The sequence below is a fragment of the Tamlana crocina genome (assembly GCF_012037625.1).
Genome location: NZ_JAAVJS010000002.1, coordinates 1 through 115,343, shown reverse-complemented (window position 1 = coordinate 115,343; position 115,343 = coordinate 1). Strand labels below are relative to the sequence as shown.

General features: G+C 39.1%; 97 protein-coding genes and 1 pseudogene (1 of these 98 running past the window's edge). 64 read left to right on the top strand and 34 right to left on the bottom strand.

Annotated elements, in window-relative coordinates:
• Both meaB and HC176_RS01980 read right to left on the bottom strand, forming a co-directional pair.
• Positions 1 to 204 carry the 5' portion of a methylmalonyl Co-A mutase-associated GTPase MeaB gene (gene meaB / locus HC176_RS01985; RefSeq protein WP_167916512.1) on the bottom strand. It extends 870 nt beyond the left edge of the window, so the window shows 204 of its 1,074 coding nt (coding positions 1-204); the start codon lies at positions 202 to 204; its stop codon lies beyond the left edge, outside the window.
• A 144-nt stretch (positions 205 to 348) separates the two neighbouring features.
• Complete coding sequence (locus HC176_RS01980) at positions 349 to 903, bottom strand: DUF2911 domain-containing protein (protein ID WP_167916511.1); 555 nt, start codon at positions 901 to 903, stop codon at positions 349 to 351.
• A 175-nt stretch (positions 904 to 1,078) separates the two neighbouring features.
• Here HC176_RS01980 and HC176_RS01975 point away from each other — a divergent pair, with 175 nt between their 5' ends.
• From HC176_RS01975 to HC176_RS01965, 3 genes are read left to right on the top strand one after another with little or no spacing between them, the layout of a single operon-like run.
• Positions 1,079 to 1,630 (top strand): RNA polymerase sigma factor, encoded by a 552-nt coding sequence (locus tag HC176_RS01975; RefSeq protein WP_167916510.1) that lies wholly within the window; start codon positions 1,079 to 1,081, stop codon positions 1,628 to 1,630.
• Positions 1,614 to 2,186 (top strand): hypothetical protein, encoded by a 573-nt coding sequence (locus tag HC176_RS01970; RefSeq protein ID WP_167916509.1) that lies wholly within the window; start codon positions 1,614 to 1,616, stop codon positions 2,184 to 2,186. Before HC176_RS01975 ends, HC176_RS01970 begins: the two co-directional genes overlap by 17 nt.
• Positions 2,187 to 2,199: 13 nt before the next feature.
• Positions 2,200 to 3,609, top strand: a complete 1,410-nt coding sequence (locus HC176_RS01965) for a hypothetical protein (protein ID WP_167916508.1) — start codon at positions 2,200 to 2,202, stop codon at positions 3,607 to 3,609.
• Positions 3,610 to 3,759: 150 nt separating this feature from the next.
• Here HC176_RS01965 and miaA read toward each other — a convergent pair whose 3' ends face one another.
• The 7 genes from miaA to HC176_RS01930 form a co-directional block, all read right to left on the bottom strand.
• Complete coding sequence (miaA, locus tag HC176_RS01960) at positions 3,760 to 4,686, bottom strand: tRNA (adenosine(37)-N6)-dimethylallyltransferase MiaA (protein ID WP_167916507.1); 927 nt, start codon at positions 4,684 to 4,686, stop codon at positions 3,760 to 3,762.
• A complete protein-coding gene (locus tag HC176_RS01955; RefSeq protein WP_167916614.1) occupies positions 4,679 to 5,512 on the bottom strand; it encodes an ion transporter in 834 nt (277 codons plus the stop codon). The genes miaA and HC176_RS01955 overlap by 8 nt, the downstream gene beginning before the upstream one ends.
• A 23-nt stretch (positions 5,513 to 5,535) precedes the next feature.
• Positions 5,536 to 6,906, bottom strand: coding sequence for an exonuclease domain-containing protein (locus tag HC176_RS01950; protein WP_167916613.1), 1,371 nt, complete (start codon positions 6,904 to 6,906; stop codon positions 5,536 to 5,538).
• 17 nt (positions 6,907 to 6,923) lie between these two features.
• On the bottom strand, positions 6,924 to 7,586 hold the full coding sequence (locus HC176_RS01945) for a YggS family pyridoxal phosphate-dependent enzyme (RefSeq protein ID WP_167916506.1): 663 nt from the start codon (positions 7,584 to 7,586) through the stop codon (positions 6,924 to 6,926).
• Positions 7,587 to 7,704: 118 nt separating this feature from the next.
• Entirely contained in the window at positions 7,705 to 8,943 is a 1,239-nt protein-coding gene (locus HC176_RS01940) for a DUF1015 domain-containing protein (protein ID WP_167916505.1), read from the bottom strand.
• 71 nt (positions 8,944 to 9,014) lie between these two features.
• Positions 9,015 to 9,899 carry a 3-hydroxyacyl-CoA dehydrogenase family protein gene (locus tag HC176_RS01935; RefSeq protein ID WP_167916504.1) on the bottom strand — a complete coding sequence of 295 codons (885 nt, stop codon included), beginning with the start codon at positions 9,897 to 9,899 and terminating at the stop codon, positions 9,015 to 9,017.
• A 111-nt stretch (positions 9,900 to 10,010) separates the two neighbouring features.
• Positions 10,011 to 10,970 carry a Gfo/Idh/MocA family protein gene (locus tag HC176_RS01930; protein ID WP_167916503.1) on the bottom strand — a complete coding sequence of 320 codons (960 nt, stop codon included), beginning with the start codon at positions 10,968 to 10,970 and terminating at the stop codon, positions 10,011 to 10,013.
• 252 nt (positions 10,971 to 11,222) lie between these two features.
• Between HC176_RS01930 and HC176_RS01925 the strand changes: the two genes are divergently transcribed.
• Positions 11,223 to 11,864, top strand: coding sequence for a protein-L-isoaspartate(D-aspartate) O-methyltransferase (locus HC176_RS01925; protein WP_167916612.1), 642 nt, complete (start codon positions 11,223 to 11,225; stop codon positions 11,862 to 11,864).
• Positions 11,865 to 11,963: 99 nt separating this feature from the next.
• On the opposite strand, the gene HC176_RS01920 is transcribed toward HC176_RS01925, so the two are convergent.
• From HC176_RS01920 to HC176_RS01905, 4 genes are all read right to left on the bottom strand, one after another.
• Positions 11,964 to 12,503, bottom strand: a complete 540-nt coding sequence (locus tag HC176_RS01920) for a pyridoxamine 5'-phosphate oxidase family protein (RefSeq protein ID WP_167916502.1) — start codon at positions 12,501 to 12,503, stop codon at positions 11,964 to 11,966.
• 10 nt (positions 12,504 to 12,513) lie between these two features.
• Positions 12,514 to 13,071 carry a hypothetical protein gene (locus tag HC176_RS01915; protein ID WP_167916501.1) on the bottom strand — a complete coding sequence of 186 codons (558 nt, stop codon included), beginning with the start codon at positions 13,069 to 13,071 and terminating at the stop codon, positions 12,514 to 12,516.
• Positions 13,072 to 13,139: 68 nt separating this feature from the next.
• The gene (gene smpB / locus HC176_RS01910) at positions 13,140 to 13,598 is read right to left on the bottom strand and encodes an SsrA-binding protein SmpB (protein ID WP_167916500.1); all 459 of its coding nucleotides are present in this window, start codon (positions 13,596 to 13,598) and stop codon (positions 13,140 to 13,142) included.
• Positions 13,599 to 13,647: 49 nt separating this feature from the next.
• On the bottom strand, positions 13,648 to 13,857 hold the full coding sequence (locus HC176_RS01905; protein ID WP_167916499.1) for a dodecin: 210 nt from the start codon (positions 13,855 to 13,857) through the stop codon (positions 13,648 to 13,650).
• A gap of 307 nt (positions 13,858 to 14,164) precedes the next feature.
• On the opposite strand from HC176_RS01905, the gene lpdA reads away from it, so the two are divergent.
• From lpdA to HC176_RS01855, 10 genes are all read left to right on the top strand, one after another.
• Entirely contained in the window at positions 14,165 to 15,565 is a 1,401-nt protein-coding gene (gene lpdA / locus HC176_RS01900; RefSeq protein WP_167916498.1) for a dihydrolipoyl dehydrogenase, read from the top strand.
• Positions 15,566 to 15,827: 262 nt separating this feature from the next.
• Positions 15,828 to 17,222 (top strand): VWA domain-containing protein, encoded by a 1,395-nt coding sequence (locus HC176_RS01895; RefSeq protein ID WP_167916497.1) that lies wholly within the window; start codon positions 15,828 to 15,830, stop codon positions 17,220 to 17,222.
• 2 nt (positions 17,223 to 17,224) lie between these two features.
• Complete coding sequence (locus HC176_RS01890; RefSeq protein ID WP_167916496.1) at positions 17,225 to 17,911, top strand: hypothetical protein; 687 nt, start codon at positions 17,225 to 17,227, stop codon at positions 17,909 to 17,911.
• Positions 17,905 to 18,216 (top strand): hypothetical protein, encoded by a 312-nt coding sequence (locus HC176_RS01885; RefSeq protein ID WP_167916495.1) that lies wholly within the window; start codon positions 17,905 to 17,907, stop codon positions 18,214 to 18,216. The genes HC176_RS01890 and HC176_RS01885 overlap by 7 nt, the downstream gene beginning before the upstream one ends.
• Before the next feature lie 265 nt (positions 18,217 to 18,481).
• Positions 18,482 to 19,057, top strand: coding sequence for an RNA polymerase sigma factor (locus tag HC176_RS01880; RefSeq protein ID WP_167916494.1), 576 nt, complete (start codon positions 18,482 to 18,484; stop codon positions 19,055 to 19,057).
• Positions 19,057 to 19,230: a hypothetical protein gene (locus tag HC176_RS01875; protein ID WP_167916493.1), complete on the top strand. Its 174-nt coding sequence runs from the start codon at positions 19,057 to 19,059 to the stop codon at positions 19,228 to 19,230. Before HC176_RS01880 ends, HC176_RS01875 begins: the two co-directional genes overlap by 1 nt.
• Before the next feature lie 21 nt (positions 19,231 to 19,251).
• Positions 19,252 to 20,079: a mechanosensitive ion channel family protein gene (locus HC176_RS01870; RefSeq protein ID WP_167916492.1), complete on the top strand. Its 828-nt coding sequence runs from the start codon at positions 19,252 to 19,254 to the stop codon at positions 20,077 to 20,079.
• A gap of 158 nt (positions 20,080 to 20,237) precedes the next feature.
• On the top strand, positions 20,238 to 21,527 hold the full coding sequence (locus HC176_RS01865; protein ID WP_167916491.1) for a serine hydrolase domain-containing protein: 1,290 nt from the start codon (positions 20,238 to 20,240) through the stop codon (positions 21,525 to 21,527).
• A gap of 257 nt (positions 21,528 to 21,784) precedes the next feature.
• Positions 21,785 to 24,406, top strand: a complete 2,622-nt coding sequence (locus HC176_RS01860) for an MGH1-like glycoside hydrolase domain-containing protein (RefSeq protein ID WP_167916490.1) — start codon at positions 21,785 to 21,787, stop codon at positions 24,404 to 24,406.
• Between the two features lie 174 nt (positions 24,407 to 24,580).
• Positions 24,581 to 25,465, top strand: a complete 885-nt coding sequence (locus tag HC176_RS01855) for a hypothetical protein (protein WP_167916489.1) — start codon at positions 24,581 to 24,583, stop codon at positions 25,463 to 25,465.
• A gap of 17 nt (positions 25,466 to 25,482) precedes the next feature.
• On the opposite strand, the gene HC176_RS01850 is transcribed toward HC176_RS01855, so the two are convergent.
• A complete protein-coding gene (locus tag HC176_RS01850; RefSeq protein WP_167916488.1) occupies positions 25,483 to 26,838 on the bottom strand; it encodes a DEAD/DEAH box helicase in 1,356 nt (451 codons plus the stop codon).
• A 29-nt stretch (positions 26,839 to 26,867) separates the two neighbouring features.
• The gene (locus tag HC176_RS01845; RefSeq protein ID WP_167916487.1) at positions 26,868 to 27,770 is read right to left on the bottom strand and encodes an aldose 1-epimerase family protein; all 903 of its coding nucleotides are present in this window, start codon (positions 27,768 to 27,770) and stop codon (positions 26,868 to 26,870) included.
• Positions 27,771 to 27,851: 81 nt separating this feature from the next.
• Here HC176_RS01845 and HC176_RS01840 point away from each other — a divergent pair, with 81 nt between their 5' ends.
• On the top strand, positions 27,852 to 29,141 hold the full coding sequence (locus HC176_RS01840) for an anthranilate synthase component I family protein (protein ID WP_167916486.1): 1,290 nt from the start codon (positions 27,852 to 27,854) through the stop codon (positions 29,139 to 29,141).
• Between the two features lie 115 nt (positions 29,142 to 29,256).
• Here the strand turns inward: HC176_RS01840 and HC176_RS01835 are convergent, their stop codons facing one another.
• On the bottom strand, positions 29,257 to 29,949 hold the full coding sequence (locus HC176_RS01835; RefSeq protein WP_167916485.1) for a hypothetical protein: 693 nt from the start codon (positions 29,947 to 29,949) through the stop codon (positions 29,257 to 29,259).
• Positions 29,950 to 30,074: 125 nt separating this feature from the next.
• Here HC176_RS01835 and tilS point away from each other — a divergent pair, with 125 nt between their 5' ends.
• From tilS to HC176_RS01710, 25 genes are all read left to right on the top strand, one after another.
• The gene (tilS, locus tag HC176_RS01830; RefSeq protein ID WP_167916484.1) at positions 30,075 to 31,403 is read left to right on the top strand and encodes a tRNA lysidine(34) synthetase TilS; all 1,329 of its coding nucleotides are present in this window, start codon (positions 30,075 to 30,077) and stop codon (positions 31,401 to 31,403) included.
• Positions 31,404 to 31,584: 181 nt separating this feature from the next.
• Positions 31,585 to 33,222, top strand: coding sequence for an adenine deaminase (gene ade, locus HC176_RS01825; RefSeq protein WP_167916483.1), 1,638 nt, complete (start codon positions 31,585 to 31,587; stop codon positions 33,220 to 33,222).
• 2 nt (positions 33,223 to 33,224) lie between these two features.
• Entirely contained in the window at positions 33,225 to 34,184 is a 960-nt protein-coding gene (locus tag HC176_RS01820) for a YheT family hydrolase (protein WP_167916482.1), read from the top strand.
• Positions 34,185 to 34,313: 129 nt separating this feature from the next.
• Positions 34,314 to 34,769 (top strand): (2Fe-2S)-binding protein, encoded by a 456-nt coding sequence (locus HC176_RS01815; protein ID WP_167916481.1) that lies wholly within the window; start codon positions 34,314 to 34,316, stop codon positions 34,767 to 34,769.
• A 12-nt stretch (positions 34,770 to 34,781) separates the two neighbouring features.
• On the top strand, positions 34,782 to 36,977 hold the full coding sequence (locus HC176_RS01810) for a molybdopterin cofactor-binding domain-containing protein (protein WP_167916480.1): 2,196 nt from the start codon (positions 34,782 to 34,784) through the stop codon (positions 36,975 to 36,977).
• Positions 36,978 to 36,991: 14 nt separating this feature from the next.
• Positions 36,992 to 38,017 (top strand): XdhC family protein, encoded by a 1,026-nt coding sequence (locus HC176_RS01805; protein WP_167916479.1) that lies wholly within the window; start codon positions 36,992 to 36,994, stop codon positions 38,015 to 38,017.
• On the top strand, positions 38,010 to 38,636 hold the full coding sequence (locus HC176_RS01800; protein ID WP_167916478.1) for a nucleotidyltransferase family protein: 627 nt from the start codon (positions 38,010 to 38,012) through the stop codon (positions 38,634 to 38,636). The genes HC176_RS01805 and HC176_RS01800 overlap by 8 nt, the downstream gene beginning before the upstream one ends.
• 2 nt (positions 38,637 to 38,638) lie before the next feature.
• Positions 38,639 to 40,933, top strand: coding sequence for an FdhF/YdeP family oxidoreductase (locus tag HC176_RS01795; RefSeq protein WP_167916477.1), 2,295 nt, complete (start codon positions 38,639 to 38,641; stop codon positions 40,931 to 40,933).
• 159 nt (positions 40,934 to 41,092) lie between these two features.
• On the top strand, positions 41,093 to 43,612 hold the full coding sequence (nirB, locus tag HC176_RS01790; protein ID WP_167916476.1) for a nitrite reductase large subunit NirB: 2,520 nt from the start codon (positions 41,093 to 41,095) through the stop codon (positions 43,610 to 43,612).
• Between the two features lie 32 nt (positions 43,613 to 43,644).
• Entirely contained in the window at positions 43,645 to 44,022 is a 378-nt protein-coding gene (nirD, locus tag HC176_RS01785; protein WP_167916475.1) for a nitrite reductase small subunit NirD, read from the top strand.
• 24 nt (positions 44,023 to 44,046) lie between these two features.
• A complete protein-coding gene (locus HC176_RS01780) occupies positions 44,047 to 44,631 on the top strand; it encodes a DUF4202 domain-containing protein (RefSeq protein WP_167916474.1) in 585 nt (194 codons plus the stop codon).
• Positions 44,632 to 44,643: 12 nt separating this feature from the next.
• On the top strand, positions 44,644 to 46,461 hold the full coding sequence (locus tag HC176_RS01775) for a sensor histidine kinase (protein ID WP_167916473.1): 1,818 nt from the start codon (positions 44,644 to 44,646) through the stop codon (positions 46,459 to 46,461).
• 80 nt (positions 46,462 to 46,541) lie between these two features.
• A complete protein-coding gene (locus tag HC176_RS01770; RefSeq protein WP_167916472.1) occupies positions 46,542 to 47,210 on the top strand; it encodes a response regulator transcription factor in 669 nt (222 codons plus the stop codon).
• 281 nt (positions 47,211 to 47,491) lie between these two features.
• The gene (locus HC176_RS01765; RefSeq protein ID WP_167916471.1) at positions 47,492 to 48,982 is read left to right on the top strand and encodes an MFS transporter; all 1,491 of its coding nucleotides are present in this window, start codon (positions 47,492 to 47,494) and stop codon (positions 48,980 to 48,982) included.
• Between the two features lie 251 nt (positions 48,983 to 49,233).
• Positions 49,234 to 52,755 carry a nitrate reductase gene (locus HC176_RS01760; protein ID WP_167916470.1) on the top strand — a complete coding sequence of 1,174 codons (3,522 nt, stop codon included), beginning with the start codon at positions 49,234 to 49,236 and terminating at the stop codon, positions 52,753 to 52,755.
• Entirely contained in the window at positions 52,755 to 54,185 is a 1,431-nt protein-coding gene (locus tag HC176_RS01755) for a rubredoxin (protein ID WP_167916469.1), read from the top strand. Before HC176_RS01760 ends, HC176_RS01755 begins: the two co-directional genes overlap by 1 nt.
• 341 nt (positions 54,186 to 54,526) lie before the next feature.
• Complete coding sequence (locus HC176_RS01750) at positions 54,527 to 54,937, top strand: response regulator (RefSeq protein ID WP_167916468.1); 411 nt, start codon at positions 54,527 to 54,529, stop codon at positions 54,935 to 54,937.
• Between the two features lie 10 nt (positions 54,938 to 54,947).
• Complete coding sequence (locus HC176_RS01745; RefSeq protein WP_167916467.1) at positions 54,948 to 55,490, top strand: heme NO-binding domain-containing protein; 543 nt, start codon at positions 54,948 to 54,950, stop codon at positions 55,488 to 55,490.
• The gene (locus HC176_RS01740) at positions 55,487 to 57,463 is read left to right on the top strand and encodes a PAS domain-containing sensor histidine kinase (protein ID WP_167916466.1); all 1,977 of its coding nucleotides are present in this window, start codon (positions 55,487 to 55,489) and stop codon (positions 57,461 to 57,463) included. The genes HC176_RS01745 and HC176_RS01740 overlap by 4 nt, the downstream gene beginning before the upstream one ends.
• Positions 57,464 to 57,474: 11 nt before the next feature.
• Positions 57,475 to 58,608 (top strand): FIST signal transduction protein, encoded by a 1,134-nt coding sequence (locus tag HC176_RS01735; protein WP_167916465.1) that lies wholly within the window; start codon positions 57,475 to 57,477, stop codon positions 58,606 to 58,608.
• A complete protein-coding gene (locus tag HC176_RS01730) occupies positions 58,609 to 59,694 on the top strand; it encodes a sensor histidine kinase (protein WP_167916464.1) in 1,086 nt (361 codons plus the stop codon).
• On the top strand, positions 59,667 to 59,981 hold the full coding sequence (locus HC176_RS01725) for an Hpt domain-containing protein (RefSeq protein WP_167916463.1): 315 nt from the start codon (positions 59,667 to 59,669) through the stop codon (positions 59,979 to 59,981). Before HC176_RS01730 ends, HC176_RS01725 begins: the two co-directional genes overlap by 28 nt.
• Positions 59,982 to 59,996: 15 nt before the next feature.
• Positions 59,997 to 60,707, top strand: a complete 711-nt coding sequence (locus tag HC176_RS01720) for a LytR/AlgR family response regulator transcription factor (RefSeq protein ID WP_167916462.1) — start codon at positions 59,997 to 59,999, stop codon at positions 60,705 to 60,707.
• 109 nt (positions 60,708 to 60,816) lie between these two features.
• The gene (locus HC176_RS01715) at positions 60,817 to 63,411 is read left to right on the top strand and encodes a T9SS type A sorting domain-containing protein (RefSeq protein ID WP_167916461.1); all 2,595 of its coding nucleotides are present in this window, start codon (positions 60,817 to 60,819) and stop codon (positions 63,409 to 63,411) included.
• Between the two features lie 168 nt (positions 63,412 to 63,579).
• Entirely contained in the window at positions 63,580 to 65,370 is a 1,791-nt protein-coding gene (locus tag HC176_RS01710; protein WP_167916460.1) for a DUF4365 domain-containing protein, read from the top strand.
• Between the two features lie 62 nt (positions 65,371 to 65,432).
• Here the strand turns inward: HC176_RS01710 and HC176_RS01705 are convergent, their stop codons facing one another.
• Positions 65,433 to 67,493, bottom strand: coding sequence for a tetratricopeptide repeat protein (locus tag HC176_RS01705; RefSeq protein WP_245234808.1), 2,061 nt, complete (start codon positions 67,491 to 67,493; stop codon positions 65,433 to 65,435).
• 154 nt (positions 67,494 to 67,647) lie between these two features.
• Between HC176_RS01705 and HC176_RS01700 the strand changes: the two genes are divergently transcribed.
• The 3 genes from HC176_RS01700 (at position 67,648) to HC176_RS01690 (ending at position 70,517) form a co-directional block, all read left to right on the top strand.
• Entirely contained in the window at positions 67,648 to 67,926 is a 279-nt protein-coding gene (locus HC176_RS01700) for an STAS domain-containing protein (RefSeq protein ID WP_167916459.1), read from the top strand.
• A 15-nt stretch (positions 67,927 to 67,941) separates the two neighbouring features.
• Positions 67,942 to 69,198: an oligosaccharide flippase family protein gene (locus tag HC176_RS01695; RefSeq protein ID WP_209309629.1), complete on the top strand. Its 1,257-nt coding sequence runs from the start codon at positions 67,942 to 67,944 to the stop codon at positions 69,196 to 69,198.
• A 101-nt stretch (positions 69,199 to 69,299) separates the two neighbouring features.
• Positions 69,300 to 70,517 carry a glycosyltransferase gene (locus HC176_RS01690; protein ID WP_167916458.1) on the top strand — a complete coding sequence of 406 codons (1,218 nt, stop codon included), beginning with the start codon at positions 69,300 to 69,302 and terminating at the stop codon, positions 70,515 to 70,517.
• Here HC176_RS01690 and HC176_RS01685 read toward each other — a convergent pair.
• From HC176_RS01685 to HC176_RS01675, 3 genes are read right to left on the bottom strand one after another with little or no spacing between them, the layout of a single operon-like run.
• Positions 70,507 to 72,024, bottom strand: coding sequence for a cellulase family glycosylhydrolase (locus HC176_RS01685; protein WP_167916457.1), 1,518 nt, complete (start codon positions 72,022 to 72,024; stop codon positions 70,507 to 70,509). The two genes, HC176_RS01690 and HC176_RS01685, sit on opposite strands and share 11 nt — an antisense overlap.
• The gene (locus HC176_RS01680) at positions 72,018 to 73,175 is read right to left on the bottom strand and encodes a hypothetical protein (protein ID WP_245234807.1); all 1,158 of its coding nucleotides are present in this window, start codon (positions 73,173 to 73,175) and stop codon (positions 72,018 to 72,020) included. Before HC176_RS01680 ends, HC176_RS01685 begins: the two co-directional genes overlap by 7 nt.
• A gap of 59 nt (positions 73,176 to 73,234) precedes the next feature.
• Complete coding sequence (locus HC176_RS01675) at positions 73,235 to 76,324, bottom strand: hypothetical protein (RefSeq protein WP_167916455.1); 3,090 nt, start codon at positions 76,322 to 76,324, stop codon at positions 73,235 to 73,237.
• Between the two features lie 168 nt (positions 76,325 to 76,492).
• Between HC176_RS01675 and HC176_RS01670 the strand changes: the two genes are divergently transcribed.
• On the top strand, positions 76,493 to 77,674 hold the full coding sequence (locus tag HC176_RS01670) for a response regulator (protein ID WP_167916454.1): 1,182 nt from the start codon (positions 76,493 to 76,495) through the stop codon (positions 77,672 to 77,674).
• Positions 77,675 to 77,764: 90 nt separating this feature from the next.
• Here HC176_RS01670 and HC176_RS01665 read toward each other — a convergent pair whose 3' ends face one another.
• The 10 genes from HC176_RS01665 to HC176_RS01620 all read right to left on the bottom strand — a co-directional run bounded on the left by HC176_RS01665 (position 77,765) and on the right by HC176_RS01620 (position 86,982).
• Positions 77,765 to 80,065, bottom strand: a complete 2,301-nt coding sequence (locus HC176_RS01665; RefSeq protein WP_167916453.1) for a nitric-oxide reductase large subunit — start codon at positions 80,063 to 80,065, stop codon at positions 77,765 to 77,767.
• Positions 80,066 to 80,276: 211 nt separating this feature from the next.
• On the bottom strand, positions 80,277 to 81,284 hold the full coding sequence (gene moaA, locus HC176_RS01660) for a GTP 3',8-cyclase MoaA (protein WP_167916452.1): 1,008 nt from the start codon (positions 81,282 to 81,284) through the stop codon (positions 80,277 to 80,279).
• 68 nt (positions 81,285 to 81,352) lie between these two features.
• Complete coding sequence (gene moaCB, locus HC176_RS01655) at positions 81,353 to 82,264, bottom strand: bifunctional molybdenum cofactor biosynthesis protein MoaC/MoaB (RefSeq protein ID WP_167916451.1); 912 nt, start codon at positions 82,262 to 82,264, stop codon at positions 81,353 to 81,355.
• A 4-nt stretch (positions 82,265 to 82,268) separates the two neighbouring features.
• Positions 82,269 to 82,712: a molybdenum cofactor biosynthesis protein MoaE gene (locus HC176_RS01650; protein ID WP_167916450.1), complete on the bottom strand. Its 444-nt coding sequence runs from the start codon at positions 82,710 to 82,712 to the stop codon at positions 82,269 to 82,271.
• The gene (gene moeB, locus HC176_RS01645) at positions 82,702 to 83,799 is read right to left on the bottom strand and encodes a HesA/MoeB/ThiF family protein (protein WP_167916449.1); all 1,098 of its coding nucleotides are present in this window, start codon (positions 83,797 to 83,799) and stop codon (positions 82,702 to 82,704) included. Before moeB ends, HC176_RS01650 begins: the two co-directional genes overlap by 11 nt.
• A 119-nt stretch (positions 83,800 to 83,918) precedes the next feature.
• On the bottom strand, positions 83,919 to 84,152 hold the full coding sequence (locus tag HC176_RS01640) for a MoaD/ThiS family protein (RefSeq protein ID WP_167916448.1): 234 nt from the start codon (positions 84,150 to 84,152) through the stop codon (positions 83,919 to 83,921).
• A complete protein-coding gene (mobA, locus tag HC176_RS01635) occupies positions 84,136 to 84,720 on the bottom strand; it encodes a molybdenum cofactor guanylyltransferase (protein WP_167916447.1) in 585 nt (194 codons plus the stop codon). The genes HC176_RS01640 and mobA overlap by 17 nt, the downstream gene beginning before the upstream one ends.
• Position 84,721: 1 nt before the next feature.
• Positions 84,722 to 85,462 (bottom strand): sulfite exporter TauE/SafE family protein, encoded by a 741-nt coding sequence (locus HC176_RS01630; RefSeq protein WP_167916446.1) that lies wholly within the window; start codon positions 85,460 to 85,462, stop codon positions 84,722 to 84,724.
• Between the two features lies 1 nt (position 85,463).
• Positions 85,464 to 85,802 (bottom strand): winged helix-turn-helix domain-containing protein, encoded by a 339-nt coding sequence (locus tag HC176_RS01625; protein ID WP_167916445.1) that lies wholly within the window; start codon positions 85,800 to 85,802, stop codon positions 85,464 to 85,466.
• Position 85,803: 1 nt separating this feature from the next.
• Complete coding sequence (locus HC176_RS01620) at positions 85,804 to 86,982, bottom strand: molybdopterin molybdotransferase MoeA (protein ID WP_167916444.1); 1,179 nt, start codon at positions 86,980 to 86,982, stop codon at positions 85,804 to 85,806.
• A 180-nt stretch (positions 86,983 to 87,162) separates the two neighbouring features.
• On the opposite strand from HC176_RS01620, the gene HC176_RS01615 reads away from it, so the two are divergent.
• The 19 genes and pseudogenes from HC176_RS01615 (at position 87,163) to HC176_RS01525 (ending at position 110,222) form a co-directional block, all read left to right on the top strand.
• Positions 87,163 to 87,402 carry a chaperone NapD gene (locus tag HC176_RS01615; protein WP_167916443.1) on the top strand — a complete coding sequence of 80 codons (240 nt, stop codon included), beginning with the start codon at positions 87,163 to 87,165 and terminating at the stop codon, positions 87,400 to 87,402.
• A gap of 2 nt (positions 87,403 to 87,404) precedes the next feature.
• On the top strand, positions 87,405 to 89,732 hold the full coding sequence (locus HC176_RS01610) for a molybdopterin-dependent oxidoreductase (protein WP_167916442.1): 2,328 nt from the start codon (positions 87,405 to 87,407) through the stop codon (positions 89,730 to 89,732).
• A gap of 2 nt (positions 89,733 to 89,734) precedes the next feature.
• Positions 89,735 to 90,427, top strand: a complete 693-nt coding sequence (locus HC176_RS01605; protein ID WP_167916441.1) for a cytochrome C — start codon at positions 89,735 to 89,737, stop codon at positions 90,425 to 90,427.
• The gene (locus HC176_RS01600; protein WP_167916440.1) at positions 90,417 to 91,043 is read left to right on the top strand and encodes a cytochrome c3 family protein; all 627 of its coding nucleotides are present in this window, start codon (positions 90,417 to 90,419) and stop codon (positions 91,041 to 91,043) included. Before HC176_RS01605 ends, HC176_RS01600 begins: the two co-directional genes overlap by 11 nt.
• 56 nt (positions 91,044 to 91,099) lie before the next feature.
• Positions 91,100 to 92,227, top strand: a complete 1,128-nt coding sequence (locus HC176_RS01595) for a 4Fe-4S dicluster domain-containing protein (RefSeq protein WP_167916439.1) — start codon at positions 91,100 to 91,102, stop codon at positions 92,225 to 92,227.
• A gap of 228 nt (positions 92,228 to 92,455) precedes the next feature.
• On the top strand, positions 92,456 to 93,685 hold the full coding sequence (dsrP, locus tag HC176_RS01590) for a sulfate reduction electron transfer complex DsrMKJOP subunit DsrP (RefSeq protein ID WP_167916438.1): 1,230 nt from the start codon (positions 92,456 to 92,458) through the stop codon (positions 93,683 to 93,685).
• A gap of 146 nt (positions 93,686 to 93,831) precedes the next feature.
• Positions 93,832 to 94,431 carry a cytochrome c nitrite reductase small subunit gene (gene nrfH, locus HC176_RS01585; RefSeq protein ID WP_167916437.1) on the top strand — a complete coding sequence of 200 codons (600 nt, stop codon included), beginning with the start codon at positions 93,832 to 93,834 and terminating at the stop codon, positions 94,429 to 94,431.
• A gap of 11 nt (positions 94,432 to 94,442) precedes the next feature.
• Entirely contained in the window at positions 94,443 to 95,939 is a 1,497-nt protein-coding gene (gene nrfA, locus HC176_RS01580) for an ammonia-forming cytochrome c nitrite reductase (protein ID WP_167916436.1), read from the top strand.
• Between the two features lie 76 nt (positions 95,940 to 96,015).
• Complete coding sequence (locus HC176_RS01575; protein ID WP_167916435.1) at positions 96,016 to 99,159, top strand: cytochrome c biogenesis protein; 3,144 nt, start codon at positions 96,016 to 96,018, stop codon at positions 99,157 to 99,159.
• 173 nt (positions 99,160 to 99,332) lie between these two features.
• Complete coding sequence (locus tag HC176_RS01570; protein WP_245234806.1) at positions 99,333 to 100,091, top strand: Crp/Fnr family transcriptional regulator; 759 nt, start codon at positions 99,333 to 99,335, stop codon at positions 100,089 to 100,091.
• A 252-nt stretch (positions 100,092 to 100,343) separates the two neighbouring features.
• Positions 100,344 to 101,738: a CmpA/NrtA family ABC transporter substrate-binding protein gene (locus HC176_RS01565; protein WP_167916434.1), complete on the top strand. Its 1,395-nt coding sequence runs from the start codon at positions 100,344 to 100,346 to the stop codon at positions 101,736 to 101,738.
• 26 nt (positions 101,739 to 101,764) lie between these two features.
• The gene (locus HC176_RS01560; protein WP_167916433.1) at positions 101,765 to 102,871 is read left to right on the top strand and encodes an ABC transporter permease; all 1,107 of its coding nucleotides are present in this window, start codon (positions 101,765 to 101,767) and stop codon (positions 102,869 to 102,871) included.
• Between the two features lie 64 nt (positions 102,872 to 102,935).
• Positions 102,936 to 103,781, top strand: coding sequence for an ABC transporter ATP-binding protein (locus HC176_RS01555; protein WP_167916432.1), 846 nt, complete (start codon positions 102,936 to 102,938; stop codon positions 103,779 to 103,781).
• 11 nt (positions 103,782 to 103,792) lie between these two features.
• Positions 103,793 to 104,620, top strand: coding sequence for an ABC transporter ATP-binding protein (locus tag HC176_RS01550; protein WP_167916431.1), 828 nt, complete (start codon positions 103,793 to 103,795; stop codon positions 104,618 to 104,620).
• A 225-nt stretch (positions 104,621 to 104,845) separates the two neighbouring features.
• Positions 104,846 to 106,099: an alginate export family protein gene (locus HC176_RS01545; RefSeq protein ID WP_167916430.1), complete on the top strand. Its 1,254-nt coding sequence runs from the start codon at positions 104,846 to 104,848 to the stop codon at positions 106,097 to 106,099.
• Between the two features lie 207 nt (positions 106,100 to 106,306).
• The gene (locus HC176_RS01540; RefSeq protein WP_167916429.1) at positions 106,307 to 107,842 is read left to right on the top strand and encodes a YifB family Mg chelatase-like AAA ATPase; all 1,536 of its coding nucleotides are present in this window, start codon (positions 106,307 to 106,309) and stop codon (positions 107,840 to 107,842) included.
• A 605-nt stretch (positions 107,843 to 108,447) separates the two neighbouring features.
• Positions 108,448 to 108,576, top strand: a pseudogene (locus HC176_RS20350) (heavy metal-binding domain-containing protein); the annotation flags it as partial.
• A gap of 175 nt (positions 108,577 to 108,751) precedes the next feature.
• Positions 108,752 to 109,423: a head GIN domain-containing protein gene (locus tag HC176_RS01530; RefSeq protein WP_167916428.1), complete on the top strand. Its 672-nt coding sequence runs from the start codon at positions 108,752 to 108,754 to the stop codon at positions 109,421 to 109,423.
• A gap of 118 nt (positions 109,424 to 109,541) precedes the next feature.
• On the top strand, positions 109,542 to 110,222 hold the full coding sequence (locus HC176_RS01525; RefSeq protein ID WP_167916427.1) for a LysE family translocator: 681 nt from the start codon (positions 109,542 to 109,544) through the stop codon (positions 110,220 to 110,222).
• A 114-nt stretch (positions 110,223 to 110,336) separates the two neighbouring features.
• Here the strand turns inward: HC176_RS01525 and HC176_RS01520 are convergent, their stop codons facing one another.
• From HC176_RS01520 to HC176_RS01505, 4 genes are all read right to left on the bottom strand, one after another.
• Positions 110,337 to 110,822 carry a hypothetical protein gene (locus HC176_RS01520; protein ID WP_167916426.1) on the bottom strand — a complete coding sequence of 162 codons (486 nt, stop codon included), beginning with the start codon at positions 110,820 to 110,822 and terminating at the stop codon, positions 110,337 to 110,339.
• Positions 110,823 to 111,105: 283 nt separating this feature from the next.
• A complete protein-coding gene (locus HC176_RS01515; protein WP_167916425.1) occupies positions 111,106 to 111,543 on the bottom strand; it encodes a hypothetical protein in 438 nt (145 codons plus the stop codon).
• A gap of 12 nt (positions 111,544 to 111,555) precedes the next feature.
• Entirely contained in the window at positions 111,556 to 112,458 is a 903-nt protein-coding gene (locus HC176_RS01510) for a hypothetical protein (RefSeq protein WP_167916424.1), read from the bottom strand.
• Positions 112,459 to 112,588: 130 nt separating this feature from the next.
• Positions 112,589 to 113,629 carry a GMP reductase gene (locus HC176_RS01505; protein ID WP_167916423.1) on the bottom strand — a complete coding sequence of 347 codons (1,041 nt, stop codon included), beginning with the start codon at positions 113,627 to 113,629 and terminating at the stop codon, positions 112,589 to 112,591.
• 131 nt (positions 113,630 to 113,760) lie between these two features.
• Here HC176_RS01505 and HC176_RS01500 point away from each other — a divergent pair, with 131 nt between their 5' ends.
• A complete protein-coding gene (locus HC176_RS01500) occupies positions 113,761 to 115,173 on the top strand; it encodes a response regulator (protein ID WP_209309628.1) in 1,413 nt (470 codons plus the stop codon).
• The last annotated feature ends 170 nt before the right edge of the window (positions 115,174 to 115,343 follow it).

Here is a 115,343-nt window from a genome sequence, read left to right as displayed (position 1 = left end):
GTGTTTTTGGTTTTTACTCTCAATTAAAGTAATGGCACGACCAAGAGCGGTAATATTTTTTTTTAGAATCCCTTCAATTAATGTGTCTGGAGCAATTTCGGTTTTTCGATTTTCTTTGTACGATTTAATGGAATTGGCATTGGTGGTTTCGGAAACTGAAACTCCTTTTTTTTCACTTAAAGCCGATTTATTTATTTTTGCCACGAATTTTCGAATGTACTCCTAAATTACAAATTTATTTTGATTGAAAAAGTGCGGAGCATGAAGCATGTAGACCGAAAATCTCTTTCAGCGGCTTGGAATTTGGAATTTATGTTTGACCGCAAACTGCGACTGAATGCTGCAAACTTACTTCAACGGTACAGCAACCTTAACATCGTCCCACGCCATGGTTAATGATAAGTTATCGGTAGAATTATCGAAGGCAATGGTAAATTGCTCTACAGTATGGTTTAATTGCTCCACGGGCACCTCAACATTCAAAACATCGTAGTTGGGGTCCCACATGGGTTGCATTTGCGCGTTTACACCCCACGAATACTGTTTGGAATTGAACATGACCGACCAAGTAGAGTCTTTTGGAACCGTCCATAACGTATATTTTCCAGCAGGCAATTGCATGCCTTTTATATCCAAAGCCTGGTTGGTTTCAAACGTAGTGGCTTCGTTGGCTCCCGTTCGCCATACTTGGTTAAAAGGTACCAACCCGCCAAAAATTTCCCGTTCCTTTTTGTAGGGTCGGTTGTAAAACACCTTCATTTTTAAATCGTTCAGTTTAAACTCTACCGTGTCCTTCGGGCTCAATCTGCTATCAAAAATATTTTCAACAAAAGCGGAGTATAAAAATAAACCTAAAGCAATGATAGATAGTAGGATTAGTAGGCGTTTTAAAAAGGTGTTCATATAGAGCAAATTAAAGAGGCACAAATATAATTTAAAAGGGATAACTACTAAAATGCAAACGTATATTTATTTAGCTTTGTTATGCACCCTCGAAAAAAAATATGGGTTTTTTGCAACACCTTGTTTTTTTGATAGTCTTTAAAGTGAACTAACCGAAACCAGAAGCTCGACAAGCATGTTTCAAGTTGACATTATAGAACAATGTAAACAGAACAACCGTAAAGCACAATTGCAGTTATACAACCAGTACTGCAACGCGATGTATATTGTGGCTAAACGGTTTTTGAAAGATGCCGCCGATGCCGAAGATGCGGTGCAGGAAGCCTTCATCAAAGCTTTTGAAAAACTGCATCAATTTGAGGCCGAAGTGACTTTTGGTGCTTGGTTGAAACGCATTGTGGTTAATAAATGTATCGACGTATTAAAATCGAAAAAACATCAACTTGTTGAGTTGAACGAGGTGCACCTTAAAGTAGTCGATACAGCAAAAAACGACAAATGGTTGGTTGAGGATACAGTAACCTTAAACGATGTAAAAGCGGCCATTGGCAAACTGCCCGATAAATACCAGTATGTAGTGATGCTATATTTAATTGAAGGCTACGACCATCAGGAAATTTCAGAGATTCTCGGGATTTCGGAAGTGGCTTCGCGAACGCAATTATCGAGAGGGAAAACCAAATTACAAACCTTATTAACACCCCAAAAAAATGGCACAAGATATTAGAGAATTATTTAAAAACGATGCGGTTTCGGGCGAAAGCATGCCAGAAAAGCACCAAGCACGGTTTTTGGAAAAGTTGGACAAAGCCATGCCAGTATCCAAAAAGAAACCTTTTAGCTGGTGGCAACTGGCTGCAAGTATTGTAGTGCTTTTAGGTTTGGGGTTTGGAGCGGTTAAGTTTTTTGAAACCCCTCCCATTGAAAGCGATAATAGTGTGGCAACAACACCAATTGTTACAACCAAATCGTTGGGCGATATTTCACCCGGATTAAAAAAAGTGGAAGATTATTACCTAGCCAGCATTAATTTGGAACTTTCTAAAATTGAATACACTCCAGAAACCAAAGAACTTTTTGATGGCTATTTATCGCAATTAAATGAATTGGACAAAGAGTACAAACGCCTATCGGTGGAGCTGACCGAATCTGGCCCAAGCGAACTCACTGTTAATGCTCTAATCGATAACCTAAAACTCCGTTTAAATTTACTGTACCGCCTCCGAAATCAAATCAAATCATTAAAAAATTCAAACACCAACGACGTGGTGCAATCCATCTAAAACAATCAAAAAAATGAACAGTAAAATCATAAAAGTGAACCTTTTTGCCCTGTGCTTCCTTGCAATGGGAAGCCTGTGGGCACAAAACAAATTGACCAAAGTGTCGCAGTCCATTAAAGTGGATAAAGACGTGGTTATCGATTTGAATTCGAGCCATTGCAATATTGTGTTCGATACTTGGAACAAAGATGTAGTGGAAATTGAAGCCTACATGGAGGGCGAAAAACTGAGCGATGAAGCATTGCAAAAAGCCCTTAAATCGTGGAAGGTGGATGTTGATGCCACGCAAAACCAAGTATCGATAAATGCTGCCGGGGGCGGTTCGCCACATTGGGTGATGCATGCTGATGACGATGTAAAAGTGATTTTAAAGGAACTGAAGTATGAGTTGGCCGAAATGCCCGAAATGGATTTCGACGTGCATGTTGTTGAAGTTCCTGAGATTCCAGAATTGCCCGAAGTACCAGAAATGCCTGAATTACCAGAGTTGCCCGAAGGCATCCACAATTTTAATTTTGACTATGAAGCCTATAAAAAGGACGGTGAAAAGTATTTGAAAAAATACACCGAACAGTTTGAATCGAAATTCGGAAAGGATTTTGAAGAAAAGATGCAGGCTTGGGGCGAAAAGTTTGGAAAGGAATGGGGCGAGCGCTATACAGAGCGTATGGAAAGACATGCCGAGCGCATGGAGGCCCAGGCCGAAAGGCACGCCGAACATGCCGAGCGTATAGCAGAAGCTCATCAAGCCAGAATGGAAGCCCATAAAGAACGTGCCAAGGAACACGCCAAAGAGCGGGATAAAAAAGTAATCAAAATTATTGAAGAGAAGTCGAGCATTGACGCCAAGAAAACCATTAAAATTAAAATACCGAAAAAGGCCAAATTGAAAGTGAACGTTAGGTACGGCGAAATAGAATTTACCGCCAATGTTGATAATTTGAAGGCCAATGTATCGCATGCCAAGTTTAAAGCACAACGCATTGATGGGAGTTTAACTTCCATCAATGCTTCCTATTCGCCAGTTTTTGTGTCGCATTGGAATTTAGGTGAACTAAACTTAAATTATGTAAATCGTGCCGATTTGGAACATGTTAACCATTTGGTTTTAAATGCTGTATCTTCAAATGTGGATGTGGGTAAACTTTCTGGAAGTGCCGTGATTGATGGCAATATTGGCGATTTGTCCATTGCCGAAATTGATGACAGTTTTTCCAACTTAAACGTGATTTTACAAAATAGTAATGCGGTAATTGCGCTTCCAAAAGCGGAGTGTAATGTGACTTACAAAGGCACACATTCGCAGTTTTCGCACCCTAAAAATAAAACCAAGGGCAGTACTTCTAATTTTTCATCCACGAGTTTAAACAGCGGAAAAAGTATTGTGGTGAATGGCAAGTACAGCGATGTGGTTATGAAATAACATATTGTTATCTGTCATGCCGAACTTGTTTCTGCATCCTTTCCATATTTTTTAATGTACCACTTATTATAATTTTCAACAGTATTCAAACTTCAATTGATATCCTCTCAAAAGTTTTTTTATCAGAACAATCATAACTTAACGGAGCACTTAATTTGATAACTCTTCTTCAGCGTAAATTCTTTCATTAATTGCATCAATAATATATTCAGAAGGAGTTAAATAATCAAACCACAACTTATCTTCATTTTTTCTAAACCACGTTAGTTGTCGTTTGGCAAAGCGTCTCGTATTTTTCTTGATTTCAGAAATGGCAAAATCCAAGCTCCATTGGCCTTCAAAATAATGGAACAGTTCTTTGTAGCCTACAGTGTTCAGTGCGTTGAGGTGCCTCTGCGGAAAGAGTGATTTGGCTTCATCCAACAAACCGTTGTACATCATCATATCCACACGCTTTTCAATACGGTTGTAAATGGTTGGCCTTTCGGCGGAAAGTCCAATAGTTATGGTTTTAAAGTTGCGCTTATCTTTTTCTTTGTTCAAAAATGAAGAATAGGGTTGGCCGGTACCGATACAAATTTCCAAAGCACGGATAACACGATGCGGATTGTCAATAGCAATGGTGTTATAAGAAATGGGATCCAAAACTTTTAGTTGTTCCTGTAAATGGGTGAGGCCTTTTTTGTCTAAATCGGTATTCAATGTGTCTCGGATGCTGACGTCAACATCCGGAAAATCATCCAGCCCGTTAACCACTGCATCAACATATAAGCCCGAACCGCCTACCATTACCACTAGGTTGTGTTTTTCGAATAACGCATCCAAACGGGTTATGGCGTCGCGCTCGAAAGCCCCAACGCTATACTGGTCGTGAATGGATTTATGATGGATAAAATGATGCTTGGCGGCACTGAGTTCTTCTGGGGTTGGAGCGGCGGTGCCGATTTGCATTTCCTTGAAAAACTGGCGCGAATCGGCCGATATGATTTCAGTATTAAAATGCTGAGCCAATTTAATACTCAATGCCGTTTTGCCTATGGCCGTAGGGCCAGTAATCGAAATTAAATAGTTACTCATCGTTTAATTTATGGCCACACTTTCTGCAGTATGAAGCGTCTTCCATTATAATATCAGATCCGCAGTTTGCACAAGAGCTGTTTTCCTTGTTGGGCGATTTTCCCCTTGTTGAAGCGTATTCGGCCGAAACGATTCCGGTGGGCACAGCAATTATGCCGTAACCAATAATCATAATAATGGTTGCCAATATTTGCCCAACGGCAGTTTGCGGGGTAATATCGCCAAAACCAACCGTAGTCAGGGTGACGATACACCAATAAATACTTTGTGGAATGCTTTTAAAGCCATTGTCAGGGCCTTCAATTAAATACATCACCGTACCCAGAATGATGGAAATTATAAATACAAAGAATATAAAAATGAAAATTTTAGACCGACTGTTTCTTAAGGCTCTAATAAGTTTATTCGATTCGCCAACATATCGAATTAATTTTAAAATCCTAAATATTCTTAGCAAACGCAAGGCTCTGAAAACAGCTAAAAACTGGGTGTCTAAAATAAAGAATGAAATATATTTTGGAAGGGTTGACAGTAAATCAACGATGCCGTAAAAACTTAAAATGTATTTTTTGGGTTTCTTTACACTTACAATTCTTAAAATGTACTCAATGGTGAACAAAATGGTGATGACCCATTCTGAAATGTTGAAAAAATTATGGTATTTATTATCGAAAGACTCAACACTTTCCAGCATCACGATAATGATACTGTAAATGATGGCCATGAGTAAAACAATGTCGAACAACTTTCCGGTACGGGTATGGGTGCCATATATCACTTCGTGGATTTTGGCTCTCCATTTGCTAAAGTTGCTCGATTTCTCCATAGTGCGCAAAAATACTAAAAGATTTAATTTTCGTTTAAGTGAATAACTTTTAAACGCTTATTTTTTCTGAGGTAACTTTGGATGATGTGCTGCACGTCCCTATTGTTCTGCATTGGGGTGATGATGGATTCCAAAACATCAATATTGTTGATTTGATAATTCAGGTTGAAATAACCAACACCTTGAAAAACACCGTCTTTAATTAATATGGCGCTGCGTTCGTCCACATCCCGGCCACGGTCAATGATTACCATATTTTTGTTAGAATAGCTGTTTTTGTCAATAAGTTGTTTTACCCTTTGGTTATACGATTCTGGGGATTCTTTTTGTATGCAAGCCCCTTGGCATTCCTTAATATCGTAATTGAAACAACTGGATTTTGTTTTGTACAATCCGGTGAGTTTTTGGCATAGATTAAACTCCTCGACCGCTTTGGTAATAAAGCTTTTTCCGCTTTGTCTGGTGCTAAAGGTGGTGATGGGGTTTTTTCGCCCATCGGCAATATCGATTTTTAAGTTGATATAACCGTTTTCGTCAACAAAACTATAGAGTGCATGGGTGAAAATGGAACGCCTTAACGCCCGATTGTAAATGGGACGATTCTTTTTTATCTCTTCACTTTCTTTTAAAAGCGCTACCAGTTCGCTGCCTGTAGACTCATAAGTTACCGCCGATACTTTAGATTGAATTTTTTTTGATTTGGCATGTGTGCCCGTAAAATGTTGGTTGATGCGCTTTTTTATGTTGTTGCTCTTCCCGATATAGATGATTTCTCCATCAGCTTTATGAATGTAATACACCCCCGTAGTTGATGGTAAATTTTCAATAATATCGATATGTCGCGGTTCCAGCTGATGTTTTGGGTTCGATTTGATGGATTGCTTAACAATATCTTTTTCGGTGTCTTTGTTCAGAAGCACTTTAAAGAGTTTAACAGTGGCTAGTGCATCGCCCGAAGCTCTATGGCGGTCGGTCACCGGAATGCCCAAAGAGCGCACCAGTTTACCCAAACTGTACGAGGGTTGCCCCGGGATTAAATTTTTGGACAACTCGACCGTGCACAACGATTTTCGTTCGTAGTCAAAGCCCAAGCGTTTAAATTCGGTTTTTAAAATCCTGTAATCGAAATTGGCATTGTGGGCCACCAAAATGCACTCGTCGGTAATCTCAACAATGCGCTTGGCTACTTCGTAAAACTTTGGCGCACTGCGTAGCATATTGCTATTTATCCCCGTTAGGTTAACCACAAAGGGCTGTATTTCGCGTTCGGGATTTACCAAACTTATAAATTGATCCACCACCTCATGGCCATCATATTTGTAAATGGCTATTTCGGTAATGCCTTCTTCATTGTACTTTCCGCCGGTGGTTTCTATGTCGAGTATTGCGTAAATAATCTGTGGTTTTAGTGTTAATTTCTTTCCCCAAAAATACTACTTCCAATTCTAACCATATTACTACCGCACTCAATGGCCAACGGGTAATCGCCGCTCATGCCCATACTGATGGTTTTGGGTTGAAAGTTTGGTGCTTCAATGGTTTTTAGTTTCTCAAAAGCTGATTTTAAAGCATTGAATTCCTTTCCGATTTGGGCATCATCATCGGTAAAAGTAGCCATGCCCATAACCCCGGTAATCCGAATGTTTTTTAATTCTGAAAAGTTTTCTGATTTTAAAATCCCTGAAGCATCATCTAAGGTCATGCCAAATTTTGAATCTTCTTCAGCAATTTTTATTTGAAGCAGGCAGTCAATAATGCGTTCGCTTTTTTGTGCCTGTTTATCAATTTCCTTCAGCAATTTATAATTGTCCACTCCATGAATCAGCGATACAAACGGTGCCATATATTTCACCTTGTTCCGTTGCACATGGCCAATCATGTGCCATTCAATGTCTTTTGGAAGAGCCTCGTATTTTTCGGCCATATCCTGAATTTTGTTCTCGCCAAAAACGCGTTGTCCAGCATGGTAGGCTTCCATAATATCGCCAAGCGGTTTGGTTTTTGAAACAGCCACCAATGTAACGTGGTCAGGTAACGAAGATTTTATTTTTTCAAGGTTGTCTTTAATGTTCATATTGGCTAAATATAACTTAAATTTTTAAGATTTTTCGTCTGTTTGATGCTTTTGTGCTGGTTTAGTTTTTAGTTGATTTTGGTGTTTTTCGTTACTGGTAACGGGTCTATTTAGAAACCTAAAATTCATAAACGGTTACCCCACTACTTAATTTGGGTTGAATGAAGGTGCTTTTAGGAGGCATGGTCAAACCTTGGTCGGCAATAGCTTTTATCTCGTTAATGGTCGCGGGTACGAGTCCGAAGCCAACAGCAAATTCTCCGCTATCCACTTTATTTTTAATTTCCGTAAGGCTGTTTTTGCCATGCAGATAATCGATGCGCGAATTGTTCCGTAAATCGGAAATGCCCAAAATAGGCTTTAATACCGTTTGAAAAAGTATTTGTGCATCCAGAGCCTCCAACGCATTTTGAAAATTATATTGATTTTCAAGTAGTGAAATAGCATAAAATTCGCCATCAAGATACATGCTGAATTGGTGTTTTTCCGTAGGTTTACAAAGGTCCATGCCTCGGTTTTCTATTCTGAAATTTAGTTGCAATTGCTCTAAAAATAGATCTTTTGAAAGTCCGTTTAAATCTCTCACCAATCGGTTGAATTCATAAATTTTGAGCTCCGATTCTGCAATAAAAAAGCCCATAAAAAAATTATAGGGTTCGTTTCCTGTGTGGTTTTTGTTTTCCTGCTTTAGACTTTCAGTTAATAAATTTGATGATGCCGATCTGTGGTGGCCATCGGCAATGTAAATGGAATCGATGTTTTTAAATTCTGTTGAAATTTGGCCAATCGTGGCATCACTTTCAATTTTCCAAAGTTTATGGAAATCTTCGTTATCGGTTGAAAACTCAAACTCGGGAGTTGTGTTTTGTGTTTCTGAAATGATACCGGTAATTGAGGTGTTGTCTGCATAGGTTAGCAAAACAGGCTCGGCATTGAATCCCACTGTTTTTAGGTAATCCTTAAACATATTTTCGCGATGCGCAATGGTATCTTCATGCTTTTTAATCACGTTGTTTTTGTAATCTTCGGTGCTGGCGGCCGCAATAATGCCCGAGAATGAAACCCCGTTGCTTTTTCTGATTTTATAAACGTAATAGCTAGCTCTATCGTCTTGTTTAAAAACACCTTGGGCTTTGAACGTCTTGTAATGGTTTTTCACCAAAGTATAGCGCTTTTTCCTTTTGACGGCGTTCTGGTGCTTGTAACTGGGGTTGACAATGTTTAAAAACGAATAGGGATTGGTGCTTAAAATATGCTCCATTTCGGTTGGAGAATAGCTTTGGTACGAACGCGAGGCTACCAATTCAACTTTTTCTGGAGTAGGTTTTACGGCTTTAAATGGGAGTACTTTGGCCATGCTTTTTAGTTGGCAGTAAGCAGTACTCAGTATTCAGTTAATGACTGCCAACTGAGTACTGCCAACTGAGACTATTTAAATTGTTTAGAAACTTTTTCTGCCTTTTTACTTTCGGAATAATCATAAAAACCTTCGCCCGATTTTACGCCCAATTTACCAGCGTTGACCATATTGACCAAAAGGGGACAGGGAGCATATTTCGGATTTTTAAACCCGTTGTACATCACATTCAAAATAGAAAGACAAACGTCCAACCCAATAAAATCGACCAGTTGCAACGGTCCCATAGGGTGTGCCATGCCCAGTTTCATTACGGTATCAATTTCCTCAACGCCAGCCACGCCATTGTACAGGGTTTCAATAGCTTCATTAAGCATGGGCATTAAAATTCGGTTGGCTACAAATCCTGGATAATCGTTTACTTCCACAGGGGTTTTACCCAATTTTTTTGAAAGTGCCATGATGGTTTGGGTCACTTCGTTTGAAGTGTTGTAACCACGGATAACTTCAACCAATTCCATAATCGGTACAGGATTCATAAAATGCATCCCGATAACGCGTTCTGGTTTTGTGGCGGCCGCAATTTGCGTGATGGAAATAGACGAGGTGTTGCTAGCCAAAATGGTGTGTTCGGCGCAAGTTTCGTCCAGTTCCTTAAAAATACGGAGTTTTAAATTGAGGTTTTCGGTGGCAGCTTCAACCACTAAATCGGCTTTTTGTATGCCGCTTAAAATTTTGGTAAACGTAGAAATGTTTGCCAAAGTGGCCGTTTTATCGGCTTCGGTTATTTTTTCTTTAGATACCATCCTATCTAAATTTCTAGAAATGGTGTCCATGCCTCGTTTTAAAGAAGCTTCGCTAACATCAATAAGGTTGACTTTAAAACCGTTTTGTGCAAACGTATGAGCAATGCCATTGCCCATGGTGCCTGCGCCAATAACTGCAATGTTTTTCATAGAAGTATTTTTATAAGTCGATAGTCAAGAGCTGTTAGTCGGTAGCCAGCTTTAGGTTTTTTCTCTTCACCTTTCTTTTTTCATGCTTCCAACTTCAAGCTTTCCGCTATCTTAAAAACTATCAATAATCTGATTCGCTACACGCAGAGCCTCGGTGCCATCATGAAGCGTAACTTCTGGTGCACGGTTGTGTTTTATGGCTTCGGCAAACGATTCCAATTCATCTAAAATGGAATTGTTTTCTGGTATTGGTGGATTGTCAAAATAAATTTGCTTCTTTACGCCTTCCGCATTTTGTAAAATCATATCAAAATCGCCCGGGGTTTCAGGCGCATCCTTCATTTTTACCACCTCACATTTTTTGGTAAGGAAATCGACTGAGATATAGGCATCCTTTTGGAAGAAACGCGCTTTCCGCATTTTTTTGAGGGAAATACGACTCGCCGTTAGATTGGCCACACAGCCGTTTTCAAATTCTAAACGAGCATTGGCAATATCGGGCGTATCGCTGATTACTGCAACGCCACTGGCCGAAATATGCTTGATTTTCGACTTAACGATACTCAAAATAATATCGATATCGTGGATCATTAAATCCAACACCACGGGAACATCTGTGCCTCTTGGGTTGAATTCTGCCAAACGGTGGGTTTCGATAAACATGGGCGATTGAATGTCGTTTTTTACCGCCAGGTATGCCGGGTTGAACCGTTCAACATGCCCCACTTGTCCGCGTAGGTTGTTTTGTGCTAAAAGACGCCTGATTTCTTCGGCTTCCTCAACAGTGTTGGTAATGGGTTTTTCAATAAAAATATGTTTGCCCTTAGCAATGGCCTGTTTGGCACATTCGAAATGCGAAAGGGTGGGCGTAACGATATCTACCATATCAACGGCATCAATCAGCGCATCAACGGAATTGAAGAACTTATAGCCAAACTCGGCTTCTATTTTTTTGCCGTGGGCTTCGTCGGCATCATAAAAACCAACCAGTTCGTATTTTTCAGATTGTTTAAGGAGTCTTAAATGGATTTTTCCTAAGTGCCCGGCACCAAGTACACCTGCTTTTAGCATAATTTTTACGTTTTCAACAAAAATAAGATAATTAAAACGTCAATTTAAGGAATTCACTTTAATTTTTGTTTCGATAATCGAGATTTAAATGCTCCGATACTTGCATCGAAACGAAAATAGTTTTTCTTACAAAATTTTTATGAACTTGCTCCGAGTTCGTTTATATCTAAAACCTGAAAACTAAATTCTGCCGAAATTGCTTTTAAGCTTTAAAATGTTTTGAGTAATTTTATCGATTCTAACACCACCAAATTGAAAGATACATTTAAGCATAAGGGATTGCGCCAGCAGTTGGTTAACGAGTTAAAGCACAAAGGCATAGTTGATAAATCGGTTTTAAATGCCATTAACAACATTCCGCGGCATTTGTTTATGGACTCGGGCTTTTTGCATTATGCTTACGTGGATAAAGCCTTCCCGATTGCAGCCGACCAAACCATTTCGCAGCCCTATACGGTGGCTTTTCAAACGGAATTGCTCCAAATAAAAAAGGGCGATAAAATTTTGGAAATCGGTACGGGCAGCGGCTACCAAACGGCCGTATTGTGCGAAATGGGCGCTAGGGTTTATAGTATTGAACGCCAAAACGAGCTGTTTAAAAAAACCAGTAAGTTTTTACCTAAATTGGGCTATCGCGCTAAAAAACTCATTTTTGGTGACGGTTATATCGGATTGAGAGAAGAAGCGCCTTTTGATGGTATTTTGGTTACTGCTGGGGCGCCTTATGTGCCTACACCACTATTGAGCCAACTTAAAATTGGTGGGCGATTGGTGATTCCCGTAGGCGACGACGTGCAAGAAATGACCATGTTTACCCGCAAAGGCCCAAAAGAATTCGATAAAGAGGAATTTGGCGCGTTTAGATTTGTACCCCTTTTGGAGGATAAGAATTAGGTTTGTTAGCAGTTAGCAGTTAGCAGTTAGCAGTTAGCAGTTAGTTGTTGGAATTTAGTCCCGATAGCTATCGGGATTGGTATTTGAGATAGTTGAATTTTAACGAATCTCCGTTTCAAACCCATCAATGCTTTTGGCGTTTTTTTCCTGTTGATAGGCTTTTATTTTTTCCTTGCCCTGTTTGGTGCTCCAAGCGTTTAGCTGTTCGCGATCTTCTTTAAAATCCATAAACGGAATGGAATATCCGCAAGAGGTTTGCACTAAATCAATATCCATAACGATAATTTGCCGAGAGCCGGTGTTTTCTTCAAACAGGCCGATATGTTGTTGAAATTTGGCATCCGTTTCATGATAAATTTTGGCCTGTCCGTAAAGCCGTAAAATAAGTGGTTTGCCTTCAAATGCGCAGAACATAATGGTCATACGGTCATTCTTTAAAAGGTGTGCTGCCGTTTCGTTGCCGCTTCCTGTTAAATTGAGCCACACCAATTTATTTGGACCCAACACGCGCAACGAATCATAACCTTTGGGCGATACGTTTACTCGGCCATCGGTAGCCGCTGTACCCACAAAAAAGATGTGTTGCTTTTTAATAAATTTTTGGAGTTCGGGCGTGATTTCTGGAAGTTGTTTTCCCATGGTTAGCTGCTTAAGGTAAGTATTTTTTAGGAATGGGGTTTTCGTCGTTTTCCTGTGCCCACATAATGTTTACAATCCACCAACGTGTGCCGTCGTAAAACAATTGAATGCTGTTAACGCCGCGCATAAAGGGTTCCTCGTCAGTATTTGAATAAAACGCTTCGTAAGTGCTGAAAACGTGAACAATATTGCCAAAATGCTCGACTTTTCGGTGGATTTCCTTTTCAATGAAACCATGTTCCATCATCCATTTTTCAGACGTTTTTTTATAGTCTTTCGGACTTAAATAACGTGTGTCGTAAACAAAATCGTCATTTAAATGCGAAACCACCATTTTGGCTTCTGGCTTAAAAAGATAATGAAATTGTTTCCAATTTCTTTTTTCTTCCTTTTCACCTGAAATAGAACCGTACAAGGCTTTTATGGTTTTGTTTAGGGTGTAAACGGCCGTGGTGTCTAAAACTTTTTCTTCTTGTTCTTCGGTTTTTTCTTCTTTATTGGAATCGTCTTGGGCATGGATTTGTAAGCCGAAAAAAATGGCGATAAGGAGAGCCAGTGGGTATTTCATGTTTTTCCTCTTTTTATCTAAAAAAGTTAATACTAAGCCATGTTCATCAAAAAAACAAGCCATAATTATTAATTATAAGCTTTTTTTATACGGTCCAGATTGCGTTTGTTATCGCGGTCTTTTATGGTTTCCCGCTTGTCGAACAGTTTTTTACCTTTTGCTAGGGCCACAACCAACTTGGCCAAGCCATTTTCGTTGATAAATAATCGCAACGGAATAATGGTTAGCCCCGTATTTTGTACTTCTTTGCTAAGTTTTTTTAGCTCCCTTTTATTGAGGAGTAATTTGCGTTCGGCTTTGGGCCTGTGGTTATAATGGGTGCCGTATTTGTATTCTTCAATGGTCATATTTACCACAAACAGTTCGCCACGGTCGTTAAATTCGCAAAAACTTTCGGCAATAGAGGCTTTACTGTTTCTAATCGATTTAATTTCGGTACCCGACAGAACAATCCCAGCGGTGTATTTTTCCAAAATTTCATATTGAAACTTAGCTTTTTTGTTCTGTATGTTGATGTTTTTTTGCATGACGCACAAAACTACATAATTTCAGTTGAGAAATATATAGTGTGCTTCATTAATTTTTCATGGTAAAGCCCAATTTTACGGTAACCTGCCACATATCAACTTTACCTTTTTTTATGTTTCCGCGCGTGTCGATAACTTCAAACCATCTGAGATTCTGTACCGATTTTGAAGCTTTTTTAATGGCGTTTTCAATAGCGTCATCGCTCGATTTGGCCGAAGTGCCTACAATTTCAATCTTTTTATAAATATGCTCATCCATAATATTTTGGTTTTAATTAATGTGAATCATTAAAATACGAAAAAATAGTTTGGTCAGAAAAAAATAGGTGTAATTTCAAATTGAAAACATGAAAAAATGGTGTTGATTAATCGATTGAGCACTTTGTTGAAATAGCAGAGGAAAATATGTTAAAATTTCAGTTTATATTTACGATTAAGGGAAAATTATTGAAGTATTTATTGAAAATCAATATTTCATTCCATAAACCTTGCTTTTTTATTGCCCTACCATAAAACATTCGTATTTTTGATTTTGGTTAAAAACTAAAGAATTTCAAAATAAAAATATGAACTCATATGATGTAGCCGTAATAGGCTCCGGTCCTGGCGGATATGTAGCAGCGATCCGTTGCGCACAATTGGGCATGAAAACTGCCATTATTGAAAAATACTCAACTTTAGGAGGTACTTGTTTAAACGTGGGATGCATCCCCAGTAAAGCGCTTTTAGATTCTTCGCACCACTACGAAGATGCCGTAAAGCACTTTGAAGAGCATGGTATTGAAATTCCTGGCGATGTTAAGGTGAATCTGGAAAAAATGATTGCCCGTAAGCAAGCGGTGGTGGATCAAACCACTGGCGGTATTGATTTTTTAATGAAGAAAAACAATATTGACGTTTACCAAGGTTTAGGAAGTTTTAAGGACGCGACACATATTACCATTGCTGGTGAAGAAATAACCGAAATTGAAGCCAAAAACACCATTATTGCTACCGGAAGTAAGCCATCAACTTTGCCATTTATAGACATAGATAAAGAACGCATCATTACTTCAACCGAAGCTTTAAAACTAAAGGAAATACCAAAACACTTAATCATTATTGGTGGTGGTGTAATCGGTTTGGAGCTTGGTCAGGTGTACAAACGTTTGGGCGCCGAGGTGTCTGTGGTTGAGTTTATGGACCGTATTATCCCGACGATGGATGGCGGACTTTCAAAAGAATTGAACAAAGTGTTGAAGAAGCAAAAGTTCAGCATGAATGTTTCCCATAAAGTAAAATCGGTTGAAAGAAAAGGCGATGAGGTTATTGTAAAAGCCGATAACAAAAAAGGTGAAGAAGTTGAATTTAAAGGCGATTACTGTTTGGTGTCTGTAGGGCGTCGTCCATATACCGATGGATTAAATGCCGAAGCCGCTGGTGTTAAAGTAAACGACAGAGGGCAAATTGAAGTAAACGACCATTTACAAACGTCGGCATCAAATATTTATGCGATTGGTGATGTGGTAAAAGGGGCTATGTTGGCACACAAAGCTGAAGAAGAAGGCGTGTTCGTAGCCGAAACTTTAGCCGGACAAAAGCCACATATCGATTATAATTTAATTCCTGGTGTGGTTTATACTTGGCCAGAAGTAGCTGCTGTAGGTAAAACCGAAGAGCAGTTAAAAGAGGCTGGTGTGGAATACAAATCGGGACAATTCCCAATGCGTGCTTTAGGTCGTGCCAGGGCGAGTATGGATATCGACGGATTTGTAAAAGTATTGGCCGATAAAAACACCGATGAGATTTTAGGTGTACACATGGTTGGTGCCCGTGCAGCCGATATGATTGCTGAAGCCGTTGTAGCGATGGAATACAGAGCATCGGCGGAAGATATTTCGCGTATGAGCCATGCCCACCCAACCTTTACAGAAGCTATCAAAGAAGCGGCGCTTGCTGCAACTGGAGATAGAGCTTTACATATTTAAATTGCTATTCCCACTAATTTTGGGTTACTATACAAAAGCGGACTTGTTTTAAGTCCGCTTTTTTTATTGGCATGAATTTCCAGTGGTTATATGTGTGTTGCCCAATTTCAATGCCTTGTTTTAATAAAAAGGTTTCGCTATCTTACATAACCAAAATCTACTTCGCTTAAATACTAAGTTGTTTTTTTCCCTAGAGCTCAATAATATGCTATATGCATGGTAGCCATCTTTTGTCTTTTTTGAACTATTAAAATTAAAACCTGTGAAAAAGTTAGCATTGTTATTCGTTGTTTTTTGTTTTTTCTTGAAGCCCCATGCGCAGGAGGTTTCTCCCATTTTGTTCATTTATGATGCCAGTGGTTCCATGTGGGGCAAGTTGGAAGATAGAACCAAAAAGGAAATCGCAGCCGATGTTTTGGCGGAAACAGTTGGCAATCTTCCCGAAAATCAAGACGTGGGATTGTTGGCTTATGGGCATCGAAAAAAAGGAGATTGCGACGATATTGAATACCTTGTTGATTTAAAGAACCATTCAAAAGCCAAAATAATAAATGGTGTTAAAGAAATAAACCCTTTAGGAAAAACACCTTTGGCGCGGTCGGCAACAATCGCAATAAATTCACTTAAGGAAAATAAAACCAAGGCTACTATCATTCTAATAACCGATGGCATAGAATCCTGCGATGGAGATATTTGCGATGTGGTTTCAAAAGCTAAATTAGAAGGCATCGAATTTAAGTTGCACATTGTTGGATTTGGTTTAAAGGAAGGTGAAAAGGAACAGCTAAAATGTGCTGCAAATGCCGGTAATGGAAGCTATCATGATGCGGCCAATGCCAGTGGTTTGCAAGAAGTGTTAACAGAAGCCACTTCCCAAACGGTTGATGGCCCAAAAGGGAATTTTTCAATTTATGCCACCAAAAACGAACAACCTGTTGATGCCTGGGTAAGGGCCTATAAAAAAGGTACAAAGGAAGAAGTTGATGCGGGCAGAACGTACAGAGACACTTCGTTTCTGTATTTGCCTCCCGGTAAATACGACCTTCAAATCCAGCCTTTGGAAAACACCAGAATAAAAGGTACTTCGCTTACCGTAGAAAGTATTGAAGGTAGAATGGGGCATGAAACCGTAAGTTTTGATGGTGGAAAAATAAATATTATCACCCTAAATAACGGCGAAGGTTGGGATTGTACCAGTAAAATTATGACGAAAAGTGGTGAAGTTGTGGGCGGTAGCCGTACGTATGGTCGCCCAAAAATCATTGAAGTGAATGCAGGTGTTTACGATATCGAGTTGGTGGCACTTAGAATTAAAGGACTTCATACAACCTATAAAATAGAAGATGTTGAAGTGCAATCGGGAAAAACGGTTGAAGCCAAGCACGAATTCAAAAGTGGTATTGCCTTAATTAGTGTTTCGGGTGGAGGTGCTTTGGTCGATGCTACGGTAAATATCAAGGATAAAAACGCCAACAAAGGGGTGACGGGTGGCCGAACTTACACATCGCCAAATAACAACCCGAAAGAATTTATTTTAAATCCGGGGGTGTACGAGGTTGCCCTAAAAGCGCTCACGGAGGGATTTAGAGGGAAAAGTGAAACCTTCACCATGGAGATTAAGCAAGGGGAAACCTTTACTAAAACCATAAACTTTTAACTATGGCGCATAAAATGTTAAAGGGGTATAGCTTTCTGTTTTACTTTTTAATGCTCGTTTTTAGCTTCTTTGTAGGTTTAAGTTATGCGGGATTAGTTGGTGCAGGAAAAAACCAAGGTTTGGCAGGGGGCGCCATAGTGTTGGGTTATGGTGTTGTAGCCATGTTCCTTGGTCTTTTGGTGGCGCTTTTAGTCGCTTATAAATTCCAAAGAAAGCTTGTTTTTCGCCTCAATATAGCATTGGCTGTATCAATTGTAGGGTTCTGGGGCTATTTTCACCTTAAGTATTTAGAAAAGCAAAAAGCAAGGGCGCTGGAAAAGCAAAAGATAGAGCGACCCAAAACTCCGAAAAAAGAAGTGCCAACAAAACCTGTTTCTACGGCAGCCGAACCTATGGCAAAACTTTATAAAACCAATTTTCAATCCAACGAAAGTGAGTCGGGTTTAGGAATGTTTACTCCAAATTTTTCAGAACACATGGTGCTTTATTTTTACGGAAATCTCAATTTTGAAAAATCATTGATGGAACACAGTCCCACAGATAGCATCACATTCAAAAAGGCTGAATATGGAGGCTACGAAATAGCTACGGCACCGCCTTGGTTAGTGCCTAACCATTTAAAATCGATTACGGTTTGCTATATTTTAAAGTGCAATCCGTCACCCAAGAATTTGTCGAGGTTGTGGTAAACACAATAAGTCATAAAACGGCTTATGTCAACAAACATAAAGGCCAAACGTTATATTGGCCTGAGTTTTTGTTGGGTGTGCATAGTGTTGAGTTTTTTAATCCAAATACGTCTTCCGTCTTTGTAAAACCATTTGCCCATGCAAACAGAATAAACATCCCGTACAGTTTTATGAAGCCGTTGCGAATTTCAGATGAATGGATGTTTGTTGCGCTCATTGATGACCATTTTGAGACCGTTGGTAAAGGTTGGATAAAATGGGTTAAAGGAGGAAAGTTCTTGGTGCGTTATTCATTGTTGAGCTAAATATTCAAAGTCAACTGTTTTTCGTTTTACGTAATTTTTTTTTAATAACTTAAACGATCTTTAAAGGTGGTTGGTGTTTTGGGTTTTTGTATATTGTTGATTGTCAATTGGTAATATTCGTATTGTGTGCTGTTTGAATAACGTCAGGTTGACCAAAGTACTCAAAACATAATAAAATTAGGCTTTTATATCTCTTTTTTTTTGTGACCATTTAAAAGCAAAGGTGTCTTAATGTTTATAAACAACTAATAGCTATTAGCTAAATTTGAAAACCCTCAACGACATTAATAAGTTATCAGATGAAGATTTGGTAAAGGCAATTGTTAAAACCAATAACACATTGCTATTTGAAATTTTGTACGATAGATACGCCGGGTTGGTGTTTAACAAGTGTTATGGGTTTTCAAAAGACGAGGATGAAGCCAAAGATTTGGCGCAGGATGTGTTTTTAAAGCTCTTTGTTAAGTTGGGGAGTTTCAAAGGAAAATCGAAATTTTCAACTTGGCTGTATGCTTTTACATATAACCATTGCGTAAATTATGTAACCAGAAATACGGCCAAAAAGTTTGAAAAACAGTCTGTCGATTACAAAGATATTGAAAACCTTTCTGAAGACGATGATGACGATGATGGGTTTGTAAATATGCGTGTCGATAGGTTGAAGGAAGCATTAGAGCTCATTTCCCCAGAAGAAAAAATGATATTGTTGCTAAAATACCAAGATGGGCTTTCCATTAGGGAAATAGAAAGTGTTTTAGACATAGGAGAAAGTGCGGTGAAAATGCGCATTAAACGAGCAAAAGATAAGTTGTTGAAAGTATATAACGAGAAGTTTAACTAATGGAAAATCCGTTTAAACATATAAATCAGCCGCTTAAGGAAGTTCCAGAAGAACTTAAAGCAAAGGTTATGAGTGATATTGCCATGGCAAAATTGCTTATGGATCTAGCTAAACTATTCTCTGTAGACCCAGCAAAAATTATAGAACAAAGCATAAAAAAAAGGAAAGAATAACCAATAACAAAATAACTAAATATGGATAAAATTACAGCTTGGAATGATAGCGTTAAGGCATCGTTGTCGGCTATGACGGCCGAGGTGGCAAAAGTTATTCCCAATTTGTTGGGCGCCATAGCTATAATAATAATCGGTTGGTTGTTAACCAAACTTTTGGTTGGTATAGTAAGAAAAGCATTAAAATTTGCCAAGGCCGATAAACTGGACGATAAAATAAACGAAATTGAAATATTTGATGGTAAAAAACTCAATTTCGATGTTATAAAAATTACCACCAAGTTTGTAAAATGGATCATGTATATCATGATACTTATTGTGGTAACCGATATTTTGAATCTTACCATGGTTTCGGCCGAGATACAGGATTTCTTGGGGTATTTGCCCAAGTTGTTTTCAGCGTTGATTATTTTTACCATTGGTTTGCTCTTGGCTAATTTTGTTAAAAAAGCTATCAAATCATTTTTTGAATCGATGGATCTATCGGGTTCAAAATTTATAAGTCAGATTGTGTTTTTCTTGCTTTTACTCTTTGTTTCCATAACGGCTTTAAATCAGGCAGGGGTAGATACCGAGATTATTACAAGCAACGTCACCATGATTTTGGCTGCTTTTTTACTGGCCTTTGCGTTGGCATTTGGTTTTGGAGCTCAAAGAATTGTGGCCGATCTGTTAAAAACCTTTTATGCTAGAAAAACTTATGAAATAGGACAAGAAATTGAATTTGGACAAATAAAAGGCAAAGTGGAATCGATTAATAATATTTCAGTAACCTTGAAAACAAAAGAAGGTAAATTAATAGTACCCATAAAAGATATTGTAGAGAGCCAAGTAAGTGTACGGGATTAACTTTAAGTTAGGGTTAAAATTTGGTTGGTTATTTTCTGTATGCCCAAAAGCTCTCTACTGTTACAATCCTTTTCCGTTCGGAAGGGGATTTTTTTGTTTGATATTAAAAACTAAATTAGCAAGTCTTAACTATTAAACAAACCAACAAAATCAAACACATGAAACGACTGATTTTTGCTTTTGCAACCGCTATTTTGTTAACCGCTTGTTTTAAAAAGGAGGCTTCAATTAAGGAAGAATTGCATACTTCAACCAAAGTTTTAAACGAAGGCATTTCTAATGAAAGGTTAAGCAGAATAGATTCAATGCTTTCCCAATCAATTGAAGAAAATAAAGTACCCGGTGCCGTCGCTTTAATTTCTAGAAATGGAAAAAATGTATATCACAAAGCCTTTGGTTTGGCCGACAATACCTCGGGAAAAACGTTAGAAAAAGATGCTATTTTTAGAATAGCTTCACAAACAAAAGCCATAACATCAACCGCGGTAATGATGCTTTGGGAAGAGGGTAAGTTTGGATTGGACGAGCCGATTTTAAAATACATTCCCGAGTTTAAAAACGCTATCCTTTTAAAGTCGTTTAATGAAGCCGATTCGTCTTTCACTACCATACCTGCCGAAAACTACATTACCATTAGGCATTTGTTAACACATACTTCGGGGCTTGGCTATGGTCAAATAGACGGCGATTCACGTTTTAAAAAAATATATGCCAAAGCAGGTGTGATAGATTTGTTCACCACAAAAGACATTAGCATTGCCGAAAGTGTAAAAATACTAGCAAAACTACCTTTGCACCACAATCCGGGCGAACGGTTTACTTATAGCGAAAGTATCGATGTGTTGGGCTATTTTATTGAAATTATTTCAGGAATGCCATTGGATGAATTTTTTAAAACCCGGATTTTCGAGCCTTTAGGCATGAAAGATACCCAGTTTTATTTGCCAGAATCGAAATACGATAGGTTGGTAACAGTACAAACTTTTGAAAATGGGCAATGGGTAAAATTTCCGGTAACCTTTTACGATACCGATTATCCTAAAAAGGGGGCAAAACGCTTCTTTTCTGGAGGAGCGGGACTTACCAGCACAGCTTCCGATTATGCCAAGTTTTTAAATATGTATTTAAACGGGGGTGAGTTGAATGGCAAGCGATTGTTAAGTCGCACTACGGTTGAAACGATTTTAACCAATCAAATTCCATATATCTCAGAAGATATTAATGCCGTTCATGGTTTGGCCTTTGGTTTGGTCGATAAAAAAAAGCACGATTTGGGAGGCAATGGCAGCGAAGGTACTTTTGAATGGGGCGGTTATTTCAATACACAATATTTTGCCGATCCAAAAGAAAACCTAATCGGTATTTTAATGAAACAAACCCAGCGAACAAAAAACGATGATACCTCGACAAAGTTCAGGATTTTGGTAAATGCCGTCTTAGCGGATTGATTTCTATGAACATTATGGTCAGCTACAACATTTTAAAATAGAGAAACTACTGTTTTGTCAAATTAGCCCCATGTTTTTTAGTGTGTTATCAAAATAAATCCAAGAAAAAATCAATTAAATAATACTTTTTCGGCAGCATGATTTATTGCTCGAAATAGCGTATTTTTAATTGAAAGGCCGGGGAATAGTTTTTCTTTGTGTCGCATGTTCATTACAGCAATAATACAACTTCATAATTCACTAACTCACTTATCAATATGGTTCAAAAAGGTATCGAAGCAGAGCGTTTAAAAGAAGCAAATACATATAAAACATGGAAAAAATGGGGACCATATTTGGCCGATAGGCAATGGGGAACGGTACGTGAAGATTACAGCGAGCACGGTACATCGTGGGAATTCATTGATCACGACAAAGCGAGAAGTAACGCCTACAGGTGGGGCGAAGAGGGCATTGCAGGGTTTTGTGATGCCCGTGAGATTTTATGTTTGGCACCCGCTTTTTGGAACGGAAAGGATGCCATTTTAAAAGAGCGCCTTTTTGGTTTGACCAACAATCAGGGGAACCACGGTGAAGATGTCAAGGAACTGTATTTCCATCAGGTGAGTTCGCCAACCCATTCCTATTGTAAATTTCTTTATAAATATCCGCAAAACGAATTTCCGTATTCAGATTTGGTACACAGCAACCAACGAAGTCGCGATGAGTTTGAATTTGAACTTTTGGATACTAAAAGTTTCAAAAACAATGCCTATTTCGATTGTTTTGTAGAGTATGCCAAAGCCGATACCAGTGATATTCTTATGAAAATAACCGTGGTGAACAGAGGCACTAAAAAAACCAAGGTACACGTGCTTCCCCACCTTTGGTTTCGCAATTTCTGGAAACATAATAAACGGCACACGCGACCTAGTATAAAATCGACTTCCAAACGAAGTGTGATGTCGAGAAGTACCCGAAACGGCCGCTATTATTTGTATCACGAAAAAGGGAAGCAACTCTTCTGCGAAAACGAAACCAATAATAAACGGATTTATAATGTACCTAATGAAGTAAAATACGTTAAGGACGGAATAAATGAACGCGTAGTAAATAAAAAACGGACGGTCAACCCCGAAAAAAATGGGTCTAAATTTGCCGTTTGGCACAAGTTGAAGCTCAAACCCGGTCAGGAAAAAACGATTAGAATTCGTTTAACCAAAACAAAAATGAACGACCCTTGGGCTGATTTTGATACCTTGTTCGAACAACGCATGAAAGAGTGCGAGGCATTTTACAATGAAACCATCAACAATGATATTCCTGAGGCTCATAGAAAAATTGCCAAGGACGCTTTTGCAGGACTGCTTTGGACTAAACAATTTTATTATAACGATGTGTTTAAATGGCTTTTTGGAGGCCCCGGAGAAGCAAAACCGCAGCGTTCCAACTTAAGAAATTATAATTGGCAGCACCTTACCAATAGACATATTATTTCGATGCCCGATAAATGGGAATATCCGTGGTATGCCGCTTGGGATTTGGCGTTTCATATGGCCTCTTTTGTTGAGGTAGATCCGTTTTTCGCCAAGGAGCAGCTTCTTTTGGTGCTCAAGGAAAACTACATGCATCCCAACGGACAAATTCCGGCTTACGAGTGGAATTTCAGCGATGTGAATCCGCCAGTGCACTCTTGGGCGGTGTGGCATGTTTACGATAAAGACAAAGCGTACAACGGAAGCGGTGATACGGAGTTTTTGGAAACGGCATTCCAAAAGCTGTTGCTCAATTTTACGTGGTGGGTAAACCAAAAGGACAAAAGCGGTACCGACCTATTTGAAGGTGGGTTTTTGGGCTTGGATAATATTGGGGTTTTCGACCGTAACCACATGCCGCCCGGTATTACCCGAATGCAGCAATCTGATGCCACGAGTTGGATGGCTATGTTCGCTTTAAATATGTTACGCATGTCGTTAGAACTTTCCAAAACCAATAAAATTTATGAAGAAGCTGCAGCAAAGTTTTTCAGGCATTTTTTAAATATAGCCTGGGCCATGCACCATATCGGGAAGAAGGATATATCGCTTTGGGACGATGAAGACAATTTTTATTATGATGTGGTTGAAATGGAAAGTGGCGCCACCGACCGATTGAAAGTACGGTCGTTGGTAGGGGTGATTCCCATGTTTGCCGTTGAAATTATGCATAAGGATCTTTTTGAGGAACTCAAGGAATTTAGAATCAGGGCCAACGAAATTATAAGAACGCGCCCCGATTTGGCGTCTTTGATTTCCAATTTAGATGACCCCAACGGAAAGGGCTACTATTTATTCTCCATTATGCGCGCCTTTAGGCTGGAGCACCTTCTTAAACGACTGCTGGACGAAGATGAGTTTCTTTCAGATTACGGTATTCGGTCGCTTTCAAAATACCACGAAAAGCACCCGTTTGTTTTCGAGCATCATGGTCACCACCAAATTCAGTATGAACCGGGTGAAAGCCGCTCCAATATGTTTGGCGGAAACTCCAATTGGCGTGGGCCTATTTGGATGCCCATAAATTATATGATTATCCAATCGCTGCGTAAATACTATAAGTTTTACGGGCCAACGTATCAATATGAATTTCCAACGGGTTCGGGCAATAAGCTTAACCTCAATCAGATTGCAAACCAGCTCACCAAAAGGCTGATTAAGCTTTTTGAAGCTAATTCAGATGGAAAATTCCAATACCATGCTGATGACCCAGATAGTAAATTTGCCACCGACGAACATTTTAAAAACTTGCACCTGTTCTATGAATTTTTTGATGGCGATACAGGTAAAGGTCTCGGAGCCTCGCACCAAACGGGGTGGACCGCTTTAATTGCCAATTTAATTATGGAAATGGATGAGGATTGAAATTTATTTTAAAAAGAGTTTCTAAAGCTTTTTTTAGTTATGGTTACAAGTTTGGTTCTGTGAGTTTTATGTTTAAAACTCTTTATAAGTTTTACCCTTTTGTCGTAGTTTAATATTTACATTTGACATTAGTAAAAAGTTATAATAAATGTTGGTTAAGTTATTAATTACGTTGTGAGTTTATTTCTTTTAGCAGACGAATATTTTAAGCTATTAGATAAAGTTGAAAAAAGTAAAAGGAGGATTATTCTGTTATGTTCGCTCGTGTTATTGTCAATTGTATCCATTATTGATGTTATAACAGAGGTTAATGATGGTAAAGAGTTAGTTGATAAGGCAAATAAAATTATTGGCCAGTCTGATACTTTAATTTCTCAGACTAATTCAATAATAGTTGATTTAAGTAAAAACATTGAGTCTGTCCAACAATCTAATAAAAGTATAGTAGCTATTGATAGTGTTCTTAAAGGGGTAAGGGATACTGTATCAAATCAGGTTGAAATTATAAAATCTACAGCAAAAAAATCTGCGGAACTTATTAGATTGGAAGAAAAAAAGTTCATGGCGGACCAAGCCGACATTGATGTTTTTACTAACGAAGTTAGGCTTATTAATAATTCTGTAGATTCAACTTTTTTTGACATCCAATTTGATTTTAGAAACCTAGGAATGAGAACAGCAACCAATATAGAGTTTAAAGGAAAGGTTTTATTATATAACAAAATATTACAGGATTTTCAAATACAAGATTTTAAAGGGTGGTATTTTTCTGAAAATTTAACTAGTAGAACAAAGGGAACAATAGGTAAAAAATTAAAATGGAAGAAAGAGGAAATTATTACCGGGAACTATTACATGATTTTTATAGTTAAAAGTTTTTATCAAGACTTGATTTCTAAGAGAAAATTAAGCTATACAGGACACTTTTTAGCAACTGACTTAAAAAATGAAGAAACTAAGTTTAACTTAACAATTGATTATGAATATGCTAAAGGTTTAAATGAAAGGCTCCGAGAAAAAGGGCTGAAGGAATATTCAATTGACCTAAATAAAGATTAAGGTCTTGAACTCTGTTTTTATTTACGCTTCTTATTTCGTCTATTATAATTTTTGTCGCCTCGTGTTTTAGGCTTTTTATATTTTTTGGCTATTTCCCTGCGATATGAGCCTCCTAAGTTTTCCTTTTGGTTTTTGGCCTTTTTTTCATGGAAGGCTGGGCCGGGGGCGTCCTCTTCACTGCGTTTGGTGGGGTTGTTGCGCTCTTTAATTTCTGGGCGTTCCTCTGGGATAAGCTCGGTAGAAATTTCCACGGCTTCGGGCATGTTCAAAACAGGGATTTGCATATCCATCAGCGCCTCAATATTTTCGATGTGTTCCTGTTCTTTTTCGGTTGAAAAGGTTATCGATGTGCCTTTGCGCTCGACACGTCCCGTTCTACCAATACGGTGCATGTAGTTTTCGGGGTATTCGGGCGTGTCAAAATTAATAACATGGCTTACGTTGTCGATGTCCAATCCGCGGGCCATGACATCGGTAGCGACCAAAATGCGGTTCACACCTTCCTTGAATTGTTCGATGCTGCGCAGACGATAATTCTGTGTTTTGTTGGAATGGATCACGCAAAGTTCTTCCTTAAAATGCTCGTCCAGTTTTTCAAACAAGCGGTCGGCCATACGTTTGTACGCCACAAAAACAATCACTCGGTTGAAGGTTTCGGTGTCATTGAGTAAATGCACTAACAGATTTACTTTCGTATAAAAATTGGGCACTTTATAACGTTGCTGCTCAATATTTTCTAACGGCGTTCCCGATACGGCAATGGAAATGCGCTCAGGACCTCTAAAAAAATCGTTGATTAACAAATCCACATCTTGGGTCATGGTGGCCGAAAACATAATATTTTGGCGTCTTTCCGGAAGGATGTCAAAAATATTGATAAGTTGGTGGCGGAACCCCAAATCGAGCATCACATCCACTTCGTCAATCACCAATTTCTGAATGGATTTGAGTTGCAATGCGCGGCTAACGGCCAAATCGTACAATCGGCCCGGTGTGGCCACGATAATATCCAACCCTTCGGCAACAGCTTGTTTCTGAGTGTTGATGTTGGTGCCACCGTAAACGCCCAAAACTCTGTTGTTAATGTATTTGGATAGCTTTTCAATTTCCTCAACCACCTGAACCACCAATTCGCGTGTCGGCACCAAAACCAAAACCCTTGGGTTGTCCTGTTTCGAAAACTTTAAGTTTCTTAAAATGGGCAACATATAGGCCAGTGTTTTTCCAGTACCGGTTTGTGCTATGCCCACCACATCTTTACCCGAAGCGACAACATTGAATGCTTCGGCCTGAATGGGCGTTGGCGTGTTGAAGCCCAAATCGTCGAGGGCGTTGTAAAGTGGTGTGTTTAAATTGAGGTCGTTAAAAGTCACGCTATTGTAATTTGTTGGCAAAGTTACACTTAAAAACGGGTTTCCACTAAATGGCTGTTGTGTATTTTAATGGTGTAGCTTGCCGAAAAGTAGTCTTTTGGCTTTAAATTCAGGATGCCTTCTTTGGTGGTAAACTCCTGATCGGTGTTTTCATAGTCAGCTATGCCCAACCAAGGTTCAATACAAACATAGTCTCCAGTAGGTTTGGCCCAAATGCCTAAATACGGAAAATCATTATAGGAGAACGATAAAATATTACCGTGCTTTTTACTTTTTAAAGTGACTTTTTTCGACTTTAAATCTTTGAAAATAAGAGCATCTTCATTAAACAAATCGTGGGTGAGTGGGAGTTTATCGCTATTTTTTAAGACGGGTTGCGTTTTGCCAGTTACAAGTCCGCTATCCAAATTAATGAAGTGTCTTGAAGCGGTTTCAGGCTGTTCAAATTCCAAAACATAATCGTTGTAATTTTCATCGCTATAAACAGGGCATTTAAAAGCGGGGTGTCCTCCTAACGAAAAATACATGGCTTTGTCGTCAAGGTTTTTAACGGTGTGCTTCACTTCAATAGACGAACCGCTCAACGTGTACGATATATAAAACTCAAACTTAAACGGGTAGATTTTAAGTGATTCCTCATCGAAAGTCAGCTTAAACGTTAAGTTGTTCTCCGTGAGTTTATGTATTATAAAATTGTTGTTATTGCGAGCTAAACCGTGTTTGGGTAATTGGTAAGTTTGGCCTTCAAAAATGTAGGTGTTGTTTTTTAAAGCACCGATTATAGGAAATAAATTGGGAGCGAAACTACTCCAAACATCGGGGTTGGCATCCCACATAAATTCGGTGCCATGTTTTACCGAAGTAATTTTACAAAGTTCGGCGCCCGTTTTTTTTACCGATATGCTGAGTAAGTCGTTTTTTATTGAAAACATAGAGTGGCGTTTATATCTTAAAGATACAAAACTTGCAATTTTTTCGGTATTCTTGCTAACTTTACACCATAAATTCTGCTGTTGAGAAAAAAACATTTCCATAAACCCGAAAATGTCGAGCGTTTTAAAGAAAAGGCTTTGATTTGGAGCCAACAATTTGACGATGTGGTTTGGTTGGACTCCAATCATTATCAACAAATATATTCCTGCTACGATGCCGTTTTGGCGGTCGATGCCTTTACGAGCATAAAAACCGATTACCACAATGCTTTCGATAAATTGAAGGAATTTCAGGGGTTTGTAAACGATTGGATTTTTGGCTATTTGTCATACGACTTAAAAAATGATATCGAGCAGTTAACATCTGAGAATATTGATGGTTTGGGTTTTCCGGATCTCTTTTTCTTTCAGCCAAAAAAGCTTTTTTTGTTCAAGGGTGATAGAGTAGAAATGCAGTATTTAAGTTTTGTTGATGATGAATTTCAAGATGATTTATTGGCTATAGCGCAAAGTGGCCAAGCCCGAGGAAAAGTGGCTAATCCCATTAAAATAAAACTTCGAATTCACAAGGACGAATATTTTGAAAAGGTAAATACGATTTTAGAGCACATTTATCGTGGTGACATTTACGAAACCAATTTCTGCCAAGAATTTTATGCGGAGAATACGCAAATCAATCCGTTTGAAACTTATCAAAAACTAAATGATATTTCAAAAGCACCGTTTGCCGCTTTTTTAAAATTGAATGATAAATACGTGCTGTGTGCCTCGCCAGAGCGTTATTTGAAGAAGGAAGTAAATCGTGTGATTTCTCAACCCATAAAAGGGACGGCCAAACGTTCGGATAACCGAAAAGAAGACCAAAACTTAAAAGAAAACCTGTCCAAAGATAAAAAAGAGCGTAGCGAAAATATTATGATTGTCGATTTGGTGCGCAACGACCTGTCTAAAACCGCAATAAAAGGTACTGTTAAAGTTGAGGAGTTGTGCCAAGTTTATACTTTTGAGCAGGTGCATCAAATGATTTCGACAGTAGTTTCGGAAGTGGGAGAAAATACAAACCCGGTGGATATTATTAAAAGCACGTTCCCGATGGGTAGTATGACGGGCGCGCCAAAAATATCGGCCATGAAAATTGCCGAAGCTCAAGAAGCAACCAAGCGCGGGGTGTATTCTGGGGCGGTGGGCTATTTTTCTCCCGAAGGCGATTTCGATTTCAATGTGGTGATTCGTAGTATTTTGTACAACCAAACCGAAAAATACGTGTCCTATTCTGTGGGAGGTGCCATTACGGCCAAAAGCGATCCGCTAAAGGAATATGAAGAGTGCTTGGTAAAAGCCAAAGCCATGCGTACTGTCTTGGAAGATTGATGGTTTATAAATGATTTAGTCTGCTGCATCCTATTTCGTTACTAAATCGTCACTTCGAGGGATTTTCCAAAAGAAACCCGTATCGGGAAGTAGTTGTGTACCCCAAACCTTTAAATTAATCCAAATAATTCTTAAACGACTTTACCGCAATACCCAAAACACGCTCCACACGTTTGGTTTCAATATTTTTTATTTTGGCAATATCGTTGTTCGTAAGTCTCCCAAAAACAGAAAGATCCACAATGCTGGATACGCCAAGGGGTAGCCAGGTGTAAAATTTACCCAAAAGTTTTTGGTTGTGGTTCGATTTGAGGTCTTTTATCTCAAAAGCATCAATCACCGAGGCGTTATTGTTGTCATACAAAAACAAGTGCCTTTGTTTGTTTTCTTGCTTGTACGATATATCGTTGAGTTCGTCGTTCATTATAAAATCAAAATCCTCGTCCACAGTATATTTTTCTTCCAAAGCGTTCAATTCATCCGTCAAGATATCGTGGGTGCTCATCGTGTTTTTATGGAAGGCTTCTTTGGTAAAAAGTTCGTCCAATTCGCTATCTACAATTTTAAAAAGTTTCAGTTTAATCTCGTTGATTTCGGCATCAATGTTATAACCGTTTTCGTAATATTTGGCAATGGCTTCGTCAATAAAATCGTTTGAGGCGTACATGTTTTTTGGAATAATTCCGGTCGATTCCGCGATGTAAAGCCTGTGTTTTACGTAGGCTTGCAAATGTTGGGTTATTGAAACTACTTTTTTATTGAAGGCCGTTTGTGTGGCTTTGTCGTTTAGTTCTTTCATTGAGCTCATAACCTGATTTTTAAAAGTTGATTGCTTTTAAAGTTACGAAAATTATAAATGCAAAAAATGACTTTTGTTAGTTGAAACCGATTTTGAAGTGTCTTTTGAATACTCAAAGTTGTATCTTTGAAAACATGTTAAAACAGCTGAAAACCCATATTGAATCGCATTTGCCTTTTTTGCAAAAATCGCGGTTGCTCATTGCTATTTCTGGCGGAATTGATAGCGTGGTACTGACGCATTTGTGCCATAAATTGAAGCTTAACATTTCATTGGCGCATTGCAATTTTAACTTGCGCGGAAAAGAAAGCGATGCCGATGAAGATTTTGTGGTGGACTTGGCAGATGATTTGGATTTGGAAGTATTCGTGCAGCGTTTCGATACCGAAGGTTATGCGGAAACCCATAAACGCTCCATACAAATGGCAGCTCGCGAATTACGCTACCAGTGGTTTGAAGAATTGGCAGAGCAATTGAAGTTCGATTATATTTTAACCGCCCACCACGCCGATGATAATCTTGAAACCTTTTTAATCAATTTTACCCGAGGCACGGGCTTGGAAGGGTTGACCGGAATACCGCAAGTAAACGGAAGGTTTGTGCGTCCGTTGTTGCCATTCTCAAGCAACGATATTGAAAATTTTGCACGAGAAAACTGCATAAAATGGCGGGACGACAGCAGTAATAAATCGGTAAAATACCTTCGGAATAAATTACGACACGAGGTGGTGCCCATTTTAAAAGAAATCAATCCCAGTTTGTTGCAGAGTTTTCAAAGTACATTAAATAATTTGCAGGACACCGCGGTGATTGTGAGCCATACAATGGACGCTTTGCAGGAAAAGGCTGCAGAAAAAATGGGTGATAACGAAATCCGTTTTAAAATTTCTGAATTCAAAAAATTAAAGCAGCCCAAAGCCTACCTTTTTGAAACCTTTAAAGCCTACGGTTTTACCGAGTGGAACGATATTGAGCACCTTTTGGATGCCCAACCGGGAAAACGAGTACTTACGAACCATTACAGGTTGATAAAAGACCGCGAGTATTTATTGTTGAGCACCAATGCAACACCCATTGAAACCGAGGTCTTAATTTCCGAAGGTGAAAGAAAAGCAGAAACCCCAAAGGGTACGTTGTTTTTTGATGATTCCGATAGCTATCGGAATGATGCTATTTTCGGAACATCGGAAAACACCATTTTTGTAGATCAAGCCAAGTTGAAATTTCCACTACGGATTAGAAAAAAACAGGAAGGCGATGTGTTCTTTCCGTTGGGAATGCATGGCAAAAAGAAAAAACTGAGCAAGTATTTTAAAGATGAAAAGTTTTCATTACTCGATAAGGAAAACACGTGGCTGCTGTGTTCAGAAAATGAAATTATTTGGATTATTGGAAATCGTGCCGACCATAGATTTCGAGTGGATGAGCACACTAAAAAGATTTTAAAAATTGAATTAAAATAAAAATGGTTATCCGTAAACATACCTAGTAAAAATAAAGATTTGAAAATCAGCTTATTAAAAAAGACGCTTCGACAGGCTCAGCGTGACATCTAGTGTTAGATTGTTGATCATTAGTAACGTCAGGCTGAGCTTGTCGAAGCCTAGGTAACAAAACGGATATTTAATAAATAAAAAACTCTATTTGAAACTACAAGGCAACATAGTCGATATACCAAACCGAAACATTTTTAAAGGTGAAATTACTGTTGAAAATGGCAAAATAGTATCAATAATTGAAAAGGAACATCACCTAGAACACTATATTTTACCTGGTTTTATAGATGCCCATATCCACATTGAAAGCAGTATGCTCGTACCGAGCGAATTTGCCCGGATGGCGGTTAAGCACGGTACAGTGGCTACGGTTTCCGATCCGCACGAAATCGCCAATGTACTTGGCGTACAAGGTGTGGAGTTTATGATTGAAAACGGAAAACAAGTATCGTTTAAATTCAACTTTGGTGCGCCATCTTGTGTGCCGGCAACCATCTTTGAGTCGGCTGGAGCCACAATCGATGCCAATGCGATTAAAATCTTGTTGCAAAATCCCGATATTAAATACTTGACAGAAATGATGAACTACCCTGGCGTATTGTTCGAGGATGCCGAAGTGATTCAAAAAATAGCTTGGGCAAAACATTTTAATAAGCCGATTGATGGACATGCGCCGGGAATTGTGGGCGATGATATTTCAAAATACATTGCAGCGGGCATATCGACTGATCATGAGTGTTTTACCTATGAAGAAGCTTTGGAAAAGCTACAAAAAGGCATGAAAATTTTAATCCGTGAGGGTAGTGCTGCAAAGAATTTTGAAGCGCTTATCGATTTAGTACCCGAGCATTTTGAAAATATGATGTTTTGTAGCGACGATAAACACCCGGACGATTTAATTTTTGGCCACATCAACCAGCTTTGTGCCCGAGCGGTTGCCAAAGGCATTGATGTTTTTAAGGTACTTCAAATGGCATGTGTTAACCCCGTGAAACATTATGCTATTGATGTGGGACAAATGCAAGTTGGCGATGCTGCCGATTGTATTGCGGTACAAGATTTAAAAGATTTTAAAACCCTGCAAACTTTTGTTAACGGCGAATTGGTATTTGATAATGGTGTTTCCAAAATAAAACCGGTGGATTTTAAAAACTTGAACAACTTTAATTGTAAAAAAAAGCAGGTTTCAGATTTTAAGGTGGATGCTTCCGCTGAAAAAATAAGAGTCATCGAAGCTTTGGAAGGCCAACTTATTACCAATGAAATTGTTGAAGAAGCTACGGTAAAAAATGGAAACATCATTTCAAACACGGAAAAAGATATTTTAAAAATGACGGTAGTCAACCGTTACCATCCCGATAGCTATCGGGACCAACCTCCAGCCATCGCATTTATCAAGAATTTTGGCTTAAAAGAAGGGGCCATAGCTTCTTCAGTGGGCCACGATTCGCACAATATTATAGCTGTTGGTGTTTCGGACGAAGCGATTTGTAAAGCCGTCAATTTAATTATTGAAAATCAGGGCGGCATTTGTGCTGTATCCGAAACTGATCATAGGGTGCTTCCGTTGCCGGTTGCGGGAATTATGAGCGATAACGATGGAAAAACGGTTGCAAAAGCTTACACCGAAATTGATAAAATGGCAAAGCAATTGGGCGGTACTTTACATGCCCCGTATATGACGCTTTCGTTTATGGCGCTTTTGGTTATTCCGTCGTTAAAATTGAGTGATAAAGGCTTGTTCAATGGAAAATCATTTCAATTTACCTCTTTACAAATCGATTGATTATGCCAGTAATTGAAAGTACGTATAAACCGGCGTTTCCGTTTAAAAACGGATTTGTGTCTACAGTGTATTCGGGTTTAGTGCGCCGCGTTCCACTAAAACAAGAGCGGGAACGTATAACCCTTAGCGATGGGGATTTTTTGGATTTAGATTGGAGCTTTTCCGAAGAAAAAACATCGAAACTCATCATTTTGCTTCATGGTTTGGAAGGCAATGGTCAGCGCCCGTATATGACGGGGGCGGCTAAACTTTTTAATAAAAATAATGTCGATGCCGTTTGTATGAATTTTAGGGGATGTAGTGGTGAGGATAATTTGAAGTTCAGCAGTTACCATTCGGGAGCCACGTCCGATTTGGATGCTGTTATCCAACACGCCGTTCAATCGAAAAACTACACTGAGATTTATTTAAAAGGCATCAGTTTAGGGGCTAATATCATTTTGAAATATTTGGGCGAACGTGATGCTGTTCCAACTCAGGTTAAAGCTTCGGTAGCGGTTTCCGTGCCTTGCTATTTGGCGGGTTCAGCAAAAGAACTACATGCTTTCAAAAATAAACTATACCATGATAGGTTCTTAAAACATCTGGTTGAAAAATTAAAGTTGAAACGGGAACGTTTTTCAGATTTATTACCGGAAGAAGATTTGAAATCCATCAAAACGTTAAGCGATTTCGATTCTGTTTACACCGCCAAAGCCCACGGTTTTAAAAGTGCCCAGCATTATTATGAAACGAGCAGCAGTTTGCAATTCCTTCCACATATTATAACACCGACTTTAATTATCAATGCGCTGAATGATTCGTTTATGTCGCCCGAATGTTATCCGGTAAAGGAGGCTAAAAACAATGCCAATTTATATCTGGAAATGCCCAAATTTGGTGGTCATGCTGGCTTTGTTGGCAGAAAAAATGTGTATTATAATGAACAGCGGGCATTGGAGTTTATAAAATCGATTCATTAAATTTTTTCAGGTATTGGGTAAAAATGGCATGCTCAAGGTTAAAATTGATTTAGTTAACCCTATGTTAACTTTATAAGTTTGACGGAGTGGTGATTAATTTTTTCGTAATTTAAAATCAAAATTTTTATTATGCCGGTATTCAACTTAAACATTAACGACCAATCCTATGCTGTGGATGTGGACGGAGATACCCCAATGCTCTGGGTTTTACGCGACCATTTAGAACTTTTGGGAACCAAATTCGGATGTGGAATAGGCATGTGCGGTGCCTGTACGGTTCATTTTGACGGAAGTGCTGTGAGAAGCTGCCTGTTAAGAGTGTCTGCTGTGGGCGATTCGAAAATCACAACTATAGAAGGGCTTTCCGAAGAAGGAGACCACCCTGTGCAACAAGCTTGGTTGGAGCATGATGTGCCACAATGCGGGTATTGTCAAGCGGGACAGATTATGAGTGCGGCTTCGTTGCTGAAGGAAAACCCAAATCCATCGGACGAAGATATTGATTTGGCCATGAACGGAAATATTTGTCGTTGCGGTACCTACGTACGGATTAAGCAGGCCATAAAAACGGCATCAAAACTTTAAACTTCAGAAATCATGACAAAGATAAAAACACAATATAATCGTCGTTCGTTTTTGAAGATATCGGCCGCTGCTGGAGGTGGTATGCTTATTGGGTTCAGTTGGTTTACCGGATGTACTTCCGATAAAAAAATAAAAGAACAAATTGCCATTCCCAACGAATGGTACGATATAAACGGTTTTATAAAAATTGGAGATACGGGCTTGGTGACGATTTATTCACCCAATCCGGAAATTGGACAAAATGTACGGACTTCCATGCCTATGATTGTGGCCGAAGAATTGGATGTGGATTGGGCGCATGTGGTGGTGGAGCAAGCTCCTTTAAATGCGGCCATTTATCAAAATCAGTATGCTGGTGGTAGCCAGTCTATCCGTCGCGGATGGGATGCCTTGAGGATGGCCGGAGCCACAGGAAAACGCATGTTGTTGGAGGCTGCAGCCAAAGAATGGCAAGTCTCTGTTTCTGATTTATCGGTTTCAAAAGGCATTATAAAAGATGAGAATAGTGACCGAACTATTGGTTATGGGCAAATTGCTTCGAAAGCCGTAGGATTAGAGATTCCCGAAGAAGTGGAATTAAAAGCGGTTAAAGATTTTAATATCATATCCAGCAGTAAAAAGAATGTTGACGGAAAGAAAATTGTAACTGGAAAGCCCTTATTCGGATTGGATTTTCAAAGAGAAGGCATGAAGTTGGCCATGATACAGCACCCTCCGGCCTTTGGCATGACCCTAAAGGATTTTAATGAAAGCGAGATAAAAAGTATGCCAGGAATAGTTGATGCATTTCCAATTGATATTACAGTGCCGGATCCTAAGTGGTGCGACGAAAAAGGATTTTTGCAGTTAGTGGCTATTGTAGGTGATAGTACATGGCAACTAATGAAAGCCAAAAAAGCTTTAAAAGTCAATTGGGAAGTCAGTAGTAAATTGGAAAGTTCAGAATACCATAACCAAGCTCTTGAAAACGCCTTAAACTCAGGAAAAGTAAAGCAGGGCAGAAAAGACGGAAATCCAGAAGCCGCGTTTAAAAAAGCGGCAAAGGTTATTGAACGTACATATAGCTGCCCGTTTATAGCACATAATACGCTGGAGCCTATGAACTTTTTTGCGCACGTAAAGCAAAATGAAGTAGAGTTGATAGGGCCGACCCAAACGCCAAAAGCATTAGAAGATTCGGTATCTAAGTTATTAAATGTGCCTGTTGAAAATATTACGGTTGATATGACCCGTATGGGCGGCGGATTTGGGCGGCGGCTTTACGTGAATTTTGGTGTTGAAGCAGCTGCTATTTCTAAAAAGATGAATGCGCCCATAAAATTGATTTATACCAGAGAAGATGATATGACACAGGGTACCTATCGCCCAGCTTATCGTTCAAGGTACAAGGCAGGACTTGATGAAAACAATAATTTAATTGCCTTTTCAGTGAGAGGGGCGGGATTGCCAGAAAGCCCAGTGTTTCCAAATAGATTTCCCGCAGGGGCTGTCGATAATTATTTAGCAGAAGAAATAGGGGTGGATACGAACATAACCACCGGAGCTTGGCGAGCGCCACGATCGAATTTCACGGCTGCGGCCGAACAATCCTTTTTGGATGAAGTGGCCGAATTGGCCGGAAAAGACCCGATAGATTTCCGTTTGGAATTGTTCGAACAAGCCATAAAAAATCCCGTTGGTGAAAAAAACGATTACGAAGCCGAACGCTATGCCGGAGTCTTAAAATTGGTGAAGGAAAAATCGAAATGGGGCGAAAGTCAACCTGGTGTGTATCGGGGCGTGGCAGCTTATTTTTGTCATAATACTTATGTCGCCGAAGTTTTTGATATGGTTATGGAAAACAACGAGCCGAAAATTAAAAAGGTGTGGTGTGCGGTAGATTGTGGTATTGTAATAAACCGTGATGCTGCAATAAACATGATGCAAGGTTCGGTTATTGATGGGGCCGGGCATGCCATGTACAGCCAGCTCACGTTTAACGATGGGGCTACCGAGCAAATGAATTTTGATACCTACCAACTCATGAGGCATGCTCAAGCACCAGAAGAAATCGAGGTGTTCTTTGTTGAAAACGAAATTGCTCCTACTGGACTTGGAGAACCAGGATTGCCCCCAGCGATAGCGGCTTTGGCCAATGCACTCTATAAGGCAACAGGAACACGTTACTATAGCCAACCCTTTGTGCAACCGCAGCCTGTTATTGGGTAATATCTTTTGTAATTATGACCCACGAATTTAGAGACATTGTTTTTCGGGCTCTCCACGCGCAAAAAAGTCAGTTAAAATCTGTATTGGTTACCGTTGTGGCCTTAGTTGGATCGTCCTACCGAAGACCAGGAGTGCGAATGCTAGTTGTGGAAAATGGCGATATGGTAGGCGCTGTGAGCGGTGGCTGTGTGGAAAAGGAAATCTTGCTGCAGTCGGAATCTGTTTTTAATACTGGAAAAGCCAAAATGATGACTTACGATGGTAAGTACAGATTGGGCTGCGAAGGGGTGCTGTATATTTTATTGGAGTTGTTTCAGCCTGATTACCGTTTTGAAACGGCGTTTAAATCCTGCATTGAACAACGGAAACCCTTTAAAATACAATCGTTTTTCTCCAAATACTTGGAATGTGATTTTGAAATGGGCTCGGAAGTAATCATCAACAAAGATGCTTTTCCCGTTCAGGGAAAACCTTTAGTGAAAACAGAAAAGGTGTCTATTTTCAGCCAAGATATGGCGCCGTGTTTTAAATTGGTGATTTTAGGGGCCGAACACGATGCAGTTCAGTTGTGCAAATATGCTTCGTTAACGGGATGGGAGGTGACGGTGGTTTCAGGTTCAAACGAAGCGAAAAGCATCGACAATTTCCCTGGAGCGCATCAATTTTTTTCTATGTCGCCAGAGGATGTTTCAACTTTAAATGTGGATGGACAAACTGCTGTGGTACTCATGAGCCATAATTTCGCTAAAGATTTAAGGTATTTAGTAGCACTACAGGCTTTTAGTTCGGCATATATTGGGGTTTTGGGGCCAACCAAGCGGCGTGAAGATTTATTATCGAAATTCATTGAATATTGTCCGGAAATAAATGATAACTTTTTAGAAACCATTTATGGCCCTGCAGGAATCGATATCGGTTCCGAAACACCTCAGGAAATTGCCATATCAATCATTTCTGAAATTCTGGCGGTTACCCGAAAACGCGAGGTGATTTCACTCAGTAAAAAATCGGGAAAAATCCATAAAGACCACTATGAGTAGCAAGCCTGTTCCGTTAGGGAATATCGTTTTGGTTATCTTGGCTGCGGGGGGGGCAAAACGTATGGGAGAACCGAAACAGTTGCTTCCATGGCAAGGTAAAACGCTAATTGAGTATGCTATAGAAAAGGCATTAGAGGTTCATGTTAAAAATGTAGTGGTCGTTTTGGGCGCCAATCACTCGGTTATAAAAAATGAGATTAAAAACTATCCCGTTGAAATCATTGTAAATTCAGAATGGAATAGAGGTTTGGGGTCTTCGATTTCCCGAGCGGTTTCAAACTTGATGTATGTTGTCCCGAACTTCGATGGTGCAATGTTTGTTTTAGCCGATCAACCTTTTGTGACTAGTGAATATTTAAAGCAGATGCTTGAACATTTTCAACCCAATTCAAAGCAAATTTTAACGACCAATTATAACGATGGGAAACTAGGTGTGCCAACTATTTTTGATTACTGTTATTTTGAAGAGCTATCAAATTTGTCAGAAGACAAGGGGGCCAATACCATCATAAAAAAATACGGTAACTTTGTTTTAAGCCTAGATGCACCGTTTGAAAACATGGACATCGATACCAAAGAAGATTACGAAAGGGCATTAAAAATAATCAGTAAAAAGTAGTTATGAGTTCGTCTCCCCAAGATAAAGCCAAAACCCCGGAAGCGTTTTTAGATTTAAAAGTGAAAGCACCAGATACCAATAGTGTTGGTTTTGCGGCTATAAAATCGTCGGTAAATCAGGTTTCAAAATATATGAATGCGGCCGACGCCTTTAAACTTTCTGCAAAAATAAATCAAAAAGGTGGGTTTGATTGCCCTGGTTGTGCTTGGCCCGACCCGGATGATGAGCGTTCTTCTTTAGGTGAATATTGTGAAAATGGGATAAAAGCCATTGCGGAAGAAGCCCAAAATAAAACCATTGGTGCTGCGTTTTTTGCAAAGCATTCGGTGGATGAATTGGCTAGTTGGACGGATTTTGAAATCGGAAAATCAGGTCGCTTGGCCGAGCCGATGTTTTTAGCGGAAGGCGCATCGCATTATCAGCCCATTCCTTGGGAAGACGCTTTTGCTAAAGTGGGCAACCATTTAAATGCGCTCAATTCACCCGATGAGGCGGTGTTTTACACTTCTGGCAGGACCACCAACGAAGCTGCTTTTCTGTACCAATTATTTGTTAGGGAGTTCGGTACCTCCAATTTGCCGGACTGCTCCAATATGTGCCACGAAGCCAGCGGGATAGCGCTTTCTGAAACCTTGGGTATTGGTAAAGGCTCGGTGACTTTAGATGATTTGTATAAAGCTGAAGTGGTTATGGTTATTGGTCAAAATCCCGGAACCAACCATCCGAGAATGCTTACGGCATTGGAGAAGTGTAAAAAGAATGGCGGTAAAATTATAGCCATCAACCCGGTGCCCGAAGCGGGATTGATAAAGTTTACCAATCCTCAAAATCCCATTAAAATGTTAACTGGTGGCACTCAAATTGCCGATGTTTTTGTCCCTATAAGTATCAATGGGGATGTGGCTTTCATCAAAGCATTGCTGTTAAAACTTTTGGAAAAAGAAGAAGAGTTGGGGAATGTATTCGATAAATCATTTATTGAAGAACACACCCACGGATTTGAAACTTTCATTTCAGATTTAAAAACGTATAATTTCGAAGAATGTTTAAAGGCTTCGGGAGTGTCAAAAGTCATTTTTGATGCTGTTTTCGATTTAATATTAAATAACAACAAGATAATTTGTTGCTGGGCTATGGGCCTAACCCAGCACCAAAATGCGGTGGATAACATTCGGGAGCTCGTCAACCTTCTGCTCTTAAAAGGTAGTATTGGTAAAGAAGGCGCCGGCGCTTGCCCGGTTCGTGGGCACAGTAATGTACAAGGCGACCGCACCGTAGGCATTTGGGAAGCGGCACCTCAGGCGTTTTTAGATAAAATTGAAGCGAAATACGGGTTTAAACCTACGCCTAAACACGGCTATTCGGTTATTGACGCGATTAAGGCTATGTACGAGAAAAAGGCTAAGGTATTTTTTGGTTTGGGCGGTAACTTTATTTCGGCGGTGCCGGATACCTATTATTCGGCGCAAGCATTAGCCAATTGTAATTTAACCGTGCATGTGAGTACTAAATTAAATCGCTCGCATTTGGTGACCGGTAAAGAAGCTTTGATATTGCCATGCTTGGGGCGTACTGAAAAAGATTATCAAAAATCAGGGGTGCAAATCCAGAGTGTTGAAAATTCCATGGGTGTGGTATCTTCAACAAAAGGTGTCCTTGAGCCGTGTTCCGATAAGCTTTTAAGTGAAGTGGCTGTGGTTTGTGGGGTAGCGCATGCTACGTTGAAAGAACGTTCTAAAATAAATTGGTTGGATTATAAAGACGATTATAATCTGGTACGTGCCGATATCGCTGAGGTGGTGGAAGGTTTTGATGATTACAACAACCGCGTAAAACAACCAGCTGGATTTTATCTGCCCAATGGAGCCAGAATTAGAAAGTTTAAAACCAAAACGGGTAAGGCACAGTTTTCGGTCAACAAGCTGCCAACTTGGAAATTAAAACCCGGCGAACTTATGATGATGACTATACGGAGTCATGACCAATTCAATACCACCATTTACGGATTGAACGATAGGTACCGGGGCATTTTTAACGAACGGCGCGTTGTTTTTATGAACCCAGAAGACATGCGGGAACGTGGACTTAAAAACGAACAAATAGTCAATTTGAAATCGGTTTTCAATGGAGTAACCCGAAAAGTAAACCGTTATAAAGTGGTTCAATACAATATTCCTAAAAACTGTTGCGCTACGTATTTCCCAGAAGCAAACCCTCTGGTACCACTTGATAGCTTTGCGCATACAGCAAAAACACCTGCATCCAAGAGTATTGTTGTAACTGTGGAAGTTGATTGAGGTTTCGGCAAAAACAAAACCTTTTAATTTCCTAAAAACCAATTATCTTTATTTCTATTTGAGAAAATGGCAATAATAGGCCTATTTGAAAAAAATCTTAGATAACAACTACTTGAATTACGTATAAATACTTAGTTTTGTATGTATAAATACGTAGATATGCAAAAAATTATTGTAGTTGGAAACGGTATGGTTGGTTACAAATTTTGTGAAAAGTTTGTGGAAAGACCAGAAAGTAAGGATTTTAAGATTACTGTTTTTGGTGAGGAGCCAAGACCAGCTTATGATAGGGTCCATTTAAGTGAGTATTTTGAAAGCCAAGATGCAAAAGCACTTGAAATGGCACCGCGGGAGTGGTACGAAGAGCATGGTATCGAATTAGTGACGAACGAGCGTATTACCGATATACACCGGTCGTCTAAAAAAGTAACCTCTACAAGAGATGTTAATTATAAGTACGATTACTTAGTCTTGGCTACGGGGTCGTCTCCTTTTGTTCCTAATATTGAAGGTATCGAAAAAAAAGGGGTTTTTGTTTATAGAACAATTGAAGACCTTGAGGATATGTTGGCCTATGCCGATAAGATTCAGGAAGGTCGCGACGAAAAAATAAAGGCTGCTGTTTTAGGTGGTGGTCTATTAGGTTTAGAAGCAGCAAAAGCGGTTATGGATATGGGGTTTGAGCCGCATGTGGTAGAGTTTGCTCCTAAATTAATGCCAAGACAGTTAGATACACGAGGAAGTAAGGTGCTTCAAGAAAAAATCGAATCTATTGGTATTAATGTGCACCTTTCAAAAGCTACCAATAAAATTTTGGGAGAAGGTGCAATTACGGGAATGGAGTTTGGTGAATACGATAAGATAGATGTTGAAATGCTTGTAGTTTCTGCTGGTATTAGGCCAAGGGATGAGCTCGCAAAAACATGTAGTTTAGAGATGGGTACGCGTGGCGGTATTGTGGTGAACAATAAAATGCAGACGTCTGATCCCGAGATATACGCTATTGGAGAGGTGGCCCTTTTCAACCAAATGATATATGGTTTGGTAGCACCGGGCTACGATATGGCTGAGGTTGCCGTAAACCAAATTTTAGGTAATGTGGATGTGGTCATGCAAGACGATATAGACATGTCTACCAAACTAAAACTTATTGGGGTAGATGTGGCGAGTTATGGTGAGCCTTTCATGCCTGTAGAAAAAGGATATTCCATCATTTTCGAAAACAAAACAAAAAATTTATATAAGCGTATTAATGTTAGTCACGACGGAAAAAAACTGTTGGGAGGTATCCTGATTGGTGATGCTAGTGACTATAATATGTTCCATCAAATTTACTTAAACGGATTGCCGATTCCGGAGGATGCAGAAGAATTGGTGATTGGTGCTAGGGGCGAAGGTGGTTCGTCTTTCGGTAGTGTATTGGATATACCAGATGTGGCTCAGGTGTGTTCTTGTGAAAGTGTTACCAAGGGAGATATTTGCTGTTCTATTACGGATGGTGATAGTAAAAACTTAGGCGATGTTATCGCCAAAACCAAAGCGACAACAGGTTGTGGTGGTTGTAAACCTATGGTAGTTGACTTGGTTAACGAAACCCTTAAATCACTTGGCCAAGAGGTTAAAGAGGTCCTGTGTGAGCATTTCAGTTATAGTCGCCAAGAACTTTACGATTTAATTAAAGTCAATGAGGTTGCTAATTACGAGGAAGCGCTTAATCTATTTGGAGAGGGGCACGGTTGTGAGATTTGTAAGCCAGCATTGGCGTCAATTTTCGCTACTATAACCATGGAGACTCCAAATAAGCAGCCGGTTATACAAGATACAAACGATAGGTTTTTAGCGAATATTCAACGTAACGGAACGTATTCCATAGTACCAAGGGTTGCCGGTGGCGAGATTACGCCAGACCACTTGATCGTGTTGGGTGAAATTGCTAAAAAGTACGATTTATATACTAAAATTACAGGAGGCCAACGTATCGATTTGTTCGGTGCTCAAATTCACGAACTGCCCATTATTTGGAAAGAGTTGATTGATGCCGGTTTTGAAAGTGGTCACGCTTACGGTAAATCGCTGCGTACCGTTAAAAGTTGTGTGGGGTCTACGTGGTGCCGCTATGGTATGCACGAGAGTGTAACGTTTGCCATCGAGATTGAAAACCGATACAAAGGCTTGCGTTCGCCGCATAAATTAAAAGGAGGTGTTTCGGGTTGTATCAGAGAGTGTGCCGAAGCCAGAGGAAAGGATTTCGGGTTGATAGCTGTTGAAGGTGGTTGGAACCTTTACGTATGCGGAAACGGTGGTGCTACACCAAAGCATGCGGTGTTGTTTGCAGAACAGTTGGATGACGAAACCGCCATAAAATACTTAGACAGATTTTTAATGTACTACATAAAAACGGCTGGCCCGTTGGTAAGAACAGCGCCTTGGTTGGAAAAACTGGAAGGTGGTATAGAGTACTTAAAACAAGTAGTGATAGAAGATTCATTGGGTATTGCCGAAGACCTCGAAAAAGAAATGCAAGGCTTGATTGGTAAATACGAATGCGAGTGGAAACAAGCCATTGAAAACCCAGAAATGATGAAGCGCTTTAAGCACTTTGTAAACTCTGATGACACGGACGATAACTTGGTGTTCGTACCTATGAGAGAGCAAAAAATGCCAAAAGCCTGGAACTAAAAATCTAACTAGTAGAAAAAAACAGAGTAGTTATGCAAGATATTCTAGAACAGTACAAAACAGTGTTAGAGCCCGAGGTTAAAGAGTGGTTTAAGGCGGGTGTGGTTGAAGATTTTCCGCAAAACAGTGGGGCTTGTATAAAGTACAAAACCAAACAAGTAGCGGTTTATAATTTTACCAGAACGGGCAAATGGTACGCAACGCAAAACTTGTGTCCGCATAAAATGGAAATGGTGCTGTCGTTGGGAATGATTGGCGATAAAGACGGTATACCTAAAGTGGCATGCCCCATGCACAAAAAGAATTTCTCGCTGGAAGATGGCAGCAACCTTGGTGGAGAGGATTTAAAAATTGCAACTTATCCTGTTAAAATTGAAGAAGGAAATGTGTATATTGGCTTTTCGGATTAACGATTAGTACATAATATACAACATATGAAACCCACCAGATTTGAAACAGCTATAGCTTTAATTGATGAAAAGAATAACCAAGACCCTAATGTTTATGAGGTTTTTGGAATAGAATACCCAAAAGAGTTGCTGTACTCGCAACGCATGACGCGGAAGCTATTGCAATTTGAACCCAATGCATCAAAAGCACTTCAAATTGCCGCACGGGCGCAACATATTTGCAGGTGGAAAATTGCACGCGACGAGTACCCAATGGATCGTGTAGGCTATTTAAAGTGGCGTGAAACATTGAAAAAAATGCATGCTGAACTAACTTCCGAAATTTTAAACCAAGTAGGTTACGATCAAGAGTTTATTGATCGGGTTTCTTTTTTGATTAACAAAAAGCTCATCAAGAAAAACGAGGAGTCGCAAACCTTGGAAGATACCATTTGCTTGGTGTTTTTAGATTATTATTTTGAAGAATTCGCAGCCAAGCACGACGACGAAAAAGTCATTGATATCCTGAATAAAACTTGGGTTAAAATGTCTGAAAAAGGGCATCAGGAAGCATTAAAATTGCCGTTTTCAGAAAAAAGTTTGGCTCTGGTTAAGCAGGCGATTTCTTAAAAGTGAAACAATATGGCAAAAAACGGTAATTCATTAGACCAACGTACGTTTAATAAGTTAAGCCGTTTGTATATTATCGCTTTAAGTGCTATTGCCGTTTCGGTAATAGCCAGCCAAATTCTTATCCGGAAACATTTAAACGATCAGCAAAGCGATTCTACGGTAATCAACGTGGCGGGTAGGCAGCGAATGCTTAGCCAAAAACTCACAAAAGATGTAGTGGCCCTTTCGTCAGAACCTGTGTTGGAGAACAGGTTATTGCTAAAGGAAAAAATTAAATCGACCTTTAAAGTTTGGGAGCTTTCGCACCATGCCTTGCAACAAGGTAATGATAGTTTGGGCTTGCCGAAAAAGAACAGTAAGGCGATTACCCAGAAATTTAAAACCTTAAATCCGGTTTTCGATACGATTGCTGTAGCGACAAAAGCCATTATCGAAAAGATTGAGAATGTACCGCCGTTGCCAGTGAGTGCATTTGTAAACGATATCGAAAAGGTAAGAGCGAATGAGGGAGACTTCCTTTCCCTGATGGATGATATCGTAAACCAATACGATTTGGAGGCCGATGAAAAAGTGAGTTGGCTGCAAAATCTCGAAGTTTGGATTATGGGCTTTACTTTGTTGGTTTTGCTGGGCGAATTCATGTTTATTTTTTGGCCCACGGCTAAAAGCGTAAAAAATACCTTGGCTGAATTGTTGGTTGCAGAGAAACGTGCAAAACAGATGGCTGTTGAGGCCGATGAACTTAGTATTTCAAAAGAAAAGTCGATTAAAGAACTGCGGGCCTTAAGCCACGCAATGGATGAAACTTTGCTTTTTGCACGGATTTTACCCAATGGGCAAGTGGTGCATATGGGCAATAAATTTTCAAGGTTGTTCAAATTTTCAAAATTTGGGAAAAGTGCACTCATTTGGAATGTTTTATCGAAGGTAGAAAGTGAACAATTTGCAGTCGAGGAAATTATCACTAAACATAAAAAAACAGGATGGCAAGGCGAGGTAAAGGCCACCACTAAAGACGGTGACGATATTTGGTTGGAAATGGCTATTATACCGTTTAGTCCTACTGAAGATAAATCGGAATTGCTCATTATTGCTTCCGAAATTACAGCTCGAAAAGTTGCCCAACTCGAAATCGAGCGACTTACCAAGCAGAGTTTCGAGGAAAAAATGAGTCATCAAAAAATAATCTCAAGTAAGATTATTGAAAACCAAGAAAAGGAACAAAACCGAATCGCAAAAGATGTTCACGATGGCATCGGACAAATGTTAACGGGCTTAAAGTATAATTTGGAAAGTATCGATACCAAAGATGTTGAAAAAGCCACTGCTAAAATTGAGCATTTAAAGGAGCTCACTACAAGTATTATTAAAGGGGTGCGAACGGCAACCTTTAATTTAACGCCACCTGAGTTGACAGATCACGGTATTGTGCCGGCCATTGCTAAATTATCACAAGAGCTGTCCAAACTTACGGGAAAACAAATTGTGGTTTTTAATAAAACCGATTTTAACCAAAGGCTCGATTCGCTTACTGAAATTAATATATATAGAATAGTACAGGAAGCGATTAACAATGCTATTAAATATGCGGAATCCACACATATTTTGGTGTCGTTATCACACAGTAGGAATATCCTAAGTATTGTTATTGACGATAATGGCAAAGGTTTTGAGCCGTCAAAAGTGAAAAAGATAAAAGAAGGGGACGGTGGTATGGGCATGACGTTTATGCGCGAACGTATAAATTACATAGGTGGCAGGTTGTTTTTAAATTCAGAAATTGGCAAAGGCACTCGTGTTACCCTTAATATTCCGTTGGGTGAGTAATACGTAGTATTGCTAAAAATACTTATTTTTGTAATAGAATTTTGCTATTAAGTATAGCGGATAGAAATTTATAAATTATTATGGAAGACGTTATTAATGTTGTTTTGGCAGACGACCATATTTTGGTTAGGGATGGTATTCGAGCGCTTTTAGAAGACCAAACGGGTGTTGTGGTTATAGATGAGGCTTCAAACGGAAAAGAAGCCGTAGAGATTGTTGAAAAGAACCGACCACACGTTTTAATCGTGGATATTCGTATGCCAGAAATGAATGGTATCGAGGTGGTAGGAGAAATTAATAAACGTTTTAAGGATGTAAATACTTTGGTGCTTTCCATGCACGATTCCGAAGAATATGTTGTGCAAGCCATTCAAGCGGGTGCAGATGGGTATTTGCTAAAGGGGGCCAGTAAAGAGGAGTTTTTAAAAGCGCTTAATAAGGTGGCCTCGGGCGGTAAGTATTTCACCGGAGATGTGTCGGCCATCATTATGAATAATTTTGTAAATGGAAATGCCGCCCCTGCGGCAGAAGCCAAAAAAGAGCCAAAGGAAATGCCTTTTAAGTTAACACGTCGTGAAAAGCAAATCTTGGAGTTGGTATTACAGCTTAAAAATAATAAGGATATTGCAGAAGAACTTCAAATTAGTAAACGAACGGCAGAAGTGCACCGATTTAATTTGATGAAAAAATTGGAGGTAAAAAACTTAATGGAGCTTACCAATAAAGCCAAAGAGTACGAGTTGGTTTAAATATCTTCTTTGTTTATAAAAATACGTAGTTAAAGCGGCCATGGTGCCGTTTTTTTAATTTATAGTTGTTCCCTTTTGTTTTGGTTTTATAAAAAGCTAAGGCATAATTGGTATCGTATTGTTAATTCTTCAAAAACAATATTCTAAAATTATTAATCTGATATAAATACTTAAATACTTAAGCTTTGTAAAATAAAATTAAGTATAAATACTTAGTTTTGTTCTAGGGAAATACATAGTTTCTTGGATTAAAATTTACAAACCTTAAAAATAATTATCTAATGAAAGTAACAAAAGGGGCAAATAAAACGCTGTTCATTAATACGTTATCTTTCACGTTTTGTTTCGCAGCATGGCTGTTGAATGGTATTTTAGTAACTTTTTTAGTTGACAATCAGGTGTTTAATTGGAACGCTGTTGAAATAGGTTGGCTAATAGGTATTCCTATTTTAACAGGAGCCATTTTTAGATTGCCGGCAGGTATTTTAACCGATAAGTTTGGGGGTAAACCCGTATTTGCAGGCCTATTGTTATTATGTGCCGTGCCCATGTACCTTTTGTCTTATGCCAACGGCTTTTGGTCTTTTGCATTGTGCAGTTTAGGTTTTGGTATTGCGGGAGCTAGTTTCGCGGTAGGAATAGCATTTTCTTCAATTTGGTTTCCAAAAGAAAAGCAGGGTATTGCTTTAGGGATATTTGGAGCGGGAAATGCTGGTGCCGCTATCACCACACTTATCGGACCTAAGTTATTGGATATATTAACCGACGGAAAAACCAATCTTGAAGGCTGGCGCGATATGCCCAGAATCTACGCTGCTTTTTTGGTGGTAATGGCCATTGTATTTTTCCTTTCAACAAAAAATAAAAAACCAGCTTCAAGTACCAAAAATTTAAAAGGCATGTTGGAACCGCTTAAAAGTGTGCGTGTGTGGCGATTCGGGTTGTACTACTTTTTGGTATTTGGATGTTTCGTGGCTTTCGCGGGTTGGTTAGTACCCTATTACACCAACGTTTATGCCTTAGATTTGGCCACAGCGGGTTTCTTGGCCTCTTGTTTTAGTTTGCCATCTGGGGTTATTAGGGCTTTTGGAGGCTGGTTGTCTGATAAATTCGGAGCGCGAAAGGTGATGTATTGGGTACTCGGTACCTCGTTGGTGTTCAGTGCGACGCTCATTATCCCAAAGATGGATATTTACGCAGCGGGTAAAGGGATTATGGCTAAATCGGCCGGTACGGTTACCGCGGTTACCGATGCTTATATTGAGGTGGAAGGTGTTCAGTATCCGTTAAATGAAAAGATGGGTAAATTGACTTCAGCCGATGAAGAATTTCATTTCTTACCAGCCAAGGAATCTTGGCAACAAGCTTTGGTTAAGGAAGGCGATGTAGTAAAAAAGAAGCAATTAATTGCCGAAGGTAAAACCCATATTTATTTCCAAGCCAACCTTTGGATATTTGCCATAATAGCCATTTTAATTGGTTCTATTTGGGGTATTGGCAAGGCTGCCGTTTACAAACATATTCCCGATTATTTTCCCGAAGAAGTTGGTGTTGTAGGAGGTATGGTCGGCGTACTCGGTGGACTGGGCGGTTTCTTCTGTCCTATTATTTTCGGGTACCTTTTGGAAGGTACCGGGCTATGGTCTAGCTGTTGGATTTTAATGCTTGTTTTGTCGGCCATTTGTCTCATTTGGATGCACAGAGTGGTACAGCGCATGGTAAATAAGGCAACGCCTGAGTTAGTGAATAAATTTGAAAAAAATATCGATTAATGAATTGAAGCGTACTATACTTAAAAGATTGTTTTTAATGATAAAAGCATGAGTATAGCCAAGCCTTTTTTAACAAATCAATAAAATCGGTATTCTATAATTATTAATCCTGTATTTTTTATTTGATGGATCAGGATAAGGAATGAAAATTAAGTATTTATACTTAATTTTACGAAAAGGGAAATTGAAGGTTAATACAATTTGTATTTGAAGTTGGGAGCAGTGTCTTATTTATTTAAAAGTAAATTTAAATGGTAAAAAGCGAAGTAAAAACAACGTGTTCGTATTGTGGAGTAGGATGTGGAATTATTGTTAAAAAAGACAACAACGATAAAATTTATGTTGAAGGCGATAAAGACCATCCGGTAAATAAGGGCATGCTCTGCTCTAAGGGAATGAACTTGCACTATGTAGCGAATGATGTTTCCGATAGGATTTTATATCCTGAAATGCGATGGAGCCGTTCACACCCCCGTGAGCGCGTAAGCTGGGACGATGCTTTGGATAGGGCTGCAAGTGTTTTTAAATCCATCATAAAAAAACACGGTCCGGATAGCGTTGGTTTTTACGTGTCGGGCCAAAGTTTAACTGAAGAATACTATATAGCCAATAAACTTACGAAGGGTTTCCTTGGAACAAACAACATTGATACCAATTCGAGGCTGTGCATGAGTTCGGCCGTGGTGGGGTATAAAAAGACCTTTGGTGAAGATAGTGTACCGATTTCCTATGAAGATATCGATTTGGCCGATTGCTTTTTAATAACTGGGGCAAACCCGGCATGGTGCCATCCTATTTTATTCCGAAGACTTGAAAAAAGAAAAGAGGAAAACCCCGATGTGAAAATCATTGTGGTCGATCCCAGAAAAACAGACTCCGCCAACTTTGCCGATTTGCATTTGCAGTTGTTGCCTGGAACTGATGTGGTGCTTTACAATGCCATTGGAAGATGCTTGTACAAACGCGGATTGATTGACGAAGATTTTATCAATAACCACACTGAAGGTTTTGATGCTTACAAAGATTTAATTTTTAAAACATCGTTAAAAGAGGCATCCAAACTTTGTGGTGTTCCCGAAAAGGATATCCAAAAAGCGGCCGATATTATTGGGCTTTCAAAAGGCTTTATCAGTATGTGGGCCATGGGACTCAACCAAAGTGTTGTTGGGGTTGATAAAAATGTGTCGTTACTCAATTTATCGCTTATCACCGGAAAAGTGGGGAAACCCGGTTCGGGACCATTTTCGTTAACAGGACAGCCCAATGCCATGGGAGGACGTGAAGTGGGCGGTATGGCCAATTTGCTCGCCGTTCATAAAGACTTAATGAATGAAGAACACCGTAGAGAAGTAGCACAATTTTGGGGCGTGGATAAAATAAACCCGAAACCCGGGTTAACAGCCACCGAAATGTTCGATGCGCTTGAAAGCGGAAAAATGAAAGCCGTTTGGATTGCTTGTACCAACCCGTTGGTGAGTATGCCTAACACACACCGTATTGAAAAAGCCATGAAGAACGCCAAGTTTGTTGTGGTTCAAGATATTTCACATAAATCGGATACCGTGGCACACGCCGATTTGGTATTGCCAGCTGCGGCTTGGTTGGAAAAGGAAGGTACGATGACGAATTCCGAACGCCGTATTTCATACTTGCCAAAAGAAATCAATGCGCCCGGTGAGGCCAGACCCGATGTTGAAATATTCTGTGATTTTGCACAGCGTATGGGCTTCAGAGGCTTCAACTTTAATAATGCCGAAGAGATTTACGATGAGTACGCCTCAATGACCAAAGGCACGAATATCGACGTATCATTCTTAAATTACGAAAGATTAAAAACCGAAGGCACGTTCCAATGGCCGGTACCAGAATATAGACATACTGGAACAGCGCGTCTTTTCGAAGATAAAAGATTCTATACGCCATCAAAAAAGGCACAATTCAATTTGCCAACGCATACGGTAAATACATCGGTACAACCGAATGAAGATTATCCGTTGATATTAACTACAGGGCGTATCCGCGACCAATGGCACACCATGACCAAAACGGGAAAGGTGTCGCGATTAAAAACGCATTACCCAACGCCAGTGTTGGAAATCAACCCCGTTGATGCTTATCTCAATAAGTTAAAAGATGGCGACATTACCGAAATAAAAAGTGAAAACGGATTGGTGCGTGTGCGTGCCAAAGTAACCGACGATATTAAACGTGGCGTGGTGTTTTTGCCCATGCACTGGGGGAAACAGCTTCAAAGCGATTTGAACCGTACCAACAACCTCACTAATACTCATGTTGACCCGGTTTCGAAAGAGCCCGATTTTAAGTTCACCCGAGTTTCGGTGACTAGGTACGAAAAGACTTTTGAAAAAATTATAATTGTTGGAGCTGGAGCGGCAGCCTTTAGATTTGTACAAAACTACAGGGAATTCAATGAGAATGACGAAATCCATGTATTTTCAAAAGAACCCAACCTGTTTTACAACCGGGTATTGCTTCCGGAATATGTTACAGAAGAGTTAAGTTGGGAGCAGCTTTTAAAAATTAAGGAAAGGGAGCTTGGAAAATTGAATATCCATTTGCATCCTGAAACTTATATCACCGACATCAATAAAGAAGAAAAAAACGTTACCGACAGCAATAACGAAACGCATACTTTCGATAAATTAATATTGGCAACGGGAAGCCGCGCCTTTATCCCGAAAGATGTGCAAATTGATTTACCAGGACGTTTTACCATGCGAAACAAAAAGGATGCCGATGAGTTTAAGGCCTACTTGGATGGCACCGGTTTGCCGCCTGAAGAGCAGCACGTCGTTATCGTTGGTGGTGGATTATTAGGTTTGGAGTTGGCCGCGGCCATGAAACATAAAAATGTAAAAATTACCATAATTCAGCGGGCATCGCGATTAATGGAACGCCAATTGGATAAAGTTTCTAGTAAGCTTTTGGCTTTGGATGTGCAGGAACGCGGCATTCAAATTTACTTCGATAACGAAGTAAGCACTGTGTTTGATGATGAGGATACGGGCGAATTGAATATCACCTTAAAAAGTGGAAAGTTTTTAACCGCCAACGCTATTGTTTACGCTATTGGAACCATTCCAAATGTTGAAATAGCGCGAGAAAATGGTATTGCATGTAGTAGGGGAGTTAAGGTAAATCAGCATTTACAATCCTCGCACCCCGATATTTTTGCCATTGGCGAAATTGCCGAATTCAACAACCAACTTTTCGGAATTACATCGGCGGCTGAAGAACAGGCGAATATTTTAGCCAACTTCATAGCGGGCGATATCAGCTGTGCGTACAACGGTTCGGTGTTGATGAATATATTGAAATTCAATGATTTGAATCTGTGCAGTATTGGCGATATTAGTGTGCCGGAAAACGATGATAGTTATGAGGAAATCATCTTCACCGATATTAAAAAGCGTTACTACAAAAAATGTATTGTAAAGGATGATTTATTGATCGGTGCCGTTTTAATGGGCGACAAAAATGAGTTTGCTGAATTTAAAACCATGATTGAAAGTAAAATTGAAATGGCCGAAAAACGAAACACTTTACTTCGTGGATCGTCCAATAATGAGCCAGTTATTGGTAAATTAGTATGCTCGTGCAGTCAAGTTGGTGCAGGTAATATAGAGGAAGCCATTGCCAAAGGTTGTAACGATTTTACAGAATTGTGCAATAAAACCGGAGCTGGTTTGGGCTGCGGAAGTTGTAAAACAGAAGTTAGGGAAATACTTCATAATTCAAAAGTATTAGCATAATGGAAGAACCATATAGATTACGGATAAACGGAGGTGTGCTATCTCCAGGAGAACTAAAATATATTTGTGAAGCCGCAGAGGGCTTGGGATTGGATGCTATTTCTTTTGGTTCGCGACAGGATATCATTTTCCCCGAAGCTATCGATGAGAGCAAGTTCAGCGAGTTCGATAAAATTACGTTTGTAAAACCTAAGCGCGATGGCGTGGAAAATATTTCGTCGTCTTATGTGTCGGCCGAAATTCTCCCAAGTACATCTTGGTTAACTAGTGATAGATATTTGTACGTTATTGAGCAATTTAAGCATAAGCCCAAACTACGAATTAACGTTACCGACCCCAAGCAGCGTTTGGTGCCTTTGTTTACTGGGAATGTGAATTTTATAGCTTCAGAGCATGAAGACTATTGGTACCTTTACGTAAGGCTTCCCGAATGGAAAAAAACGGTGATGTACCCAGCATTGATTTACAGTTGGGACATGGATAAAATTGAACATGCTATTGAGAATGTTCTGCAGGAAGAACCCGAAAATGTTGAAACCCTTTTTGAGTTGGTAAGCGATGCGGTGGATACCAATAACCGCACGGTCGATAAACCTTTGGATGTGCCGTTTTATCCCTTTCCGTATTACGAGGGCATGAACCGTATTGGTCCAGATAGGTATTGGTTAGGATTGTATTGGCGAAACAACCGTTACGATTTAAAGTTTTTAAAGGCCATGTGCGATTTGTGTTCCGATAATAAAATTGGAAAAATATCCATTACGCCTTGGAAATCATTTATCGTAAAAGGTATCCCTTTGAGTTCCAAACTTCAATGGGAAAAGTTTTTGGGCAAATTCGGAATCAACGTGCGCCATTCTATGTTGGAGATGAACTGGCATATTCCGGTAAACGATAAAGAGGCGCTCAACCTTAAAAAATATCTGGTTACCAATTTCGACCAAAACGATATTAGTACTTACGGACTAACTTTCGGCATTACCAGTTACGATAGCGATACTTATAATTTCACGTCCATCGTTATTGAAAAAAATAAAAAACCCGAGGCTATTGGAGATTTTAAAATCCGAGATACTTTCAATTTGTTGTATGCCAAAGATTTCGACCCCAATACCCAAGAATATATTCTGCATGTGCAGGATGTAGATAAAGTGGAACTTCCCGGTTTATTGATGGAATTAAGCCAGTTGTACTTTGAACAATTAGGAAACGAAAAAACCGAAGAAGAACAAATAAAACCCTTAAAGGAAACTGTTGAGGATGAGGTTTACCAATGCACGGAATGCCTTACGGTTTACAATGAAGTTTACGGAGATATTACCCAAAATATTGAACCCAATACCCCGTTTGAAAATTTACCGCCCAACTACGAATGCTCGTTGTGCGAAGCACCAAAAAGTAGTTTTGAGCGTAAAGTTTTAGTGAAATAATTGATTGAAAATTGTCAGCTTTTTTTCAATTATAAAAGGAGCCTTTATACAGGCGTTTTTAAGTGGCCAGTTTTGTTAAAAAACTGGCTTTTTTTATGTCAAAAATTCGTCTAAATATAGCACGGTTTTTCTGTTTAAATAGTCATTTTAGCGATTGTGGCAACTATAGATAGAGCCTTGTGGATAGGTCGTTTCAAGCATTCTTTATTTAAACTCAAAACTATTCGTCTATACTTTTTTGCCATTTATCTACACATAGGGAAGAATAGACTAATTATACGGTTGTAGATTGATATTTCGGTTAATTTTACTGAATCACATTTAAGCTTAAATTTTTAAAAATGAAAACCCTGAAAATATTACTTATTGAAGACGACGTGATTGAAGTCATGAAATTCAATAGAGTTGTATCGTCAAATAACCTTCCACATACCATAATAGAGGCCAATAATGGAGAGGAAGCTTTAGAACTTTTAAAGGACAAAGACAATATACCCGATATCATTCTTTTGGATTTAAACATGCCAAAAATTAATGGTATTGAATTTTTAAGTATTCTTAAAAAAGATGAATTTTTAAAGTATGTGCCAACCATAATTCTCACCACATCAAGTAACCAAAGGGATTTAGTGGCTTGTTATGAAATTGGTATTGCTGGCTACGTGTTAAAGCCTTTAAAATATGAGGAATATGTTTCAAAAATTGAAAAATTATTGGCATATTGGAGTATCAACGAATTAAAAAAGTTATAGAAAAGGAAAAATGAAAGGCATAGTTTTTACAGAGTTCCTCAATTTGGTTGAAAGCAAATTTGGCCTGGAAATGGTAGATAAGATTATCAATAAATCAAACTTAGAATCACAAGGCGCCTATACGGCAGTAGGAACATACGAATTCTCAGAAATGTTACAGCTGTTGCAGCATTTAAGTGAGAGCACTGGAGTTTCTATCGATGATTTATTAATGGTTTATGCCGAACATTTTTTCAAAGTTTTAGTGGATAGTTATCCCGGAATTATTTCAGCCTACAAAGACCCGATTGAAATGCTATCATCTATTGAAAACCACATTCATGTAGAAGTAAAGAAAATATACCCCGACGCCGAACTGCCAACATTCCAGATCATTGAAAAATCGGGCGAATTATTGGTTATGGTGTATAAATCCAGTAGGGCCATGTACTACTTTGGGCTAGGGTTAATGAACAAAACTTTCGAACATTTTAATTCATCGGCTGAAATTCAGTTGGAAAAAATAAAAGAAGATGGCACCGAGGTGAAGTTCATAATCCAAAAAATTTCATGAGCCAAAAAGAAATAGACATATTAAAAAGAGCGTTAGAAAGAGAAAAGCTGGCGAGAAAGAAGGCCGAAAAAATTTTAGAGGATAAAGCTGCGCAACTGTACGAGACTAATCAAGAACTTACCAAAGCCAATAGAGATTTGGAAATTCTTTTGTTAAAAACAGATTCGCAACTTCAAGGGGTTTTTGAGAATATAGTGGATGCCTACGTTATTATGGATTTGTTTGGCAACATTCTTAAAATGAACGATGCGGCCGTTTCTTTATTGGGCTTCAATAGTGTTAAGGACGATTTTAATTTGATGAATTTAGTGCATCCTAAAGAGGCTAATCGAGTAGCCGAAGCATTCAAAACACTTTATAACCACGGAAGCATTACCGATTTTCATCTTAAAGTAATAACCAGAAAAGAGCAACACCTTTTGGTACATGTAAATGCCAGCATTATATATGATGATGGTGTACCAGTGGCCGCCCAAGGTATTGTAAGGGATATTACAAAAAAGAAGGCATACGAAAATCAGTTGATAGAATCTGAAAACAGATTATCCACCCTAATTTTGAATTTAGAGAGTGGCGTACTACTGGAAGATGAAAATCGAAAAATAGTACTTACCAACAAAAAGTTTTGTGAATATATGCAATTGGGGGCTGCCCCAGAAGATTTAAAAGGGCAAGACCGGGCCGTAATAGCAGAGCAGAGCAAAGCGGTGTTTAAAAACCCAGACCAATTTGTACAGCGCATCAACCAAATACTTGAAAATAAAGAGCAGGTGCTTGGAGACGAGATAATTATGGCCAATGGCACCATTTTAGAGCGCGATTTTGTTCCTATTGTCTATAATAATAAGCACAAAGGGTTTCTTTGGAAATACCGTGATGTTACCGTAAGGCGCCGTTACAGAAAAACGCTTGAGGCGCAAAGGCAAAAATACCATAATATTATTTCCAATATGAATCTGGGGTTGGTGGAAGTCGATTCAGACGATAGGATATTAATGGTAAATCAAAGTTTTGTGGAAATGACGGGGTATTCCGAAAAGGAACTTGTAGGCTCTAAAGGAAAGGACTATTTACCTGTTGAAGAAGACCAACAGCTCGTTAATGAAACTGTTGCAGCACGAAAAAGAGGCAGGACCAACAGTTATGAGTTACGTATAAAAAACAAACAGGGCGATATTAAGTATTGGTTGGTAAGCGGTACGCCAAACTACAATTTAGATGGAGAATTGGTCGGCTCCATTGGTGTTAATTTTGATATTACCGAAATAAAAAACCTGCAACTCCAAAAGGAAAGTTTGCTGAAAAAATTGGAAAAAAGTAACGACGAACTCCACGAGTACGCCCATGTGGTATCGCACGACCTTAAATCGCCATTGCGCAGTATAAATGCCTTGGTAAGTTGGCTAAAGGAAGACAACAAAGATGTTTTGGACCAAACCAGTATACAAAACATAGGACATATTGAAGACACCTTAGAAAAAATGGAACAGCTCATTAACGATGTGTTGGAATATTCCAGTGTAGGGGCAGACGATACCAAGGCCGAACGGGTAGATACAAATATTCTGGTTAATGATTTAATAGCGATTTTGTATGTGCCAGAACACGTACAGGTAAAAATAAACAATCAGTTGCCCGTTGTAAAAGGCAGCAAAGTAAAGCTTCAACAGGTATTTCAAAATTTGTTGAGTAATGCCGTTAAGTTTATGGATAAACCCCAGGGGCTTATTGAGATTAGTTGTTTAGACCTAAAAACCCATTATCAGTTTGCGGTCAAGGATAATGGCTTGGGTATTGAAAAACAATTCCACGATAAAATATTCAAAATATTCCATGCCTTAAACAAAAGCAAAGACTCCACAGGTGTTGGGCTAAGTATAGTTAAAAAGATTGTAGAGTTGCATGAGGGCGATATTTGGTTAGAGAGTGAACCAGGCGAGGGCACAACCTTCTACTTTACCTTAAAAAAGTAAAAACTTAAAAGATGAAAACAGTTCAATTGCATAAAACTAAAGATGGGAATTGGGAGTATTTGTCAGCTAAACAACAGCTTAAAAACCCTTTGGTGTTGGTGTTTGGTAACAGACATCTTTTGGAGGATAACAATATATACAATGAAATGGAAACACTATTTCCTGAAGGGCATATTGTTTTTGGTTCAACTTCTGGCGACATCTGTTCCCAAGCTGTAGCCGATAAAGGCATCACAATTACGGCCGTTGAGTTTGAGAAAAGCACATTTGTAATAAAGACCTGTAATATTGTCGATTCTCAATTGGATAGTTTTAAAACGGGACACGATTTAATAAACCAGTTTCCAGATGAAGACTTAAAGTATGTGTTGGTGGTTTCCGAAGGAAGTTTTGTAAATGGCAGTCAATTAACGAAGGGCATGAGCGCCGCGACAAACCACGACGTTTTAATAACGGGCGGGCTGTGCGGTGACGATGACCGTTTTGAAAAAACCTTGGCTTCTTACAATGAAAATCCGAAACAGGGCGAAATTGTGGCCATTGGTTTTTATGGAGAAACCTTAGAAGTTTCTTCGTCCATTCACGGCGGATGGACGCCTTTTGGGCCAGAACGTACCGTTACCAAATCGGAAGCCAATGTATTGTATGAATTGGATAATCAGCCCGCTTTAGATTTGTATAAAAAGTACTTGGGGGAAAAATCCAAAGAATTGCCAGGAGCTGCATTGTTGTACCCTATGAATGTTAAGTTGGTAGACGAGCACCAGTCTATTGTAAGAAGTATTTTAACCATTGACGAAAAGGAAAACACGATGATTATGGCGGGCGATATTCATGAAAACTCTAAAGTGCAGTTGATGATGACCAATGTTGATAATATTGCCAACGCTTCGGAACGCGCCGCGAAACAAGCCTTGGAATCAAGAAAGAATGAACCACAATTAGCATTTTTAGTAAGCTGCATTGGTCGGAAATTAGTGCTCGATCAGCGTGTGGAAGAAGAAATAGAGGAAGTGACAGCCGTTGTTGGCGCAAACACCACCATTTCGGGGTTTTATTCCTACGGTGAAATTGCTCCGTTTCATGGCGAAAACAACTGCCAGTTGCACAACCAAACTATGACGGTAACGCTCATTAGTGAATAAATGAACTCTTTACTCAAGCGACAAATAAGAAAGTATTTAAGCGAAGAACAGGCTTCAGATAAAAATATGGAGCAGTTCTTAAACGCTATAGGCCGTTCGTATAATAATTATGACGAACAGTTTAATATGTTGCAGCGATCCATGCAGATTAGTTCGGAAGAGTTGTTCACTGCGAACAAAAAATTAGAAAAGGAAGCCCAAGCACAACAGGAGGTTATCGATAAGTTGAAGAATGTTATTGAAACGCTTAAATTTTACGAATTACCCGAAAATATAGCATCAAATAATAGTGCGGATTTAGACGGCTTAAAGCTGGTCAATTTTATAGATAATCAAACCAAGGAGATTATAAAAATTAATCAGCAGCGTGAAAACTTGATGAGTGAGTTGGAGCACCAAAACGAAGAGCTTAGTGATTATGCCCACGTGGTGTCGCACGATTTAAAATCGCCTTTACGGAGTATCGATACCCTTTCAACATGGTTAAACCAAGATTATAAAGATTCGTTGGATGTAAACGGGGTAAACAATATAAAGCAAATTAGAAGTCATGTTGAGAAAATGGACAAGCTAATTAGCGGCATATTGGAATACACGGCTATAAGCAAAAACAAGATTGAATTCTATGACGTTGATACCGATAAATTGGTGGACGATGTAATTAAAATGATAGAAGTGCCTCCACATATTTCAATTATAAAAAGGAATAAATTACCTATAGTAAAAGGCGATAAATATCGTTTACAGCAACTTTTTCAAAACTTGATTACTAACGCCATCAATTATAATGATAAAGCCGAGGGGATTATTGAAATTGGATTAAAAGACGAAGGTAAATTTTGGCAGTTTTATGTAAAGGATAATGGCAAGGGAATTAAAGAAACGTATTTCGATAAAATATTCAAGATTTTCCAAAAGTTGGAAAATGATTCCAAGTCCACTGGGGTTGGCCTGTCGATAGTAAAAAAGATTATTGAATTGTTTGGCGGAAAGATTTGGCTGGAGTCGACCTTGGGCGTTGGAACGACTTTTTATTTTACATTAAAGAAAAAAACAACATGGAAAAACCTAATCTTACCTATATAGAAAGCATGTCTGGAGGCGATAAGGCCTTCGAAGAAAAGCTTATAAATATTATAAAAACAGAGTTCCCACAAGAAAAAGAAGCGTATTACAACAATTTAGCTGAAAAAAAGTTTAAAGAAACAGCAGAAAATGTACACAAACTTAAACATAAAATTAGTATTTTAGGGCTTGAAAAGAGTTATGAAGTAGCAGTAGCTTTTGAAAACAATCTTTTGCAGGGCAATATAGACCTAAGCGAAGAGTTCGAATCTATTTTAACCAACATAACCAATTATTTAGACCAATAACCCTAGCTATATTTTATGAATTGTATCATTATTGACGATGAAGCCACAGCGAGAGCAATCATAAGTCAATTGTGTTCTAATACACCAAGTATCCATGTCCTGGAAGAGTTTCCAAACGCCATTCAGGCCATAAAATACTTAAACCAAAATGAAATCGATCTCATTTTTTTGGATATCCACATGCCCGATTTTACAGGATTCGATTTTATCGATACACTAAAAAATCCACCAAAAATCATATTGACAACTTCTGATGCCAATTTTGCCATCCAGGCATTCGAGTATGCATGCATTGTTGATTATTTAGTCAAACCTATTCACTTGGAACGATTCCAAAAAGCCATAAAGAAAGCCGAAACATTTACAGTAGCAAGCACCGAAAATACAGTTTCCGAAAAATTAGAAGGTGCTTCTTTTGGTGATTTATATGTGAACATAGATAGGCGTTTAATTAAAATTGACATTCCGAGTATTTATTTGGTAGAGGCCAAGGGCGATTATATCCATGTAAAAACAGAAGATAAAAACTACACGGTACATTCCACTTTAAAGAAAATTGAAGAGAAATTACCAGAGGATTTATTCTTGAAAGTTCACCGCTCGTTCATTATAAACACGACTAAAATAGTGGATATTGAAGATAATAGCGTGCTTATAAAAAAGGATGTTATACCGGTAAGTCGCTCCAACCGCCCAGAGCTAATGAAGCGTTTAAACTTACTTTAAACGTTTAACTCGGCAATTTTACCATTCGTCTACACTAATTTCCCGCCGAGCGAAAATCCCCCTGAAAAAGATATGTGGAGATTAACTTCGTGGAATAAATTATTATCCCATGAAAAAAAATCTACCCCTACTGTACCTACTTGTTTTATTTAGCAGCTTGTCTCAGGCACAAGATTTGCCTTTTAATTGTGATTATAACGCTTATCTTTTTCAGTACAACGACGTTTATGCCATCGATTTGGCTTCTGGAAATTCGTATAGCGTAGCAACCGATGTTACCGAGGGCAATATTAATGCAGCTGCCTACAATCCGGCTGATGGTTTTATTTGGGGTTCTTTGAGTACGCCTGCCAGAACTATTGTGAGGATAGGAAAGAATTTTCAAACCACAACCTATTATGTCGATGAACTACCGGACAACAATCGATATGTTGGCGATATTAGCGACGAGGGTATTTACTATCTAAAAGGTGGAGGAACCACTTATTATAAAATTGATTTGAACCCAGAATCTGAAAGCTATTCAAAATTCATTTCAGAAGAAAATTTATCATCAAGCATCAATGTACACGATTGGGCTTTTAATGCTGTTGATGGCAATCTATACACCGTTGAGAAAAAAACAAATATACTTTATAGGATCAATCCAGAAACCAGTCAGGTTACTGTGCTTGGTGTGGTGCCTATTCTTTCGGGACTCAATTATACCTATGGCGCCGTTTATTTTGATGCTGATGGTCGTTTTTACGTTTCGGCAAATCAAACAGGAACCATTTACGTTATTCAAAATGTACAGGATTTAACAGGTATTAATGCCATGGAATCTAATCTGTTTGCCTTTGGGCCGTCCAGTTCGCAAAACGATGGTGCCCGTTGCCCAACAGCACCAGTACCTCAGGAAGATTGTATTAACGGTATCGATGATGATGGTGACGGATTAGTGGATTGCGACGACCCATCTTGTTCGGGCTATGCATCTTGCCCAGTCTTGGAGTTATCAACAACTTCGAGCGCGAACCAAGGCGGATTGGAAAGTAATAACCGTTTATCGCAACAAATCAGTAAGCGAAACTTTAAAAGAGCCAAAAATAACTATAGGTTCGACCAAAAAGCAGCGAAAAAATTAAAAAAGTCTGTAAACTACGGGAGGGTATCAGCAAAGCAACAGGCGCTGCAGTTATCTAATTTTATGCCATTGTCTGTTATTAACGAAGACTACGTGGTAGAATCAACTCCAGCAGATTTGATTGATATAACCAATGCTACAGAAGTATATTCGGCCGATTATTACCGAAACGATAACGCTGTAGCATCCATATTGCTACTTAAAACTGAAAACGGAGCCTACGAACACACCAAATCGATTTGCGATAGGTTGTTGGGCGCAGAATTGCTTTCGGTATCGACTATCGAAATTAGGGAGCATTCCTTTATAAAAGCATTAATAAAGAATACAAACGGTTCCATCGAATTTGTTTTGAGCCTATCTGCAAAACCAACTGAAAACAATACCGCATTCGGGATTGAAAGCCACTGGAATATCGACAAGTACGAAACTGGTGTAGGCTGCTACAATTTTCAAATTTGGTCCAATTCGCTGGACGACCTGTTGACATTAGGAGAAGAAGTGGTGCGTTTATTGGAAGTGCAAAAACCCATTTCGGGCTATAATACGTCAACACCTCCAACCGTGTTTGTTAAAAAAGGCGGCTACCATAACGGTAAGTTGGAGTTGCAAATTGTAAATACGAACAGAACGGAGTCGGTACAATTTGATGGCGGATTACGAGCCACAGAAACCAGTGCTGTTGAAAATGTATCGACCTCCATTCAGCTTAACGGTAATTATATTTCGAATGTTGAAGTGGAGGCCGGAAACCTGTTCGATATTGGGTTTAGAATTGGCGATGGTATTGTCACTCCCGACGATTTATTTATGTCTGACGGTCCTTGGGGCTACGATGATGCAGCAGTAAGCACGATAGTTACGCAGTATTCGGTAGATGAAAATCTTGAAACCTTTTTAGAAAATGAATACCCAATTGAGCGCAACATCAATTTAAGAGCCACAACAAGCGAATACGTGGCTGCTTACAGAGCATTGACACCAAAATTCAACCCCATTGATTTTTCTGATTACCACAGCTTAAAATTTAAAGCCAAAGGTACCGGAACATTAATTATTAGGTTGGTAAAGGAAAGTGTTAGCAATTGGGAAGCACAATATAAGACCTCAATCGCGCTTACGGAAAACTTTACCGAATTTGATATTGCTTTAGAAGATTTCAAAAACAACGAAGGACAGAGTATTTCGCCCAATGATGTTACTTCTTTAGTGTTTACCATGATTGCCGATAGCGGTGTCACGGAAACAAAAGAACTGTATTTAAAGCAAATGCGTTTTGCCGAAAGCAGCTCCCTGTCGGTTGAGGAATCGAACCAAGTGTTCCTAAATGATGCCAAAGCCACGCCCAACCCAATGCACAGCAAAACAACGGTTGAGTTTACGGTACAAAACAACCAGGATATTTCGCTAATGGTTTATAACCCGTTGGGCATCTTGGTAAAGCAACATAATATAAAAGCTGTGGCCGGTAAAAATAACATTACTATAGGCCGAGACAACTTAAGTGCGGGTATGTATTTGTGTCACCTAAAAGGCACAAATAACCAATCCAGAACAATAAAATTACTCATGAAATAACTGGGTAGAACTGAGAATAATTAATAGCAAGTTTTTATTTTTCAGAGAAGAGAGGCAAAAGAGTTATTCTTTTGCCTTCTTTGTTTTAATTTGTAGTATATTTCGTTATGAAAAAATAATGGGGTATATTTATTCTTATATCTTAGTTAGTTCATTTTAAAATCAACAATGAAAAATAGTACACCAATTCAAACCGATTCACAAAATCTAGGAGATATTGGAGAAACTACAGTTCAGTTGATATTAAAGAAATTTAAGTGGACTGCTGACATTATAAAAAGTGATTTTGGAGAAGATATAGATTCTAATATTTTTATTGACAATTCTAGAACAAATTATCATTTGAGATGCCAAGTAAAATCAACTACAAAGGATAGCGAATATGTCAAACTGTTAAAAAATGGAAATTATAGCGTTTCCATCGCCTCTAGTACACTTAAAGCTTGGTTAACATCATATTTCCCAGTATTTTTAATAATTTACGAAGAACAATCAGATTTATGTTATTGGTGTAATCCAATAGAACAGATACTTAAAAATCCTTCAAAACTTGAAAAGGAAAAACCTTCAATACAAGTACCAAAAAAGAATATTTTTAATTTATCGTCAAAAGAAACAATTCTTAAAGAAGTAAAAAGTTTTTACCGAAAAATTCAACGCTTAGATGAATCTGTAATTGAATGTAAAATAGTCCCAATTCTAATGCCAAATTATCGCATTATTCCATTTCACCACTATTCAAGTTTCATTTCTGAAAGCACAGGACTATCACCAGAAATATCAGGGGATTATATTGAACTTTTGCCAAGTTGGATGTCAGTTTTAAAAAGAATAGACCCAACTAGTATTTTAACATCAATAAAGTTAAAATCCAACAATACAGAAATAGACGTTTTTCTAACAAATCTCAAAAAGAAAATAAACTCATTTAAATACAACTTAAAAAATAATGAGTGGATTTCTTTTATAGTTAGTCCAATAAAAATAGAATCAAATAAATCAACTTGGTCAAATGAAATAACATTTTGGAATTCTTATTCAAAATTAAATAACACTATAATAGATGATTATGATTATTGTTTTGAAATACCAAATAACTTTTTAAGACAAGTTAGTAGACGTGCGAGAAGTTGGGAATATTTGCATCACGTTAATCCGACAAAAGATGTTGCAATCCAACTGTTTGGCTCTTTTGAAATTACACCAACAATAAAAAAAATAGACCAAATTCACGACAATAACATTAAAGGTCAATTAGTTTTATGGAGCTGTAAAACAGAAGAAATTGAACGGCTACAAGAAATACTTTTTAAAAATGAATTAACAATAAGAATAATTGAAGAAAATAAAGAAGAACAATTATTGGCTATAACAACGCCAATGTTTGACCCTTTTATTGGATTATATAGCGTTCCTATGGATTGGGATAGTTTTGAAAAAGGAAATGTCAGAAATAAATTAATTCAAAATAAACTATTTGACTTAATTCCTGGAAAAGAATATAAAGGCAAAGTACCTGAATATTTGTCCGAGGTTTTAAATAAGTACTCTGATAAAGATTATAAAAGCGTAACAATTACCGAATCTGAATATATCGCTGGATTTCCATTAAAGTTAGAAGAGAGAGAAATTTTTGTTTCAAGATTTCAAATGATACCAAATGAAAGTGTTCAAGAAATCAAGGAGAAATTAAATAAATCTCAACCGTTAAACTTAAAAAATTATCATATAGAGTTTGGGCTAAAAGACGATTCTATGAGGGAACACCCTATTTATGAGTTGTTAATATCTTGGACACCAGAAATAATAAAATCATCTAAAGAATCATATTTAGATAATGAGAGTAAAATTCTAGAAATATTCGATAGTTTAATGCCTACTAAAGAAATGGATTCTATACATTTAAAAAACACATATGAAATACTTCGTTTCGCAGGAGAAATAGGCTTTGAAAAATAGCTTGTACGAAATAAAGAGCTGAGGTAAAAACCAGAATCCAAAACCCCATTTTAAAGCGTTCATTATTTCCTGAAAACAGGCGTATCAAACAAATACCATTTAAAACGGAAACCAACTTCGGTATAGGTAAACCCGGCAGCCGTGGCTGAGGCAATATTACTTCGTGTACCAAACAGGTTGGCCATACAGCGATTTGAAAATTTATAACCCAGTTTGCTCTGTACGCGGTAGGTACTTTGGCTACTGTCGTCTTCAATATATTGTAAACCGGTGGCTGCTGTTAATTCATAAAACCAGGCTTTGGGTTTGGTGACCACTTCGTTTTTGATCAGGTTAATAAATATCTCACCAGCATTGAATTTCTCAGGAGAAAAATACACGCTCGGCACTTGGTTTTTAAACGTAATGTATTGGTAGTTCAGTCCGGCTTTTAGCGCCGGTTTGCTCAAAATATTATAGTATAGCGAGGTGAATAGCAAATTACGACTATTGTCATCATTCTGCCAGGTATAAAAATATTGCGTAAACCAGCCCAAATTGAAGTTGGTGCTGAGGTTGTAATTCGCGTAAATGTTGTTCATTACAATCTCCCGATCCAATAGTTCGGCATTAAAACTTTGTATTTCACGTTTAAATCCCACGTCCAAAATTTGAAGCTTTAACGGTTTTATGTTTAATGACACATCGGCCAAAAGTTGCGTATAATCTTCGGTTGCTGCTTTTGCTGAAGAAAGTCCGGCCGTTCCTTTAAAAATTACATTGGGCAACAGTTGATAGGCGAGGCCCAACGACAAATTATTAGAGGTGGCTTTGTTGTTTGTTACCGTATTGTTGGTGGTTCTGTAATTATAGCTGCCCATCATTTTAAATTTCATGGACATGGGGAGTTCGACCGAATTTCTAACCGAAACAGCTTCGTTGTTACCGTTGTCAAAACTGTAACTGGCTTTGGCTTCGTAAAACGGTGTGAAATTGGTGTTTAGGTCTTTTATGAACTGCGAGGCATCTTTTTGATTGTCGTAAAACTTTAGGGTGTTTTTGGCCGATTGGTATGCGCCATCGTACATGCCGAGGGCTTTTAAGGTATTGGCTTTCCCTAGGTTCCCATCAAACGAGGTGCTGTCGTTTATTAAAATTTGGTTGTAGTCGGCCACACTTTTTTTAAAATCACTTTTGTAGATGTTTAAAGTGGCGCGTAATGCCAATACCCAATTTTTGTTGGGATGTTTTTCAATTAATTGAGAGATGAGTTGGTTGCCCTGTTTAAACTTTTTATTCCAAATTAGAGCTTGTGCGTAGCGCTCGGTGGTGACTTTTATTAAATTCTGGTCGGTGTCTTCAGTCAAACTTAAAAATGCTTCCTCACTGAACTGTAAAGCTGTTTTTTCTTTACCGTTTAAATGGGCTACGAGTGCTAAACCGTTTAAAGAAAGCAATTTGTTTTCAGGAGTTTGAGCCAAAATATTGTAAGTGGCTTCGGCATCTTCCAACCGGTTGGCGATTAAATATAAGTTAGCCAAGTTGATTAAAGTGTCTTTGTCATTATCAAAAAGCTTCAAATTTTCTTTCAAAAGAGTTTCAGCTTCATCGTATTGTTGAGCCTGTTGCTTTTGGTAAGCATATCCCAAATAAATATACTTTTTTGATGTGAGTGCATTGAGGTTTCCGGGTGATACTTCCAAAGCCTTGTCAACAAAAACAAGGGCATCTTGATATTCTTTTAAATTGGATAGCGTATTGGCGTAGCTTAAAAGTGCCGGAAAACTTTTAGGGTTTTCTTCAATTAAACCTTTAAAATAGGTTTTCGCTTGCGGGTATTTTTTGTTCCAAAGCAAGGATTCGCCGTAATTCAATTTTACCTCAAAATCATTGGGGGAGTCTTTCAGTAAATCAACAAAAAGCTGTTCTGCCTGTTGCGCATTGCCGTTTAAACCCACGGCGCGGCCATAACACAATCGGGCCGTTTTATTTTCAGGGTAGTCGTTTAAGATGTTTTCGAAATAGCTTTCAGCTTCGGCATAATTACCTTTTTCCAAATAGTTAAAGCCTTCTTGCATGTTTTGCGCAAAGGCCAAATTAACCAATAGAAATAGTGAAAATAGGGCAATGGATTTGACGGTCATGATTCGGGGTTTATTCTTTTTGCAAGTTAAGCATTCAACTGTAATCATTCATCTACAGTAACGTGCCACTCACCGAAATTGAATGGTATTACATTGATTCTTAAGGCATATTTGTGTCTGTAACCCCAAGTAATGTTAACCAAAATTTAAAGTTATGGCATTAAAAATTAAACAAATAAAAGATGTTTTTATGGTGGAAGGCACCATAAGCTCCGATACGGTTAAGCAATTTAAAAACCATTTAGAATTCCTTATTATTTATTCTAAAGTCTTAACCATAAATATTGATGCCGTTACAGCCATCGATAAAGAGGGCATGAAGGCTATTGAAGCCCTGCATAAAATGGCTTTAACCTACAAAAAACCATTTACCATTATAGGTTATGGCTGCAAGGAAATTTACGATGACATTCAAGTGGATGATGCCGCATAACCAAGCTGTGAAATCATGCAATTGATAGCCTCTTTAAAATCGAAAAAAATAACGCCCGAGCAGCTTTTTATGCTCAGCGTATTGACCGTTAACGGCGGAAACTACTTGTACAATCTTATTTTAGGACGTGTACTTGGGCCAGCGCAGTTTGCCGATGCCGCCGTGTTGATTACTTTTTTGTTGGTACTGTCGTTTGTAGCAATGACTTTTCAACTGGTTACAGCGAAGTTTTCGGTGATTTTTGAAAACAGTATGTTTTCTAATTTCATATCGAAAGTGTACCAAAATGCCATTGTTGTTGGCCTAATTTTAGGTGCTTTGATCGTGGTGTTTTCCGGCACTTTACAAAACGTGTTCAATACCTCGTCATCAAACATGTTTGTGGTTTTTGGTGTTGGTGTGCCTTTGTATTTCATTCTGAGCGTCAACCGTGGTGCTTTCCAAGGAAAAAAAGCTTTCAAACAGCTTTCTATCACTTATCAAGCCGAAATGTTAAGCCGCTTATTTATTACATTAGGCCTGATTTTTCTGTTTAATTTGCAGTCTTCGGTAATTATTGCTTTCGGTATTTTAATTTCGTTTGCTTTCGGACTCGTACCGTTTAAAGCAGAACACATTTCATTGAAAAAAACAGTCTTAGATAAAGCACAAAGTAAACAAATCAGGAACTTTTTTGTACTGACCGCCTTTTATGAATTAACGCAAATTATTATTAACAATAGCGACATTTTATTGGTTAAGCATTATTTTGAATCTTACGAAGCGGGTTTATACGCTTCGTTGGCGTTAATTGGGCGGATTGTTTACTTTATTGCTTGGATGTTCGTAATGTTGCTATTGCCTACTGTGGTGCAACTTGAAAAGGAAGGCAAAGAAACGGCTCCCATTTTGTTTAAATATGTGGGCTACATTGCGGGCATTGCCACCCTGATTATAATTGGGTGCGCTTTGTTCCCAGAAACGGCGATAACACTTTTGTTCGGCGACAGCTACCTGGCCATGGCGCCTTTACTTTGGAAATATGCTCTGGCAACTGGTATGTTCGCCGTTTCCAATATTTTTGCATACTACTACTTATCTTTAGATCAATACGTGCCGGTAATCATTTCTGGCGTGTTTGGTATGTTGCAAATGGGCTTGGTAGTGTTTTTCCACGATAGTTTAGAGGAGGTGGTCCATATGCAGATTATAGCCATGGTGTTGCTGCTTGGCATTCAGGTTATTTTCTTTAGATGGAATGTGGCGCAAAAGGCGAAAAAAGAGCTCGTCTAAGGAAAACAGCCATTCGTCTACACTTAAAAGCGAACTAGCTATTTACAACCATTTCTTGAATTTATATATTCCAAATTTGTATTAATACAAAACCTACAATTATGAAACTGGCTATCGTAACCGCATACCCCCCAAGTAAAGTTACTTTAAATGAGTATGCCTACCATCTAGTAAAACAGTTTAGACAACAACAAGCTGTTAGCGAATTAGTTTTATTGACTGATAAAACTGAAGAAGCAAAAGATATACAATTTACCGAAGATGGTTGTAAAATTACAGTTAAGGAATGCTGGAAGTTTAATAGCTATGCCAATATTCTTAGCGTAAGCAAAGCCATTAGAAGAACAAAGCCTGATGCGGTTTTGTTCAATTTGCAGTTTATGAAGTTTGGCGATAAAAAAGTCGCTGCGGCACTTGGATTGATGTTGCCTTTGGTTTGTAAAATAAAACGAATCCCTAATGTGGTTTTGCTGCACAATATTTTGGAAGAAGTGGATTTAGGGAGTGCCGGTTTTACCAACAATAAATTAATGCAGAAAGTATACGGTTTTATTGGTAGCTCGTTAACACGACTCATTCTTCAGGCTGATACCGTTGCTGTAACCATGCAGAAGTATGTCGACATTCTAAAAAAGAAGTATAACGCCGACAATGTAAAATTAATTCCTCATGGCACTTTTGAAATTGCCAAAGAACCCAATTACCAAATTGCGACATCACCAATGCAAATCATGACTTTCGGTAAGTTTGGAACTTACAAAAAAGTTGAAGGCATGATTGAAGCTGTAGAACAAGTGCGTAAACGTACTGGTTTAGATTTGGAGGTGGTCATCGCCGGAACCGATAATCCTAACGTACCAGGCTATTTAGCCCAGGTTCAAGAAGATTATAAACATGTACCACAGGTTAGGTTTACGGGTTACGTTGAAGAAAGCGACGTTCCTAAATTGTTTAATGAAAGTGCGGTGGTGGTGTTTCCATATACATCCACTACAGGAAGCTCTGGTGTGCTACACCAAGCAGGAAGTTATGGTAAAGCGGTAGTGATGCCAGATTTAGGCGATTTAGCCCTATTGGTGAAAGATGAAGGCTATCACGGTGAATTTTTCGAGCCTACTTCGGTGGATAGTTTAGCCCATGCTATTGAAGCCATTGTAACCAACGAAACCTATAGAATACAATTGGGACAAGCCAACTATAAAGCTGCAACCGCTTATCCTATGGAAAAAATTACTGAAATGTATTTAAATACATTCTACGATATTATTGTGAAACAATCAAAATTGAGCGGAGCCATTACGAAGGAAGCTATTTTTTAGCTATGTACCTGAAGGCGGGTTTAGTCTCTCCATTTTGGTTTATAAAACCAAAATACCCTTGAACCCGTTTACGCCAAGGGAGTCGTCCTACGACTTCCTTTGGTATTTCAGCAAAATCGTATAAAGTCCAAGACATAAATTGTAAATCATGGTTTGCAATTATTTCTTGGGCTTTTTTATGGTAATTGGCCTGGTCTTCTTCCGTGCTTCCAAAAGGTTTCCAAAAACCTCGATACGATGATAGCCCAAACTCTTGAAGCACGATAGCTTTATTGGGTATTTCGGTTTTTAATGCTTTCACAGCACCATCCAAAGCGCTTAAATCATCGTAATAATGAAAGGATACAAAATCTACTTTGTCTTTTAAAAGCGTGGCGCTTTCGGTATTCGACCAACCAATGGTAACGGGGTGACGGCTATCAACCGATTTTACTAAATCTATCATATGCTCTAGCCAAGCCATTACGTTATCCTGACCTCTAGACTCAAAATCCAAGTTGGGTTCGTTCTTAATATCGTAAGCCAATAAAGCGCCGTGATTTTTTACTGCATTAACAATGGTTTCGGCATGCCGTTGGTTGAGTGTCCAATTCAGCACCGAATAATCACCATAAAAATCAAAGAGCGTCAAAACCACTTTGAGCTTATTCTCCTCGGCAGCATCTAAGGTTTGTTTTAGCTTTTCAAGTTTTTCGGGTTTTACGGCTGCCTTTCCAAAGTCATCGTATTGCACAAAAATGCGCACCGAGTTTAACCCCGCATCCTTAATAATTTTAAAGTCTTTTGAAATGGTGTCTTTATGAAATTTTTCACCAAACATATCCCACGGACTTGCCTGCGGATAATAATTAATGCCTTTAATGTGAAGTCCGTCAACCGAGGCCGTTTGGTTGCTTTCACTTCTAGTTTCAGAATTTTCTTTAACCATATGCCTAATACGCCAAAAGCCATCTTCTAAAAGTAGAACTATTTTATAAGTGGCTGTTTCGGTGGTTTCCAAAACCAGTTTTTCGGCTTTAAAAATACGTTTGTATTCAATTACGTTTTTGTCGGTAATCACGGCTAATTGCCCATCTTCACTAAAAAACTCTAAGGTTGGATGATGTTCTAATGAGGTAGATTCAATAGTGATATTTTCAGTTTTATTCCGCTCAATAATGTTAAACAGGTTTTCTCGGGCACTTTCGGTGTAATAATCTTTTATACCTGCTATTTTATTGCTTTTATAGGCCACATGCCTTACGTACCAGGCATCTAAATAATCGTTTTCAATAGATTTGAGGTTTTCGTCGTCCATGGGGCGACCTTCGTTTTGTAAAGGTGCCCAATCCATTTTTGGGAGATACTGTTCAACTTTTTTAATTTCGGTATGTAGCATGCTGCTGCGGTCGGCACCGGTGTTGAGGTAACTAAAAATGGCGCTAACGCCCGAAATGATTAAGGCTACAAGCATAATGTAGGAAGCTATTAAAATGGTACGCATTATGTTTTTATTAAGACCTACCATAGTTTTTGTGATTTGAATTCTTTAGTCAATCCAGCGGTTTCAATGGTGAAATTATAGTTGCCATTTTTATAAACTTCTGGTTTTAAATTGAAATTTACAAAGCCGTTGAAAGCCGTTTTGATTATTGTGTCAATTAATTTATTGTCGTGGTAAATAATCAACTTTACTTGCAAGCCGTCAGGAATCAGTTGTTTCATGAAGCTCTGCAACGGCCCCACGGAAATAATTCGATTTCTTTCAGAAAATGAAACGGTAAAATCTTCAATAACCTGTTTGAAGCTGATGCTTATTTCATTGCTTTCAGAAATACCTTCAACAAAGGCTTTAATGGTCCAATCATCGGCATAATCTGGATGGATGATTTTTGCGGAAGCCACGCCGTCAATAGTAGTGCCCGATGTTTTTAAAATATTGTCTTTGGAATTGGTAATAAAAAATGTAACAAAAGTACCATCGCTAACAATATTGTTGTGTTTGTCTTTTATGACTGAAGTTGAAAAAGTTGTGATTTGATTGCCATCGGCATATTGGTGCGGACGGCTAGATGAAATAGTGAAACCAGTGGGTATGGCTGCGGAAACAATTACGGTAAATTCTTTTGAACTGGTTCCCAAACTTTCGGAAGATACCAACATTCGGCCGCTTTCTTTTTTTGAATGAATGTTTTTATGGGCGATTAAATTTTTCGTGAATACGCTTTCGCTGTTTTCCGAATTTAAAAATTGATGATTTATGTTGACCAAAGTATTTGAGGGCACGGGATTGTCCAACGAATCCGTTGGAATAACCACCAACATGCTGTAATCTACTTCGCCAGCTTCAATGCTCGTGGGACCTAAATAGGTTTCCATAATAGCAACTTCGGCTTTAGGTTTGACAATTATAGTTCCTGAAATTGAGGATTCATTTTGAAGCAAAGTCCAATTAATTATCCCAATTTTTTTTGTGAAACTATGGGGTAATTCATATTCTAAAACTTGGTTTTCCAATTTGGGTAGAATTAAGGTAGAACCATAACTGTTGGAACAATACAATGGCGGCGTATTATTGAGAGATGTCGAAAATTTTAAAACAACAGGCTCACCTGCTTGGTAATTATGAATGTTGGTCAGCAGAATAATTTTCGTGCCGGTATCTTTCTGCTGTGCCATTATAATAGGTGATACAAACAACAAACAAAAAACGAATATGTAAAAGTGTTTAAAGCTCATTAAAACGGACTTCCAATATAACTGTTAATTTCAATTTTTAAATACTTAAAATCTGGATGATCAATGGGTTGTAATTGGCCATTGGTGTGGTTTTTAATTCTATTGGGTACAATTTTATTCGAAATGCTTTCATTGGGCAATCCGTTAATAAAAATGTTTTTCATGCTTTCATTTATAACCGAAACGGAACCATCTTTTGGAATAAGATATTCAAAATTTTGTTTTCGTTGTTGCCTGATGCCATTTTTTAAAAACAGGTGGTCTACCCAAACCATCTTTCTGTTTTCGTTGTAATAGGTGATAAGCAGTTGGGGTACTGTGACTTCCTGAATGCCGCTATTAAACAAGTTTCCGGTTACAATTTGGTCTTTGATGTTTATTTCGCTAAGCACCACATTTTTGTATAAATCGGAACCAGCCACATTTCCTGCCACTTGCAAATTGAATTTGGTGGGTTGTTCTTCAAACTCCACCGGAGTGAATTCATCGGGGTTGAAGGTGTCGGGAATGGAATCTTCGGTTTTAGACCACGCTATGCCTTCAAAATTAATTCGGAAACTGCTCGATTCTTTGGGCATTAATTTATGCTTTACGTGGTATTTGGCGTTGTAGGTAGCTAGTTGTTTGTTGTTCTCGTTGTAGAGTGTGCCTTTCAAAATAACATCGGCCGGTACGTTATCAATATTTTGAACTTCGCCAATAATGGCATAACTACCACGATATTTAACCAGTTTTGCTGTTACTACTTCCAAAACAGGTTGTTTCAATACATCTTCGTGATAGGTTTGTTCGGTGGTGACGCGACGTCGCCCTTGGTTGTAATATTTTGTGACATTGTTAGAATATAGCTGGTCTGGCGGCAAATCGTTATTTAAATCGTCGGGTTGCAAATACCATTTGCCTTTAATTTTTGAAAGCGATTTATAATCTACTTTTTCAATTTTTTCCAGAGGAGTTATCCATTGGGTGGTCACTTTTGCCGATACGGTGCTGTCGTTATGTTTAGTGATTTCAGTTTTTATAGCATCCATTTTAGCATAGCTACTCAGCAAGCCATCGGTGACCGAAATTTCGAGCATGTATTGGGCAATGGGGATATTAATCCTGGGGTCGATAAGGCTATGGGCTTTTTCAAACTCCTTAAAATCGAGGGCATCGTAATAGGCAATAATCGCGTTTTCGGGACTGCGTTGCGAATCGTTTTTTAAGTAGAATAGATAAATACCATAAAAAACAATGATGGCCAAAATTAACGACCAAACATGCGTGATTCTTAAAACATTTCGGTTGAATTTATTATAGGGGAGAGTGTGTTTTAAAAAATCGGGCACAGGTTTGAACCTGGTTTTAAGCATGTTGACCCAAAGCATTTGAATATTAAGAACAAAGGCGAGCAAAACCGTTAAAAATGGCATGACGCCCCAATGTACTTTAAGCCACTTGGCCACATCTTCCTTAGGCAAAATAGAGGGTACAGGTGGAATGTTTAGCCGTTCCCAAACCATAATTCCGTTTTCTAATTGGCGCAAGCGTTGCCATCCACAGAAATACAGAATGGGGTCGTAAAATTTATCGTTGGAGAAAATATATTTGAGGTTGTATTTTTCGGGGGTGGTTAAAAACTGCTGCAGCGAACCAATTCCGGCAACACCTTTAAATTTTGAATTTTCCAAACGCTCTATGGGGCGTGTGGTTAATTCGGGTAAACGCCTGGCAGAATGGTAATTGCCGTCAACCGTCATAGCATTGGTTTGGGCGCTTAACCAGGCCATTTGGTCGCCAAATCCTAAAGTTAAAAACCGCCATTTATCATGGTCGTCTTGGTTTAGGAAATTCACGATGGGTAGCATTTTTATTTTTTGTGGCTGCGATGGCCTGAAATAGCCTAAACTCATTGTGAAAATGACCATAAACACGAATAGTCCCGCAAGTAATCCGCCAATAATGCGATGGTAAACCGCTCCTAATTTGGTTTGAATTAATGTTTTTAAGTCGCCTTCAACAAAACGAAATGCAAACTCACCCATCATGGGAATAGACATGATAGAAGCCCAAAGGGTAAAGCGGTCTAGAGTTAAAATATTAAAGGCCGTTTCGCCCAAAACTTTATGCGGAATGGGCGTTGTGCCTCCGGTTCCTAAAATGGTTAAAATGGTGATTGAAAGTCCGAAAAACAAATACCGTTTACTGTAATACCGATAAAAAATATAGGGCAACAAAATAAGTAAAACACCCCAAGGGATTAAAAAAAACACTAAGCCAGATGAGGTGATTTCAAAAAAGTTATCACGCGAGCCATGAGGAATAGGGACTTGTGTAATAGGGTTGGCTTTAGAGTTTATCCAATAAGGCAAAATGCAGCCCACAATTAAAACCAGTGAACATAAACCGAAGGTAACAATGCGTTTAAAAAGTTTAAAAAAGCTATTTAAAAAGACTTTAAAGGTTACTTCTTTCATGGAATTTACCTGCTCTCGCGATACGTCCATAATCACCATTCCAATCAATGGGAAGATAAAAAATACCATCCCGAAAATAGGGGTAACGTGGTGCGAGGTTACGGTAACCGAAATTAAAGATAGGCAAGTGGCCAAATACCATTTTTTGCCCGTTTTCAACCATAAATAAATTTCGGGAAGGGCATGCATTAACACCGAAATACCAACAATACTAGGCAATTGTCCAAAAATATGTAAGGTTTCAACAAATGATGATGAAAACACAGCCAGAAGAGAAGCGTAACCCGCCACGGTTTTGTTTGAGGTGATTAATAATGAAAACCGATATGAACCAGTAATGAAAAGAACAATGGCTATGAGCGCCACACTAAACATTCCAAATTTGAGTCCGCCGACTAACGAGAGCAAAGCAATAGATTGATGAACCAGCGGCGGATAACTCTGTACGGTAAACCCTGTGTACCACTCGTAGTTCCAAGGTTCAAACCAGCTGTTTGCGTAATGGTCGGCAAAAAATAAATGGATTAAAGCATCATAAGTAGTCTCCAATGTGAAAAATATCGAGCTACCATGAAACGCCAAACCTAAAAGTAGGGCAGATATTAAGTATTTGTTTGAGGTTTCTTTCATTACTGTTAGTGGTGTAAAGATAAATAAATTAAGCAGCTGTTTTTTTTTAATCATCTACAGTAATTTGTCATTCATCGACACTTAATTTTAGCTTAACTAAATTAGGATTTTAAAAGCGTCATTCGTAATATTTTTGATGCACCCCATAAACTCAAAAACCAACTTATTATGAAAGTTTTAGCGATAGACGACCAGCAGTTAGTTTTACTTCCTCTTCAAAAACGATTAACAGAATTAGGATACGATGTAAAAATCGAAACTGATGCCCAAAAGGGACTGGAACTGTTTGAATCTTTTAAACCCGATTTAGTTATTGTAGATATAAATATGCCACGGGTTTCTGGCCTGGAAGTGGTCGAACATATTCGGTTAACACACAAATCACAAATCCCTATTATGGTTTTGTCTGGCGATACACAAGATGTTACCATTACAGAAGGATTCGAATTGGGGATTAACGATTACATGAAAAAACCATTAAGTTTAAATGAAATCTGCGCCCGCGTAAAACGTTTGATTGGCGTTCCGAAAGGAACTAGTGTTATCTCAAAAAGTGAAGTGTTAATTCAGCAGAGTTGCGTGGGCGTAGTTATTCCTTGTTACAATGAAGAAGAACGATTGTTGAGCAAAGAATTTTTAAGTTATATCGATAAAAATTCGGGCTACCATTTGTGTTTTGTAAATGATGGTAGCAAGGATAATACCTTGCAAGTTTTAAAGAATCTACAAAAAGGGAGGGAAGACTTCATTACAGTTTACGATTGCGAAAAAAATGGCGGAAAAGCTGAAGCGGTGCGACAAGGCATGTTGTTTATGGCCCAGAAGGATGATTTGGATTATATTGGATTTTTAGATGCCGATTTGTCTACCGATTTATTGGATTTCGACGATTTGGTAAAAACCATTGAAACCTCTAAATTTAAAATAGTGAGTGGTTCCAGAATTTCAAGAATGGGAGCTAATATCACTAAAGAATCTGCCCGGAAAATTATCAGTTTAACCATCAACTACATCATCCGAAAAATATTGAAAATGGATTTTAAAGACACTCAATGTGGTGCGAAGATTTTCAGTAAGGATGTTATCGGAATCGCGTTCAACGATAAGTTTGTAACGCAGTGGATTTTTGATGTTGAAATTTTTAAACGGATGAGTCAGCACTTCGGACTCAAAAAAGCGAAAGCCCTGCTTTGCGAGCAGCCTTTAAAACGCTGGATTCATGCCGATGGCTCTAAATTATCCATGAAAGATTCCATAAAAATTGTAATGCAACTGGCTCAAATTGCTTGGGTGTATAGGGGAAAAACATCAAGAAATAAACGCAAAGAAGGCCATTTAAGTGTAGCTTAAAAAGCATTGTTTGCTCTGTTTTTTTTAACATGAAAAAAAAGCTGAATTCTATCTTTTTTAGAATTCAGCTTTTTATATTTTAATTTTTAATTAAAGAATAGAAACTTCCGCTTTTTCGGCAGCAGGTTCTTTTACTTTTTCACCGTTAATTTCAGAAGGTGAATGATTCAAAGCTTTCTTCCTTTTAAAATTATATATAGTTTCATCGATAGTAAACCAACAGAAATAGAATATTCCAATTGAAAATATAACATCGCCAATTACACGCATCCATTTTAGGGTTTGCACGGTGGGAGAATAGAGTAAATCAGCTTCTCTAGCAAACGAGTAGCCATTTGTAATTGAGGTGTAAGCCTGAATAATTCCAATAGGCAACAGGCTTAAAACCACCATGGCCACTAACCCAATGTTTAAAAACCAAAAGGCTCTTTTTAGTTTGGTGTTGTTCCAAGAGCGGTTAGAATAAAAACGCAAACAGATTAAAATAAAGCCCATGCCCAGCATACCATAAACTCCAAACAGAGCCGTATGCGCATGAACTGCAGTGGTGTTTAAACCTTGAATGTAATACAATGCAATTGGCGGGTTAATCAAGAACCCAAATACTCCGGCACCTATAAAGTTCCAAAACGCCACAGCAATAAAGAAAAAGATGGGCCATTTGTACTTTTGCATCCATGGTCTGCTTTTCAGTAAGTTCCAGTTTTCTCTAATTTCGAAGCCCATAAGGGTTAGCGGCACTACTTCTAAAGCACTGAAAGTAGCCCCTAACGCAATAGCCTGTACTGGAGTGCCAGAATAATATAAATGGTGCAGGGTACCAATAATTCCACCAGCTAAAAATATAGAAGCCGAAGCGATGGAAACACGTCCGGCGGTTTTGGCCGAAATAATTTTCATTTGAGAAAAAATGTAAGCAATAATTACGGTTGCGAATACCTCGAAGAAGCCTTCAACCCATAGGTGTACCAACCACCATCGCCAATAGTTGATAACGGGTAGTGTACTATTTTCGCCGTACATTAGCCCTGAAAAGAAAAACATGCCAATGGCCATTACCGATATTAAAAGAATGGTTAAAAGATGTTTTGAAGCATCATTTTTGCGAATGGCAAACAAAATATGACGACTCACCATAATCACCCAAAGTACTAAGCCAATACCTAAGAAAATTTGCCAAAAACGACCCAAGTCCATGTATTCGTAGCCTTGATGACCGAAGAAAAAGTTGGTAGTTAAATCGAAAAATTGGTGTATGCCCAACCATTCGCCAAACATTGAACCTAAAACGATAACTAAAAGTGCTCCAAAAAGAAAGTTAATACCAAAACGTTGGAATTTCATTTCTTTTCCAGAGATCATAGGCGCTAAAAATAAACCTGTGGCCAGCCAAGTAGCGGCAATCCAAAATACGGCCAATTGCGTATGCCATGTTCTAGTTACCGAATACGGAAGGTATTGCGATAGGTCGAACCCAAAAAACGATTGGCCTTCAACGGTGTAATGAACCGTTGCTGCTCCCAAAATAACTTGTAAGGCAATCAATAAAGAAATCACCACAAAGTACTTTAAAATGGCCTTTTGTGAAGGATACAGTTTCAGGTTTGTTAAAGGATCTGTATTTGGCTTTTCAAGCAGCTCGCCTTTTTCGTGATTTACCAAATAATAGTAGGTAAGGATTCCAATAAATAAAAGCAATAAAACGACTGAAAGCCCAGACCAAACCAAAGAGCCTTTTGTAATAGTATTATCAATAAGCGGTTCGTGTGGCCAGTTGGAGGTGTAAGTGTAATCCTGCCCCGGGCGATAGGTGGTTGCTGCCCACGATGTCCAGAATAAAAAGGCATTAAGTTGCTCTAATTTTACGGGATCTACTAATGCACCTTTCGGGATGGCATACTCCTCATGGCCTTCAGAAAAAATAGAAGAATAATATTTTATGTTTTCTTTAATGGCCGCCAACCTACTTTCTGAAATGGTAATGCTCTGGTCTGTTTCGTTGTAAGTGTTTGTTTTTACGTCTTGAATTAACCGTGCTTTTATGGCTGCCTTTTGTTCTACATTTAAGTTTTCGTAAGTTGTATTGAAATCGGATTTTGCCCAGGCATCAAGCATAAAAACGGCTTCTTTGTGGATCCAGTCGGCCGTCCAATCTGGTGCCACATAACTTCCGTGGCCCCAAATAGAACCGACTTCCATACCACCGATGGATTCCCAAACGTTTTGCCCAATTTGGATGTCAGCTTTTGTGTACAGAACCTCCTGAGTTTCTTTTACAACCACCGTTTCGGGTAACGGCGGTTGGGTTTGGTAAACCTCGGTTCCAATCCATATTAACGTTATGAACGATAGTACCACAACGCTAATAAATGTAATCCATGTTTTTTTCATTTTGTAGTGTTTATGTTATTAATTTTTAAAAGATAAATTTGTCCTCTTTTGGTGTGTGAGATTAAATTTTGATTGCAAAAATAAGTTACAATACAATAAAGGACAAATTTATCCTAATTAAAATTTCATTTAATTTTAAGAATTGATCTAAGGGGTTGATTTGTAGAAATGTGGAATTTCTCGAATATTTAGAATCCTTTTCTAAAATTGGTTAGCCGCCAATTGTAATCATACTGCGGTTGTTGTTGTGTAGTTTGGGTTCTTGCAATTTTTTTAAGGTATCCATACCGCCACGCACTTTAAATTTAGCTTGCACAGCTTGTTGTATAACAGGTTCAATAGAATGTCCTGCCCGAAGGGGGGTCAATAAATCGGATTCGGAGGATGAAAATAAACAATTTTTCAATTGGCCATTGGCGGTCAACCGTAGCCTGTTGCACGAATCGCAAAACGGATTGGTTACCGAGCTGATAATAGCAAAGCTGCCTCGGTAACCTTTTATTTTATAGTTTTTTGAAGTATCGTTGGGTGCATCTTTTAAGCGAATAATATCATCTTTGGGAAAAGAAGCGTTAACATATTCCATCACTTCGGCGTAACTTACCATTTTGCTCATATCCCACTTATTGCCATCAAAGGGCATAAACTCAATAAAACGTACTGAAATAGGCAAGTCTTTAGTGAAATTGATAAAGTCAATAATTTCGTTATCATTAAAACCTTTCATTAAAACGGCGTTCACTTTCACGATAAAACCTTCTTTTACCAAAAGCAAAATATTGTTATAAACTTTTTTAAACTCGTGGCGTCGGGTAATGTGCTTAAATTTTTTTTCATCCAATGAATCCAAGCTCACATTGATTTTATTTACGCCGTTAGATTTTAGCACATCAATAAATTTATCAATAATAACGGCGTTGGTGGTAATGGATAATTCCACAGGAAGTGTGGCCAATTTTTCCAAAATAACAGGAATGTCCTTCCTTATTAATGGTTCGCCACCCGTCAATCTGATTTTAGAAACACCGTGTTTTACAAAGGTTTGGGCAATGCTAAAAATTTCCTCATACGTCATTAAACTACTTTTTGGAGAGAGCTGTACGCCTTCTTCGGGCATGCAGTACGTGCATCTTAAATTGCAACGTTCTATCAGCGAAATGCGTAAATAGGTATGCGCTCTGCCAAAATTATCCTGTAATATGTTTTTATCTGTAGTCATTTCTTTATTCTTTTTTACTTCCCTTTTTGGGAGGTCAGAATTGCTTTTTTGCAATTCTGGGAGGGGCTTTAATCATGTCTTGCGCCTCGTAAAACCCCAAAAATGTGCAGTACCGATGGAAATATGGCATCCATAGATTCTTTAGCGCCATTGGTAGAGCCCGGTAATGCCAATACCAAAGTGTTCCCGATGGTGCCGGCCACACTGCGCGAAAGCATCGCATAAGGTGTTCGGTCCTGTCCGTAATTACGAATGGCTTCTTCAATACCAGGAATGCGTCTGTCCAATAACGGGATTAAAGCTTCGGGAGTAACATCGCGACTTGAAAGCCCTGTTCCTCCGGTGTAAATAATTAAATCGATGCCTTTTTCTTGGTAAGTTTTTGCTTTATTTTGGATGGTTTTGTGTTCATCGGGAATGACGATATATTCGTTTACCTTAACATTGGAAGCTTCCAGTTTTTTAATGATGGCTTTACCTGCTTTATCTTCTTTTTCGCCTGCCGAAATGGTATCGCTACATACAATAACTGCAGCGGTTAAATCGGTTCTAAAACGGTTTTTGAAACTGGATTTTCCACCTTTTTTGTTCAATAATTTTATATGGTGAATTTCAATGCCTTTGTCGATAGGTTTCAACATATCGTACATATTCAGCGCAACCACACTGGCGCCATGCATGGCTTCTACTTCAACGCCTGTTTTATAAATGGTTTTTACAGTGAATAGCACGGTAATTTCCAGTCCGTTTATTTCATATTCCACACCCGTAAACTCGATAGGCAAGGGGTGGCAGTCGGGTAGAATGTCCGGGGTACGTTTTACGCCCAAAAGTCCGGCGGCCTTGCTCATGGCAAACACATTGCCTTTGGGTACGGTGTCGTTTTTTATAGCTTCGATGGTTTCGGGCTTACTCACTTTAATGACTGCCTGCGCAATGGCGGTTCTAAGCGTGGTGTTTTTATGTGTGATGTCGACCATTTTCTTAACTATTAACTTTCCATTGATGTGTTTCGTCCTCAAAAATCTCCTTGCCGAAAACAGGAACGTGGGCTTTAATTTCTTCAACGATGTACTCTAAAGCATCAAAAACCACTTTGCGTCGGGGCGATGATACAAAAACAAATAGGCAAATTTCACCCGCTTTAACAGTTCCTAAACTGTGGTAAATATGCATGCAGGTCATATCGAATTTTTCAAAAGCCGACTCTCTTATTTCGTGGAATTTCTTGTTGGCCATATCTTCATAGGCAGTGTATTCTATAGCTGAAACGGTTTTTCCGTTAATCACATCGGCACGTACTTGCCCTAAAAATATGTTGTGCGCGCCAATACTGGTTTTGGTTTGGTGTTTGGCAATAGATTCTCCAATAAATGCTGAAGAAATAGCCCCTTCTTTAAATACGTTTTTTGGTTTTTTATCTGACATCTGTCGTTGCTTTTTGTTGTGTTTCTAAATAATTATTGATTTCTGGAGCACCTTCCTTGATACTGGAGCAATTTGAAAAACCTAATTCAAATAAAAAAGAAACGGCCTTTTTGCTGCGGATACCCGACTGGCAAAAAATGAACTTTTCTTTCTTTGAATCGATTTTTTCTAAATTGTTTTTCAACTGACTTAACGGAATATATGTAACCTCCAAATCTTCAACTTTGGGAAGTTCGTGCGGTTCGCGAACGTCTATCAATTGAATGTTTTCTTTTTTCAAAATGTTTTCAATTGAAATAGCTGCGTTTGGAATGGCACAATTTGCTTCCATTTCTTTTTGGCTGAAAAGGTGCTTTTCATTCAAGACTTTTGAAATTTCATTTTCCGATTTGCTGATTTTTAAAATATGCGATTGTGCGGTCAATGCGTTGTAGCAAAGTAATTTTCCGGAAAGGGTAGTGCCAATTCCCAAAATGATTTTTAAAGCTTCGTTAGCTTGCATGGTTCCGATAATACCCGGTAAAACACCCAAAACACCAATTTCTGAACAGTTGGGCACGCTGCCTTTTTCTGGCGCGCTGGGGAACAAACAACGATAACTGGGACCATTGTTGTAATTAAACACCGAAACCTGTCCTTCAAATTTAAAAATCGCCCCAAAAACCAATGGCGTGTTGGTGATAACACAAGCATCGTTTACCAAATAACGGGTTTCGAAATTATCGGAGCCATCAACAACCACATCGTATTTTTCAAAAAGCTCGATGGCATTTTGGTAGGTTAATTGTTCTGCGTAAGCGCTAATGGAAATTTCGGGGTTTAAATCCTCCAAGCGCTGTTTGGCTGCCATGGCTTTATTTTGGCCTAAAGTAGAATTGCCGAATAACACTTGGCGTTGCAAATTTGAGGCTTCAACCACATCAAAATCAATAATGCCCAAAGAGCCCACACCGGCAGCGGCCAAATATTGTAAAATAGGGCAACCCAATCCGCCGGCACCAATAACCAGCACTTTGGCGTTGTTTATTTTATCTTGGCCCGTTTGCCCAATTTCTGGTAAAATAATATGTCTGTTGTATCTGTTCATTCCTGTAAATTTTCGTCATTGCGAGCGAAGTGAAGCAATCTTATTATTTTTATATCCAATTTTTTGAAAGATTACTTCGTCGTTTCCTCCTCGTAATGACATTAGATACTAATGTTTCTTCACCCTCCCGAAAACGGTGGCAACAACGCAATTTCCGCGCCTGTTAATTTTTCGTTTTCCGAAACTAACTCTTGGTTTTGAGCTATTTTAAATTCTTTATTCTTTAATGTGCCGTATTTAGAATAAAGCACATCTAAAACCTCTGCAATTGAACCTTCGGAAAAATCCAATTGCTCCGATTCCTTTTGGGTGACTTCGGCAATTTGTCCGAAATATTTAATGGTTATATTCACTGTTAAGCTGTTTTAATTCTTCTTTCGTATTCACATTTGTGGTGGCACGGTTTAAATCGTCTTCCAAAACCACATTTTTAACAATACAGGATTGTACGGCCACCCGCAATCGGCGTTCGTCTTGCTGCAGCAGCTTTTGGAATTTGTCTTTTACATCCCGTTTGTACAGCGCAATGAGCGGCATGGATTTTCCGTTGCTTTCAATTTGAATGATTTCCGATTTGCCATCGGCATGTTCAATCAGTTTTCTTAAAATTTTAGTCGTAATCAATGGGATATCACAACTTAAAACTAAATTGAATGTTGTGGTAGAGGCTTTTAATCCGGAGTGAATTCCCGATACGGGGCCGGCATCTTTTACCTCGTCCTTTATGCGTTTAAAACCAAAGCGGTCGTAATCTGTGCGGTCTGAAACAATAATAATTTCAGAAACTAAAGGCGACAACGCATCGATACTTTGCTGAACAAATGGTTTGTCATTAAACAGCAACAATCCTTTGTCTGTACCCATTCGGGAGCTTTTTCCGCCCGCCAAAATAATGCCTGTTATGTTATTTTTTTCAATCATTTTAAGTGAAAAACAATTTTACCGAAGCGATAATCAGCACAAATGCCAAAATGTATCTTAAACTTTGGTTGTTTATTTTTTTGCTTCCCAAATAGCCGCCCAAAACGCCTCCAATTAGGGCGATGGCCACCAAAAGGAACGATGCTGTCTCTAAACGAACGCCACTACTAATTTGCCCAATAAGTCCGGCAGCTGAATTCACCCAAATAAACAAGGCCGAAACGGCTGCGGCTTCCTTCATTTTTCCCCAGTGCAGCAATAAAATTATGGGCGTTAAAATAATGCCGCCACCAATACCGATAAGTCCTGATAAAAAACCAATAATGCCACCAACAACCAATCCTTGCCACAATATTACTTCTTTTATGGTGTGGCGTTCCTTGCCAAAAACGTTAAGCATTTTTAGTATGGCGAACACCAATAGTACAGCTAATATTTTCTTGTAAAGTGAGGCGTCAATTTCTAAAGTACCACCAATAAATGCCAGAGGAATGGAAGCTATGGCAAACGAAATAAACAGTTTTTTGTTGAAAAATCCGCCTCGATAATAATAATAAAACGAAATGCCTGCAACAAAAAGATTGAGCAATAAAGCCGTGGGTTTCATGGTTTCTGGTGCAAATGAAAATAAGGCCATTAATGCCAAATAACCACTGGCGCCGCCATGCCCCACGCTGGAATATAAAAAGGCCACGATGGGCAGCAGGAACAAAAAACTGTATATGTTTTCGGTTTGGAGCATATTAAAGAGCCTTTATTTTATCCAATTGCTGGTCCAAAAAATTCCAACAGTTTTTGTTAATATCGTCGAATGCTGTAATGAGCGATTTGCCATAATCGGTCAGTTCGGCACCGCCGCCACCTTTACCGCCAATACTGTTTATGGTTACTGGTTTTTTGGCTGTTTTGTTCACCGAATCGATTAAGTGCCAGGCTTTTTTATAAGACAGATTTAGTGATTTGGCGGCTTTTGAAAGCGAGCCCGTTTCCTCAATGGCTTTCAATAATTTAACACGGCCCTCGCCTAAAAGCACATTGTTTTCCGACTCAATCCATATTCTGCTTTTTATTTTGTAATCCATGCTATACGGGTAATAAAATGGTTTCAACGCTGTCGTTAATATCGATTTGTGTGGTGGTTTCTGTAGCAAAAACCAAAGCGTTCGATAGGGCAAAGGTTTGTTGCATGGCCGAACTTTGGCCTTCCAATATTTCTACAGTTCCATTGTTATAAATCGCTTTTAAAAATTGTGGTCGGTCGCCTTTCTTTTGAAAAGCTGAAAGCGATTTTGCTTCAACGTAAGGCAATTGGTTGTTGTCGCGCCCCATGAGGTTTTGCAACGCGATATACACATAAACATAAAAACAGGTGAGTGCAGCGGCAGGGTTTCCTGGTAAGGCAAAAATGGAGGTGTTCTCTTTTTTTCCGAAGAATAACGGTTTGCCCGGTTTTTGCTTCACCTTGTAAAACACTTCCTCAACGCCGAGTTCATTCAAGGCTTTACCCACATAATCATAATCACCAACCGAAATACCACCGGTTATCAGCACCAAATCATTTTGCTCAATAATGGTTTTTAGTTTGGTTAAGGTTTTGGTGTAATCGTCTTCCACTTTATCAATAGAGACATCATAAAATTTTAGGCTGTAAAGGGCACTTAAAAGCATTTTTGAGTTGCTTTCGTAAATTTTACCATGAGATAAATCGGTACCCGGTTCAACCAGTTCGTTGCCTGTTGAAATAAGTGCTATGGATGGTTTTTGAAAAACCGAAACGTCCTGAATGCCCAGCGAGGATAAGTAGCCAATAGCGGCTGGCGTTAATTTGGTACCTTTTTTTAATGCCAATGCGCCTTGTTTTACTTGCTCGCCCAACGGACGGATATTGGTTTCTTTTTCAATAGGATGTTGTATTGTAATTGAATTGCCGTTAATGCCCACTTTTTCCTGCATCATCACAGCATTGGCGGTATCGGGCACGGCAGCTCCGGTAAATATCCGCACAGCTTCGCCGGGTTTTAAAACAGGTTGTTGGCCATCGCCTGCTTTTATTTCTCCAATTAAGCGGTATTCTAAACTATCGTGAAGGTTCAAAGCATAACCATCCATGGCCGATTGCCTAAACGGAGGCATGTTAATAGGTGAGTGTATATCTTGCGATAACTCGTAGCCCCCAGCTTTTTCAACAGGTTTATGGGTTGTTTTTAAAAGTGGTTTTACGTGTTGTTTTACCAGTTGTATGGCTTTTTCAATGGAAATCATGAGTTGATTTATCGTTATGTCTTTGCAAATATAGCGATTTCGATTTTCAAAAAAGAATATGCTCAGTATTGAATTTTAATTTGTTTAAAATAATTGTAAATAATGCGAATATGACAATTGTCAGTTTTTATTTTATTAAATTAGGGGAGTTTTATCCTTTTAAATGATAAATTAATTTTTATGCCTATAAAAAGCTATTTGGCACATCCACATAGTGGTAAAAAAGAGAGCCTTATCGAGGCTTTAAGCGCTTTGCCTAATTGTGAAGTCATACCTGCGGAGAACGAAAACCTCCTTATCGTAGTTACAGAAACCGATAATCAAGAACAAGAAGATAAATTAAAACAGACCATAGAAAGTCTTGAAGATTTAAAGCTATTGGCTATGGTTTCTGGGTTTTATGCAACAAAAGACAATTAACCATGTACACTTCATTGACCAACAGAAGAAGCTTTATAAAAAAGATGGCCATTATGTCGGCCATGACCGCTGCGGCTACCATGTTTCCGGGTATATTGTTTGCCGACGAACAGGAAAAAAACCTTCCGAAAGGCGGTAATTTAGATTGGAAAAAAACACCATGCCGATTCTGTGGTGTGGGCTGTGGCGTTTTAGTGGGAATTGAAAACGGTAAGGCCGTGGCAGTAAAAGGTGATCCAAATTCACCGGTAAACAAAGGACTTTGCTGTGTAAAGGGGTACCATTCGGTAATAGCGCTATATGGCAAAGACCGATTAACGAAACCGCTGATTAAAAAGAACGGCAGGTATGTGGAAACCTCTATGAAGGAAGCTTTAGATTTGATTGCTTCCAAAATGAAAGAAACCATTGCCGATTATGGTAAAGATGCGGTTTCCATTTATGGTTCCGGTCAGTGGACCATCCCTGATGGATATGTGGCTTCAAAATTATTTAAGGGATGTATAGGTACAAACAATATAGAAGCCAATGCCCGATTGTGCATGGCGAGTGCTGTGACAGGGTTTATGACCTCATTTGGAATCGATGAACCTATGGGGTGCTATGAAGATATCGATTACGCCAATGTTTTTGTGCTGTGGGGAAATAATATGGCCGAAATGCACCCCGTGCTTTTTTCAAGATTGTTGGACCAACGACTAAAGAGAGGTGTAAAAATTATAGATTTTGCCACCCGAACTACCCGCACCAGTATGGCAGCCGATAAGTCTATCATCTTTAAACCACAAACCGATTTGGCCGTTGCTAACGCCATTTGCTACGAAATTATAAAAAACGGATGGGTGAATAAGGCTTTTGTTGAAAAGCATTGCAATTTTAGTAAGGGGCTGACTGAAATGGGGTACGGTATGGAAGACAATTATCAGTTTAACGATAAGCCTGAAAATATTTCCTTTGAAGATTTTAAGGGTTTTCTAAACGATTACACACCTGAAAAAGTAGAAAAAATTTCAGGAGTTTCCGCCAAGGATATTAAATATATGGCCGCGCATTACGGCAATCCCAATACCAAAGTGATGTCGTTGTGGTGTATGGGCCCCAATCAGCACACTCGTGGTACATGGATGAACAACCTTATTTATAACATTCATTTACTCACCGGAAAAATTTCAACACCGGGTAACAGTCCGTTTTCATTAACGGGGCAACCCAGTGCTTGTGGAACGGTTAGGGAAGTGGGTACGCTAACCCACAAACTGCCTCATGGTGTGGTAATGAACGAAGAACATCGTAAGCATGCGGCCGAAATTTGGAACGTACCCGTTGAAAATATTCCATCAAAACCCACATATCATACCGTTGAAATGTTCCGAGCTTTAGATCGTGGGGACATCCGGTTTATGTGGATTCAGGTGACCAACCCTATGGTAACCATGCCCAAATTGAAGCGCTACCGCGATGCCACCAAAAAAGAAGGACGCTTTATCGTGGTGTCAGATGTTTATCCAACGCCCACTACCGATATTGCCGATGTTATTTTGCCATCGGCCATGTGGATAGAACGTGAAGGTATGTATGGAAATTCCGAACGACGCACCCAATATTTTGAAAAAATGATAGAACCATCAGGTGAGGCTATGAGCGATACTTGGCAGCTTGTTGAGGTAGCCAAGCGTTTGGGCTTCGAGAAACAATTCCATTATAAAGAAGAAACCCATATCGAGGAAATTTATAACGAATACAGAAGGCACCACGAAGGCAAAAAACACGCCATGGCACCTTTAGATGTATTAAAGTCGCAGCCTGGGGCACAATGGCCGTACGTTGATGGCAAATCTACCCAATGGCGTTTTAATGCGGAATATGATCCGGCGTGTAGCAATGGTGAAAAATTCCATTTTTATGGTAAACCAGACGGTAAGGCTGTAATATGGCAACGCCCCTACGAACCCGCTCCCGAAGAGCCAGATACCGAATATCCATTCTGGTTATGCACAGGTCGTGTGGTGGAGCACTGGCATACGGGCTCCATGACGCGAAGAATTCCTGTACTGCATAAAGCCATGCCACATGCTTATGTAGAGCTTAACCCTGGGCAGGCCAAGGAAATGCAAATAAAAACGGGCGATAGGGTGAAAATTTCTTCAAGACGTGGCGAAATTATTTTGCCGGCATCGGTAAACGAAAGAGGAGTTCCAGAAAGAAATCAGGTTTTTGTACCGTTTTTTGACGAAAATATGTTAATTAACGATGTAACCCTTGATGCTTTTTGTCCTATTTCGAAACAACCCGATTATAAAAAATGTGCAGTTAAAGTAGAAAAGGCATAACCATGAAGCGGTTCGGTATTATTTCCTTATTTATCATTTTGTTTATAGCCTTTATTGTGGTTTGGAATATTAGCTACCAAGCAGGAAAGGAGGAAGCTTACATTCCTATTGAAAGCGAAAACCCAATAACGTTGATGCCTTCTGAAAGTGGCGTTTTCGAGCGTTCCAGCTATGCGTTGGATTATGCCAATATGCCTATTGATGAAACCCATCAGCGCAGTTTAAAAACCTATTATGGTAATCGGGCTTTCCATGGGGCGCCTCCAAGTATTCCACATCCTGTGGCCAATGAGCGAAGCATGGGCGAGGATGTGTGCTTAAAATGCCATCAAAATGGAGGTTTTGTGGCCAAGTTCGATGCCTATGCCCCAGTAACACCACATCCCGAAATGATAAATTGCCGTCAGTGCCATGTGGCACAAGTGGGAAAGGGGTTATTCAAAGGGACTAATTTTGAAAAGATAAAAGCACCCGAAGTTGGGGTTAATAATGCCATGTTGGGCAGCCCACCGGTAGTTCCGCACCAAATACAAATGCACGAAAATTGTTTGTCGTGCCATGCCGGTCCCAGTGCGCCAAAAGAAATTAGGGTAACCCACCCCGAAAGGGTAAATTGTAGGCAATGCCATGTGCCAAACAACAAAGAAACCACTGATATTGGAACTTTTAAAAGGGTAAGTGATTATGTGCAGTAACAAATATTTTACAATAAAAATAGTATGCCTTTTTATGGTTTTAGGGGGCTTCTCGTGCAAGCATGGCGAGGGGGAGTATCATGGCATAATGGATAAGATTGAAGCTGAAGGAGAAAACTACCATGGAACATCCTTGTCCTCCGAACCATATTTTGAAGACATCAACATGATTGAAATCACCGAGGGTGACCACACGTTTTTAATTCCCGAACGTAAGGGTGAAATAAAGATGTTTGCTTGTACCGAATGCCATACACAACCCCTGGAGCAAATGCAGAGCAGTGATTTTAAAAAGGCCCATTGGGATATTAAGTTGGATCACGCCAACCAAAATACCATGAATTGTGTGACCTGCCACAATCCATATAATATGGACGGCTTAAAAAGCTTAACGGGCAACCACATCGATTTTAATAACAGTTACAATTTGTGCAACCAGTGCCATGCCCAACAGTTTGAAGATTGGAAAGGCGGAGCGCACGGAAAGCGTATAGGAGGATGGGCACCGCCAAGGGCATCAATGACGTGCGTAAATTGCCATAACCCACACGAGCCTCATTTTGAGTCGCGCTGGCCAGCGCGTTTCAATACGCAAAAAGTAAAAGAAAGAGAATAGAAACTATTAGAGAGGTTCCCTCTTTCGAGGGAATGATTAAAAGCAATAATTTAGGTATGAGCAGTGAAAGAAAAAAATGGTTTTCGTTGAACCTCGGAAGGAAGAAAGCAGAGCCGCATTCGTCTTGCGGTTGCGGAAAAACTTCTGAAGGTTGCGGCTCAAATGCTGTTGACCATCAAATGACAGAAGAAGCATTTAACGAGGCCGCCATCAATGCTTCTATTGGAGAGGAGCGGGTAAAGGATGGTTTTGATCAGGTTTTTGATGTTAAAATGAGCAGGCGCTCAGCTTTTAAAAAACTTACCGCCAGTTTGTTGGTAGGGGCTGGCGCGGTAAGCACTTCTTGCAGCATGATGGCTGGCGACGATACCAAGGAAAAAGCCCAAATTGATTGGGAAGAGCAGTTTAAGGGCAACTATAAACTGATGAACGATGACGAAAAAAAGGCTACGGTAGAACGGCTGATGCGTTCGTATGAGTTGCGTACGGGTAAAAACATTAGCATGTCGTCCAAAAATGCAGAGGACGATGTGTTGTACGGTTACGCCTTTAATATTTCAAAATGCCAAGGCTATATGGATTGCGTGAGCGCTTGTGTTGAGGAGAACAACCAGGATAGAAATTCGCAAATGCAATACATCCGCATACATGAAATGAAGGACGGACAAGGCTTTAATTTTAATGAGGCCGACGATAATTATTACCATGAAGTACCTGCCGAAGGGCATTTTTATATGGGTACGCAGTGTTTCCATTGCGATAATCCGCCTTGCGTAGAGGTTTGCCCCGTGCAGGCCACTTGGCGCGAAGATGACGGTTTGGTAGTGGTAGATTACGATTGGTGCGTGGGCTGCCGCTATTGTATGGCCGCTTGCCCTTATGATGGCCGACGGTTTAACTGGAGCAAGCCCGAAGTGCCAGAGGAAGAAATCAATAAAAATCAACATTATTTGGGAAACCGTATGCGTAAAAAAGGGGTGATGGAAAAATGCACCTTTTGCGTGCAGCGTTCCCGGGCGGGGAAAAACCCAGCTTGTGTTGAGGCTTGCCCCACGGGCGCACGCATTTTTGGCAATTTATTGGACCCCAACAGTACCATAAGATGGGTGCTTGAAAATAAAAAAGTGTTTAGGCTGAAAGAAGATTTGGGTACCGAGCCCAAATTCTGGTATTTTATGGATTAACGTTGGCTTTGCGTTAGGGATTGAACGGTATGTTTGAGCTCGCCGATCCAGATAGTTATCGGGAGAGGCAGCGAGAAGTGAAAGCCCGACCCTTTTTCAGGGTAACGCCCAAAAATAATGTAAATGATAAGCTTTTTTGATGAAACCTGCATAACTGAAATTTCGATTTAAAAGAAATGATTAAATGGGTGTTACATGTGGCCTTTACAGAATAATTAAAATGAACAGATGAAACAATTGAAGGTTTTTAAAAGTTTGGTAAAAGATAGTTTGGACACCATTACGCGTGGGTCTATTAAGTACCATATTTGGATGGGGGTGCTCACTTTTATCATGTTGGTGGGGATGTACTGCTATTCCATTCAGTTGGAGGAAGGCCTTAGTGTAACGGGCATGACCGATAGGGTGAGTTGGGGCTTGTATATTTCCAATTTTACGTTTTTGGTGGGTGTGGCAGCGGCAGCCGTTATGTTGGTTATGCCAACCTATGTACTTAAAGATATTGACTTTAAGCAGGCCGTGTTGATTGGGGAAGGCTTGGCTGTGGCGGCATTGATTATGTGCTTGGCCTTTGTGGTGGCCGATATGGGAGGCCCGTCGGTGCTATGGCACATGATTCCGGGGATTGGGGTGTTTAATTTTCCGAATTCAATGCTGACGTGGGACGTTATTGTACTTAATGGCTACTTGTTCTTAAATATAACCATTCCGTTTTATATTTTGTTTAGGCACTATCAAGGCAAGGAAGCCAAATCGAGCGTATATGTGCCCGGAGCCATTTTGTCGGTGTTTTGGGCGGTAGGTATTCATTTGGTTACAGCGTTTTTGTATCAGGGTTTACAGGCCCGTCCATTCTGGAACAATGCCCTTTTGGGACCTCGATTTTTGGCATCGGCTTTTGCGGCGGGTCCGGCGTTGATCATTTTGGTCTTGGCCATTATTAGAAACTTTACCGCGTTTAAAATTGAAGATAAAACCATCAAGAAAATTGCGATGGTGGTCACTGTAGCTGCACAAATCAACTTAATTATGTTGATTTCGGAATTATTCAAAGAGTTTTATGCGCCCACCCACCACAGCGAGAGCGCTTACTATTTGTTTTTTGGTCTGCATGGTAAAGATGCTTTATTGCCATGGATTTGGACGGCCATTCCATTAAATGTATTGGCTACCGTGCTGTTGACTTTCCATAAATTGCGCAATAATTTTAAGGTGCTGTTCTTTTCTTGTTTTATTTTATTTGTGGCCATTTGGATTGAAAAAGGCTTCGGATTGATTGTTCCCGGGTTTATCCCCGGACCTTACGGTAAAATTGCCGAATACACACCCACGGGCATCGAAATTGGTGTGACTTTGGGTATTTGGGCCCTTGGCGCTTTTGTTTTTACCATTTTGGCTAAAACGGCTATTGGGATTGAATTGGGGAATATAAAATATAGGAAAAATAATAAAAATTAATGTGTTCATAACATTGAGTAAGAAGTGATTTTTTTATCTTTACAATGATAAAAGTCAGTTTTTTTAAGGAAAAAATATGGGAGTTTTGTTCGTGCCCAAGCCATAAAATAGTGCAACTAATAAAAAAACATTAATACTTAACAATTGTGAACCTTCGAAAAAACATCCTTCCGGACAAGGCATCAAGATGGAGGACCATAGCGGTTTTTTTAATAGCTGTTATTACAGGATTAGGTTTTTTTATGGCAAAAGAAGCCGAATTGGTGTCGTATATGTCCGATAATCCGCAAGCCTGCGTAAACTGCCACGTTATGACACCCGTTTATAATAGTTGGATGCACAGCTCGCACCGCGAATGGGCCAATTGTAACGACTGCCATGTGCCGCATAACAATGTGTTCAATAAATATTATTTTAAGGCGAAAGATGGTCTGTTCCACGCTTCCGTTTTTACGTTAAGGGCCGAGCCCGAAGTGATGTTTATGCGAGAAGCTTCGGCAGAAGTGGTTCAGAATAATTGCATCAGGTGCCACGTACAGCAAGTTACCCAGACCAAATATGCAAATTGGATTGACGACCATAAGGAAAATAGAACAGAAAGGCAGTGTTGGAGTTGCCACCAAGAAGTCCCTCATGGAAGTGTTCATGGTATTTCAACCATAAAAAACAACATAGCGCCCTTACCCACCGATACCGAAGAAGCCGTAATTCCAGAATGGCTGGAAGACCAAATAGCAGACCAATAATTTTTTAAAAAATGAAAAACAAAGTATTATTTATCGTTACCGCAGTAGTAGTGTTTCTATTAGGAATGTTAGCATCTAGTATTGTTAACCGAAAAAATGAGGCTAAATACAAGTACGTTCCCAAAGTTGAGCTTGGGGAAAACGAACCCCGTAACGAAGAATGGGGCAAAAACTTTCCTGCCGAATATCAATCGTACTTACAGACTGCCGATACCAGTTTTGCATCCATGCAGGGCGGTTCTGCCATGCGCGACGTACTGCATGAAGATTCACGTTTGGTAGTGCTATGGGCAGGCTATGGATTTTCAAAAGATTATAGTCAGGGTAGAGGGCATTATTACGCCATTGAAGATATACACAATACCTTGAGAACTGGTGCGCCCGAGGGGAAAGGCGATGGCCCAATGCCGGCCACTTGCTGGACCTGTAAAAGCCCAGATGTACCGCGTTTAATGAACGAAAATGGCATTGCCGAATTTTATTCCGGTAAATGGGCCGATAAAGGGGCAGAAGTGGTTAACCCCATTGGCTGTGCAGATTGCCACGATTCAAAAACCATGAAACTCACCATTACCAGACCGGCTTTGGTTGAGGCGTTTCAAGAAATGGGCAAAGATATCAATCAAGCAACGCACCAAGAAATGCGTTCGTTGGTTTGTGCACAGTGCCACGTAGAGTACTATTTTGATAAAAAATTACCCGGAAAAGAAGGGGTGCCTTATTTAAAATTTCCATGGAAAAATGGAATGACGGCTGAAGCCATGGAAGAATATTACGATGAGATAGAGTTCAGTGATTGGACCCATCAGTTAAGTCGTGCCCCAATGTTAAAGGCACAGCACCCGGGTTACGAAACGTATTTAACGGGTGTACATGCCGACAGGGGCGTGTCTTGTGCCGATTGCCACATGCCTTATAAAAGTGAGGGTGGGCAAAAATTTACCGACCATCACATTCAGTCGCCTCTCAACAATGTAGCCAACGCCTGCCAAGTTTGCCATCGCGAGGATGCAGAGAAACTGAAACTAAATGTATACGAACGCCAACGTAAAGCCACAGAAAACCGCTTGAAGTTGGAAGACTTTTTGGTGAAGGCACATATCGAGGCTAAAAAAGCTTGGGATTTAGGCGCCACCGAAGCACAAATGAAAGATATTTTAACCGATATCCGCCATGCGCAATGGCGTTGGGATTATTCGGCTGCTGCACATGGCGCTTCTTTCCATTCGCCTGTTGAAACGGCTCGCGTTATGGGCGGTGCCTTAACCATTATTCAGGAAGGACGTTTAAAATTGGCCAGACTCTTGGCCGAGCTGGGGCATAATGCTCCCGTTGAAATGCCCGATATTTCAACTAAAGAAAAAGCGCAGGAATATATTGGCCTCGATGTTGAAAAATTAAAATCAGAAAAAGAAGAATTTAAGAAAAAACTGGTGCCTAAATGGCTAGAAGAAGCCAAAAACCGCGAGGCTGATTACAGCAGCAAAAAAGTGTCCATGGTCAATTAAACTTTTGCCAAGTTAAAACTAAAAGATAACACGTAAAGTTACAACACTTTTCGTGTTATCTTCTTCTTTATGCCCTATGCAGAAATTATATAGATTCTTTTCGTCCTCAAGTTTAGCGCTGTTGCTGCTTTTAGTTTTTGCAGTTGCCATGGCCGTGGCCACATTTGTTGAAAACGATTTTGGAACAGCGACCGCCTGGGCCGTTATTTACGATGCTTGGTGGTTCGAATTGGTTATGCTGGGATTGGCCATCGCGTTCTTCGCCAATATTTTCAAATACAAACTGTTGCGAAAAGAAAAATGGGCTGTTTTATTGTTCCATTTGGCATTTATCGTTATTGTTTTAGGTGCGGCCATTACACGATATGCGTCTTACGGCGGCGTGATGCGCATTCGCGAAGGCGCTTCGTCAAACGTAATTATTTCCGATACTAATTTTTTAACGCTTCATATCAGCGATGGTTCACAAAGTAAAACCATAAAACAGAAACTATCGTTTGCGCCAATTGGCAACAATGATTTTTCAATCGAAACGGAATTCAACGGAAAAAATATAGAAGTATCGTATAACGATTTTATTGCAGATGCCGTACCGGAAGTTGTTAATGATGAAGCTAATGGTGAGCCTATTTTAGAAATGGTGATAACGCACGGCAACGGCAGAAACAGTATTTTTTTAAAAAAGGGTGAAGTAGAAAGTATGGTAGGCCACCAGCATGAAATTGGTTTTGAATCTGATAAAAAAGACATCATAAATATTTCTGAAAAAGATGGCACGTTTTTTATGGAATCACCCAGAAACCTTGAGTTTTTTGTGATGTCAACCCAACAAGCCGGAAAAGTAAAAAAAGACAGTTTACAGGCCGTTACTTTAAGAACATTGTACCGCGACGGCGATATGTCGTTTGTGCCGTTGGTGTATCATGAAAAAGGTATATTTCAATTGGTAAGCGGTTCGGAAAAACCAAAAGACAATGAAGAAACTAAAGACGATGCCTTGATTGTTAATGTGAATGTGGACGGGCATGAAAAGCCTTTGAATATTTTATACCGACAAGGTTTTTTGCCAACGCATCACCATCTCGGAATGGACAATCTTCAGTTGACCCTTTCCTACGGTGCTGGTGCCATACAAACGCCGTTCGCCATAAAACTTAATGATTTTCAATTGGAACGTTATCCGGGCTCATCAAGTCCGTCGTCATATGCCAGTGAAGTCGCCATTTTAGACGACGGTGAAAACATGCCGTACCGCATTTTTATGAACAATGTTTTAGATTATAAAGGCTACCGTTTTTTTCAGGCGAGTTACGATACCGACGAAAAAGGAACGGTGCTTTCCGTGAGCTACGATAGAGTGGGCACCTTGGTAACTTATCTGGGCTATTTATTGATGATGCTGGGGATGTTTTTTTCGCTCTTCGGAAAAACATCGCGTTTTCAATTCATCAATAAAAAATTAAAAAAACTAAAAAGTGGTGCCGTAGTGGCATCGTGTTTATTTCTTTTTGCGATTCCCAATTCCGTTTTTGCAAATAAACCGGCAGATTCATTAGGCATCAATATTGAAAAGGCACTGAAAAGTCAGCAAATAGATGAGTTGCATGCCGATTTTTTTGGAAGGCTTTTGGTGCAGGATTTAGATGGTCGCATAAAACCAATAAATACGCTGGCATCAGAGTTTTTGAGGAAAATTTCAAGAAAAACAAAGTTTACTTATAACGATTTGTCGTTCAACGCCAATCAAACGTTTTTGGCCTTGCATATGCTTCCTCAGGTGTGGCAGCGGGTACCCATAATCAAAGTCGATTTAAAAAAAACAGGAACCTTGTTAGACGATGTTGAACTTGGGATTAACGGCCTTTTGGCCTTTAGCGATTTAATGGACAAATCGGGAAATTATGTGTTGGCCCAACAGGCTGAAACTGCCAACCAAAAGAAACCGGCAGAACGCAACGAATTTGACAAAGAAGTTCTCAAAATCGATGAACGCTTCAATATTCTTTACAATGTTTTTATTGGCAACTATCTAAAAATATTTCCGAATAAAAATGACGACAATAACACATGGTTCAGTTACACGCACCATTTTTCAGATTTTCCCGAAGAAGATGGGCTGTTTGCAAAAACCATCATTCCGGCCTATTTTAAAGATGTTTCAACAGGAAATTATGAAGCCGCGCACGATAAACTGATGTATATCAAAAAATACCAGGATGTTTTGGGGGCAGAGGTCATTCCCGAACCAGAGCGTATTGAAGCCGAAATTTGGTATAATAAAGCTAATGTTAACTTTTGGATGTTTCAGGTGTTTTTTACGCTCGGTTTTGGTTTGTTGGTGTTGGCCATTTTAAAAATGTTCTCGAAAAAAAAGTGGCTTACTTTGCTTAACAATATTTTTATTCTGTTGGTGCTCATTGCTTTTTTGTGCTTTACGGGCAACATTTTATTGCGCTGGTATGTGGCCCAACATGCACCGTGGAGCAACGGTTACGAAATGCTGGTTTTTGTAGCTTGGGTATTGGTTTTTTGTGGGTTGCTAACTTTTAGAAAATCCGATTTTTCGTTGCCATTGGCCACTTTGTTTTCGGGAGCGCTGCTGTTTGTAAGCTATTTGGATTGGCTAAGCCCAGAAATTACAAACTTAATGCCGGTGTTAAAATCGTATTGGTTAAAAATTCATGTGGCCACGATTGTTAGCAGTTACGCGCCATTGGCTTTATCGGCAGTTTTAGGGATTATGGCCTTGCTGTTAATGATTTTTAAAACTTCAAAAACCAAAACTATTATCGAAATAAAAATCAAAGAGCTTAGCTATATCAACGAAATGGCAATGACTATAGGTTTATTCGTTTTAGCGGTTGGTACTTTTTTAGGAGGCGTTTGGGCCAACGAATCTTGGGGACGATACTGGGCCTGGGATCCCAAAGAAACCTGGGCGCTCATTAGCATAATTGTTTATGCCATTGTGCTGCACTTGCGGTTTGTGCCAAAATTGAACAACGTTTATGTGCTCAATGTGGCCAGTATGTTTGCGTTTTGGTCCATTATCATGACCTCATTTGGTGTAAATTATTATTTGGCTGGTTTGCACAGTTATGCCGCCGGAGACCCATTGCCAATACCCTCATTTGTGTATGTGTTGGTGGTTTTTATGGTTTTGATAGCTATTTTGGCTTTTTTTAGAGAGCGTAAGCGAACGGAAACTTTAGCCGAATAGTATTATTTGCTTGTATTGTAAATAATTCTGTTGTGTATTTCTGAATTTTTAAAAGCATTTTTTAGCTACTCTGAAAATGAACCCCCTCTTTTTATGTAATCCTTAAAAATAAGTATTGAGTTCAATTTAATAAGTATTAATACTTATATTTGCTCTAAGTAATCATTCTTTAATTGCAAGCAACCCGTTTAAATACTGTTTCTTCTGCCACCCGAAAGCGCAATTCTTTTGAGGTGACTTGTGATGTTTGCGAAAATAGCAACTGCTTAATAAAGAGGAATTTGGTTTCGTTGGAAGAAAGCGGTTTGGATGTGGAAAAAAACAATTTGCGTTGCAAAAAGGGACAGCAGTTCATTATTGAAGGTGCTCCTGTAAATGGTCTGTTCTTTGTGCTTAAGGGTAAGGTTAAAGTGTTTAGAACAGGAATAAATGGTAGGGAGCAGATTGTTCGTTTTGCTAAAGAAGGTGAAATAATTGGGCATCGTGGTTTCGGAACCGAAGAATACTACTCTATTGGGGCTGTGGCGTTAGAAGATAGCGTATTGTGCTATTTCTCGAAGGTTTATCTTCAAAATACCCTTCAAAGCAACCCTAAATTCGCTTACGATTTAATGCTATTTTATGCTAACGAATTGAACAAGAGCGAATCAAAAGTAAAGTCAATTTCTCAAATGGCGGTACGCGAGCGTGTTATTGATACTCTATTGTACATCAATAGAAAATTTGGTAGCAATAAGGGCTTTTTAGATGTATCGTTGAGTAGACGAGAATATGCAGAATATGCCGGAACAACCGAAGAGCAAGTTATCAGGGTGTTTTCGGCACTGAAAAAGGAAAAGCTCATTGTAACAAAAGGAAAAAAAATAGGTATTAACGACATTCAACTTCTTAAGAATGAAATTAGTGAGCATAACTTCTTTTTAGATAGTTAGTTCGCTTAAACTTCTTTTTTAAGTTAATTTTTCTTTTGAACCATACGTAGTAATACGTATGGTTTTTTTGTTTTTAGGGTGTATAGCGTGTTGTTTGTCAGTTCTTTAGGTGATTTTTATGTGTTTTCACAGGTTTTAATATGTTTAAAAAGAGGTGTGTATATGGGTATTACCATATAATAGAAGTTGTTCTACGTATATCTTTGTCAAAAAATAAGTATTACTACTTAATTGAAACTAAAAACGATAAATATGAAATCTCTACTTAAAAGAACAACTTGGATTTTACCCGTAGCAGCCTTACTTTTTGCTTGCGGTGGAAAGGAAAAAAAGAAAGCTGTTGCCGAAAACGTGGTGGCCGAAACTTCAAACACCAAAACATTGGATATTGAAAAGCCACAGTTAACCTTTGGTTTTATCAAATTAACCGATATGGCGCCTTTGGCCATTGCAAAAGAAAAAGGATTTTTTGAAGATGAAGGTTTGTTTGTTTCGGTTGAAGCACAATCCAACTGGAAAAATGTTTTAGACCGTGTTATTGATGGTCAGTTGGACGGTTCGCATATGTTGGCCGGTCAGCCTATCGCTGCTGGAGCTGGTTTTGGTCGCCAAGCACAATTGGTAACACCGTTTTCAATGGATTTAAATGGTAACGGTATTACAGTTTCAAACGATGTTTGGTCTAAAATGAAGCCTAATGTGCCAGCCGACGAAGATGGAAAGCCTATTCATCCTATAAAAGCAGATGCTTTAAAACCTGTAATTCAAGAGTATAAAAACAGTGGTAAAGCCTTCAAAATGGGTATGGTGTTCCCAGTATCAACGCATAACTACGAAATTAGATATTGGTTAGCTGCTGCAGGTATCCACCCAGGAATGTACACTGCAGATAATGTGCAAGGGCAAATTGATGCAGAGGTTCTTTTATCGGTAACACCTCCGCCACAAATGCCAGCAACGCTTGAAGCAGGTACTATTTACGGTTACTGTGTGGGTGAGCCTTGGAATCAACAAGCTGTATTTAAGGGGATTGGTGTGCCAGTAACCACTAACTACGATATCTGGAAAAACAACCCCGAGAAAGTATTCGTAATGACTAAAAAGTTTGTTGAAGATTATCCAAATACTGCCGTAGCCGTTACCAAAGCGTTGATTAGAGCCGGAAAATGGTTGGATGAGCCAGAAAATAGAGCAGAGGCGGTAAAAATATTATCGATGTCTCAATACGTAGGTGCTGATGAAGCGGTGTTGGCCAACTCGATGACGGGAACTTTCGAATTCGAAAAAGGTGATAAAAGAGAAATGCCCGATTTCAATGTATTCTACAAGTACAATGCTACTTATCCATTCTATTCAGATGGTATTTGGTTCTTAACACAAATGAGAAGATGGGGACAAATTCCAGAGTCGAAACCAGCGGAGTGGTATGCAGAAACCATCAAAGATATTTACAGACCGGATATCTGGACAAAAGCAGCCAAGCTTTTAGTTGAAGAAGGGCACATTCCTCAAAAAGACATCCCAACTACAGATGGGTATAAAGCACCAACATCCGATTTTATAGACGGCACAACTTACGATGCCAAAGATCCAATAGCATACATCAACAGCTTTAAAATAGGAAACAAAGAAAAAGCTGTACAATAAAAAACAGAGTACTAAAATAATAAGTCATGAAGCAAAGTATAACATTAGATAGAGTAACCAGATTTGTAGGACTGGGATTTTTAACCTCAATAAAAGACCTATTCACAGGGAAACTAGGGAAGGAAGATTTTAAAGGTATCTTGCGTAAAGTAGTCGTACCGTTTGCTTCCGTGCTATTATTTTTAGGTCTGTGGCACTTAGGAGCCAAGTCTCTTTACAACACAGAGGCCGAGTTTAAAATTGAAAAAGCACTAAACGACCAAGGTCCGGCAGCTGCCGATGCTATGCGCGAATGTATAGCATCGGGAGATGTAAGCTGCCAACCCAACACCTTGCCGTCGCCAGCCAAAGTATGGGAGTCGTTTCAATCTTTATTGAGAGACCATAATATTATTGCTGCTGATAAAGAAGCCTTTATTGAAAAAACAGCAGCCTTAAATGAAAAGCGAATAGCTGAAGGGAAAGACCCGATTACTTATACAGGAAGACCGTCATTCGTTGACCAAATTTTCAGAAGTTTAAAAACAGTATTCGCAGGATTTTTATTGGCATTGGTTATTGCCGTGCCACTTGGAATATTCATCGGGTTGAGTCCTACTTTAAAGAGTTCTTTCAACTGGTTCATTCAAATATTTAAGCCTGTATCGCCCGTAGTTTGGTACTTGTTGGTTTTTATGATTGTAAAAACGGTGTTGATAGATTCCAACGAAGACAGCTCATTCACCATTTCATTCATCAGTGTGGGGTTATGCTCTATGTGGGCTACTTTAGTAAATACAGCTATGGGCGTATCATCGGTTGATAAAGATTATATCAATGTAGCTAAAGTATTGAAGTTGGGCCCCTTCCAAAAAATATTCAAAGTGGTGTTGCCATCGTCTTTACCGTTGATTTTTACGGGATTGAAAATCACCTTATCGGTAGCTTGGATGGTATTGATCGCTATCGAGTTATTGGCGCAAAGCCCAGGTTTAGGGTTGTTTGTTTGGGAAGAATTTCAAAATGGTGCCAATGATTCCAACGCAAAAATTATTGTAGCGATGTTCGTTATCGGTATCATTGGTTTCCTTTTAGACCGCTTGATGCTAACCATTCAAAATACAGTATCGTTTGATAAAACCGATGCGATTTAATACATGTTGAAGGATTCAAAATAGAAATCACCGAATCAATAAATCAACAGTTAAACAAAGAGATATGGCATATTTAGAATTAAATAACGTTTATAAAACTTACGGACAGGGTGATAATGCCACCGAGGTCCTTTCAAACATCAACCTATCGATTGAAGAAGGTGAGTTTGTGGCCATCGTAGGTTTTACAGGGAGTGGAAAAACCACTTTGGTTAACTTAATTAACGGCTTATTGCAGCCCACAAGAGGCGAGGTACTGTTTAAGGGCGAACCCGTAACCGGAACCAGCCACGAGCGAGGCGTAATTTTTCAAAACTACTCGTTGCTTCCTTGGCTAACGGTAGGGCAAAATGTATTTATGGCGGTGAAGGAAGCTTTTCCGAAGAAAAGTAAAAAAGAGCTGAATGACATTGTTGTCAATTATGTGGAAATGGTGAATTTAACACCCGCCATTAACAAGCGTCCAAAAGAATTGTCGGGAGGGATGCGTCAGCGTGTGGCCGTAGCCAGAGCATTAGCTATGAAGCCCGAAATGATTATTATGGACGAACCCTTAGGTGCATTAGATGCCTTAACACGGGGAAATCTTCAGGATGAAATTTTAAGAATTTGGGGAAAAGATAAGCGCACGGCGCTGTTGATTACCAACGATGTGGATGAAGGTATTTACATGGCCGATCGCATTATTCCGTTGCGTCCGGGGCCAAAAGCTACATTGGGGCCAGAATTCAAAATTGATATCGAGCGCCCAAGGGATAAAACCGAAATGAACGATAATGCTAATTTTAAGGAAACCCGAAATGCCATTATCGAGTATTTGATGGATATAGGAAACGAACGAAAATCGGAAGCACAGGCCGTTTACGAACTGCCTGATTTAGCACCAAAGGATTTTGTTAATCAATTTTAAACACACAAAAGATGAGTACTTTAACAGCAAATAAAACAGGAAATTTTACTGATAATGGGTTGTTTCCCGCATCAGATGTGATGTTGGATTTAAAAAACCTTAAAAAAGTGTACCCCACTCCAAAAGGTGATTATACGGTTTTGGAAAACTTGAACCTTCAAATAAAAAAGGAAGAATTTGTTACCATTATCGGGCACTCCGGTTGCGGAAAAACGACCATGTTGAGCATGATTGCCGGATTAAACGAGATTTCTGGAGGAAACATTTCGGTATTGGGAAAACATATTAAAGGTCCGGGGCCAGACCGCGGTGTTATTTTTCAAGCGCCCAGTTTAATGCCTTGGATGACGTCGCTTCAAAATGTACTGTTAGGTGTAAATCAGGTATTTCCCGATGCTACTAAAGCGCAACGTAACGATATTGCCAAGTACTACTTGCAAAAAGTAGGACTGGAAGATGCCTTCCATAAAAGAGCATCCGAATTATCACAAGGGATGCAACAGCGTGTGGGAATAGCCAGAGCATTTGCTATTAAACCAAAGGTGCTGTTGTTGGATGAGCCTTTTGGGATGTTGGATTCTTTAACCCGTGGGGAGCTTCAGGATATTCTCATTGAAATTTGGAATAAAGAAAAAATTACCGCTGTTATGATTACCCACGATGTGGATGAAGCCATCTTTTTGGCCGATCGCGTGGTGATGATGACCAGCGGGCCGCGAGCCAAAATTGGTGATGTTCTGGAAATCGATTTTGAAAGACCTAGAACCAGAAAAGCGGTTTTAGAACACGACGATTACTACAAGTACAGAAAACATTTAATTGACTTCTTAGAGCATTAATTGAAAATAAATTCCTCGAGGTGTCTTTTGAAATTGTCATTCCCGTGAAAACGGGAATCTCAAAAAAAAAAACAAATCAAATTTAGCGGGTTATTAAGGTTGTGAAACATGAGAAATGTCATAGCCCTAGGGATACAACACTCTTAAATTTGCTGAAAAATCAAACAAAAAAACAATCAAATTTTAAATATAACTCAATAACAAACCACTTAAAAACAAGAAAACATGAAGAAACAATATCTTATCATTGGACTTTTACTAGGGTGTTTACAGTTTGCACAAGCGCAGTTTACCTTAGATGGCGAGTTTAGACCACGAACTGAATACCGCAACGGTTTTGGAAGTATCATCCCTGATGCTGCCGATCCCGGTTTTGGTATTTCAACCAGAGCACGATTAAATGCTGGCTACAATACAGAAGCCTACAAATTCTATTTAAGCTTGCAGGACGTGATGGTTTGGGGTGAAAACAGGCAGATTTTACCTTACGACCAAAATAACTCGTTTGCCATTTTCCAAGCTTGGGCCGAAATTGCTCTGGGCAAAGGTTGGTCAACAAAATTGGGTCGCCAAGTGATTTCTTATGACGACCAAAGAATTTTTGGTGGATTGGATTGGGCACAGCAAGGGCGTAACCACGATGCCGCGCTGTTAAAGTACAGCAAGGGCAAGTTTTTAATGGATGTTGGTTTGGCTTTCAACCAAGATTACTCAAACCCAACAGGGTTTCAGTCGATGAACACGGCTTACAATACTTCTGGTTTTTTCTCTTATAAAACCATGCAATATGTGTACTTAAAGCAGGCTTGGGAAAATTTCACAGGTAGTTTCTTAGCTCTAAATACTGGATTTCAAAAATTCGATACCAGCAATGCCCCAGATGGTGTAAACAGTGTGCAAACCATTGGTACGCATTTAAATTATTCAAAAGGAAGTTTTGGTGCAGCGGCCAACGCTTTTTTACAAATGGGCGATAACGTAGATGGGGCCTATTTGGCGTCATTGGATTTAACATATAAAGCTTCAGAAAAAGTAGGACTTGGTGCTGGGATTGAAATCATCAGTGGAAACGATGGTACAACGGCAGATACCGAAGCGTTCTTTCCGCTTTACGGAACCAACCACAAATTCAATGGTTTTATGGATTATTTCTACGTAGGGAACCATGCCAATAACATCGGCTTGGTTGATGTTCACGTAAGTGCCAACTTTAAATTGGGTGAAAAGTCAAGCTTATTGGTTAAAGCTTTAAACTTTAGTGGAGCCGAGGCGTTGCCAAGCGGAGAAAAATCTTTGGGTACGGAATTGGATTTGGTATTCAAAAAAGCATTCAATGGCTATGCTTTGGTAATGGGCTATTCGCAATTGTTTCCAAGCGATGGCATGTACGAGCTGAAAGGTGTTAGCGAAGCTGCCGCAGCCGATATGCAAAACTGGGCATGGGCAATGTTGGTGATTAAACCAAAATTTTTAAACTAAACCAAACTGAATAATACTATCTATATATAATAATTGGAAAATAATTTTCATTTAAAAATGTAGATTAGTTTGATGTTTCCAATTTATATGAATCCCGCTTTCGGCGGGATTCTTTTTTTATGAAAAGGCGAATTATTTCACATCTGTACTTTTTAGATTAGTAACTTTTCAAATACATTTCTTACATTTAAGCTGTAAACAACAATTATGCTCAAAAAAGTTTTTGGAAGCGCCGTTTTTGGCGTAGAGGCAACCACTATTACCGTTGAGGTAAATGTTGATGGTGGTATTGGTTATCATTTAGTGGGCTTGCCCGATAATGCGATTAAGGAAAGTAACTACCGTATAGCGGCTGCGCTTCAAAATAATGGCTATAAAATTCCCGGAAAGAAAATCACGATCAATATGGCACCAGCCGACTTGCGCAAAGAAGGTAGTGCCTACGATTTAACTTTGGCCATTGGTATTTTGGCAGCCTCAAAACAAATACAAGCCGAAAATTTAGAAAAGTATTTAATTATGGGCGAACTCTCGCTCGATGGTAGTTTGCAGCCCATAAAAGGCGCTTTGCCCATTGCGGTAAAAGCGCGCGAGGAAGGTTTTAAAGGCTTTATTCTCCCAAGTATGAATGCCAAAGAAGCAGCCATAGTAAACGATTTAGAGGTTTATGGTGTCGATAACATTAAGCAGGTTATCAATTATTTTGATAAAGGTGAAGCTTTGGAACAAACCATCATCAATACCCGCGAGGAATTTGCCAAAAGCCTCGATTTCCCGGAATTCGATTTTAGCGATGTAAAAGGTCAGGAAGGGATAAAGCGCTGTATGGAAATTGCCGCGGCAGGCGGACATAACATTATTTTAATCGGCCCTCCGGGAGCGGGAAAAACCATGTTGGCCAAGCGTTTGCCCAGTATTTTGCCACCCATGACTTTGCACGAAGCTTTGGAAACCACAAAAATCCATTCTGTAGTGGGGCGCGTAAGAGATACAGGCTTGATGGCACAACGGCCTTTTCGGAGTCCGCATCACACCATTTCAAATGTAGCACTGGTTGGTGGCGGTAGTTTTCCACAGCCGGGCGAAATTTCACTGTCGCACAATGGCGTGTTGTTTTTGGATGAACTGCCTGAATTTAAACGCGATGTGTTGGAGGTGCTGCGCCAACCTTTGGAAGACCGCGAAGTCACCATTTCACGAGCAAAATTTACGGTTACTTATCCGTCGTCGTTTATGTTGGTGGCGAGTATGAACCCGAGTCCGGGCGGCTATTTTAACGACCCTAATGCACCGGTAACCTCAAGCCCTGCTGAAATGCAGCGGTATTTAAGTAAAATTTCCGGGCCGTTGTTGGATCGTATTGATATCCATATTGAAGTGACGCCGGTGCCTTTTGAAAAACTCTCGGAAGACCGAAAAAGCGAATCGTCCGTTGATATCCGGAAACGGGTAACCGCGGCACGCCAAATTCAAACGGAGCGTTTTAAAGAATCCGAGAATGTACATTACAACGCCCAAATGAACACCAAGCAAATTCGTAAATATTGTGTGCTGGACGATGGTTCAAAAGATTTGTTGAAAACCGCGATGGAGCGATTGAGTTTGTCGGCCCGTGCGTACGACCGTATTTTGAAAGTAGCGCGCACTATTGCAGATTTGGAAGCCAGCGAAAACGTAAACGATTCGCATATCAGTGAGGCCATTCAGTATCGCAGTTTAGATCGCGAAGGATGGTTGGGGTAACAGATCTCTATGGAAATAGGAATGTGTTTTTTATATTGTTTTTTGGAGCTCGTTACATATGAACATTTGAAAAGGTTTGTTTTTATAGTTCGCGGGAATCATAAAGTCTGATTGTTGCCTAAAAGATAGCAGCTAAAGAGAATCTACATTATTCATTACGCTTTCGGTCAAGACCAATACGTCATGGTGGGGAGAAAATCCAAAACCATGTGCCAATTGTGCGACGAAGTGATCGTAAAAGTTAAAAACACTTGGGTTTTAATTTGGTGGGGAAAGTTGAGGATTTGGGGTGGTTAATTTTAATGATATAAGGTCGTTTTAATGACTTATATCAGTCGTTAACTAAAGTGGTCGAAATTTTTTATATAGTCAAATTTTGTTTCATATATGTGTAACTTTAAAGCCTTAATAAATACCTGTATAAAAAACTAAAAACCATGATGTTAACAACCATAAACAGCCTTGAAGACTTAAAAATAACCGATTATTTAGGGGTGGTTTCGGGCGTTGGTCAATACGTGTAAAACCTCATTTTCTTTTAAAATAGAGAAGTTTCTGCAAACGCTGGAAAACAGCATTGAAGAGGTGAAAGAAGATGCCTTTCAAAAGCTGCGGAAGAATGCCATAAAATTGGCGCCAATGCAGTGGTGGGCATGAGCATAGATTTTGAAACTGAGCCCAATACCACCTATATTTTGGTTTCTACTACCGGTACAGCGGTAAAGGTGTCTTGAGTTTTTAGTTAAATATTGAATTTCGATTCGACTCCGTTCAGCGTGACAGTTCAGGGTGTCTTTCAAAACCAATCAACAATCCCGCATATTCATTAAAATTTTCATAAAATAAAATGCTGTGGAATAATTGTTGATAGCTTTGCGTTGTTAACTAAAAATCAAACGCGAAAAACAAATGAAAACACTAGTTAAATTTTTTGTACTGTTTATAACCACAACGCTTTTTTCCCAAAACACTATAGAACAGGAAGTTGGTGAATTTACCGAACTCAAGGTATACGATTTAATACAAGTGGAACTCAAAAAATCCAAGGAAAACAAAGCTGTTATTTCTGGTGAAAACAAAGAAGATGTGGTTATAGTTAATAACGATGGCAAACTGAAAATTAAAATGAAGTTGGGTGAAGCTTTTGATGGAGATGAAACCAAAGTAGTACTGTATTACACTCAAATTGATATTATTGACGTTAACGAAGGCTCGAAAGTGGAATCTAGCGATACCATTGAGCAGTTTGAAATCGATTTAAAGGCGCAGGAAGGCGGAAGCATCCATGTTCCCATCAATGTAAAATATGCCAACATTCGTGCGGTTACAGGTGGTTCAGTAACGGCAACGGGATCTTCCAAAAAGCAAAATGTATCGTTATTAACAGGCGGTATTTACAATGGTCAATCTTTGGAAACCCAAAACACCGATGTATCTATTAGCGCCGCTGGCGAAGCCTATGTGAACGCCTCCAAAAAAGTTGAAGCCAAAGTACGGGCAGGAGGTAACATCTATATTTATGGCGATCCCGTAGAAATTAGCGAAAGCAAAATGTTAGGGGGTAATATTACTAAAATGTAAAAAAAATTGGTGTTGATATTGGCTGTACTTAGGTACGGTTTTTTTGTGTTTATAACCAAAAACGAATAATGAAGTTTAAAATATTTCTTTACTTTGTATTGAAACCCTCTCAATAAATATGATTGACGATATTTTAACGGCCGTGCCATTCGGAATTATTCTTGCATTTACCATCGGGCCGGTGTTTTTTGTGCTCTTGGAAACTAGTGCTACCAAAGGGTTTAGGAGTGCTTTAATTTTCGATTTGGGCGTTATTTTGGCCGATATCATATTTATTACCATTGCTTTTTACAGTACTAACAATCTCCGTGGAAAAATAAGCAACGATCCTAATTTTCTCATTTTTGGTGGCGTGCTATTGATGGTTTACGGGGTCATTTCGTTTATAAAAACCTCAAAATCCTTTCGTGCCATTGTAAAGGAATTCCATAAAGTTGAACTCAAAAAAGGCTACGGCAAACTGTTTATAAAAGGTTTTCTACTCAATTTTATAAATATCGGGGTGTTGTTGGGTTGGCTGGGATTTATTGTGTTGGGCGATTCGCTTACCAGTTCTGAAAACGGCAGTTTGGTTTTTATTTTAGTGATGTTGCTTTCTTATTTTGTTTGCGATATCGTTAAAATATTGATTGCTAAAAAACTGAAAGCTAAACTCACCCCACGGCTCATTTTTAAAACCAAAAAAATAATAGCTATAGTCATTCTAGGCTTTGGAGTGTTGCTGTTTGTGCAAGGTGTGTTTCCAGATGCCTATGAAAAAAACAAGGAAAAATTGGAACGCATCAGCCCGATGAATTAAATTTTTTATTAACATTTTGTACTACGCGCTCAATACCTTGGTCATTTTTTAAGTAGTTTTAAACTGCATTTTACTTTCACATAACCACCATAGGGTAAAACCATTCATCGATTTTTAAATTTGGTTATAGCTCATTTTTTCAGTGTCGGGGCTTGGTTCTTGCGGTTCGGCGGGAATAATGGGGCGTGCATGCTGCTCGAAGAATAACTGCTGAATGGAGTCCATGCGCTTCATCATGCCTTTAATATGCTCGTCCTGATTGATAAATCCGCGTTGGAAAAAATTTCGTGGGTTGAACGTACCGTCAGAATCGCTACCAAAAAAATCATCGAAAAACGAGTCGCTAAAAATGGAGTTCTGTTTAAAATGGTTTTCGAACTGCATACGCAGACTGTCGTTAAGTTTGCCGTTTGAAGAGTAGCTGTACGAGTAAATGGAGTCGTATTTTATCAGGTTGCCATGCTCGTCGTACTCTTTGTTTACGGTAATGTTTTCGTCGGGCTTCATATCGTTTTGTGCAGTGCTGCCTTGTTTTTCCTGACCCGAACAATTGAAAAACAAGAGTAAAAATAACATCGGAATAATTTTAAGTGTCTTCATAGTGCTTACATTTTAAATTAAAAATTCTACGACGTTTTGCGTCGTAGTTCCGTTGAAATTATTATTCCCGTGAAAACGAGAATCTAAATTAATGGTTGATAATTATGTAGCAAAAAATATACCAAGGCATTATGAAAAAATAGAGTGGATTTTAAAAATGTCAGGTTGGCAGGGAGACAAAAAAAACGCTCTTAAAATGGGCGTTTTTATATCATGTTTTTGCAAAACTATGGGCTTGCGCAACGGTTACCATTGTTGGCAAATCGTTTTTTTTATTCTAATTCTATCTTGGTGGATTCAATTTAGATTCCATTTCTTCATTCGCTCGGTAAATCTTGTCTAGACTTGTATAAACAACAAAATAATCCCAAGTTGTGCCGTCAGCACTACACGCAATTACATATTCGCTCGATTCAATTTCTTTTACGTAATATTCTCCGCAAACCTTTATTCCATTTGCGACTATTATTCTACCAATATCTCTAAATTCAGAACCTTGTGGTGACCTCCAACTTTTACTGTATGTTTGCTCGTCTGTTATTATTCCGCCACTTTCTGAATTCGAACCGATAATGTATAGGACGATTAGAATTCCAATACCAATTAAGATTAAAGTTCCGCAACCAAATCCACCTTTTTTCATATTATTTCCGCAATAAGGACATTTGTCAGCATTACTGCTTATCTCTTGTTTACACTCTTTGCAATTTATTAATGCCATTAATTTCGGTTTTTATCTTTTATTTCTTGTTTTTTTATCAGGAAATCCATCCGCTGGTTCTGTGCTAGTAACAAGATTGACTTCTGGAAAATATTTTTTCATTAAATGTCTCAATGGAACTTTTGTCTCTTTATTTTCCTTGAACATTGCCTGCAATTTTTCTCCGTCCATTGTCATTCCTTCTGGCATTGATGCCATAGTTTGAGTATTAAAGGTTGCTGTCTCCATATTTTCGGAAGCAATCATTAATTCGTCCATTTCTTTAAGTAATTCTTCATCCTCTAAAACTGACATTCCTGATGCTTGACCGTGTCCGAATTGTATCATATCACTAGCTTCGTCCATTAACTTAATGTCTAGTAGATCATATTTTGAAAAAGGAATATGAAAGTCATTAAATCTTATGAATGGTTTTTCATCTATTAGTATTTGAATGTGAAAATGAGGAAAGTCCCCATTTTTTGAATTACTATGACCTTCTAAATCCGTCTTACCATAATGTAATGACCACTCAATGTTTTTATATTTTATGGTTACTTCTCTTAATTTGCTTTTGGAAGTTTCACTTTCCAAATCATTTATATTCTTGATGAAGTTTTCAGTTGTCGCAACCCAACGCAAATAACTTTCTAGTTTGAAAAAACCAATTGGTTCGGACAGATAGTTTTTAAAATCTTTCTTTCTAATTCCGTTTGGTCTTAAAAACCAATGAAAACAAGGTTCGTCAGGGTAGAAAGTTTCTAATTTATTACCGCATAAAAAACAACAAGATTTTGAAAAAGCATCTTTAAATTCCGCGAACATTTTTTTGTTTTCCTCAATTTGCTCTTGGTTTTTCTTTTCCACATATTCTGGTGGAAGACTGGCTAGATAATCTTTTAATTCTTTTGTATTATGTGGATTAATTTCTTTCAAATGAGAGTTCTGTCAAAATGTTTGCCAACAGGCGGTTAAACACAATCGCGTTTACCCACATTATATTCAGTGCTAAATATAAGTAATCATCTACAAAAGAGTAACTGTTTTACTAAGCTTTCCAAAAATATCAAGAACTATACACTTGGTTTTCTTGCTCGTTTACGCGAATAAAGGTAGTACGTTTGGTCAATTCTTTTAGCCTTGAGGCGCCCACATAGGTACAGGTGCTGCGCAGGCCACCCAAAATATCCTGTAGGGTGGTTTCAACCGAGCCTTTATAAGGCACCTCAACGGTTTTGCCTTCGCTGGCACGGTATTCGGCCACACCGCCCACGTGTTTTTCCATGGCTGTGGATGAGCTCATACCGTAAAATTTTCGGAAAGGTTTACCATTTTTTTCAATGATTTCGCCACCGCTTTCGTCGTGCCCGGCCAGCATACCGCCCAGCATTACAAAATCGGCTCCGGCACCAAAGGCTTTGGCAATATCGCCGGGCGAGGCGCAACCCCCATCGCTAATGATTTGTCCGCCCAAACCATGCGCAGCGTCGGCACACTCAATAATAGCCGAAAGCTGTGGGTAGCCCACACCGGTTTTTACGCGCGTGGTACACACCGAACCGGGGCCAATGCCCACTTTTATAATATCGGCACCGGCCAAAAGGAGTTCTTCCACCATTTCGCCCGTTACCACATTGCCGGCAATAATCACTTTTTTGGGGTACTGTTCTCGCGTACGTTTTACAAAATGCACAAAATGTTCGGAGTAGCCATTGGCCACATCAATGCAAATGAATTGCAATTGCGGATGCGTTTTAAAAATTTGGGCCAGTTTTGCCGAATCGTTTTTACCAATGCCCGTGCTTACGGCTATATAGTTTTCAGCGCCTTTGGGCAACTGTGCCAAAAACAGGCTCCAATCGTTAATGGAGTAGTGCTTGTGTATGGCGGTAAATAGTTTGTTGCTGGACAGTGCTTTGGCCATTTCAAAAGTGCCCACCGTGTCCATATTGGCTGCCATAATCGGGATACCTTCCCATGAAATTGGGCTGTGCAAAAACTTAAATTCCCGATTAAGGCTAACTTCCGATCGGCTTTTTAAAGTAGAGCGTTTCGGCCTGATCATAACATCTTTAAAGCCCAGTTTTATATCGTATTCTATGCGCATTTTTATGAAAGTTAAGTGAAGGGATTGATGCTTAAATGTAGTTAAATTAAAAATATTTTTATAGGGGTTTACGTATAATAGTTTTGTAATTTTACATATTTATAAATAAGTTTGTTAAAAGCGCCAATCTAATGAATTTCCTTTCAAAATTTATGAAATCCGTAAAGGTGAAAAAGAAGCAGTCTTTTTTCATTTTTATATTTATTGCGGCTATTTTGGTGGTGGGTTATGCCGTTTTGGAGGATAAGATTTATGAGAATACGGCGGCCGCTATTTTATTCATTATCGCTGCGGGGCAAGTTTTGGTTTTGCAATTTTTCTTTAAAAACCAGTTGAAAAACGATGTGGTTAAAACCAATTTAAAACACCGCATTAAGGAGCTTAGGGAAGAGGTTGAAGTGGCTGATAATTTGGCAAGTGAAAAATCGGTGTATTTGGCGAATATGAGTTACGAGGTGCGCACGCCACTCAGTACCGTTTTGGGCATGATGAACATGTTGAAACAAACCGATTTGACGGCCGACCAACGGGCGCAGGTGGAGATTGCCGAATATTCTTCACAGCATTTGCTGCAATTGGTAAATATGATTACCGATAATTCGGAAGTGGAAAATGAAGGCGTATCGTTGAATTTAACGACGATGGATTTGCGTTCAGACCTTACCAAACTGTTCAAGGTGTTCGAGTACCAAGCTTGGGAAAAAGGCTTGGAATTTGAATATACCTTTTTGCCAAAAGACAACGATAAGTTTTTGCTTATTGGTGATTCGGCACGCATCCAGCAAATACTCATTAATTTAATAAACAATGCCATTAAGTTTACCCATTTTGGGAAAGTGTCTGTAATTGTAGATCAATCGGTGGGCATTCAAGGCGAGCAAATTATAGCCTTTTATATTAAGGACACCGGAATAGGCATACGGCCGCATGTGGCTAAACAAATTTTAGGCCATAACAAACAGTCTGTCAACGAGCCCACTTTAAAAGATTACAGAGGGCGGGGTATTGGTTTGGCTATTTCCAATAAATTGGTGAAAATGATGGGCGGACAGCTTAAACTGGAAAGTAAAGAAAATGAAGGTTCTACTTTCTATTTCAGCCTTCAGCTTAAAAAAACGCTCAATCTAAAGCTAGAGGAGGAAACTAGTCAGCCTATTTTGTTGGAAAAACTGAATGTTTTGGTGGCTGAGGATAACCGCACAAACCAAAAGGTGATTAAGTTTTTGTTGGAACGCCATGGCGCTGATTGCACGTTTGCCAAAAACGGATTGGAAGCCGTTGAGCTTTATAAAATATTGGACTTCGACATGGTGTTTATGGATATCTATATGCCCGATATGGACGGTTACCAGGCCACAAAATCCATTAAGGAAACCGAAAAGTACGATGCTAGGCGAACGCCCATTATTGCGGTGTCGGCCAGTGCTTTTGAAGAGGATATCAATAACGCTAAACTTGCTGGGATAGACGACTTTTTGGCCAAACCTATCGAGGACGAAAAGCTAAGGTACTTACTACTTAAATATTCTAAAAAGAGTGCTTAAGGCATCTATTTTCCTTGAAAATTAATGGCGCAAAGTCGCTAAGATGTAGCCTTACCCAATTTAAGACACAGCTAAATTCAATAAATTTTCATTAATATCATTCGATTCGGGGAAGAATTCTTCCCCGAATCGAGGTTTATATTCCCTGGGTGATTTATTGCCCAGGGATT

Bases quoted from the DNA above. Each gene is read 5' to 3' on its own strand.
- HC176_RS01980 (WP_167916511.1), bottom strand. From the start codon at position 903: ATGAACACCTTTTTAAAACGCCTACTAATCCTACTATCTATCATTGCT.
- HC176_RS01975 (WP_167916510.1), top strand. From the start codon at position 1,079: ATGTTTCAAGTTGACATTATAGAACAATGTAAACAGAACAACCGTAAA.
- HC176_RS01970 (WP_167916509.1), top strand. From the start codon at position 1,614: ATGGCACAAGATATTAGAGAATTATTTAAAAACGATGCGGTTTCGGGC.
- HC176_RS01965 (WP_167916508.1), top strand. From the start codon at position 2,200: ATGAACAGTAAAATCATAAAAGTGAACCTTTTTGCCCTGTGCTTCCTT.
- miaA (WP_167916507.1), bottom strand. From the start codon at position 4,686: ATGAGTAACTATTTAATTTCGATTACTGGCCCTACGGCCATAGGCAAA.
- HC176_RS01955 (WP_167916614.1), bottom strand. From the start codon at position 5,512: ATGGAGAAATCGAGCAACTTTAGCAAATGGAGAGCCAAAATCCACGAA.
- HC176_RS01945 (WP_167916506.1), bottom strand. From the start codon at position 7,586: ATGAACATTAAAGACAACCTTGAAAAAATAAAATCTTCGTTACCTGAC.
- HC176_RS01940 (WP_167916505.1), bottom strand. From the start codon at position 8,943: ATGGCCAAAGTACTCCCATTTAAAGCCGTAAAACCTACTCCAGAAAAA.
- HC176_RS01935 (WP_167916504.1), bottom strand. From the start codon at position 9,899: ATGAAAAACATTGCAGTTATTGGCGCAGGCACCATGGGCAATGGCATT.
- HC176_RS01930 (WP_167916503.1), bottom strand. From the start codon at position 10,970: ATGCTAAAAGCAGGTGTACTTGGTGCCGGGCACTTAGGAAAAATCCAT.
- HC176_RS01920 (WP_167916502.1), bottom strand. From the start codon at position 12,503: ATGGGAAAACAACTTCCAGAAATCACGCCCGAACTCCAAAAATTTATT.
- HC176_RS01915 (WP_167916501.1), bottom strand. From the start codon at position 13,071: ATGAAATACCCACTGGCTCTCCTTATCGCCATTTTTTTCGGCTTACAA.
- smpB (WP_167916500.1), bottom strand. From the start codon at position 13,598: ATGCAAAAAAACATCAACATACAGAACAAAAAAGCTAAGTTTCAATAT.
- HC176_RS01905 (WP_167916499.1), bottom strand. From the start codon at position 13,857: ATGGATGAGCATATTTATAAAAAGATTGAAATTGTAGGCACTTCGGCC.
- lpdA (WP_167916498.1), top strand. From the start codon at position 14,165: ATGAACTCATATGATGTAGCCGTAATAGGCTCCGGTCCTGGCGGATAT.
- HC176_RS01890 (WP_167916496.1), top strand. From the start codon at position 17,225: ATGGCGCATAAAATGTTAAAGGGGTATAGCTTTCTGTTTTACTTTTTA.
- HC176_RS01875 (WP_167916493.1), top strand. From the start codon at position 19,057: ATGGAAAATCCGTTTAAACATATAAATCAGCCGCTTAAGGAAGTTCCA.
- HC176_RS01870 (WP_167916492.1), top strand. From the start codon at position 19,252: ATGGATAAAATTACAGCTTGGAATGATAGCGTTAAGGCATCGTTGTCG.
- HC176_RS01865 (WP_167916491.1), top strand. From the start codon at position 20,238: ATGAAACGACTGATTTTTGCTTTTGCAACCGCTATTTTGTTAACCGCT.
- HC176_RS01860 (WP_167916490.1), top strand. From the start codon at position 21,785: ATGGTTCAAAAAGGTATCGAAGCAGAGCGTTTAAAAGAAGCAAATACA.
- HC176_RS01845 (WP_167916487.1), bottom strand. From the start codon at position 27,770: ATGTTTTCAATAAAAAACGACTTACTCAGCATATCGGTAAAAAAAACG.
- HC176_RS01835 (WP_167916485.1), bottom strand. From the start codon at position 29,949: ATGAGCTCAATGAAAGAACTAAACGACAAAGCCACACAAACGGCCTTC.
- tilS (WP_167916484.1), top strand. From the start codon at position 30,075: ATGTTAAAACAGCTGAAAACCCATATTGAATCGCATTTGCCTTTTTTG.
- HC176_RS01820 (WP_167916482.1), top strand. From the start codon at position 33,225: ATGCCAGTAATTGAAAGTACGTATAAACCGGCGTTTCCGTTTAAAAAC.
- HC176_RS01815 (WP_167916481.1), top strand. From the start codon at position 34,314: ATGCCGGTATTCAACTTAAACATTAACGACCAATCCTATGCTGTGGAT.
- HC176_RS01810 (WP_167916480.1), top strand. From the start codon at position 34,782: ATGACAAAGATAAAAACACAATATAATCGTCGTTCGTTTTTGAAGATA.
- HC176_RS01805 (WP_167916479.1), top strand. From the start codon at position 36,992: ATGACCCACGAATTTAGAGACATTGTTTTTCGGGCTCTCCACGCGCAA.
- HC176_RS01800 (WP_167916478.1), top strand. From the start codon at position 38,010: ATGAGTAGCAAGCCTGTTCCGTTAGGGAATATCGTTTTGGTTATCTTG.
- HC176_RS01795 (WP_167916477.1), top strand. From the start codon at position 38,639: ATGAGTTCGTCTCCCCAAGATAAAGCCAAAACCCCGGAAGCGTTTTTA.
- nirB (WP_167916476.1), top strand. From the start codon at position 41,093: ATGCAAAAAATTATTGTAGTTGGAAACGGTATGGTTGGTTACAAATTT.
- nirD (WP_167916475.1), top strand. From the start codon at position 43,645: ATGCAAGATATTCTAGAACAGTACAAAACAGTGTTAGAGCCCGAGGTT.
- HC176_RS01780 (WP_167916474.1), top strand. From the start codon at position 44,047: ATGAAACCCACCAGATTTGAAACAGCTATAGCTTTAATTGATGAAAAG.
- HC176_RS01775 (WP_167916473.1), top strand. From the start codon at position 44,644: ATGGCAAAAAACGGTAATTCATTAGACCAACGTACGTTTAATAAGTTA.
- HC176_RS01770 (WP_167916472.1), top strand. From the start codon at position 46,542: ATGGAAGACGTTATTAATGTTGTTTTGGCAGACGACCATATTTTGGTT.
- HC176_RS01765 (WP_167916471.1), top strand. From the start codon at position 47,492: ATGAAAGTAACAAAAGGGGCAAATAAAACGCTGTTCATTAATACGTTA.
- HC176_RS01760 (WP_167916470.1), top strand. From the start codon at position 49,234: ATGGTAAAAAGCGAAGTAAAAACAACGTGTTCGTATTGTGGAGTAGGA.
- HC176_RS01755 (WP_167916469.1), top strand. From the start codon at position 52,755: ATGGAAGAACCATATAGATTACGGATAAACGGAGGTGTGCTATCTCCA.
- HC176_RS01750 (WP_167916468.1), top strand. From the start codon at position 54,527: ATGAAAACCCTGAAAATATTACTTATTGAAGACGACGTGATTGAAGTC.
- HC176_RS01745 (WP_167916467.1), top strand. From the start codon at position 54,948: ATGAAAGGCATAGTTTTTACAGAGTTCCTCAATTTGGTTGAAAGCAAA.
- HC176_RS01740 (WP_167916466.1), top strand. From the start codon at position 55,487: ATGAGCCAAAAAGAAATAGACATATTAAAAAGAGCGTTAGAAAGAGAA.
- HC176_RS01735 (WP_167916465.1), top strand. From the start codon at position 57,475: ATGAAAACAGTTCAATTGCATAAAACTAAAGATGGGAATTGGGAGTAT.
- HC176_RS01730 (WP_167916464.1), top strand. From the start codon at position 58,609: ATGAACTCTTTACTCAAGCGACAAATAAGAAAGTATTTAAGCGAAGAA.
- HC176_RS01725 (WP_167916463.1), top strand. From the start codon at position 59,667: ATGGAAAAACCTAATCTTACCTATATAGAAAGCATGTCTGGAGGCGAT.
- HC176_RS01720 (WP_167916462.1), top strand. From the start codon at position 59,997: ATGAATTGTATCATTATTGACGATGAAGCCACAGCGAGAGCAATCATA.
- HC176_RS01715 (WP_167916461.1), top strand. From the start codon at position 60,817: ATGAAAAAAAATCTACCCCTACTGTACCTACTTGTTTTATTTAGCAGC.
- HC176_RS01710 (WP_167916460.1), top strand. From the start codon at position 63,580: ATGAAAAATAGTACACCAATTCAAACCGATTCACAAAATCTAGGAGAT.
- HC176_RS01705 (WP_245234808.1), bottom strand. From the start codon at position 67,493: ATGACCGTCAAATCCATTGCCCTATTTTCACTATTTCTATTGGTTAAT.
- HC176_RS01700 (WP_167916459.1), top strand. From the start codon at position 67,648: ATGGCATTAAAAATTAAACAAATAAAAGATGTTTTTATGGTGGAAGGC.
- HC176_RS01695 (WP_209309629.1), top strand. From the start codon at position 67,942: ATGCAATTGATAGCCTCTTTAAAATCGAAAAAAATAACGCCCGAGCAG.
- HC176_RS01690 (WP_167916458.1), top strand. From the start codon at position 69,300: ATGAAACTGGCTATCGTAACCGCATACCCCCCAAGTAAAGTTACTTTA.
- HC176_RS01685 (WP_167916457.1), bottom strand. From the start codon at position 72,024: ATGGTAGGTCTTAATAAAAACATAATGCGTACCATTTTAATAGCTTCC.
- HC176_RS01680 (WP_245234807.1), bottom strand. From the start codon at position 73,175: ATGGCACAGCAGAAAGATACCGGCACGAAAATTATTCTGCTGACCAAC.
- HC176_RS01675 (WP_167916455.1), bottom strand. From the start codon at position 76,324: ATGAAAGAAACCTCAAACAAATACTTAATATCTGCCCTACTTTTAGGT.
- HC176_RS01670 (WP_167916454.1), top strand. From the start codon at position 76,493: ATGAAAGTTTTAGCGATAGACGACCAGCAGTTAGTTTTACTTCCTCTT.
- HC176_RS01665 (WP_167916453.1), bottom strand. From the start codon at position 80,065: ATGAAAAAAACATGGATTACATTTATTAGCGTTGTGGTACTATCGTTC.
- moaA (WP_167916452.1), bottom strand. From the start codon at position 81,284: ATGACTACAGATAAAAACATATTACAGGATAATTTTGGCAGAGCGCAT.
- moaCB (WP_167916451.1), bottom strand. From the start codon at position 82,264: ATGGTCGACATCACACATAAAAACACCACGCTTAGAACCGCCATTGCG.
- HC176_RS01650 (WP_167916450.1), bottom strand. From the start codon at position 82,712: ATGTCAGATAAAAAACCAAAAAACGTATTTAAAGAAGGGGCTATTTCT.
- moeB (WP_167916449.1), bottom strand. From the start codon at position 83,799: ATGAACAGATACAACAGACATATTATTTTACCAGAAATTGGGCAAACG.
- mobA (WP_167916447.1), bottom strand. From the start codon at position 84,720: ATGATTGAAAAAAATAACATAACAGGCATTATTTTGGCGGGCGGAAAA.
- HC176_RS01630 (WP_167916446.1), bottom strand. From the start codon at position 85,462: ATGCTCCAAACCGAAAACATATACAGTTTTTTGTTCCTGCTGCCCATC.
- HC176_RS01625 (WP_167916445.1), bottom strand. From the start codon at position 85,802: ATGGATTACAAAATAAAAAGCAGAATATGGATTGAGTCGGAAAACAAT.
- HC176_RS01620 (WP_167916444.1), bottom strand. From the start codon at position 86,982: ATGATTTCCATTGAAAAAGCCATACAACTGGTAAAACAACACGTAAAA.
- HC176_RS01615 (WP_167916443.1), top strand. From the start codon at position 87,163: ATGCCTATAAAAAGCTATTTGGCACATCCACATAGTGGTAAAAAAGAG.
- HC176_RS01610 (WP_167916442.1), top strand. From the start codon at position 87,405: ATGTACACTTCATTGACCAACAGAAGAAGCTTTATAAAAAAGATGGCC.
- HC176_RS01605 (WP_167916441.1), top strand. From the start codon at position 89,735: ATGAAGCGGTTCGGTATTATTTCCTTATTTATCATTTTGTTTATAGCC.
- HC176_RS01600 (WP_167916440.1), top strand. From the start codon at position 90,417: ATGTGCAGTAACAAATATTTTACAATAAAAATAGTATGCCTTTTTATG.
- HC176_RS01595 (WP_167916439.1), top strand. From the start codon at position 91,100: ATGAGCAGTGAAAGAAAAAAATGGTTTTCGTTGAACCTCGGAAGGAAG.
- dsrP (WP_167916438.1), top strand. From the start codon at position 92,456: ATGAAACAATTGAAGGTTTTTAAAAGTTTGGTAAAAGATAGTTTGGAC.
- nrfA (WP_167916436.1), top strand. From the start codon at position 94,443: ATGAAAAACAAAGTATTATTTATCGTTACCGCAGTAGTAGTGTTTCTA.
- HC176_RS01575 (WP_167916435.1), top strand. From the start codon at position 96,016: ATGCAGAAATTATATAGATTCTTTTCGTCCTCAAGTTTAGCGCTGTTG.
- HC176_RS01565 (WP_167916434.1), top strand. From the start codon at position 100,344: ATGAAATCTCTACTTAAAAGAACAACTTGGATTTTACCCGTAGCAGCC.
- HC176_RS01560 (WP_167916433.1), top strand. From the start codon at position 101,765: ATGAAGCAAAGTATAACATTAGATAGAGTAACCAGATTTGTAGGACTG.
- HC176_RS01555 (WP_167916432.1), top strand. From the start codon at position 102,936: ATGGCATATTTAGAATTAAATAACGTTTATAAAACTTACGGACAGGGT.
- HC176_RS01550 (WP_167916431.1), top strand. From the start codon at position 103,793: ATGAGTACTTTAACAGCAAATAAAACAGGAAATTTTACTGATAATGGG.
- HC176_RS01545 (WP_167916430.1), top strand. From the start codon at position 104,846: ATGAAGAAACAATATCTTATCATTGGACTTTTACTAGGGTGTTTACAG.
- HC176_RS01540 (WP_167916429.1), top strand. From the start codon at position 106,307: ATGCTCAAAAAAGTTTTTGGAAGCGCCGTTTTTGGCGTAGAGGCAACC.
- HC176_RS01530 (WP_167916428.1), top strand. From the start codon at position 108,752: ATGAAAACACTAGTTAAATTTTTTGTACTGTTTATAACCACAACGCTT.
- HC176_RS01525 (WP_167916427.1), top strand. From the start codon at position 109,542: ATGATTGACGATATTTTAACGGCCGTGCCATTCGGAATTATTCTTGCA.
- HC176_RS01520 (WP_167916426.1), bottom strand. From the start codon at position 110,822: ATGAAGACACTTAAAATTATTCCGATGTTATTTTTACTCTTGTTTTTC.
- HC176_RS01515 (WP_167916425.1), bottom strand. From the start codon at position 111,543: ATGGCATTAATAAATTGCAAAGAGTGTAAACAAGAGATAAGCAGTAAT.
- HC176_RS01505 (WP_167916423.1), bottom strand. From the start codon at position 113,629: ATGCGCATAGAATACGATATAAAACTGGGCTTTAAAGATGTTATGATC.
- HC176_RS01500 (WP_209309628.1), top strand. From the start codon at position 113,761: ATGAATTTCCTTTCAAAATTTATGAAATCCGTAAAGGTGAAAAAGAAG.